This window comes from Pseudomonas sp. B10 (assembly GCF_900156235.1).
Lineage (GTDB): Bacteria > Pseudomonadota > Gammaproteobacteria > Pseudomonadales > Pseudomonadaceae > Aquipseudomonas > Aquipseudomonas siliginis.
The window spans coordinates 1,255,776-1,371,118 of record NZ_LT707063.1 but is presented as its reverse complement, the minus strand read 5'-3'; the positions used below and the strand labels follow the sequence as shown (position 1 = coordinate 1,371,118).

Here is a 115,343-nt window from a genome sequence, read left to right as displayed (position 1 = left end):
TGAAGGTGGGAGCGAGCCTGCTCGCGAAGGCCGCGCTGCGGTTCTGGATCACTATCTATAATCCTCGCCAGCACGCACAGACGTGCTCATCACAAAAACCATAACCGAGGCCGCCCATGCATCCGCCCATCCTCAACCTCAACGAGGTCGAACTCGAAGCCCTTCCCGAAGCCCTGGCCCCTGAAGGCGAAACCGCCGGGCGTTATCAGCAGCGTTTCGCGCGGATCGGCCAGCAACTCGGTGCGCAGAAACTCGGTTACCGTCTGTACGCGCTGCCAGCAGGCATGCGCGGCAGTCCGTTCCACAGCCATCGGGTCAATGAGGAGATGTTCTACGTGGTGGCCGGGGAGGGCGAGGTGCGGTTGGGAGGCGAGCGCTTTCCGATCCGCGCCGGTGATGTGATCGCCTGCCCACCGGGCGGACCGGAGAAGGCTCACCAGATCATCAATACCAGCGCGGGCGAACTGCGTTATCTGGCGGTGAGCACTCAGCAGCAGCCGGAAATCTGCGAGTACCCGGATTCGAACAAGTATGCGGTGATGGATAATTTCACGGTGGATGCCGAGGGCAAGGCCTCGGGCTTTGTCGCAGTCGCGCGGCAGGTGGATGGGGTGGATTATTGGGATGGGGAATAACATCTGAAATTCGCAGATGTCCCCTGTGGGAGCGAGCCTGCTCGCGAAGGCGGCGGATCATTCAAGATCGTGGTGACTGACACTACGCTTTCGCGAGCAGGCTCGCTCCCACAGAGGTTCTGTTGCGATTATTCGAGGCGGGCCAGGCGTTCTTCCAGCGCTGCGATCCGCGCTTCCAGTTCCTCGATACGCTCCAGGGAAACGCCAGCGCTCGAGCGCTCCCCAGGATTCTGCCGCGCCGCCAATATCGCCTCGATATCCGCCGGATCGCCCAAGGCATGGGTGTAGCGATCCTCACGCTGCCCGGCCTGACGCGGAATCAACACCGCCAGGCCGCGTGCGATAAGGCGTTCAAGCTGATGCACGACCTGCTCGGCGTCCTCGAACTCGTGCATGCGCCCGCTGCGGGTAAGCAGTTCGTTGACGGTCTGCGGACCGCGCAGAAACATCAGACCCGTCAGAATCACCTGTGCCGGCACCAATTCCAGCGCCTTGTCTACCTTGTGCTCCCAGCGGTCGGCACGGCTGCCCATCACCAGCCGGGTGAAACCACGACCCTCCAGCGCCCGCAGGCTCTGCCCGACCTGACCCTGATTGAGGTTCATTACCGGCTCGCGACTGGTTTTCTGATTGCAGGCCAGCACCAGCGCGTTGAGGGTCAGCGGATAGGTTTCCGGGCTGGTGGCCTGTTTTTCGATCAGCGCACCGAGAATGCGGATTTCCGTGGCATTTAACCGTGGCTGTTCGGAGGTGGATTCTTGTTCGTTGCTCATCGCGCGTTCCCTCTGCAGTCGAAGCCGCCTAGCCTAATCCTTGCCAAACAAAAGGCAAGCCGTGTGCTCATCAAGCATGGCTATAATCGCCACCACGTATTACCCAGCCATCACATGAGATTGCCATGACCATTTCACTGTACGCCGCATCCGTCCCGGTTTTTCAACAAATGCTCAACGCCCTGAGCGATGTGCTGAAAAAGGCCGAAGCCCACGCCAGCGCGAAAAACATCGACCAGAGCGTCTTCCTGCAAGCGCGTCTGTACCCGGACATGTTCCCGCTGGTGCGTCAGGTGCAGATCGCCGTGGATTTCGCCAAAGGCGTGTCGGCGCGTCTGGCCGAAGTCGAACTGCCGAAGTACGACGACACTGAAACCACCTTTGCCGAGCTGCAAGCGTTGATCGCCAAGGTCCTGGCCTTCATCGGCGAGATCAAGCCAGAGCAAATCGATGGCAAGGAAGGCATCGAAATCGTGACCCGTCCGGGCACGCCGAAGGAGAAGCGCTTCAGTGGTCAGGCGTATCTGCTGACTTACGGCCTGCCGCAGTTCTTCTTCCACGTCACCACCACCTACGCGCTGCTGCGTCATAACGGTGTTGAAGTGGGCAAGCGCGATTACATGGGCGCGTTCTAAAAACCCGGATACGAAAAAGCCCGCCAAGGTTCGCGCCTTGGCGGGCTTTTGTTTTTCTGTGGGAGCGAGCTTGCTCGCGAATGCGGCGTATCAGGCGATATTAATGCTGAATGTCTCGCCCCTTTCGCGAGCAGGCTCGCTCCCACAAGGTAAGGCGGTTACGCCGTACGCTGAGCCTTCTCTTCCTCGCCCAGGCAAGCTGCCGCTGTAAACAGCACGTCAGTCGACGAGTTCAGTGCGGTCTCCGCCGAATCCTGCAGCACGCCAATAATGAAGCCCACCGCCACGACCTGCATGGCAATCTCGCTCGGGATGCCGAACAGGCTGCACGCCAGCGGAATCAGCAGCAGCGAACCACCGGCCACACCCGAAGCACCACAGGCGCAAATCGCGGCGACGACGCTGAGCAGGATTGCGGTCGGAATGTCCACTGCGATGCCTAAAGTGTGCACCGCCGCCAGGGTCAGCACGGTAATGGTGATCGCCGCACCGGCCATGTTGATGGTCGCGCCGAGCGGGATCGATACCGAGTAGGTGTCTTCGTGCAGGCCCAGGCGCTTGCTCAATTCCAGGTTGACCGGAATGTTCGCCGCCGAGCTGCGGGTGAAGAACGCGGTGATACCGCTTTCGCGCAGGCACATCAGGGTCAACGGGTACGGATTGCGGCGCAGCTTCCAGAACACGATCAGCGGGTTCATCACCAGCGCGACAAACAGCATGCAGCCCAGCAGCACCGCCAGCAGGTGCGCGTAGCCGAGCAGCGCGCCGAAACCGGAGGTGGCCAGTGTCGACGCGACCAGGCCAAAGATGCCCAGCGGCGCGAAGCGAATGACCACGCGGACGATCACGGTGACGCCGTTGGACAAGTCACCGAGAACTTCGCGAGTGGTGTCGCCAGCGTGGCGGATGGCAATGCCCATGCCGATCGCCCAGGCCAGAATGCCGATGAAGTTGGCATTCATCAGCGCGCTGACCGGGTTATCGACGACGCTCAGCAACAGGCTTTGCAGCACTTCGCCGATGCCGCCGGGCGCAGTCACGGCAACGTTCTCGGTGGACAACACCAGATTCGACGGGAACGCCATGCTGGCGACCACGGCCACCACCGCAGCGCTGAATGTGCCCAGCAGGTAAAGGAACAGGATTGGCCGGATGTGGGTTTCCTGGCCGTGCTTGTGGTTGGCGATCGAGGCCATCACCAACACGAACACCAGAATCGGCGCCACGGCTTTCAATGCCGAGACAAATACCTTGCCGATGAACGCAGTGGACTTCGCCAGCTCCGGTGCAATCAGGGCCAGGGCAATACCGGCGATCAGACCAATGACGATCTGGCTGACCAGACTCAGGCGTTTCAGGCGTTGCAGTAACGAAGGGGATGAAGCGGTCATAGCGGCATCTCTGTTTTTTATAGGGTGCGAAGCGTCGTGGGCAGTCACGAAACGCCTGTCGAAGTGACATCAACGCCGCCAAACGGCACGTTGAACAGCTGTACGATTTTCAGGGCGCGGACTTTATCACAGCGTAGGCGTGAACCTTCAGGCCTGTGACGATCTGCCACCGGATCGACCCGGCAGATCGGCAGTTTTGGGCAACTCAGTGCGGACGCAGTCTGTTAAGCTTCGCCATCCTCATTTTCAAGTTCTGCCAGCGGGCCTCCGGGTCATCGCTGGTGTCGTCGTTTTGCTGGAGTTGCGCATGCTGTTGCCTATTCTTCTGTTGTCCGCCGCCGGGTTCACGGTGCTGACCACGGAATTCGTCATTGTCGGCCTGTTGCCGGCGATCGCCCGAGACCTAGAAGTCAGCATCCCGCAAGCCGGGCTGCTGGTGACCTTGTTTGCCTTTACCGTGGCGCTGTTCGGCCCATTCCTGACCGCGTATTTCGCCCGTTTTGAACGGCGCAAACTGTTCATCAGCATTCTGATCATGTTCGGTCTGGCCAATACCGTTGCAGCGTTGGCGCCGAATATCTGGGTGATGGCCATCGCGCGTCTGATTCCTGCGTTGGGTTTGCCGGTGTTCTGGGCCTTGGCCAGCGAGACGGCGGTGGATATCGTCGGCCCGGATTTCGCCGGCCGCGCCATCGCCAAGATCGGCTTCGGTATCGTCTGCGCTACGGTGTTCGGCATTCCGGTCGGTACGCTGATTTCCGATGCGTTCGGCTGGCGCAGCGCATTCGGCATTCTGGCGTTGATCGCGTTTGCCAAAGCCTTGCTGCTGTTTGTCTATCTGCCGAAAACCAGTCTGCACCAGCATCAGGTCAGCTTCCGTTCGCAGTTCAAGATCCTGCGCAGCCCGCTGATGCTCGGCCATATCTTGTTGTCGATTCTGGTGTTCAGCGGCATGTTCACCGCTTACACCTACCTTGCTGACATCCTCGAACGACTTGCCGGTTTCAACGGCACCGTGGTCGGCTGGTGCCTGATGGCGTTTGGCGCAGTCGGGCTGGTCGGCAACTCGCTCGGCGGGCGTGCGGTGGATCGGCATCCGCTGGGGGCGTCGGTGTTGTTCTGTGCGTTCATGATCGCGGGCATGGTTTCGCTGGTGCCGAACATTCATTCGCCAGTGGGTCTGGCGGTGGCGATGGGCATCTGGGGCGTGACTCAGGCGGCGTTGTTCCTGGTCAGCCATGTGCGCCTGATGAAAGCCGCGCCGGAAGCGCCGGCCTTTGCCGCGTCGCTGAACATCGCCGGGGCCAATCTCGGCATCGGCCTGGGCGCGATGGTCGGCGGCCGGGTGATCGACAGTGCCGGGCTGGGCTTTCTCGGCTTTGCCGCTGCCGGCTTCATTTTGCTGTCGGTGTTCCTCGCCATGGTGCTGATGACGCTGAAGCCGCGTGAAGTCTGCGCTTCATAACCCGGTAAACAGCTCGCGTCGGGCACCCTCGGTAATCGCTACGATGCCAGGGTGCTTGACCTTGCGCTCCACTGAGATGGCATAGAACGACTCGCTCACGGCGTCGGTCTGGCCGATCAACTCGACGCCGTACTGGCGCTTCACTTCCTCGGCAATCACGCTCGGGCCGATAAAGATCCCGCTGCCGGATTGGCCGAAGGCCTGCATCAAAGCACTGTCATCGAACTCGCCGACAATCTGCGGCTGGATCTGCTGTTCGGCGAACCAGCGCTGCAAACGGCTGCGCACCACGGTTTCCGCGCCGGGAATCAGCAACGGTGCGCCGTGCAGGCTGCGCGGGAAATCCTGGCCATACTGCGCGGCAAGTTCGGCGGTGGCGAAGAAGCTGATCCCGCACTCACCGAGCTTCTGGCTGTAGCCTTTGATGTCCAGATGCGAAGGCATCGGACTGTCGGAAATCACCAGATCCAGACGCTGAATGGCCAGATCGGCGAGCAGACGTTCGAGTTTGTCCTCGCGGCAGGTGATGCGCAGCGGCTCGCTCAATTCCATGGTCGGCGCGATCAGGCGATAAACAATGGATTTGGGTACCACGTCGGCCACGCCAACGCGAAAGAGGATCTGCTGCTCGTTGGGCTGTGCACGCAGCATCAGCTCCAGCTCGCCGCCCAGTTGAAACATTTGCTCGGCGTAGGGCAGGGCCTGGCGCCCGGCTTCGGTGAGCTCCAGTTGTCGGCCAACCCGGCGAAACAGTTCTACGCCATAAGTTTGCTCAAGCAGTGAAATCTGCCCGCTGATGGTCTGTGGCGTCAGGTTCAGCTGCTCGCAGGCGCGAACAATGCTGCCGGTCTTGGCCACAACCCAGAAGTAATGCAGTTGTCGGTAATTGAGCATATCGATCGCCACTTCGTGAAAACCGAAGTATAGCCGCTAAAAATACGAATTTTCCTGAAGTGTTCATCTCCCTAGAATGCCCAGCCATCGACGGCCGGTGTGTGCGCCTGTCTGTTCATTCGAAGGAAACTTTATGAAATACACATTTCCCGCAGTGATGTTTGCGTCTTTACTGGTTCTGGCCGGTTGCGACCAAGCGGAAAAAAGCGCCCAGCAACTGATGGGCGCGGCGGCTGAAACCGCCAAACAAGCAATCGACGACACCCATAAAGCCGCCGAGCAAGCGCTCAGTGATGCCACCGGTGGTTTGATCGAGAAAAAAGAAACACCGGAAAAACAAGCGGAAGAATCCGAATCTTCCTCCAAGACCATCTAAACCGTCTTACACAGAGTCAGGACTGACCCATGGAATATCTGTTAGAACTCGCCGCCAGCCCCACCGCTTGGGTTGCTTTGGCCACACTGGTGGTAATGGAAATCGTGCTCGGCATCGATAACCTGATCTTTATTTCGATCCTGACCAACAAACTGCCCGAACAGCATCGGCAGAAGGCGCGCCGTATCGGTATCGGCATGGCCCTGATTCTGCGTCTGGCCCTGTTGAGCACCATCGCGTTCATCGTGCAGTTGACCGAGCCTGTGATCGAAATCCTTGGCCAGGCGTTCTCCTGGAAGGACATGATCCTGATCGCCGGTGGCCTGTTCCTGGTGTGGAAAGCCACGACCGAGATCCATCACAGCATGGACCCGTCGCCGGAAGACCCGAAGACCGCGACTTCCACCGTAACGCTTGGTTTTGCCGCGGCTATCGGTCAGATCCTGATGCTCGACATGGTGTTCTCGATCGACAGCATCATTACCGCTGTCGGCATGACTGAACACTTGCCGATCATGATCATCGCGGTGGTGGTGTCGGTGCTGGTGATGCTGCTCGCGGCTGATCCGCTGGCCAAGTTCATCAACGACAACCCGACCGTGGTCATGTTGGCGCTGGGCTTCCTGATCATGATCGGCATGACGCTGATCGCTGAGGGCTTCGGCGCCCATGTTCCGAAAGGTTATGTGTACGCAGCCATGGCGTTCTCGGCCGGTATCGAAGTGTTGAACATGCTGTCGCGCCGGGCGAAGCAGAAGAAGGTTGCTCAGCAGGCGTAATTGCTGAGAACACAAAAAACCGCCTGGGCTGGTTGAGCTCAGGCGGTTTTTTTATTCACCTTTTGCTGAGTTATCGAGAGCGCGCTGCTGCTTAGCGCTCTCATGAGGGAAGGACCTTGTTGGTCTTCAATGCGCAGCAGCGTGCCGCACTGGATGCTTCTCTGTTTTCTCAACCGGCATCGTCTGCACCGGATGATGCCGCCGCGAAATCCGCAGCACACCCCACAACATGGCAGTCGCCACGGCCAGCCAGCCGGCTATCAACATCACAATGGTCATGGTCAGGCTCATTAGTGCCTCCTCTTCGCCCTGCGTCGGGCGCTCGCTTTTCGCAATTCGCTCTATTTCAGTGACAGTCTAGTCAATGGGGTGTTTCAAGCTATTGACCAAAGGTCGTTAGTGACCAATCAGTTTGCTCTATGCAATCGCCCGCTCTGCGGTTTAAGGCTATACCGCAGGCGGGTGCGGCTCTATGATCGCTGGCGTTGCCGGAACACGATGACCGGCGTCTGGAAGAGAGTGACAATGGTGCAGGTATTTTCTCGAGTGCGCGGAGCGTTGCTTGCCGGCGCTTGCGCGGTGTTGCTGAGCGGATGTGCGGGCAACGTAGCGCCAGAAGTCAAACGCTTGCCGGAGCGGGTTGAACTCAGCGGCACTTTTTATCGTGGCGAAGCCAATCAGAGCGGGCCACAGGTGCTGGCAAGCCTGTTGTCGCAACAAGGCATCGTCATCACCCCGGGCCTTCTGGAAAAACCGCTGCACTTGCCGGGCGCCGAGGACAAGCTGCAGCAGAACATGCAGAACCTTGCCCGCGAATATGGCCTGGTGGTTTATCCGCTCGACAGCAAGCTGCCAGCCTTGCTGACCCAAGTCGCAGCGGGCTATCCGGTCATGGTGCGTTTCAGCGAAGGTTCGGCATTCTGGGCTGAGCCGCGTTACGCGATCCTGTCCGGCTACGACCGCAACAAACAGAAGGTCCTGCTGCGCGCCGGCATGAATCGTCGGCAGTTGATGGATTTCGGCAGCTTTGAATCAGCGCTCGAAAAGGCCGGTGGCTGGGCAATCCTGATTCAGAAACCGTCGCAGATCCCGGCAGCCGTCGACCGCTCCCGTTGGCTGAAAGCCGCCGATGAACTGGCCCAGGCCGGTGAAGAAAACGCTGCGGCGCAGGCGCGAAAGGCTCTGGCGGCGCAATAAGCCTCCGTTCGTCATCTGCCGGGCACGACTGCGCCCGGCGAGCCTCTGAAGATTAATGCCCGTGCTTCGCGGGTGAATCAAGGAGGCAACATGGCAGATTCCCAAAACCCGAAAGGCCCACACTCGTCCGAACATTCCTCGGGCGATGATCTGGGCTTCGATCCGGATTCGCCGGACCTCGACGATCCGCAAGTTGATCCGGTCGGTCCGGCGAAAGCCCCGCTGGATGTCGAGCCCGGTGAAGATCCGAAGAAACCGGCCAAGCCCTATGATCCGTTAGCCGATCTGAAACCTTGATGTGAGGTGCGTATGAGTACCGATTCAAGCTTTGATGACCACAAACCTGACAGCGTACCGACCACGCCGGAGCCGGAGGTTGATCCGGTGCTGGACCCGGACAGCCCGATGCGCGACCCGATGGCGCGGCCAAATGTGCTGACGCCGGAGGTTTCGCCAGAGCCGAGCTCGGGCGATGGCATCCCCGATGACGACAAAATGCCGCTGCCCAACGACTGATGCGCAGACGAAAAAAAGCCCCGAACATTCGGGGCTTTTTCATGATCGCTGAATCTACTTCGCCGCCTCGACCACGCCGCTCTGACGGCTCTTGAGGTTCTTGTCGGCTTTGTACTGCTGTGCCACCGCTGGAACACTGGCGCTGCGCCCGGTTTCCACCCAGCTGCGGATACGGCTGGCGTCGGCAAAATGCGTGTATTTGCCAAACGCATCGAGAATCACCAAGGCGACCGGACGGTTGCCCATCTTCGTCACCAGCACCAGGCAATGGCCGGCCGGATTGGTAAAACCGGTCTTGGTAATCTTGATGTCCCAATCGGCCTTGTTAACCAAGTGGTCGGTATTGCGGAAGCCCAAGGTGTAGTTGGGCTTGCGGAACGCCACGGTCTTTTCCTTGGTGGTGGTCAGTTGCACCAGAAGCGGTTGCTTGTGCGCGGCCACCAGCAATTTGCTCAGGTCGCGGGCGGTGGAAACGTTGCGCTCCGACAGGCCGGTCGGCTCGACAAAGTGCGTGCTGGTCATCCCCAGCGCCTTGGCCTTGGCGTTCATTGCCGCAATAAAAGCAGCGTAGCCACCCGGATAGTGGTGCGCGAGGCTGGCGGCGGCACGGTTTTCCGAAGACATCAAGGCGATCAGCAGCATCTCGCGGCGCGGCAGCTCACTCTTGAGTTTGACGCGGGAGAACACACCCTTCATTTCCGGGGTGTTCCTGATATCGACATCGATCCATTCGTCCATGTTCTGTCGAGCTTCCACCACGACCAGGCCAGTCATCAGCTTGCTGACGGAAGCGATCGGCACGATCACGTCAGGGTTGCTGGAATAGATGACTTTATTGGTCTGCATATCCATGAGCAGGGCGCTGCCGGACGCGATCTTCAATGTCGAAGCGTCACGTGGAGCAGCGGTGGTTTCCGCAGCGTTGATCGTTGGCGTGATGAATGTGCCTGTAACAGCAAACAACAGGCTCAGAATCGAGAGACGAATTTTCACGCGGGCGAACTCTAAAAGGTTGGATATACCGTTAGTTTGTAACGGGTTATTTCTTAAAACCGGCGCATTTTAGGAGTATGGCTGAAGAACTGTCGATGGTTGTTTGTAAGACCTGAAAATCTCGTGAAAAGGCCTGTAAAAAGAGCGGTTTCCGGCGAACGGTTGAAGTTTTTTCTCAGGCATGAAAAACCCCGCACGAGGCGGGGTTCTGGTGCAGCGGAAAAATTCGATCAGACGTGCAGTGTTTCTGCGGCGTAGAGCGTGTTTTCCAGCAGGCAGGCGCGGGTCATCGGGCCAACGCCGCCGGGTACCGGGGTGATCCAGCCGGCGCGGGGCAGGGCGGTTTCGTAGACAACGTCACCGACCAGTTTGCCGTCGTCCTGACGGTTGATGCCGACGTCGATCACGATCGCGCCTTCCTTGATCCACTCGCCCTTGACCAGGCCCGGCTTGCCGGCGGCAACGACCACCAGATCAGCGCGGCCGACGTGGCCCGCCAGATCCTTGGTGAAGCGGTGAGTCACGGTGACGGTGCAGCCGGCCAGCAGCAATTCCATGGCCATCGGGCGACCGACGATATTGGAGGCGCCAACGACTACCGCATCCATACCGTAAAGATCAGCGCCAGTGCTTTCCAGCAAAGTCATGATGCCTTTCGGGGTGCAGGGGCGCAGCAGCGGGATGCGCTGGGCCAGGCGACCGACGTTGTACGGATGGAAACCGTCGACGTCTTTATCCGGGCGAATGCGTTCCAGCAGCTTGGACGCGTCGAGGTGTTCGGGCAGAGGCAATTGCAGGAGAACGCCGTCGATAGCCGGATCGTCGTTGAGGCGATCGATCAGATCGGTCAGGGCGTCCTGGGTGGTGTCGGAGGGCAGGTCGTAGGCTTGAGAGAGGAAGCCAACCTCTTCACAGTCTTTACGCTTGTGCGAGACATAAACCTGAGAGGCAGGATCGCTGCCGACCAGGATCACCGCGAGGCCGGGGGTGCGCAGGCCTTGCTGGCGACGCTCGGCAACTCGTTGGGCGATCTGCTGGCGCAGGCTGGCGGCGATCGATTTGCCGTCGATTAGTTGTGCAGTCATTGCGCGTGATTAACCATCGAGAGGGGAAAAAATGAGAACGCATTCTCGCATGTCGAGCGGTGAGGGCAAAGGCGCTTGGTCAGCAAATTCCTCTAACTCCTTTAATTAAATGAATTTTTTTCAAAAAGGATTTGACGACCTTTGGAGCCCTCTATACTATTCGTCGCACTTGTCGGGCACAGCCTAGCACTGGTTAAGAAGGTGAAGCGGAATCGAGGTTCTGCGACACTGGAAAGCACTTAGTTTGTAGTCCTTTAAGAGTACAGATTAACAAGGCGCCCGTAGCTCAGCTGGATAGAGCATCCGCCTTCTAAGCGGATGGTCGCAGGTTCGAGTCCTGCCGGGTGCGCCATTAGGCAGCTTTGGCACAAGTAACGCGATATGGTGGGCGTAGCTCAGTTGGTAGAGCACGGGATTGTGACTCCCGTTGTCGTGGGTTCGATCCCCATCGTCCACCCCATATTTCGAAAGGCGCCAGATTTAACGGTCTGGCGCCTTTGCTTTAAAAGCTTCATCCGCGGATGTGGTGGAATTGGTAGACACACTGGATTTAGGTTCCAGCGCCGCGAGGCGTAAGAGTTCGAGTCTCTTCATCCGCACCAAATAAAGCTTCATCTGTGCCTAGGGCCTGATGAAGTTTCGACAAAGAAGTTGTTTGGCTTTTTTGTTACGCAATATGGTGGGCGTAGCTCAGTTGGTAGAGCACGGGATTGTGACTCCCGTTGTCGTGGGTTCGATCCCCATCGTCCACCCCATATTTCGAAAGGCGCCAGATTTAACAGTCTGGCGCCTTTTTTTGTTTTAGCGGTTTCGAAAACCGGCCATGGCCGATTTCGAAGCGCAGGGCAGGGCACTTCATCGCTTTTAAAGGATCGGATGACGCTGAACTGCTCGTCGTTCCGGTTTTGCCGGAACGCCTGTCGGGGCCTATCTGGTAGTTGCTTCTATATATAGAAGCGTTGTTGCAGAGCCCTGACGTGATCGCTTGTATTCGCCAGTGGAGTGCACGGCATTCGTGCGGCGCTCCCTATAAATTGCCTGCTGTTTTTTTACCCGTTTCCAGTAGGGTGACTTCTTGAGTTTGACCCACTAGAATGCATGCCCTTGATTCTGGGGTCGGAAACGGCCGGCTAACGTCTGTGCAACGAGGAATATCCATGCAAGTTTCTGTTGAAAATACTACTGCTCTCGAGCGCCGCATGAGCGTCACCGTGCCGGCAGAGCGCATCGAGACTCAGGTCAACAAGCGTCTGCAGCAGACTGCCCAAAAGGCCAAAATTGCTGGCTTCCGTCCAGGCAAAGTGCCAATGAGCGAAATCAAGCGCCGTTTCGGTGCTGATGCGCGTCAGGAAGCGGTAGGCGACGTCATCCAGTCTTCCTTCTACGAAGCTGTGGTCGAGCAGAAGCTCAACCCTGCCGGTTCGCCTTCGATCGAGCCAAAGTCGCTCGAAGCGGGCAAGGATCTGGAATACGTTGCTGTATTCGAAGTCTTCCCTGAGTTCACCGTTGCTGGCTTCGAAGGCATCACCGTTGAGCGTCTGAGCGCTGAAGTGGCTGACGCTGACCTGGACAAGATGCTCGACATCCTGCGCAAGCAGAACACCCGTTTCGAAGTGGCCGACCGTGCTGCGCAGAACGAAGATCAGCTGAACATCGATTTCGTTGGCAAGGTTGACGGCGAAGTGTTCGCTGGCGGCTCCGCCAAGGGTACTCAGCTGGTGCTGGGTTCCGGCCGCATGATCCCGGGCTTCGAAGAAGGCCTGGTTGGCGCTAAAGCTGGCGAAGAACGCGTTCTGAACCTGACCTTCCCTGAGGACTATCAGAACCTGGACCTGGCTGGCAAAACCGCCGAGTTCACCGTGACCGTCAACACTGTGTCCGAGCCTAAGCTGCCTGAGCTGAACGAAGAGTTCTTCGCTCAATTCGGCATCAAGGAAAGCGGCATCGACGGTTTCCGCACCGAAGTTCGCAAGAACATGGAGCGTGAACTGCGTCAGGCGATCAAATCCAAGGTCAAGAATCAGGTAATGGACGGTCTGCTGGCCACCAACCCGATCGAAGTGCCAAAGGCTCTGCTGTCCAACGAAGTTGACCGTCTGCGCGTGCAGGCTGTTCAGCAGTTCGGCGGCAACATCAAGCCAGACCAACTGCCGGCCGAGCTGTTCGAAGAGCAAGCCAAGCGCCGCGTCGTGCTGGGCCTGATCGTTGCTGAAGTGGTCAAGCAGTTCGATCTGAAGCCTGATGAAGCTCGCGTTCGCGAAATGATTCAGGAAATGGCTTCCGCTTACCAGGAGCCAGAGCAGGTCGTGTCGTGGTACTACAAAAACGAGCAGCAACTGAACGAAGTGCGTTCGGTTGTGCTGGAAGAACAAGTTGTGGATACTGTTCTGCAGAAAGCTAGTGTGACCGACAAATCGGTCTCCTACGAAGAAGCAGTCAAGCCGGTAGAAGCTCCAGCAGCCGACTGATTGATTTTGCGTTAGAAGTGCACACCATAAGCCAGCTCTCGAGCTGGCTTATGCGTATTCAAGACATAACTATTTGGGAGCGACTGCAGAGCATGTTCCGTAATTCTTATATTCAGCAGAACTCTGATATCCAGGCCGCCGGCGGCCTGGTCCCGATGGTTGTCGAGCAGTCCGCTCGTGGCGAACGCGCCTACGACATCTACTCGCGCCTGCTCAAGGAGCGAGTGATCTTTCTGGTGGGCCCGGTAGAGGACTACATGGCCAACCTGATCTGTGCGCAACTGCTGTTCCTTGAAGCGGAAAACCCGGACAAGGACATCCATCTGTACATCAACTCGCCGGGCGGTTCGGTGACTGCCGGCATGTCGATCTACGACACCATGCAGTTCATCAAGCCGAACGTATCGACCACCTGCATCGGTCAGGCCTGCAGCATGGGCGCATTCCTGCTCACCGCAGGTGCACCGGGCAAGCGTTTCTGCCTGCCGAACTCGCGCGTGATGATTCACCAGCCACTGGGCGGTTTCCAGGGCCAGGCGTCGGACATCGAAATCCACGCCAAGGAAATCCTCTTCATCCGCGAGCGTCTGAACATGCTGATGGCCAAGCACAGCGGCCGTACTCTGGAAGAAATCGAGCGCGATACCAATCGCGACAACTTCATGAGTGCCGAAGCTGCGAAGGAATACGGCCTGATCGACGAAGTGATCAACCAGCGTCCAGCTTAATATAAGCAGCGCAAAACAGGCCTGATCGGCATGTCCGATCAGCGGCGGGCTTGAAAAAGCCCGCAATAGCCTTCATCTTGTGTTGCAAGCCTATCGGATTTGGATCGAACGAATGACTGACACCCGCAACGGCGAGGACAACGGCAAGCTGCTCTATTGCTCCTTCTGTGGCAAAAGCCAGCATGAAGTGCGCAAATTGATTGCCGGCCCCTCGGTCTTTATCTGCGACGAGTGCGTCGACCTGTGTAATGACATCATCCGCGAGGAGGTGCAGGAAGCACAGGCCGAAAGCAGCGCGCATAAATTGCCTTCGCCTAAAGAAATCAGCGGCATCCTTGACCAGTACGTCATTGGTCAGGAGCGTGCAAAAAAGGTTTTGGCCGTAGCGGTGTACAACCACTACAAGCGCCTGAACCAGCGTGACAAAAAGGCTGACGACGTCGAACTCGGCAAGAGCAACATCCTGCTGATCGGCCCGACAGGCTCCGGTAAAACCCTGCTGGCCGAAACACTGGCCCGCTTGCTGAACGTTCCGTTCACCATCGCTGACGCAACTACCCTCACCGAGGCCGGTTACGTGGGTGAAGATGTCGAGAACATCATTCAGAAGCTGCTGCAGAAGTGCGATTACGACGTAGAGAAAGCCCAGATGGGCATTGTCTACATCGATGAAATCGACAAGATTTCCCGCAAGTCCGACAACCCGTCGATCACCCGCGATGTTTCCGGTGAAGGCGTGCAGCAGGCCTTGCTCAAGTTGATCGAAGGCACGGTCGCTTCGGTACCGCCGCAAGGTGGCCGCAAGCATCCGCAGCAGGAATTCCTGCAGGTCGACACCCGTAACATCCTGTTCATCTGCGGTGGTGCGTTCTCCGGCCTGGAAAAGGTCATTCAGAACCGTTCCACCAAAGGCGGCATCGGCTTCAATGCCGAAGTGCGCAGCAAGGAAGAAGGCAAGAAAGTCGGTGAATCCCTGCGTGAAGTCGAGCCTGACGATCTGGTCAAGTTCGGTCTGATCCCGGAATTCGTCGGTCGTCTGCCGGTCCTGGCGACACTGGACGAGCTCGACGAGGCTGCGCTGATGCAAATCCTCACCGAGCCGAAAAATGCTCTGACCAAACAGTATGCCAAGCTGTTCGAGATGGAAGGCGTGGATCTGGAATTCCGTTCCGACGCGCTGAAATCGGTCGCCAAGCGTGCCCTGGAACGTAAAACCGGTGCCCGTGGCCTGCGTTCGATTCTCGAAGGTGTATTGCTCGACACGATGTATGAAATCCCCTCGCAGTCCGAGGTGAGCAAAGTCGTGATCGATGAAAGCGTGATCGAAGGCAAGTCCAAGCCACTGTATATCTACGAAAACAGTGAGCCGACGGCCAAGGCAGCGCCGGACGCGTAAGCGTTCACAGCGCCGCAACAAGGAAGGGGCCTTCGGGCCTCTTTTTTTTTAAGTCGTTTTTTACCTCCGCTTTGCGCTTGTTTTTTTTCGAGGCAGCCCCCATCTTGGTTTCAAGCTTAATTCCATCTGATTACGGCCATACGGCCGCCGTAGAGGCGAAATCATGAAGACAACCATCGAATTGCCTCTCCTGCCATTGCGTGATGTCGTGGTTTATCCGCACATGGTTATCCCGCTGTTCGTGGGGCGCGAGAAATCCATCGAAGCCCTCGAGGCCGCGATGACGGGTGACAAGCAGATTCTGCTGCTGGCCCAGAGAAACCCGGCTGACGATGATCCCGGTGAAGACGCTCTCTATCGCGTAGGTACGATTGCCACGGTACTGCAACTGCTGAAGCTGCCTGATGGCACTGTCAAGGTTCTGGTCGAAGGCGAGCAGCGTGGCACCGTCGAACGCTTCAGCGAAGTCGATGGCCATTGCCGCGCCGAAGTCTCGTTGATCGAAGAAGTCGACGCCGCTGAGCGCGAGTCGGAAGTCTTCGTGCGCACACTGCTTTCGCAGTTCGAACAATATGTCCAGCTGGGCAAGAAGGTACCGGCTGAAGTCCTGTCGTCACTCAACAGCATCGATGAGCCGGGTCGTCTGGTCGACACCATGGCCGCGCACATGGCGCTGAAAATCGAGCAGAAGCAGGAAATCCTCGAGATTATCGATCTGTCGGCGCGTGTCGAGCACGTGCTGGCGCTGCTGGATGCCGAAATCGACCTGCTCCAGGTTGAAAAACGCATTCGCGGTCGCGTCAAAAAGCAAATGGAGCGCAGCCAGCGCGAGTACTACCTGAATGAGCAGATGAAGGCCATTCAGAAAGAACTCGGTGACGGCGACGAAGGCCACAATGAAATCGAAGAGCTGAAAAAGCGCATCGATGCTGCCGGCCTGCCGAAAGACGCGCTGGCCAAGGCCACCGCTGAGCTGAACAAGCTTAAGCAGATGTCGCCGATGTCGGCTGAAGCCACTGTGGTGCGTTCCTACATCGACTGGCTGGTGCAGGTGCCGTGGAAGGCGCAAAGCAAAGTACGCCTCGACCTGGCCCGTGCAGAAGACATTCTCGACGCCGATCACTACGGCCTCGAAGAGGTCAAGGAGCGCATCCTTGAATACCTCGCCGTGCAGAAGCGCGTGAAGAAAATCCGTGGCCCGGTGTTGTGCCTGGTCGGTCCTCCAGGCGTGGGTAAAACCTCGCTGGCGGAATCGATTGCCCACGCCACCAACCGTAAATTCGTACGTATGGCCTTGGGCGGCGTGCGTGACGAAGCGGAAATTCGTGGTCACCGCCGGACCTACATCGGTTCGATGCCGGGAAGATTGATTCAAAAGATGACAAAGGTGGGCGTACGCAACCCGCTGTTCCTGCTCGATGAAATCGACAAAATGGGCAGCGATATGCGTGGCGATCCGGCGTCGGCGTTGCTGGAAGTGCTTGATCCTGAGCAAAACCACAACTTCAACGATCACTATCTGGAAGTCGATTACGACCTGTCCGATGTGATGTTCCTGTGCACCTCGAACTCGATGAACATCCCGCCAGCGCTGTTGGACCGGATGGAAGTCATCCGTCTGCCGGGTTACACCGAAGACGAGAAGATCAACATCGCGGTGAAATACCTCTCGCCGAAACAGATCGCGGCTAACGGTTTGAAGAAGGGCGAGCTGGAATTCGATGAGGAAGCGATCCGCGACATCATCCGTTATTACACCCGTGAAGCGGGCGTGCGGGGGCTCGAGCGACAGATCGCCAAGGTCTGCCGCAAGGCAGTCAAAGAGCATGCGCTGGAAAAACGCTTCTCGGTAAAAGTGACAGCTGATCTGCTCGAGCATTTCCTCGGCGTGCGTAAGTTCCGCTACGGCCTGGCCGAGCAACAGGATCAGGTGGGGCAGGTGACTGGCCTGGCGTGGACTCAGGTTGGCGGCGAATTGCTGACCATCGAAGCCGCAGTGATTCCGGGTAAAGGGCAACTGATCAAGACCGGTTCGCTGGGTGATGTGATGGTCGAATCGATCACTGCCGCACAGACCGTGGTGCGCAGCCGCGCCAAGAGCCTGGGCATCCCGCTGGACTTCCACGAGAAGCGCGACACGCACATTCACATGCCGGAAGGTGCTACGCCGAAAGACGGCCCTAGCGCTGGCGTCGGAATGTGCACGGCACTGGTCTCGGCATTGACCGGTATTCCGGTGCGCGCCGACGTCGCCATGACCGGTGAAATCACTTTGCGTGGGCAAGTGCTGGCAATTGGCGGTTTGAAAGAAAAACTGCTGGCGGCACATCGCGGCGGAATCAAGATTGTGATTATTCCGGAAGAAAACGTCCGCGATCTGAAGGAGATTCCTGACAATATCAAGCAGGATCTGCAGATCAAACCGGTTAAATGGATTGACGAGGTCCTGCAAATTGCGCTGCAATACGCGCCGGAGCCCTTGCCGGATGTGGCTCCGGAGATAGTTGCCAAGGACGAAAAACGCGAGTCTGATGCCAAGGAAAGAATTAGCACGCATTAATACGTTTTAGCCTGGGGGGCTTTCCTTGACAGCATTTTAGAGCCCTTGTTATAAAGCGGCTCTTAAGTGTCTGTAGGCCATTCAGCACTCGTTTTTGCTTTCACCAAAAAACTTAGAAACATCTCAAAATAGATATAAGGGGACTTAGAGTGAACAAGTCGGAACTGATTGATGCTATCGCTGCATCCGCTGATATCCCGAAAGCTGCTGCTGGCCGTGCGCTGGACGCTGTAATCGAATCCGTCACTGGCGCTCTGAAGGCTGGCGACTCCGTTGTTCTGGTTGGTTTCGGTACTTTCTCCGTGACTGACCGTCCGGCTCGTACCGGTCGCAACCCGCAAACCGGCAAGTCTCTGGAAATCCCGGCTGCCAAGAAGCCAGGTTTCAAAGCCGGTAAAGCGCTGAAAGAAGCTGTTAACTGAGTTTCCAGGTTTTTACCCATCCGGGTCGGGGTCAAGCCTGACTTGGCAGCGGAGCGGTAGAGCAGGTGGCTGAAAAAGGCACCTGTAACGCCGGGATCGAGGGTTCGAGCCCTGTCCGCTCCGCCAGTTACGAGAAGGCGCATCCTCGGATGCGCCTTTCTTCTATCCGGATTCTACCCACGCTCCACGGTTGCCTAAATTGAAGTTCAACCGTTTCTGGGGGACGCATGCTGCAGAATATCAGGGACAATTCACAAGGCTGGATTGCCAAGACCATTATCGGGGTCATCGTTGCACTGATGGCCCTGACCGGTTTCGATGCCATTTTCCAGGCCACGACTCACAAGAACGAGGCGGCCAAGGTCAATGGTGACGAAATCAGCCAGAACGAGCTGAGCCAGGCCGTTGATATGCAACGCCGGCAGCTGATGCAACAGCTGGGCAAGGACTTCGATGCCTCCTTGCTCGACGAAAAGATGCTGCGCGAATCGGCGCTTAAAGGCCTGATCGACCGCAAGTTGCTGCTGCAAGGCGCCGAACAGGCGAAGTTCTCGTTCTCCGAAGCCGCGCTGGATCAAGTGATCCTGCAAACGCCTGAATTCCAGGTCGACGGCAAGTTCAGCTCCGAGCGCTTCGACCAGGTGATCCGTCAACTGGGCTACAGCCGCATGCAGTTCCGCCAGATGCTGGCTCAGGAAATGCTCATCGGCCAGTTGCGCGCTGGTGTTGCCGGCAGCGGTTTCGTCACCGACGCCGAAGTGCTGGCTTTTGCCCGTCTGGAAAAACAGACCCGTGATTTCGCCACTCTTAACGTCAAGGCCGACCCGTCTGCGGTCAAGCTGACCGATGACGAGGTCAAGGCTTACTACGACGAGCACGCCAAGGAATTCATGACGCCGGATCAGGTGATCATCGATTACGTCGAGCTGAAGAAATCGTCGTTCTTCGATCAGGTTGCGGTCAAGGATGAAGATCTTGAGGCGGCTTACCAGAAAGAGATCGCCAACCTGTCGGAACAGCGTCGTGCCGCGCACATCCTCATCGAAGTGAACGACAAGACTACCGAAGCGCAGGCCAAGGCGAAGATCGACGAAGTCCAGGCGCGTCTGGCCAAGGGCGAGAAGTTCGAAGCGTTGGCCAAGGAGTTCTCGCAGGATCCGGGTTCCGCCAACAATGGTGGTGACCTCGGTTATGCCGGTCCTGGCGTTTACGACCCGGCTTTCGAAAAAGCGCTGTACTCCTTGTCGAAAGATCAGGTGTCCGAGCCGATTCGTACCGACTTCGGTTATCACCTGATCAAGCTGTTGGGCGTGGAAGCGCCTGAAGTGCCGACCCTGGCCAGCCTGAAAGACAAGCTGACCCGCGAGCTGAAAGCCGCGCAGGTCGAGCAGCGTTTTGTTGAGGCGACCAAGCAACTGGAAGACTCGGCGTTCGAAGCCTCTGACCTGGCGCAGCCAGCAGCGGATCTGAAACTGACCGTGCACACTTCCAAGCCGTTCGGCCGTGAAGGTGGCGAAGGTGTTGCCGCCAACCGTGCCGTGGTCACTGCCGCGTTCAGCCCGGAAGTGATTGATGAAGGTGCCAACAGCACCGCCATCGAGCTGGATCCGGAAACCGTGATCGTGCTGCGTTCCAAGGAGCACCTGAAGCCTGCGCAACTGCCGCTGGAAAGTGTGAGCGCGGCGATCCGTACTCAACTGACCAAGGAGCACGCCAGTGCCGAGGCCAAGACCCGTGCCGAGAAGCTGATCGCTGATCTGCGCGACGGCAAGGCGCCGCTGGACAAGGCCATCGATGGCCAGAACTGGAAGATCACCGAAGCGGCCACCCGTGGTCAGGAAGGGGTTGATCCAGCTGTGCTGCAGGCACTGTTCCGTATGCCGAAGCCGGCTGCCAAGGACAAGCCGACGTTCTCCAGTGTTACGTTGCCGGATGGCAGTCTGATGGTTGTGCGACTCAACGGTGTTAACGAAGCTGCCGCGCCGACTGATGAAGAGAAGGCGCAATATCGTCGCTTCCTGGCTTCCCGTGAAGGGCAGCAGGACTTTGCGGCGTATCGCAAGCAGTTGGAAGCTGAGGCGGAGATCGAGCGGTTCTGATCTTTTGACTGACGTTTGAAGGAGCCCCGGCCTGGTTGGTCGGGGCTTTTTTTTGGGGGCGTGGCGGCCTTTGGGCCGGCCATGCTCTGGGTGGTTTGGGTGAATATCCGTTTCTTCGGGTGCGGCGGCTGGCGGTTTCGCCCTTACGGCGAGGCACTTTTTCCAGACGCCGAAAAAGTACCCAAAAAGGCTTGCTCCTACGTTCGGCCCTCGCAGGCTCGGGTTCCTTCGCTGCGGGATCGATCCGGGCGCAGCGGCTCCGGTTTGCTTCGCTGCACCTCCTTCCGCTGTGTCTGGCTGCGCCAGACGGTCGCTACGCTCCCACGCCCGGATCAATCCCTCCGCTCAGCCTTCCGACGTCGCCGGTGGATCAAAAGCAAGATCAAAAGCACTCGAGCTTGCGCTCATTGTGGAGTGGGGCGGCTTTGCCGCGGGCAGCTGCGCTGCTTTGCTTTTCTGTGGGAGCGGGCCTGCTCGCGAAAGCGGCCTGACAGCCGACCTGATTCTTGGATGTACACCGTCCCTTGGCGTTTAGAACACGTCGGGCGGCTAGGGTGTTATGGCCGTCGAGCCGACAAGCCACGGCGAAATTGCGCGCGTTGATCGATCATTTGTCCACGCGGCTTTTTCCCGGCGCTCATGACCGGTAAAGTTGTAACCGATTCTTGACACTATTCCATGCGCCATGGGGCGACGATCTGTTGCACAATACGCCCCGGACTGTTTTCCCTCAGGATGTTCAATGTTGATTTCCACTCCCATGCGTGTTGTCGGGCTGGCGCTTTTGTTGACTGCGGTGGCCGGTTGTTCGAAGGACAAGCCGATCTATGAGCATGAGAACTTCGATGACTCCGGCACCTTTTCGCGCAATTACCCGGTAACCGACACCGCCAGTTGCGAAGCGGCCCGGCGCGCGTTGCTCAGTCAGGGCTACATCATTACCAGCAGTGATCCCAAACTGGTCAGCGGGCACAAGAGCTTCCAGCAGACCGGCGAGACGCACCTCGAGATCAGCTTCAACGTGGTCTGCGCCGAAGATGGCAGCGCCGGGCATCATGCGACCGTGTTCGCCAACGCCTTGCAGGACCGTTATGCGCTGAAGAAGACCAACAACTCGGCCAGCCTCGGGGTTGGTGTGTTGGGCTCGGTGTCGATGCCGATCGGCTCCTCGGACGACTCGATGGTCAAGGTCGCCAGTGAGACGGTCATTGCGCAGAAGTTCTACGAGCGTTTCTTCACACTGGTGGAGCAGTTCCTGCCCGCCGATGCGAAGAAAGCTGCACACATCGAAGAAAAGCCGAAAGCCGATCTTGGTGTGCCAGAACCAAAAGCGGCACCTGCACCTGCACCTCTGGCGCCGACACCTGCAGCAGAACCTGCCCCCGCGCCGGCTGCGGAACCTGCACCGGCCCCGGTTGAAGCCGCGCCAGTGAGTTCCGAGCCGGTGGTACCGCCAGCGGAGTCGACGCCGATTACGCCTGCGCCAGCGCCCGTGGAAGAGCCAGCGCCGGCCAGCGAAACCATCACCCCGCCGACCAACCCGGATATTCCGCCACCATCCGAGCCGATTCCGGCGATGCCTGCGTCGGGCCAATAAGAAACCAAGCGAAACCCTGTGGGAGCGAGCAGGCTCGCTCCCACAGTGGTTTTCGGGTTGGCTTAAAATCTGGTTACACACCTGCGGCATCATCGCCGCGATAAATCCCCAACCACCTGCTACGTTTTATTCATGAAGGCCGCGTTTCACTTTTCCTTCACACGGGCACTTTATGCTCGGGGCACAGGTCGATTGATCAGGCCATTTTCATAGCGAGCAGTTGGGGGATTCATGCGATGGATGAGTATCAGGAAGAACTGCTTGAATACCAGGCCTTTGAACTGGATCAACCAGAACCGGCTGACGACGCGACGGAACTATAAGCTTCAAGCTTCAAGCTTCAAGCTTCAAGCTTTAAGCTTTGGGCTGTGCTTGGCTCTCGCTCTCGCTTGCAGCTTGCAGCTTGCACCTCACGCTCCTGAGCGATGACTGCGCCGGAACTCGCCGGGCGTCTGCCCGCTCCAGCGCTTGAATGCGCGTTGGAAGGCTTCGGCTGAGGCGAAGCCGAGCAGGTAGGCGATCTCGCCGAACGCCAGTTCGGTGTCGCGGATGTAGGTCATTGCCAGGTCGCGGCGTGTGTCATTGAGGATCGCGCGAAATTGCGTGCCTTCCTCAGTGAGCTTGCGCCGCAAGGTCCAGGTCGGCAGTTTCAGGCGTGCCGCAACTTCTTCAAGATCCGGCTCACGGCCGCCATTGAGCAACGGGCCGAGCAATTGCGTGATGCGCTCGCGCAGGCTGCGGGTGCGGGTCAGTTGTTCCAGCTCCCGCTCGCACAATTGCAGCAGATGTCGCCAGGTGCTCGGGCAATGTTCAGGGTTGCGCAGGGCGAGACTGCTCAGGTTCAGGCGCAGTTGGTTGCGCTCGGCGCTGAACTGGATCGGGCAGTCGCCAAGCATTGTGTAGGCGTCGCGGTAATCCGGCGCTTCGAATTCGATTTCGATTCGCTCGGCGCGCAACGTTTCGCCGCACAGGCTCGACAACTGATGCAGCCAGCCGGCGAGGATCGAGTCGACCACGAAGCGGTTATAGGCGTTGTACGGGCTGATCGAGTAGAAGCGCAGCCACGCACCGTTGGCGTCTTCGTGGAAACTGGACTGCCCGCGATAGTTCGAGCCGTAAAGCGGCTCGAAGCGCGTCAGGCAACGGGCCGCCTCGCGCACGGTGGGCGCTTGCGCCGCAGTGATGCCGGCTAGACCGGCCTGATTCAAGCGGATCATTCGGCCCATGCGCAGGCCCAGAGCCGGGTCACCGGTGAGTTGAATCGCCGCATGGCCCAGGCGCATGTATCGGGGGATCGACAAGCGCGCCCCGGCCTCGGCCAGTCGCGCTGCATCAAGGCCATATTGTTCAAGCAGAGGCAGCGGATCGACGTCGTGGCTGCGCACGGCGTCGGCCAGACTATGGACGAAACCCACCGACAAATCCCCGAGGCGCATCGGCTGCGGCTTCATGGTTTACAGCCAGACGTTCAGCAAGCGCGCACCACGGGCCTCGCCATCGGCGAACTGCTGGCCGTTGCTGCTGAGGAAGCTTGTGCCGGTACTCGACTTGTCCCAGAACTGCCCGCGCATGAACACACTGACGCCGGCAATCGCGCGGCTGCTCGGTGGTTGTGCGGTGAGGGTCAGTCGGTGCCAGGCCTGACCTTCACTGAGGTCGCCGGGCTTGAGGCTGACCGAGCCCGGCGTGCTCGAACCCTTGTAGCCGCGCCATGGCTTGTCCCAGGCGCCTTGACCAATAACCTGCGCCGGCACGGCCACCAGTTGCGCGCCTTGTTCATCGAGGGTGCGGTAGTTGCCGGGATACCAGCTGTCACTGCCGATCAGGATGCCCAAGCGTCCGGCCGGTGTGTCGACGACCTGGATTGCGTGTTTGTCTTCGGCCTGAATCACACCTTGCTGATCGAAAATCGGATGCATCTGCCGTTGCGGCTGGCCCAATGGCACGCCGTCGCGACCAAACACCACGCTGCTGTTGAACAGGGCGCCGCTGCCGGGCCTGAGCCGGCCGTCGCGGATGCTTGGCTCCGGCAGCACGATGGAGCCGGCTACAAGGGTGACCTGGAACTCCTTGGCCAGACCGCCGAACAGCGTTTGGTAATCCTTGGCCATGGCCTGGGCTTTCATCCGCAGATAAGCATCATCCAGCCGTTGCTCGCCCTTGGCCCGCAGCCACGCTCGGGCAAACAACAGCGGATTGCTCGCCGCCAGCCAGTTCATTGCCTCCGCCAGCGTTGGCGCCTGATACAACTCGTCTTTCTCGCCGCTGATCATCAGCCAGGTGCCGACGTGCTCGGGCAATACCACCACGGTTTTTTCATTGAGCAAGCCTTGATCGCGGGCCTGCTGCAGGTACGCCGCGAGCTTGCGGTGCAGGCGTGCGGAGCTTTGGTAATCGGTGGGGAACAGTTCGGGCTGGATGCCGAGCAGATTGCCACGGTCGCCGGGCGCGCCCTGATTGACGGCGAGCTTGATGCGCAGGTCCGACAGGTAATGTCCCGCCGGCCGGTCTGCCGCCCACATGGCGTAGGTGGTCAGGGCGGCAATAAGGGCCATGGAGAAAAACAGATACAGAAGTTTGCGCATGAAAACCAACAACAGCCGGGTACAGAGTGTGGCGCCTAGGGTAGGGCCCATGGCCCTGATTGCCAAGGGCCGCTGCGCATTTGGATCAATAACTTGTCAGTTACGGTCATTGAGTGACAGCGGTGCGACTCTTAGTCTGTCGAACATGACTGACGGGGGACGCAGAGCTCCCGCAACTTTTTCCGTGATCGCTCGTTGTGGAGTTACCGATGACCGCCGCTCATTACCCGCATTTGCTGGCCCCGCTGGACCTGGGATTCACCACGCTGCGCAACCGCACCCTTATGGGCTCGATGCACACCGGCCTGGAAGAAAAGCCGGGTGGCTTCGAGCGCATGGCGGCGTACTTCGCCGAACGTGCCCGTGGCGGTGTCGGCCTGATGGTCACCGGCGGCATCGGCCCGAATGACGAGGGCGGCGTCTATTCCGGCGCGGCCAAGCTCACAACTGAGGAAGAGGCGCTCAAGCACCGCATCGTCACCCGCGCGGTGCACGAGGCGGGTGGCAAGATCTGCATGCAGATTCTCCACGCCGGCCGCTATGCCTACAGCCCGAAACAGGTAGCACCGAGCGCGATTCAAGCGCCGATCAACCCGTTCAAGCCCAAAGAGCTGGACGAAGAGGGCATCGAAAAGCAGATCAGCGATTTCGTCACCTGCTCGGTATTGGCGCAAACCGCCGAATACGACGGCGTCGAGATCATGGGTTCGGAAGGTTACTTCATTAACCAGTTCCTCGCCGCGCACACCAACCACCGCACCGACCGCTGGGGTGGCAGCTACGAAAACCGCATGCGCCTGCCGGTAGAAATTGTCCGTCGTGTGCGCGAAGCGGTCGGGCCGAATTTCATCATCATCTTCCGCCTGTCGATGCTCGATCTGGTCGAAGGTGGCAGCACCTGGGATGAAATCGTCATGCTGGCCAAAGCCATCGAACAGGCGGGCGCGACCATCATCAACACCGGTATCGGCTGGCACGAAGCGCGGATTCCGACCATCGCCACCAAGGTTCCGCGTGCAGCGTTCAGCAAGGTCACGGCCAAGTTGCGCGGCTCTGTGAGTATTCCGCTGATCACCACCAACCGCATCAATACCCCGGAAATTGCCGAGCAGATTCTTGCCGAGGGCGATGCCGACATGGTCTCCATGGCCCGACCATTCCTCGCCGATCCGGACTTCGTCAACAAAGCCGCCGAAGGCCGCGCCGACGAAATCAACACCTGCATCGGCTGCAACCAAGCGTGCCTCGACCACACCTTTGGCGGCAAGCTCACCAGTTGCCTGGTCAACCCGCGTGCCTGCCACGAGACCGAACTCAATTACCTGCCGGTGCAGCAGATCAAGAAAATCGCCGTGGTCGGTGCCGGTCCTGCCGGCTTGTCTGCCGCCACCGTGGCCGCCGAGCGCGGTCATCAGGTGACGTTGTTCGATTCGGCCAGTGAGATCGGTGGCCAGTTCAACATTGCCAAGCGCGTACCGGGCAAGGAAGAGTTTTTCGAAACCCTGCGCTACTTCAACCGCAAACTGCAAACGACGAATGTCGAGGTGTGCCTGAACACCCGCGTCGACGTGGCCAAGTTGGTTGAAGGCGGCTACGACGAAATCATTCTCGCCACCGGTATCGCCCCGCGCGTGCCGGCGATTCCGGGCGTCGAGAATGCCAAGGTGCTGAGTTATCTGGACGTGATCCTCGAGCGCAAACCGGTCGGCAAGCGTGTCGCGGTAATCGGTGCTGGCGGGATCGGTTTCGATGTCTCGGAATTTCTCGTTCATCAAGGCGTAGCCACCAGTCTGGATCGCGCGGCGTTCTGGAAAGAGTGGGGCATCGACACGCAACTGGAGGCCCGTGGTGGTGTGGCGTGCATCAAAGCGGCACCGCATGCGCCGGCCCGTGAGGTGTTCCTGTTGCAGCGCAAGAAGACCAAGGTCGGCGACGGTCTGGGCAAAACCACCGGCTGGATTCATCGCACCGGTCTGAAGAACAAGCAGGTGCAGATGCTCAACAGCGTCGAATACCTGAGCATCGATGACCAAGGCTTGCACATTCGCATCGGCGAAAGCGGTGAGCCGCAACTGCTGGCGGTGGACAACATCGTGATCTGCGCGGGGCAGGATCCGTTGCGTGAGTTGCACGACGGTCTGGTTGAAGCCGGGCAGAACGTGCACTTGATCGGCGGCGCGGATGTCGCGGCGGAGCTGGACGCCAAGCGGGCGATCAATCAGGGTTCGCGGCTGGCGGCTGAGTTGTAAACACACCGCATCACCTGCGGGAGCGAGTCTGCTCGCGAAAGCGGAGCGTCAGCTACGAAGATTTCGCCTGACACGACGCCTTCACGAGCAGGTTCGCTTGCAAACAGCAGGTTTTTTGCGACTGCTGTTAAGATGCCGGCTCTGCAAACAGAGCCGGCATTTATGCTTTTGCCTCCCCCCGACTGGCTAGCCCAAGCCCCCCTCGAACCGCTCCGTCTAGACTGGCTGGCAGACGCCGGCATCGAGGTCGCGATCCTGCGCCTGGACCGCATCGACCCGCTGATCAGCGGCAACAAGTGGTTCAAACTCGTCGAACACCTCAAAGCCGCCGAGCGTGCCGGCGCCGAGGGCATCATCAGTCTCGGTGGTGCACATTCCAATCATCTGCACGCGCTGGCGGCGGCGGGCAAACGGCTGGGTTTCAAAACCGTGGGACTGCTGCGCGGGCACCCGCAGGACACGCCGACAGTGCGGGATCTGCAAGCGTTTGACATGCAGTTGCATTGGCTCGGTTACGCCGGCTATCGCGCGCGGCACGAAGCGGGATTCTGGACGCCATGGCAAGCGCAATATCCGACGCTGCGTGCAGTGCCCGAGGGCGGTGGTGGACTGGCCGGCGCACTGGGTTGCGCAGCGATCAGGCAGCAGGCCGAAGAGCAATTGGCCAAGCTCGGCTGGGATGATTTCGACGCCTGGTGGCTGGCCTGTGGCACTGGCACGACACTGGCCGGGCTGGCGCTCGCCGAGAAAGGCCAGCGCTCATTGTATGGCGCGCTGGCGGTACCGGATGATCACGGCGTAGCGCCGAACATCGAGTCGATCCTCGCGCACGCCACCGAGCCTGCGGCAGACTATCAACTGATCGACGCCAGCCGTGGTGGTTTCGCCAAAGTTGACGAGGCGTTGCTGACCTTCATCGATGAGACCGAGCAAGCCAGCGGTATCCCTTTTGAACCGCTGTACACCGGCAAGGCCTTGCTGGCGCTCAAGCAGCATGTCGAAGCAGGCGAATTTGCCATCGGCACGCGTCTGATCTTTATCCACACGGGGGGCTTGCAGGGGCGACGCGGATTTGCAATGACATAGCCGATGGACGCGATCAGTACATGCCAGCGTTTCGGCGTAATGATATTTGCAACACACAAAAGTCTTATTTGTATGGTTTATTATTTCTGCTTATTTAAAGTTGTTGGTGTGCGTTGGTCTGTGGGCGTAACTCTATGTTGCTTATATCTTGTAGGTTCTTTTGGTTTGAATAGTTTGTTGTGCGTGATTATTGTTGGTTCGGCTCTTTAGTTTGTTATTAAAGATCATAATTATATTTGTAAATTTGAGTGTGAATATGAAAAGTCCGATCTCCAAGCCTCGCCCCACTACCACTACACCAAAGCCAGTGGCGCCAACCAAACCCGTAGCACCGACCAAACCAGTAGCACCAACCAAGCCAGTAGCACCAACCAAACCAGTGGCACCGACCAAACCAGTAGCACCAACCAAACCAGTGGCACCGACCAAACCAGTAGCACCAACCAAACCGGTAGCGCCGACCAAGCCAGTGGCGCCAACCAAGCCAGTAGCACCGACCAAACCAGTGGCGCCAACCAAACCGGTAGCGCCAACCAGACCAGTGGCGCCGACCGCGCCAGTAGTGCCGGTCGATACCAAGCGTCCGCCAATGCCATGGCCGACCCTTAACATCAACATCGATCCGGTGGCCTTGATTACGCTGATTCAAACACTCGGTGCGACCGTCAATGTCGATGGTTCGACCACACTGCCTGACGGTAGCGTGATTGACGTTGATAAGACTTCGATCAAGCGTCCCGACGGCATCATTCAATATGACGACGGCCGGGTAGAGTATCCGGACGGGCGAATCGTGTGGTCTGATAATACCGTTGAATATCCGGATGGCCGTATTGTCTGGGAAGATGGTACTGAACAATTGCCTGACGGAAGTGTTAAACATCCCGATGGTAGTGCGTACGACGCAGAAGGCAACCTTGTTTCAGAGTAAGTAATAACCGGGCAATATATTTATTTAAGACAGTGCAAAAAAAAACACCGCTGATTGTCATGGATCAGCGGTGTTCCGGTTATCGGCCTCAGGCGTTTTGCGGCATCTCCCCGTTGGCCAGACGCTTGTTGATGTCGGCGATCACTTCCGGCAGATCGCTGATAGTGTCGATCATGTAATGCGGGCGCGAGCTTTCAAACAGCGCGTGGATGCGCTTGCGCTCGCTGGCCAGTTCATCGCTGCCCAGCGCGCGGAAACCCTCGTAGTCCAGACCCAGCGCGTTGCCCGAGCAAATCAGCGCAACCGTCCACATGCCGGCCCGACGGCCTTCGAGAATGCCCGGCACGGTGTCGTCGATCTTCACGCACGCTGCAACATCGTCGATGCCCAGAGCGATCACGTTGGCCAACGCTTGCGCCGGCCATGGACGACCGTTGGGCACTTCGTCGGTGGCGACCACGTGGTCGGCGACGTAGCCGTTGCTGGCGGCGAGTTCGACGACTTTGTCCATCACCGCTTTCGGGTAGCCGGAGCAGGAACCGATCTTGATCCCTTGCGCGCGCAGTTGGGCGATGGCGTCCAGCGCGCCGGGAATCAGTGCCGAGTGCTCGGCGATTTTCTCGATCTGCAACGGCATGAAGCGGTTGTAGATAGCGGTGACGTCATCGTCGGTCGGCGTGCGACCGAATACCTTGCGATAACGCTCGGCCACTTGCGGCTGATCACAGAGGGTGCGGATGTGATCCCACTTGCCCATGCCCATCGGCCCACGGGCCTCTTCAATCGACACCTGCACATCGAACTCGGCGAAGGCTTCGACGAAGATCTGCGTCGGCGCGAACGAGCCGAAATCGACCACGGTACCGGCCCAGTCGAGGATCGCGGCTTGCAGCTTGCTTGGATTGGTGTAGTTCATGGCATGAATTCCTGAGTTGTAATGCAGTTCAAATGTGGGAGCGAGCCTGCTCGCGAAAGCGGTCTGACAGCGCATGTGTCGCCTGGGACGACGCTTTCGCGAGCAGGCTCGCTCCCACAGGGGATTTTTGGTGGGGCTCAGATGTCGAGCACTTCCATCTCGCGCAGCACTTCACCCACCGCTGCTACGGCCTGGCGCATTTCGTCCGGGGTGACGTGGCCGATGCAGCCGACGCGGAAAGTTTCGACCTGGGTCAGCTTGCCGGGGTAGAGGATGTAACCCTTGGCCTTGACCCGCTCATAGAAGTCCTTGAACTGGTAACGCGGATCCTGCGGGGCATGGAAAGTGGCGATGATCGGCGCCTGAATCGCCGCCGGCAGGAAGCTGCGCAAGCCGAGCTTGTTCATCTCTTCCATCAGCGCCTGACAGTTGGCGGCATAACGCGCATGCCGCGCCGGCAGACCGCCTTCTTCGCGGTATTGCAGCAACGCTTCGTGCAGCGCCGCGACCACATGGGTGGGCGGGGTGAAGCGCCATTGCCCGGTTTTCATCATGTAGGCGTGCTGGTCGTACAGGTCCATCGCCAGCGAGTGCGAGTTGCCAGCCGCGGCGGCCAGCGATTCCTTGCGGGCGAAGACAAAACCCATCCCCGGTACACCTTCCAGGCATTTGCCGGAGGCGGCGATCAGCGCGTCGAACGGCACTTTTTGCGCGTCCACCGGCAATGCGCCGAAAGAACTCATGGCGTCGATGATCAGACGTTTGCCGTGTTGCGCCACGACCTCGGCGATCTCGGCCAGCGGATTGAGAATGCCGGTGCTGGTTTCGCAGTGGATCAGCGCCACGTGGGTGATGTCAGCGTCGGCGCGCAGCAAGCGGTCGACGTCAGCGGCGGTGGTCGGTTCGTCTTCGGCGGTTTCGAAGGTGCTGAACGAGCGGCCGAGCACTTCGCAGATCTTCGCCAGACGCTTGCCGTACGCGCCGTTGATCAGCACGAGGATTTTGCCGTCGCGCGGTACCAGCGTGCCGATCGCCGCTTCGACGGCGAAGGTGCCGCTGCCCTGTAACGGTACGCAATGGTGGCTGGCGGCGCCGTCGAGGATGGCCAGCAATTGCTCGCACAGGCTGGCGGTCAGCTGGTTGAAGCGGTCATCCCACGAACCCCAGTCGACCATCATGGCCTGACGGGTGCGGGCCGAAGTGGTCAACGGGCCGGGAGTGAGCAGAATCGGTGCGGCGGTACTCATTCGTGTGTCCTCGCGAAAACGCTGTGGGATGAAGCTACGGGGCCTACGTTGCAATTCGCCGCTGCATCAATCAAATTGTTTGTTGTTATGCCAGCCATCAGTGAGGGTTATCCATGAATCTGTTTCAGCTGCGCGCCTTCGATGCCGTGGCCCGCGAAGGCAGCTTCACCCGCGCGGCTGCGCGGTTGTTCATCAGCCAGCCGGCGGTCACCGGACACATCAAGGCACTGGAAGAGCACTACCAGATCACCTTGCTGCGGCGCACCGCGCGACGGGTGGAACTGACCGAGGAGGGCACCAAACTGGCGGCGATCACCCGCGCCATGTTCGGTCTGGCGGAAGAAGCGCAGACGCTGCTTGAGGCCAATCGGCAGTTACTGACCGGGCGTTTGGAGGTGGCGGCGGATGGGCCGCACATGGTCATGCCGATGCTGGCGAGCCTGCGCGCACGCTATCCGGGCATCACGGTCAACCTGCGTCTGGGCAACGCGCAGGAAACCCTGGCGGCGCTGTTGTCGGAACACGCCGATGTCGCGGTGCTGACCGAGGTCGAGCCGCGCAAGGGCCTGCATCTGCAAGCGCTGAGCGAATCGCGGATCTGCGCGTTGGTGCCGGCGGGGCATCGCTGGGCGAATCGCTCCTCTGACGTAAAACTCAAGGAGCTGGACCAAGTGATCATGGTTCTGCGCGAGCCGACTTCGATTACCCGGCGCACGTTTGATCAAGCGTGTACACATGCGTCGATTCAGCCGCGGGTGTTGCTGGAGCTGGACAGTCGCGAGGCGGTGACCGAAGCGGTCGCGGCCGAGTTGGGTGTCGGTGTGGTGTCATCGGTGGAGGTCAGTCATGACCCGCGCGTTGTGGCGATCCCGATTGCCGGGGAAGGGCTGGTGAACCGGCACATGATTGGCTGCATGGAGCGCCGGCGCGAGTTGCGCTTGATTCAGGCGTTTTTTGATCTGGCGCCAGCCGCACCATGATCGTTCCCACGCTCTGCGTGGGAACGCAGCCCGGGACGCTCTGCGTCCCATCCAAAGCCGAACGCGGAGCGTCCGTTGAGGCATTCCCACGCAGAGCGTGGGAACGATCAGGACAGGGAGTGAGTCAGCTCAGGCTCTCGCGAACCATATCGAGAAACGTCGCCACCACCCGCCGCGAACTCTGTTCGCGCAAGCACACCAGGGTTTCGGTCAGGCGCCTCGTGCAATCGGTGATCGGCAACGCGCAGACCCGTGAGTCGGCACCGAACTCCGCCGCTGAAACCACACCAACCCCGATCCCCACTACCACGGCTTCGCGCGCCGCTTCCCGACCTTCAACCTGAATTGCCGGGCGAATGCGCAAGCCCGCTCGGGCCATTTCCTCTTCCAGTGTCTGCCGGGTCACCGAACCGATCTCACGCAGCACCAGTGGCGTGTCATCCAGATCGGCCAGACAGATCGATTCGCGCTCGGCCCACGGATGATTGCGCGAAACGAACGCCACCATCGGATCGTTGCGCAACGGCACACACAGCAAGCGTTCATCGGTTACGTCGCGGCCGAGCAGCGCCAGATCGGCCTGATAGTTGAACAGGCGAAACAGCGATTCATCGGTATTGCCGGTCTCGATTTTCACGCTGATGCCCGGGTAGCGCTCGCAGAACCGTGCGATCTGCGGCAACACGTGGATCGGCGCATCCACTGCGAGAATCAGGCTGCCGGTTTGCAGGGCCTGGGATTCCTGCAGTAATTCCTGCGCTTCGGCTTCGATCACGAACAGGCGCTGGGTGATCGCCAGCAGGCGCTCGCCAAGATCGGTCAGGCGTACGGAACGTTTATTGCGGTGAAACAGCAGCACGCCGAAGCGTTCTTCGAGTTTGCGTACCTGGTCGGAAATCGCTGGTTGCGTCAGATAAAGCCGCTCGGCGGCGCGGGTGAAGCTGCCATGGACGGCCACCGCGTGAAACGCTTTGAGTTGGGCGTGAGAGACAGACATGGTGGCTCCAGTAACAAGCTCGGCTTATGTGTGAAATACGATAAATCGATTTTATTTATTAAACAGTAATTGCTTTGATCGGCTCACGCCATCGCTGACTGCTCGGTCGAACAGCAGCGCTGGCCCATGAGCCTGTGCGTGCAACAGCAGACTCATCTGACCGTTATCGCCGAAGGGAAGGGGCGGTAACGCAGTGCTCAACAATAAAAAACACAGGCGTTTTTCTTAACGATTCTGCCGGCACACTCACACCCTGAGGTCAGAACCACCATGAACAAGCACATCGGCACCCTGGCGCGTTGGCGCGTGCAGATCTTCGCTATTACCTGGCTCGCGTACGCCGCGTTCTACTTCACCCGCAAAGCGTTTTCGGTGGCCAAACTGGGCATCGCCGAAGACCCTGATTTCACCCTCGACAAAATGGCCATGGCCAACCTCGACGCGATCTACCTGGCGGCGTATGCCCTCGGACAGTTCACCTGGGGCATGCTCGCCGATCGCTTTGGTCCGCGAGTGGTGGTGCTTGGCGGTTTGCTGATATCCGCCGCTGCGGCGCTGGTGATGGGCAGTTTCGCTACATTGCCGATCTTCGCCACGTGCATGTTGATTCAAGGTTTGGCGCAGTCCACTGGCTGGTCCGGGCTGTGTAAAAACCTTGGCAGCTTCTTCCCGTCTGAGCAGCGCGGGCGGGTGCTCGGCTTGTGGAGTTCCTGTTACGCGTTTGGTGGTCTGGTCGCCTCGCCGTTCGCCGGCTGGTGGGCCTACACGTTGGTCGGCACCTGGCACGCGGCATTCATCTCCAGCGCGGCGGTGGTCGCGGTGGTCGCCGTGCTGTTCTTTATCTTCCAGCGCAACAAACCGGAAGACGTCGGCTTGCCGGCGGTGGAGCCCGAGCCGGAACTGACCGCCGAAGAAACCGCAGCCAACAGCAAACTCAGCGTGTGGGAGCCGTTGAAGGAAATCCTGCGCAACCGCACGGTGCTGGTGCTGGGCCTGGCGTATTTCCTGCTGAAACCGGCGCGCTACGCGATTCTGTTGTGGGGGCCAGTGATTGTTTTCGAGCAGATGCCCAGTGTCGGCAAGGTCGGCGCGGCGATCATTCCCACCGCGTTTGAACTGGCCGGATTGCTCGGGCCGATCATGATCGGCCTGGCCTCGGACAAACTCTTCGGCGCTCGACGCATGCCGGCCTGCGTGCTGAGTCTGCTGGCGCTGACCGTGACGCTGGCGTTGTTCATGGCTGCGCTGAACACCGGCAGCGTGTTGTTGGTCGTCGCGTTGCTGTTCGTCATGGGCCTGACGTTGTATGGCCCGGACTCGATGATCAGCGGTGCGGCCGCCATCGATTTCGGCAAGGCCAAGGCCGGCGCCACCGCCGCCGGTTTCGTCAACGGCTGCGGCTCCGTTGGCGCGGTGCTCGGCGGTTTGCTGCCGGGCTACTTCGACTCGGTGACGGTGTTTATCGTCTTCGCCGGATGCGCGCTGTTCTCGGCGCTGGTGCTGATTCCGCACTGGAACAGTCGGCCGGTCGGCGTGATGGAGCCGCGCGCGGCGATCCCCAACTGCCCGCTGAGCGTCAAACCGCTGCGTTCCTGAAACCCTTCGCCCCGTGGCCTGCTGCGCGGTGCGCGGCAGGCTGCGTCGTGGCTTTCTGACTGGAGATTTCCCATGCGACCGTTCTGGCTCGAGCAAGCCTTGCAGGCCGACCCATCCGAGCAGTGTCCACCGCTGCAAGGCGAGGTGCGCACGGATGTGTGCATCGTTGGCGGCGGCTACACCGGATTGTGGACGGCGATCATGCTCAAGCAGCAAAACCCGGAGCTGGAGGTGCTGCTGATCGAAGCAGACATCTGCGGTGCCGGCGCCAGTGGCCGTAACGGTGGTTGCGCACTGTCATGGTCGGCCAAGTATTTCACCTTGGAGCGCTTGTTCGGCGTCGAAGAAGCGGTGCGTCTGGTCAGGGAGTCGGAGCGCAGCATCCATGCGATCGGCGAGTTCTGCGAGCAGTACGGGGTCGATGCCGACTACCGCCTCGACGGCACGCTGTACACCGCGACCAATCGCGCCCAGGTCGGCGCAACTGACGCGGTGATCGCGGCGCTGGAGCGTAATGGCATCAACTCGTTCAGCCAGCGCCCGCTTGCCGATGTGCAGCGTATGGCTGGTTCAGCAAAACACCTGGAGGGCTGGTTTTCCCCTGCGGCTGCCAGCGTGCAACCGGGCAAACTGGTGCGCGGTCTGCGCCGGGTGGCGCTGCAATTGGGCGTGAAAATCCATGAGGGTACGGCGATGACCGGACTGGAAGAGGGCCGCCCGGCACGTATCCACACGCCCGGCGGCAAGGTCATCGCCGACCGCGTGGTACTGGCGATGAACGCGTGGATGGCCCGCGCGTTTCCCCAGTTCGAGCGCAGTGTGGCGATCGTTTCCAGTGACATGCTGATCACCGAACCGCGCCCGGACCTGCTGCAGCAAATCGGTTTGACCAGCGGCGTCAGCGTCCTCGATTCGCGGATCTTCGTGCACTACTACCACAACACCCCGGACGGCCGGATCATGCTCGGCAAGGGCGGCAACACCTTCGCCTATGGCGGGCGGATGCTGCCGGTGTTCGATCAGCCGTCACCTTATGCCGGATTGCTCAAGCGCAGTCTCGCGGATTTTTTCCCGGCCTTCGCCGAGGTCAAAATCGACGCGACGTGGAACGGCCCATCGGATCGTTCGGTGACCGGTTTGCCGTTCTTCGGCCAGATGAGCTCGGCGGGCAACGTGTTTTACGGCTTCGGTTATTCCGGCAGCGGCGTCGGCCCGTGTCACATGGGTGGACAGATTCTCGCCGCGCTGGTGCAGGGCCTGGATAACCCGTGGACCCGCTCGCCGCTGGTCAACGGGCCGCTGGGTTATTTCCCGCCGGAACCGATTCGCTACCTCGGCTCGCTGATGGTGCGCAACGCCATCCGCCGCAAGGAGCGCGCCGAAGATCACGGACGCCGGCCTCGGCATCTGGACGTGCGCCTGGCCAAGTTCGCGGCGGCGGCGGGCAAGGCGGACAAAGGCTGAGGCGCCAATCAATGCTCGGCGCGGTGGCTCAGCCAGTCGAGCAACAGGCTGTCGCGCGCGGGTTCTGATTCGCGCTCCGGTGGCTGGCGTGCGTGGCTGAGGCACAGGATCGGTCGGTCCGGATCGCTGTCGAGGAAACTCACCCACACTTCACTGCCGGCACGCGGTAATTGATCGACCGCGACGGGGCCGCTGAGCCGACTCATGGCGATCGGCAGCCACAGGGCGTCGCTGGCGGATTTATTCTCAGCCGGCCACAGGCTTACAGCGACGCAGCCGTTTTCGTCCACTTGCGCAGGTTGCCCAGGCGCACCCGCCACTTTCGCCAAGTGATAACCGGCAATATTCGGGCGAGCTTGTTTGAGTGGCGGACGGAAATCGGTCGACCAGGGCTGCGCAGTGAAGTCGTTGTGATAACGCTGAACGCTTGGCGCCGGATCAAGGATCGAAGGGTGCTGCCCTTGGTGGCGCACCGCGCTGATCAGCCATTGTTCGTTGAAATGATGAATCGGGTGGTCGGCCACAAGCAGCAGCCGCCCACTGAGCAAATCGCTGCAATCACTGCGCCCGTGAATGGAGCGCAACTGGCAGCGTTGGCGTTGCAGATGACGTCGGCTGCGTTGTTCGGCGTGCAGACGTTCCGGCGATCGTGCGGGCATCGGCAACTCGGTCGAGACCTCGTTGGCGGCTTCGGCATTGCCGGTTGGCTGACCGCGATTGCGCACCGCATGCAGCATCGGTACAGGCGCCGCGCGATGCTGTTGATAGAGCGCGCTGACGCAGGGCGATGGTGGTTGCTCATCAGCATTGAAAGGGATTTCGACCGGTTCCTGCGGCAGGCTCAGGCTGTCGTCGGCGAACACCACGACGTGTCCGTCTAGCCCATGTTCGAAGTGATAGTGGATGCCTTCTTCTTCGCATAGCCGCTGCAGCAGTGCCAGATCGCTTTCTTCGTACTGAATGCAAAACGCCCTTGCCGGGTAGTGACCGACGCTCATTTCAATGCAGTAGCTGTGCGCTGGCAGGGCATGTTCTTCGAGCAGTTGTTGAATGATCTGCGGCACACTCAGGTGAGTAAACACGCGGCGCTTATGCGTTTGCGCCAGTTGCTGCAGATGCGGCACCAGAATCAGTCTATAGCCGACCCGATGCGTCCCGCGATGTTCGCAGCTGGCGCTGGAAATGACGCCGTGGAATCCGTGCTGCTCACTGAGCCGCAAAAAGGCTGGCCTGTGCAGGAAGGATCCCGGGACGATGGCCGGGGCCAGTCCGAGCAGTTCGATGTCGAAACGGTAAGGCTGGTTCAGCGCTTCCTCGCCGCGAAAACGCACCACCGGCAGGCGCAATCCGCTGTCGGTCAGCGTAAGGGTGAAGGGACTTTCCTTGTCATTGAGCATTCGAGCAGGCCCTGTCAGGCGATACGGGGTTTCAAGGGTACGAAACCGTCGGGCTGAATGGTCATGTCAAAGGCGCTTTTCAGAATCCCCCTACATGCTTTGGTGAAGATGTCGATTCCGTAGGCTGTTTTTTTGGTCGATTGCCGACTTTAGGCCGTATAAACTTGCCGCCACGCGTCGGCCAATAGATGTCTCGGCGCCACAGATCAAGAGAGTGAGTAATGGGCGCACAGTGGAAGGTTAAACACAAAGAAGCGGCAGCCAACGCCAAAGGGAAGATCTTCGGCAAACTGGTGAAGGAAATCACCATTGCTGCACGCAACGGTGCCGATACCGCCACCAACGCACACCTGCGTCTGGTGGTCGAACAGGCGAAAAAAGCCTCGATGCCAAAAGAAACCCTCGATCGCGCGATCAAGAAAGGCGCCGGTCTGCTGGGTGAAACCGTGCAATACCATCGCGTGACCTACGAAGGCTTCGCCCCGCATCAGGTACCGCTGATCGTCGAGTGCGTCACCGACAACATCAACCGCACCGTTGCGGAAATCCGCGTGGCATTCCGCAAGGGCCAGTTGGGCGCTTCCGGTTCGGTGGCGTGGATGTTCAACCACGTCGGCATGATCGAAGCCTCGCCGGACAGCCCGGAAGCCGATCCGGAAATGGCTGCGATCGAAGCCGGTGCCCAGGATTTCGAGCCGGGTGAAGAGGGCGCGACGCTGTTCCTCACCGACCCGACCGACCTCGACGCTGTGCAGAAAGCCCTGCCCGAACAAGGTTTCACCGTGCTCTCGGCCAAGCTCGGTTACCAGCCGAAGAACCCGGTCAGCGGCTTGAGCGACGAGCAGATGGCTGAAGTCGAAGCGTTCCTCGAAGGCCTCGACAACCATGATGACGTGCAGGACATGTTTGTTGGTCTGGCTGGCTGATCTGTCGCGCCAGGAATGACCTCTTCGCGAGCAGGCTGGCTCCCACATTTGCAATGCATTCCAATGTGGGAGCGAGCCGGCTGGCGAATGACCGCGCAGCGGTCACAGATTCTCCAGCACCTCGATTACTTCACTGAAACCCGGCCGCCCCAGCACATCGGCCTGACAGCAGCGTCGTTCCAGCGCCTCCAGGTGCGCGCGCCGCTCCGTACTCAATCCTGAGTCGACACGCTCCAGCAACTCCCCCAACAACACACCGAACGCACGGACTTCCAGGCGCTGCAATGCGCGCGTCTGCACATCATCGCGGGTGGCATGAAACGACGCCGCGCCGAAATCCCCCAGCAGACAATCGCCCTGATCGTTCAACAGAATGTTGTGGCCATACAGATCGCCGTGGGTAATGCCTTGGTGGTGCAGGTGCTCGGCCGCTGAGGCGATGCCTTTGGCGACGCGCAGGGCAACCTCGGCGGGGAACCGGCGATCTTCGGCATAAACATCTCGCGAGCACGAGGCCAGGCTGGGCAAACCGGCGGGATTGCCGAAGCTCGGATCAATCAGTTGCATCACCAGCCCCTGCTGTTGATCGGGATGGCCGCTGATGCGCCCTTCGACGCGGATCAGGTTCGGGTGCAGGCCTGCGGTGATGCAGGCGTTCATCTCGTGCAACGGCGAACCGTCGCTGGTCATCTCGCCTTTGTACAGCTTCACCGCAACCGCTTGCGCCGTGCCATCGTCACGCTGCCAGACCGCCCGGGAAATCACCCCGGAAGCGCCTTCGCCCAGTTGCTGTTCCATGCGCAGCGTCGACCAGTCGATCAGCGGCGTGGCCTCAAGGGCAGCGGCATCGGCTTCGGTCTCCAGCGGATTGCCGGCGTAGGCCAGCCAGGTCAGGCTCGGCAAGGTCAGCAGCCATTGCGGCAGCTCGTTGAGCTGGTTGGCGGCGATGCGCAGCAATTCCAGCCGATGGCAGTGACGCAGGGAGTCTGGCAGCGAGCGCAGGCGATTGCCGGCGAGCATGAGCTTCTGCAAAGCGGGGCGTTCACCGAGCTCGCTGGGCAGGCTTTCGATGCGGTTATCGGTGAGGATCAGCCAGCGCAGCGACGGCGGCAGGGCGGCACCGCGGACATTGACGATGCGGTTGGCCTTGAAGCCGACCATGGTAAGCGCGGTGCACTGGCCGAGGCAGGCCGGCAGTTCGCTGAACTGGTTGTCGGAGCAGAACAGCACGCGCAGGCGGGTCAGGCGATGCAGGTCATCGGGCAGGCTGGATAACGCGTTGCCGCTGAGGTTGAGCACTTCCAGCGTGTCGGCCAGTTGGAAAATTTCGTTGGGGAACTCGGTCAGCCCGCAAGACAGGTCGAGGCGGGTAATGCCGGACAGCTCGCCGGCGCGCAGTTGAGCAAGGGTGTGCATGTCTGGTTTCGCTATTGATCGGTGGAGCGACGCGGGGGCGCTGGAATGGGCGACATGATAGCGGTAAAGCGGATGCTGAACGGATTTTGAGTTGTCCCGGGATCTTGTGGGAGCGAACCTGCTCGCGAAAGCGGTGTATCAGTTAAATGAACTCTGACTGACATACCGCTTTCGCGAGCAGGCTCGCTCCCACAGGGCTCGTTCTCACAGGGTGGGGAGTCAGTTGGGTTCGTGGATTGCCTGCAATTGCCCCAACCGGCTGCGCGTGCGCGCCAGGTCAATGGCGTGACCTTCCAGGCTCTGGCCCAGCGGCAACTGGCCGAGCAGGGTCAGGTGTTTGTCCTGATCGTAGAGCACGTCGATCAGATTGATGAAGCGCTGCTGCACGGCGATCGGACACTCGCCGAGCTGCGGCAGGTCGTCGATGATCCACTGGTCGAAGCGCTGGCACAGCTGCAGATAATCCATCACTGCCGTCGGCTGTTCACACAGGTCGTTGAAGGTGAACGCGACTCGCCGGCCTTGGCAAAAACGGGCCTGAAGCTGGCGCTTGCCAACTTCGAGGGCAAGGGCCGGCGCGTCGGCTGGTGGCAGGTCCAGTGTCTGACGTTGAGCTGATGTCGCCGGCCATACGTAATGTCCTTGGGTAAATACTTGATGCGTGTGTTGACGGTTGAGCGTGCGGTAGTCGTGGACGCCGCCGACTTCCATCACTTGCATGCGCGTGTTGATCAGCTCGATCACCGGTTTGAAGCGCGCGTGATACAGCGGATTGGGCAGCAGGCCTTCCGGCGCGTAGTTGGAGGTTACCAGCAACATGATCCGCCGTTTGAACAGGGCCTTGAACAGCCGCGTGATCAGCATCGCATCGCCGATGTCATGCACGTGAAATTCGTCGAAACATAGCACCTGGCAATCTTCCAGCAGTTCGTCCAAGGTGATTTCCAGCGCGTCTTCCTCCTGGCGATGACGGAACATGCCGTCGTGCAACCGGGCAAAGAACTGATGGAAATGCAGGCGGCGTTTGCGCGTGATGGGCAGTGCCTGGAAGAAACCGTCGAGCAACCAGCTCTTGCCGCGCCCGACGGCGCCGTACAGGTACAGACTCGGCGGTGTGTGGCCGCTGTTGCCGAGCAGCACGCTGGCTTGCTGCGCCATGCAGTCGATGACTTGCTGCTGACTGCGGCTGAGGGTGTAGCCCTGGCTTTTGGCCTTGTCGCGGAAATAATCGCGGATGGTCGCGGCATGAGCATCGTGCCCGGCGCTGGCGGGCAGGCCTTTGCCGAACAGGCGGCGCAGCAACGGCCAGCGTTGGCTCAGTCGTGATCGTTTCGGCGTTCGGGCGGGCACGCGAGGCAGGCTCCTGGTTTCTCAGACCGGCTCCACAGCGAGCGCGGTGGCCCCAGTGTAACCAGAGCCCGGGCGTCGGCTCCATGAAATATCACCATCAGAACGGTGGCGACTGCTTGAGCAACTCTGCCGCCGGCGAGTCGGTCGGGCTGACCACCGCATAGTTATAGCCCGGCCCTGACCAGTAATCGGCCTGCAGATCGCCATCGCTGCGCGAGCCACGCGGCAGCAGGGTGTTTTTCGGCCCCGGTGGACGCAGGTAGAAACTGACCTTGTGGCCGCTGCCATCCTCATACATCACCATCGCCGCCGCGCCTTCATCGGTGCTGAGCAAGCGCCCGCTGACCGGCTCGAATCCGGCAGCTTTCAAGTCCGGCAAGCGCCCGGCACCGCTGAAGTAGCGGTCGAGCCAACGCTGCATGTCGCCGTCGCTGTCGACCTTGTAATCGGCGGGCAGTACGCCTTGCTGGGCGATCAGGCGATAGGCTTGCAATGCGTCAGTCATCGGCAATGGCGCAGGGCGCGCCAGGGTCATTTCCCGCGCCTGCCAGCCACTGAAACCGCCGATGCTGACGGCAATGAGCAACACCGCCGCGCTGGCCAGGTGCCGACGGGACTGCTGGCGGCGGCGCTGGCGAATCATCATCGGGTCGAGCGCCGGATTGGCCGGTTGCTGCAACGCGCCACTCAGCGCCGCGCGCAATTGCTGGGCGTCGCGTTGCCAGGCGCGCACCTGCGCCGCTTCTTCAGGGTGGCTGGCCAGCCAGGTCTCGAGCACGCGCCGATCGGCGTCGCTGAGCTGGTGGTCGACGTAGGCGTGCAAATCACGTTCGCTGGGAGGCAGGCTGATCATTTGAGTATCCGCAAGGAAGGGCTGCTGATTTCGCCGTCGCTGAGTTGGCGCAAGGCCTGGCGGGCGCGGGACAGGCGCGACATCACGGTGCCGATCGGGGCGCCGAGGATCTCGGCGACCTCTTTATAGGACAGGCCTTCCACCGAGACCATCAGCAGCAAAGCGCGCTGTTCGGTGGGCAGGCGTTCGAAGGCTTGCAGGGTCGACTGAGCAATTACCGTGCGTTCCACTGAGGGTTCGGCATCGTCGCGACCGGTGAAAAATTCCAGCATGCGCGCATAGCGCCGCGAGCGACGGTGCGCATCGAGAAATTGCCGATAGAGAATTGCGAACAGCCAGGCGCGCAAGTCGCCCTCAGCGCGTTTCTCGCCCCAGGCCGACAGCGCCCGCTCTAGGCTGGCCTGGACCAGATCGTCAGCGCTGCTGCTGTTGCGCGTCAACGACACGGCGAAGCGGCGCAATCTGGGAATGATTTCTCTCAACTGTTCGTCGAATTCGCTCATGAATTTCTGCTGGTCGCTACGCTGTGGACTAGGAAGACGCCCGTCAGCGCAGGTTATTCCCCGTGCGCAAAAATAAATACCGCGCCGTGGAATAAACCCGGACGGGGTGCGTCTTGCTGACTCTTTCCACTTGTGGCCGATGGCCTGGAGATATTCATGGTTGATCGCTCGTCCCCCAACGCTGCACCGCCCGGCAGGCCGCCGCGAGAGCCACTGAGCGCCGCGAGCCTGGTTTTACGTCTGGGCGGCATTGCCGTGATTGTCGCCGCCGTGGCCGGGGCGTTTGCCTACGTGCATGGCAACCTTGACCCACAGCGATTGACGCCAAAAGCGTTGGTTGATGTGCTGGAAAAGAACAACGGCGTGCATCCCGGCTTTCGTCGCAATCACGCCAAGGGTGTCTGCGTGATCGGCCATTTCGAAAGCAGCGGCGAGGCGCGCGCGTTCTCCACGGCACAGGTGTTCAACCTGCCGCAGACACCGGTGGTGGGGCGTTTCGCCTTGCCGGCCGGCAATCCCTACGCGCCGGACAGCGCCGTACCGATCCGCAGCCTGGCGCTGCGCTTCACCCAGGCGAACGGTCAGCAATGGCGCACCGGGATGAACAGCATGCCGGTGTTTCCGGTGGGCACGCCCGAGGCGTTCTACCAATTGCAGCAGGCGCAGTCGCCGGATCCAGCCACTGGCAAGCCCGACCCGACGAAGGTGCCGGCGTTCTTTGCTGCACACCCGGAAGCCGTGCCGTTCTTGACGTGGGTGAAGACCGCCAAGCCTTCGGCCAGCTACGCCACCGAAACCTATAACAGCATCAATGCGTTCTATCTGGTCGATGGCAACGGTAAAAAGCAGGCCGTACGCTGGAGCATGACCCCGTTGGCGCAGGACGCGGCGGGTGCCACGGCTCCTGAAGGCGCGGACTTTCTCGAGAAGGATCTGGTGCACCGCCTGGCCGCCGCACCTTTGCGCTTCCAGTTGAACATCACCCTGGCCAACGCCGACGACCCGGTCAACGATGCCAGCAAGACCTGGCCCGCAGATCGCAAGGTGCTGAACGCCGGGACTTTGGTGCTGGAGAAAACCCAGCCGCAGTTGAGTGGCGAATGCCGTGACATCAACTACGACCCGCTGGTGCTCCCGGCCGGGATTCAAGGCTCGGAAGATCCACTGCTGGCCGCGCGTTCTGCCGGCTATGCCGATTCATACCTGCGTCGCACCAGCGAAGTCAGCCAGTTGCCCGCCGCCAAACAGGAGGCTCGTCCATGAGCAAGCAACCGACGCATTTCGTTTTGCTGGCGCGCCTGCTGCACTGGCTGATGGCGCTGATGATCATCGCCATGCTGTTTATCGGCGCGGGCATGGTCACTTCGGTGTCGTCTCGCCATGAATGGCTGATTCATTTGCACAAGCCGCTGGGAATCGCGATTCTGGCGCTGGTGATCGTGCGCCTGCTGGTGCGCTTCACCACCCGCCAACCGCCGCTGCCGGATGATCTGCCGGGCTGGCAGGTGCTGGCAGCCAAGGCTTCCCACGCCTTGTTGTATGCGTTGATGCTGGTGTTGCCGCTGCTAGGCTGGGCGATGATCAGTGCCTCGGGCGAGCCGGTGATGCTGACGGCGTCGCTGCATCTGCCGTCGATTGTGCCGGCCGATGCGCAACTGTTTGCATTGCTGCGCAAGTCCCATGGCTATCTGGCGTATCTGCTGTTTCTGACGGTGCTGCTGCACTTGGCGGCGGCGCTGTTTCATGGCTGGGTGCGGCGTGACGAAGTGCTCGACAGCATGTTGCGCGGGCGCGATCGCGGCTGACCGCTTAAAGCAAAAGATCGCAGACAGGCTGCGATCTTTTGTTGTTGCAGGGGAGGGGATCAGCGCAGGGTGTCGACCATGTCGGCGAGGGTGGTCAGCACATCCTTGCCCAATTGCTTGGAACGTTTGCCCGACCAGCCGGTGATCTTGTCCGGGTGGTCGTCGTGGTCCTTGAACGGCATCTCCAGGGTCAGCGACAGGCAGTCATATTTCTGCCCGACGCTGTTGCAGGCCAGCGTCATGTTGGCCTGACCCGGTTCGTCGCGGGTGTAGCCGTAGGTGGTCTGGAAGTCTTTGGTGGTGTGCTTCAGATGGTTGCGGAAATGCTCTTCAAGCTTTTCGATGCGCGGTGTGAAGCCAGGATTGCCTTCACAGCCGGCGGTGAAGACGTGGGGAATTTCCTCGTCGCCGTGCACGTCGATAAACGCATCGACGCCATATTTTTCCATCTGCTGCTGGACGAAAAGCACTTCCGGGCTGATGTCCTGGCTGGCGTTCTGCCAGGCCCGGTTCAAGTCCTGACCCATGGCATTGGTGCGCAGGTGGCCGTGGAAGGCGCCGTCCGGGTTCATGTTCGGCACCAGATACAGATCGGCGCTGGCCAACAGTTTGTTCAGTACCGGATCATCCTGGCGCTCCAGACGCTCAATCACACCTTCCATGAACCATTCAGCCATGTGCTCGCCCGGATGCTGCTGGGCGATGATCCAGATCTTGCGCTGGCCTTCGGCGCCACTGCCTTTGCGCAGCAGCTGAATGTCGCGGCCCTCGACACTTTTGCCGGTCGCCAGCAATTCGGTGCCAGCCTTGCTCAGCGCTTGCTCGATCAACCAGTCGTGGCGGCCGCGGCTGTAGGGTTCGAAGTAGGCGAACCAGGCGTGGGTCTGTTCGGCTTCGAGGCAGAAGCGCAGGCTGTCGCCTTCGAAGCTGGTGGGGATGCGGAACCAGTTGACGTGGTCGTAGGAGGCGACTGCCTGATAGCCGGTCCAGGCCTTGTTATAGGAGGACTGGCTGGCGTTGACCAGACGAAACCAGTGTTCCTGATGCACATGCAGGCCGCTGGCCTTGAAGTGGAACCACTGAAAATGAGCGCTGCGCGTATCCGGGCGGATGGCCAGGACGGGACTGAGCGGGTTGCTGATGTCGATGACTTGGATATTGCCGCTGTCGAAATTGGCGCTGATGTCGAACGAAGATTTGGCCACGGTCATGGTCGGTTCCTGATCAGGATTTTTATGACCGGTACTTTACACGCAGGCAGGGCTGAAACCGAGGGGAATTGCGGGTGTAGCGGGGGGCGTCTTCCGTGACGCGCCAGCAGCTTAGAGGCTATGCGATTGATTCTCAAGTGCTGATTGTCATTAGTTTCGCCCAATGTGGCCGGGCTCGGCTTGCCAATCAATATTCTTTTGATATTATCCGCGCCATCGAATCTGCAGCACCCAAAGACTTCATTAGCCTGAAGACACAAGCCCGAAAAACGGGCAAAAAAAGACCCGGCAAAAAGCCGGGTCAAAAACCGTGATTAGCCTGATGAGGAGATAGTCCAGAAGACCGACCTAAGGTCTCTGGTCCATCGACTGATCTCGCGACCAGCTGCTTGCAATAATAATCATTATCATTTGCAAGTCAAATGTTTTTATCTGCGCGATGGGAAAATTCTTTCCTGTCCGCCCGTACCTTGTCCGCCGTGACTTCGTCGTTGTCGATCGAATGGTCGACCATCGCCCGCGCCATATCCACCATGTGCACCACCGAAAAGGCCAGATCGCGACTGGTGCCTTGCAGGTTTTCTGCGGCCTTGAACGCGGTGGCGGCCGCACATCGCAACAGATCCGAGGCATGCACCAGTGCTTCCTCGCCGCTGAGATGGCCTTTGACATTGAAAAAACGTTCGTCCGTCTCGGATTTCGAAACAGTCGGTTTCAAGTAGTAGTCCAGCGCGCGCTGTGCGGCGGCATTGCCCTGAGGGGAGGTGAAGCTGGTGTCAATTTGCAGATCGGGCATGTCTTTGCTGCTGATGTTCATCATGAAACGTCACTCCATGTTCGATTGAAAGTCCGTTCCTCTAGGATAGTACCGCCTGTATTTGTGACTAGGATTTAAATACTACAATATGTGTTTTGCCGGTCGAAGACGTCCGCGTAAGGTGCGGCACATGGATAAATGGATTGAGTTGGTCAAGGCCAAGATGAGTGAACTCAAAGTCACTCAAACAGAGCTCGGAGAGCGCGTCGGCATGTCCCAGGGCGGGATCGGTCATTGGCTGAACAAGCGTCGCGAACCCGGTGTTACCGAAATGAACCGCGTGCTCAAGGCGCTGGGAATGGACTTCCTTGAAGTCGTTCTGGTGATTCGCGAACCGCAGCCGACGCCGGAAGACGAGATGCCGCTGGCGCAGAAGTACAACCCGTACTTCCGTTATCCGGTTTGCGATTGGCGTGCACCGTGCGAAGTGCGTGACACTGCGGCGAGCTATCCCGGAGCATCAGCGAAGCAGCGCTTCGAACTGACGGATTACCACGCTCGCGGCGGTGCGGCGTTCTGGCTGACGGTGACGGGGGATTCGATGACCGCGCCGAGCGGCCAGAGCGTTGCCGAGGGCATGCTGATTTTGGTTGACCCAGAGTTGGAGGCAGTGCCTGGCAAACTGGTGATCGCCCAGTGGCCGGACAGCGAAGAAGCGATTTTCCGCAAACTCGACGAGCAGGCCGGCCAGCGCTACCTGGTTCCGCTCAATCCAACCTGGCCGAAAACCCTGCTCACCGATGAATGCAGGATCATCGGCGTGGTGGTTCAGGCGACTGCGCGTTACTGAACGGATCGATCCTCGCTCAAGGCCAGGATCGATCCTTTTATTTCATCCCTCTTCCAGTTCAACTAGAGCGCTGCCTTCGCTGACCATATCGCCTTCCTGGCAATACAGCGCTTTGATCACACCGGCCTGCGGCGCGCGGATGCTGTGTTCCATCTTCATGGCTTCAAGCACCACCAGTTGCGCCCCGGCCTCAACCGACTGTCCCGTTTCGACCAGCACGCGCACGATGCTGCCGTTCATTGGCGCGGTCAGACCGCCCTGATGGCTGTGGCTGGCTTCAACGGCACTGATCGAATCGAACGCCTCGATGCGCCGCAACTCGCCGTCCCATTCCAAATACAACGCGCCACCCTGACGAATCGCCCGCAATGTGCGGCGCACGCCGTCATGCTCGACGACCAGCGCTTCGCCCAGCAGTGTCGCAGAGGCCGCAGAGCCCAAAGTCAGCGCGCGATCCTGTCCCTCGCAGCTCAAGTGCAAGGTGATTTGCGCCGGCAAACCTGCACGCAAACCACTGCCGCAAGACCAGGGCGAGGCGGGATCATCCGCCCGCGCATGCTTCGGCAGACTCTGCGCAAACGCCTGCGCCGCCGCCTGCCAGAACTCATCGCTCAACGTGCCTGGTGCTGGCAGCAATTGCTCCTGATAGCGCGGAATAAACCCGGTATCCAGCTCTGCCGCCGCAAACGCCGGATGCGCGATGATCCGGCGCAGGAAATTGATGTTGGTCTTCAGCCCGCCAATCGCAAACTCGTCGAGCATGCTCAACAGACGCAAGCGTGCCTGCTCGCGATCTTCACCCCAGGCAATCAGCTTGCCGAGCATCGGATCGTAGAAGGGCGATATCGCGTCACCTTCCTCAACGCCGCTGTCTACCCGCCGCCCCGGTCCCTGTGCCGATTCGCGGTACAGATCCAGACGCCCGGTGGCCGGCAAAAAATCATTCGCCGGATCTTCGGCATACAAACGCACTTCGATCGCGTGACCATTGAGCGGTACCTGCGCCTGGGTGATCGGCAGCGCTTCCCCACGGGCGACGCGAATCTGCCAGGCGACCAGATCCAGTCCGGTGATTGCTTCGGTTACCGGGTGCTCGACTTGCAGCCGCGTGTTCATCTCCATGAAGAAAAACTCGCCGCGCGCATCCAGCAAAAACTCCACGGTGCCGGCGCCGACATAACCGATCGCCTGCGCCGAACGCACAGCCGCTTCGCCCATCGCCCGGCGCAACTCGGGCGTCAGACCCGGCGCCGGGGCTTCTTCGACGACTTTCTGGTGCCGACGCTGGATCGAGCAGTCGCGCTCGTTGAGGTACAGGCAGTTGCCGTGCTGATCGGCGAACACCTGAATCTCCACATGACGTGGCTTGAGCAGATACTTTTCCACCAGCATCCGCGAATCGCCAAACGACGATTGCGCTTCCCGCTGCGCCGAAGCGAGGGCTTCGGCGAGTTGGCTGACATCCTCGACCACTTTCATGCCTTTGCCGCCACCACCCGCGGTGGCCTTGAGCAGCACCGGATAACCAATGCGTTCGCAGGCTTCACGGAAGGTGTCGCTATCCTGCGCCTCGCCGTGATAGCCCGGCACCAAAGGCACACCGGCCTTTTCCATCAGCGCCTTGGCGGCGGATTTGCTGCCCATCGCATCGATGGCCGCGGCGGGCGGGCCGAGGAAGATCAGCCCGGCGGCTTCGATGGCGCGGGCGAATCCAGCGTTTTCCGAGAGAAAGCCATAGCCGGGATGAATCGCCTGGGCACCGCTGGCCTTGGCGGCGGCGATCAATTTATCGATTTGCAGATAACTCTCGGCAGCCTTGCTGCCGCCCAGATCCACGCGGATATCGGCCTCACGGCTGTGCCGCGCATCGCGGTCGGTGGCGCTGTGCACGGCGACGGTGGTCAGGCCCAAGGCCTTGGCGGTGCGCATCACGCGGCAGGCGATTTCGCCGCGGTTGGCCACCAGCAGGGTGGTAATCACAGGTGCGCTCATCAACGCGACTCCTTGGTGGATGCGGCTTGCCAGCTCGGCGGGCGCTTTTGCAGGAAGGCGCGCAAGCCTTCCTGGCCTTCAGGGCTGACGCGAATCCGCGCGATGGCATTTTCGGTGTAGCGGCGCAGGGCCGGGGTCAGCGCGCCGTTGCCGACTTCGCGCAGCAAGTCCTTGCTGGCGCGCATGGCGGCCGGGCTGTTGAGCAACAGGTTGTCAATCCATTGTTCGACCTGTTGCTCCAGTTCAGCCGCAGGATAGCTTTCGGATAACAAGCCGATCTCCCGCGCCCGCTGCCCGCTGAAGCGCTCGGCAGTCAGCGCATAGCGCCGCGCCGCACGCTCACCGATCGCCTGCACCACGAACGGGCTGATCACGGCCGGTGCAAGGCCGATGCGCACTTCCGACAGGCAGAACTGTGCGTCATCGGCGCCGATCGCCATGTCACAGCAGCTGATCAAGCCCAGCGCGCCACCAAACGCCGCGCCCTGAACCACAGCCAGAGTGGGGATTTTCAGCTTGGCGAGGTTGTACATCAGCTCGGCCAGCTCGCGGGCGTCATCGAGGTTGGTGTGGTAATCGAGTTCTGCCGATTGCTGCATCCACGCCAGATCGGCGCCGGCACTGAAGTGCTTGCCGCGCCCACGCAGCAGCAGGAAGCGCAGGCTCGAATCGCTGGCGACCTTGTCGAGGGCGAGGATCAGTTCGCGGATCATCTCGGCGTTGAACGCGTTGTTTTTCTCGGCGCGGTTGAGCCATAGCGTCGCGAAACCGCGTGGATCGGTTTGCAGTTCGAGGGTATTGAAGTCGCTCATATTCATCTGTCTCCACGGTTCTTGTGGGAGCGAGCCTGCTCGCGAAAGCGGGGTATCAGTCGATCTATCCGCTGCCTGACAAAGCGCATTCGCGAGCAGGCTCGCTCCCACAAAAAAACATCACATCCGGAACACGCCGAAGCGGCTCGGTTCGATTGGCGCGTTCAGCGACGCGGACAAGGCCAGGGCCAGTACATCGCGGGTCTGCGCCGGGTCGATGACGCCGTCGTCCCACAGCCGAGCGCTGGAGTAGTAGGGGTGACCCTGTTCTTCGTACTGATCGAGAATCGGCTGCTTGATCTCGGTCTCCTGCTCGGCGGTGAACGCCTGACCGCTGCGTTCCGCCTGTTCGCGCTTGACCTGCACCAGCACACCGGCTGCCTGTTCGGCGCCCATCACGCCGATCCGCGCGTTCGGCCACATCCACAAGAAACGCGGATCGTAAGCGCGCCCGCACATGCCGTAGTTGCCGGCACCGAAGCTGCCGCCGATGATCACGGTGAATTTCGGCACCTTGGCGCAGGCCACCGCGGTCACCAGTTTGGCGCCGTGCTTGGCGATGCCGCCGGCTTCGTATTTCTGGCCGACCATGAAACCGGTGATGTTCTGCAGAAACAGCAGCGGGATGCCGCGCTGGCAGGCCAGTTCGATGAAGTGCGCGCCTTTCTGCGCGGCTTCGGCGAAGAGGATGCCGTTGTTTGCCAGAATCGCGATCGGGTAGCCGTGCAAGTGCGCGAAACCGCAGACCAGCGTGGTGCCGAACAGCGCTTTGAATTCATCGAACACCGAGCCGTCGACCAGCCGCGCAATCACTTCGCGCACATCGAATGGCTGCTTGGCGTCAGCCGGAACCACGCCGTACAACTCGTCGCTGGCGTACAGCGGCGCGATCGGCGTGCGTTGCTGCACCTCGCCGAGCTTGCGCCAGTTGAGGTTGGCGACGCTGCGGCGGGCGAGGGCGAGGGCGTGTTCGTCATTCTCGGCGTAATGGTCGGCCACGCCGGAGGTCTTGCAGTGCACATCGGCGCCGCCGAGGTCTTCGGCGCTGACCACTTCGCCGGTCGCGGCTTTTACCAGCGGCGGGCCGGCGAGGAAAATCGTCGCCTGGTTGCGCACCATGATCGCTTCGTCTGCCATCGCCGGCACATACGCACCGCCAGCGGTGCACGAGCCCATGACCACGGCGATCTGCGGGATGCCCATGGCGCTCATGTTGGCCTGATTGAAGAATATCCGCCCGAAATGCTCGCGATCCGGAAACACTTCGTCCTGACGCGGCAGGTTGGCGCCTCCCGAGTCCACCAGATAAATGCACGGCAGGCGATTCTGCTGGGCGATGGTCTGCGCGCGCAGGTGTTTTTTCACGGTGAGCGGGTAATACGAGCCACCTTTCACCGTCGCATCGTTGGCGACGATCATGCACTCCACGCCTTCGACGCGGCCGATGCCGGCGATCACCCCGGCAGCCGGCACGTCTTCGCCGTAAACCGCATGGGCGGCAAGTTGGCTGATTTCGAGAAACGGCGAGCCGGGGTCGAGCAAGCGATTGATGCGCTCGCGCGGCAGCAATTTACCCCGCGAAGTGTGGCGTTCCTGCGCTTTGACACCGCCGCCCTGCGCCACTTGGGCGAGCAGGGTGTGCAGCGCGTCGACCTGTTTGAGCATCGCCGCGCTGTTGGCGGCGAATTCCGCCGAGCGCGGGTTGAGCTGAGTGTGCAGAATCATGGGGCTTACTCCGTAAGCAGCTTCTAGCTACAAGCGGCAAGCTGCAAGTCGGGGCAAGAGCGTGGTTCTCTTGCAGCTTGTAGCTTGCGGCTTGCAGCTGACGAAATTCATTTCGTCTCGTTGAACAGTTCGCGGCCAATCAGCATGCGGCGGATCTCGCTGGTGCCGGCGCCGATTTCGTAGAGCTTGGCGTCGCGCAGCAGGCGGCCGGCGGGGAATTCGTTGATGTAGCCGTTACCGCCGAGAATCTGGATCGCGTCGAGGGCCATTTGCGTGGCGCGTTCGGCGGTGTAGAGGATCACCCCGGCCGCGTCCTTGCGCGTGGTTTCGCCGCGCTCGCAGGCCTGGGCCACCGCGTAGAGGTAGGCGCGGCTGGCGTTGAGCTGGGTGTACATGTCGGCGACTTTGCCCTGGATCAGTTGGAATTCGCCGATGCTCTGGCCGAACTGCTTGCGGTCGTGGATGTACGGCACGATCAAGTCCATGCACGACTGCATGATCCCGGTCGGGCCGCCGGAGAGCACCACGCGTTCGTAATCGAGGCCGCTCATCAGCACTTTCACGCCACCGTTGAGCACACCAAGGATGTTCTCTTCCGGTACTTCGACGTCATCGAAAAACAGCTCGCAGGTGTTGGAGCCGCGCATGCCGAGCTTGTCGAACTTGTTGCTGCGGCTGAAGCCTTTCCAGTCCCGCTCTACGATGAATGCAGTAATGCCGTGCGGGCCTTTTTCCAGGTCGGTCTTGGCGTAGATCACGTAGGTATTGGCGTCGGGGCCGTTGGTGATCCAGGTTTTGCTGCCGTTGAGGACGAAGCGGTCGCCGCGTTTGTCGGCGCGCAGTTTCATCGATACCACGTCGGAACCGGCGTTGGGCTCGCTCATCGCCAGGGCGCCGACGTGCTCGCCGCTGATCAGTTTCGGCAGGTATTTGCTTTTCTGTTCGTGATTGCCGTTGCGGTTGATCTGGTTGACGCAGAGGTTGGAGTGCGCGCCATAGGACAACGCCACCGACGCCGAGCCACGGCTGATTTCTTCCATCGCCACTACGTGCGCCAGATAACCCAGACCCGCGCCGCCGTACTCTTCCGGCACGGTGATGCCGAGCAGACCCATGTCACCGAATTTGCGCCACATGTCGGCGGGGAACAGGTTGTCGTGGTCGATCTGCGCGGCGCGCGGGGCGATCTGATCGGCGACGAAGGACTGCACCTGATCGCGCAGCATGTCGATGGTTTCACCGAGGGCGAAATTCAGGGATGGATAGCTCATGTGGCACCTTTTGGCTTTTTTATCGGGTGGAGCGCACGACGAATCGGCGTTCAGCTTTACGTTAACGTAAAGCTTCCATAGATCGACTGTCAATCGGCTTTACGTAAGCGTCAACTTGGGCGAGAGTAAGGGCAGTTCAGGATTGAAAACGGAGAGCTTTCTGTAGGAGTGAGCCTGCTCGCGATGGCAGTGTGTCAGTCAATATTTGCGTTTGCTGACACGACGCGATCGCGAGCAGGCTCACTCCTACAGGACCGTCGTTACCCATAAATAAAGACAATAGGGGTCGTCATGGATCAACCCAGTGCAAACCCGCAGCGCAGCTACACCCGTGGCTCTCAGGACAAAGCCCTGCTGGCGATGACCATCGGTCAGCGCTTCGATCAGACTGTCGCGCAATACCCTGACGGCGAGGCTTTAGTGGTGCGCCATCAACACTTGCGTTACTCCTGGCGGCAACTGGCCGAAGCGGTGGATGAGCAGGCCAGGGCCTTGCTCGCGCTGGGCTTGCAGACCGGCGATCGCCTCGGCATCTGGGCGCCGAATTGCGCGCAGTGGTGCATCACCCAGTTCGCCACGGCGAAGATCGGCGTGATCCTGGTCAATATCAATCCTGCCTATCGCGGCTCTGAACTCGAGTACGTGCTCAAGCAATCCGGCTGCCATTGGCTGGTCTGTGCCGGAGCGTTCAAGACCTCGAATTACCATGAAATGCTCCAGAACCTGGCGCCAGAATTGGCCGAGCACGCCATCGGTCAGCTGCGTAGCGAACGCCTGCCGGAGTTGCGCGGCGTGATCAGCCTCAATGCCAATCCGCCGCCCGGTTTTCTGCCGTGGTCGCAGCTCAGCGATCTGGCCGCCAGCGTCTCGTCCGAACAGCTGCGCGAACGCAGCACCAGCCTGCATTTCGATCAACCGGTGAACATCCAGTACACCTCCGGCACTACCGGTTTCCCCAAGGGCGCGACCCTCAGTCACTACAACATTCTCAACAACGGCTACATGGTCGGCGAAAGCCTCGGCCTGACGACTGCCGATCGTCTGGTGATTCCGGTGCCGCTGTATCACTGCTTCGGCATGGTCATGGGCAACCTCGGTTGCGTCACCCATGGCAGCACGATGATTTACCCCAACGACGCTTTCGATCCGGCGCTGACCCTGCAAGCGGTGGCCGAAGAAAAAGCCACGGCGCTGTATGGTGTGCCGACCATGTTCATTGCCATGCTCGATCAGCCGCAACGGCAGAGCTTCGACCTGTCGAGCCTGCGCACCGGGATCATGGCCGGCGCCACCTGTCCTATCGAGGTCATGCGCCGGGTGATCAACGAAATGCACATGAGCGAAGTGCAGATCGCCTACGGCATGACCGAAACCAGTCCGGTGTCGTTGCAGACCGGGCCGGCGGATGAGCTGGAGTTGCGTGTCACCACGGTCGGGCGCACCCAGCCGCAACTGGAAAGCAAGATCATCGACACCGCCGGCAACCTTGTGCCGCGCGGCACCATTGGCGAATTATGTACGCGCGGCTACAGCGTGATGCTCGGCTACTGGAACAACCCGCAGGCTACTGCCGAAGCCATCGATGAGGCGGGGTGGATGCACACCGGCGACCTGGCGAGCATGAACGCGGAGGGTTGCGTCAACATCGCCGGGCGTAACAAGGACATGATCATTCGTGGCGGCGAGAACGTTTACCCCCGTGAGCTGGAGGAGTTTTTCTTCACCCATCCGGCGGTGGCCGACGTGCAGGTGATCGGCATTCCGTGCTCGCGCTACGGTGAGGAAATCGTCGCCTGGATCAAATTCCACCCCGGCCACAGTGCCTCGGAGCTGGAGCTGCAAACCTGGTGCAAGGAACGCATCGCCCATTTCAAGACACCGCGTTACTTCAAATTCGTCGACGCGTTTCCGATGACGGTGACGGGGAAGATCCAGAAATTCAGGATGCGTGAGATCAGTATCGAGGAGCTGAAAATAACCGAGCGGTAACCTAAACCCTGTGGGAGCTGGCTTGCCAGCGATGGCGTCAGGTCAGCCAGCATCAATGTTGAATGTTCTACCGCAATCGCTGGCAAGCCAGCTCCCACAGGGATTGGGGTGGTTTCAGGAATTGCAGAAAGCACAAAGGGGAGCCGAAGCTCCCCTTTAATTTGTCGTTGCGTGCTCTTTTTATTATTGAGGGTCGGTCTGTTGTTGTTTTTGGCAACCGTGGCCCTGTACAGCTTTTTGGCGACCCCCATCCGGGGTCAAGAGCAAACGTATTTTTTTGAGCGCTGATCTGCTTTCTCGTTTAACGATCCAACCGATTCGGGAGCTACCTGAAGGTAGTTTTATTGTTCTCTGCCCGGTTGCGGGTCACTCCTTAGAGCACCCTGAAAAGCACACCTTCTCCAAAAAAATCTGTTAGCTGCGTCTCTGCCGTGTTGTTCTTGTTATGTCAGAGTCGTTTCGTCTTGTTTTTATTGGTTTGCGGCTTTTTATTCTTGTTATGCGATAGAGATAGCAGGTGTCGTGCCAACTTTTAAAATCCTTTAGAAATCAACGGCTTAACTTTTTCAGGCTTTTTCGACTCCAGGCAAAGCCAGACAATTTGTTTCCGTGTTACTCGCTTTTGCCCACTTCACTGATCCAGCGGTAACACCTCACTGGGCGCTGCGTGCCTTGGCCACTCGCGAACCGGTTGGACGGCCGAGCACTGCACTGATCTGCTGGCCCGCAGCAATCAAGGCGTCCAGATCGATACCGGTCTCGATGCCCAGGCCATTGAGCAGGTACACCACGTCCTCTGTGGCAACGTTACCGCTAGCGCCTTTGGCGTACGGGCAGCCGCCGAGGCCGGCGATAGAGCTGTCGAACACCGCAATGCCTTCGAGCAGGCTGGCGTAGATGTTGGCCATGGCCTGGCCATAGGTGTCGTGGAAATGCCCGGCGAGTCTGTCCCGTGGCACCTGCGCCGAGACCACCTCGAACAGGCGTCGGGTCGCGCCCGCCGTGCCGGTGCCGATGGTGTCGCCCAGCGACACTTCGTAGCAGCCCATCGCGTACAGCTCGCGCGCGACCATCGCCACTTGCTCCGGCGCGACCGTGCCTTCATACGGACAGCCCAGCACACAGGAAACGTAACCGCGCACGGTAACGCCGTGTTGTTTCGCCGCCTCCATGATCGGCGCAAACCGCGCCAGGCTCTCGCTGATCGAGCAATTGATGTTGCGCTGCGAGAACGCCTCGGAGGCGGCGGCGAACACCGCGACTTCCTTGACCCCGGCGGCGAGCGCGTCTTCAAAGCCGCGCAGGTTCGGCGCCAGCGCGCCGTAGGTCACGCCGGGTTTGCGCTGGATCTGCGCAAATACCTCGGCGGATCCGGCCATCTGCGGCACCCACTTGGACGAGACGAAACTGCCGACTTCGATGTAGCCAAGCCCGGCGGCACTCAGGGCATCGACCAGTTGCACTTTGTCAGCGACGCTGATCGGTTGGGCTTCGTTCTGCAGGCCATCGCGCGGGCCGACTTCGATCAGGCGTACTAGGGAGGGGAGGGACATGGGTGGGACCTGCCTGTTTTTTTAGTTCACGAAGAACCCTGTGGGAGCGAGCCTGCTCGCGAAAGCGGTGGATCAGTCACCGTTAATGTTGGATGACAGAATGCATTCGCGAGCAGGCTCGCTCCCACAGGGGCACCAATATTTGCTAGATCGCCTGCTGGCTCTTGAGCGTCTGCTCCAACGCCTGCACGCAGCGCTCTTCGGCAGTGTCCAGCTCGAGTTTCATCTGTTCGATATCCAGCAACTGCTGTTCGAGCTGTTCGCGGCGTTCGCTGATTTTCGCCAGCATGCTGTTGAGCTGTTTGGTGTTACCGCCGGACGGGTCGTAGAGTTCGATCAGCTCGCGGCATTCGGCCAGGGAAAAACCGATGCGCTTGCCGCGCAGGATCAGCTTCAGGGTGACCTTGTCGCGCGGCGAATAGATACGTTCCTGGCCACGACGCTCGGGGCTGAGCAGGCCTTGCTCTTCATAAAAGCGGATCGCCCGGGTGGTAATGTCCAGCTCGCGGGCGAGGTCGGAAATGCTGTAGGTCTGACTGCTCATGAAAGCGCTCGGAAAAGGGGCATGGCGCTAAGCTAATCGGTGGTTTACGTTTACGTCAAGGCTCAAGATCCTCGCTGCGTTTGCCGGCCTATTCGCGAGCAGGCTCGCTCCCACACTGAATTGCATTTCACCGGAAGGAATGCAGTCGAATGTGGGAGCGAGCCTGCTCGCGAAGAACGATAACGCGGTAAAAAAGCCCTACACCTTCTCCAGCTTCTTCTCCTGCGCCGTCACCTGCTGGCACAACTCGATCATCTGCTCGCGCATCCAGCGGTTGGCCGGGTCCTGGTCGGTGCTTTCGTGCCAGTACAAATGCGTTTCCACCGACGGCACATCATTCACCGGCAAATTGAACGACTGCAAATCATGGCGGCGGGCGAAGCGTTCCGGCACGGTCATGACCATGTCGGTCTGCTGCATCACTTGCGAGGCCATCAGATAGTGCTGCGAGCGCAGGGCGATCTTGCGCTGGATGCCCATTTTGCCCAGCGCCAGATCGACATAACCCAGACCGCTGCGGCGGCTGGAAATATGGATGTGGGTCAGCGACAGGTAGTCATCGAGGCTGAGTTTTTCCTTGCCCGCCATTGGGTGGCCCTTGCGCATGGCGCAGACGTAACGGTCGTCCATCAGCTTGACGTGGCGCACCTGCGGGTCGGTGTTGAGCGGCGCATCCACAGCGAAATCCAGACGCCCGGCGGCCAGTTCCTTGGTGGTTTCCCGGCGCTTGGACAGAAAGCTTTCGATGATCACCGTCGGCGCCAGGCGGCGCAGACGCTGGAACAGGGGCGGCAGAATGATTGCCTCCGTCAAATCGGTCATGCTGATGCGGTAAGTCTTGGCCGCCTGCGCCGGGTTGAAGATGCGGCTTTCCTGCACCGATACGCGCAGCAGCGACAGGGCGTTGCGCACCGGGCCGATGATGTTCTGCGCCATCGGCGTAGGCACCATGCCTTGGGCAGTGCGCACGAAGAGCGGGTCGTTGAAGGTTTCGCGCAACCGCGCCAAGGCGTTGGACACCGCCGGCTGGGTGATGCCGACAATCTGCCCGGCGCGGGTCAGGTTGGCTTCGGTGTAGATCGCGTCGAAGACGATGAAAAGGTTCAGGTCGACCTTGCTCAGATTCATAACGCGGCTTCTCTTGTTATTAAGTGCAAGTGTTTTGGGGCTGACGATCAGCGGATCATATATTGGTGATGAATGTTTATACACGCCGAGAATAGGCTAGGTAAATGATCAGCGCTGTTCTAGCATCGATTGCATGACTTGAACAACCTCTGCCCGAGAAGGTAACTACCCATGGATTTCGCTTATTCGCCCAAGGTCCAGGAACTGCGTGAGCGCGTGACTGCGTTCATGGACACTTACGTTTACCCGGCCGAAGCGGTGTTCGAACGCCAGGTCGCCGAGGGCGATCGCTGGCAGCCGACCGCGATCATGGAAGAGCTCAAGGCCAAGGCCAAGGCTGAAGGGCTGTGGAATTTGTTTCTGCCTGAGTCCGAGCTGGGCGCCGGCCTGAGCAACCTCGAATATGCGCCATTGGCGGAAATCATGGGCCGTTCCCTGCTGGGGCCGGAGCCGTTCAACTGCTCGGCGCCGGACACCGGCAACATGGAAGTGCTGGTGCGCTACGCCAACGACGAGCAGAAACAGCGCTGGCTCGAGCCGCTGCTTCGCGGCGAAATCCGTTCGGCGTTCGCCATGACCGAGCCTGATGTGGCGTCTTCCGACGCAACCAACATGGCCGCCCGAGCTGTGCGTGACGGCGATCAGTGGGTAATCAACGGCAAGAAATGGTGGACCTCCGGTGCCTGCGATCCGCGCTGCAAGATTCTGATCTTCATGGGCCTGAGCAACCCCGACGCGCCGCGTCACGCCCAGCACTCAATGATCCTCGTACCGGTTGATACCCCCGGAGTGAAGATCGTCCGGCCGCTACCGGTGTTCGGTTACGACGACGCACCGCACGGTCACGCCGAAGTGCTGTTCGATAACGTGCGGGTGCCGTACGAAAACGTCCTGCTCGGTGAAGGACGCGGCTTCGAAATCGCTCAGGGTCGCCTTGGCCCAGGGCGGATTCACCATTGCATGCGTTCGATCGGCATGGCCGAACGTGCGCTGGAACTGATGTGCAAACGCTCAGTGAGCCGCACCGCATTCGGCAAACCGCTGGCGCGTCTGGGTGGCAACATCGACAAGATCGCCGACTCGCGGATGGAGATCGACATGGCGCGTCTGCTGACGTTGAAAGCGGCGTACATGATGGACACCGTCGGCAACAAAGTGGCGAAAAGCGAGATTGCGCAGATCAAAGTCGTCGCACCGAACGTGGCCCTGCGGGTGATCGACCGGGCGATTCAGATGCACGGCGGGGCAGGGGTGTCGAACGATTTCCCGCTGGCCTATATGTATGCGATGCAGCGCACCCTGCGCCTGGCCGACGGCCCCGACGAAGTGCACCGCGCGGCGATCGGCAAGTTCGAGATCGGCAAGTATGTGCCGAAGGAGATGATGCGTAGCGGCCAGTAACACCGCGTCGCCTCATTCGCATTCCCCCCAGTCTGATCGTTCCCACGCGGAGCGTGGGAACGATCAGGCGTCAGGATCAATACACCCAAACCTCAACCCGCCGATTCTTGATCCGCCCCTCATCCGCACTGTTGGTCGCCACCGGCATCAGCGCACCAAAGCCGCGGACTTCGCGTATGACCACACCGTCTTTGACCAGCTCACGCCGCACCGCCATCGCCCGTAGTTTCGACAGCAGATCGGCCCGCGCCGGGTCATCCTTCAAATCACCAAACCCCACCAGCGTCACCGCCCGTTCGGTCTTGCCATGGCGCTTTATATAGTCGAGCACCCGCGCCAGATCCTGCCGCGCCTTGTTGTCCAGACTGGCGCTGCCCTCGGCGAAACGGAAATTCACTGTCAGACGCTGGGCATGCCGGCTGAGGGATTGGTAACCCTCGGGCATCAGCGCATTCGGCGCCACGCTCATGGCTTGTACGGTCTGGCTGACAAAACCGCTGGCCGCGACGATCGCCTGACCCTCTGGGCTCTGGGCAAAGCTGGCCAACGCCTGTGCCCACGGATTGCGGCTGTCCGGCGGCAGATAAAAGAACAAGCGCCGCGACAGCGGATAGTCTTCGGTGGCGATCAGACTGTTCAGCGGCAGCATCGCTTGCGAGGCGCCGTCGGCAATCGCCACGGCTTTGGCCTGGCGCACGTAAGGCAAGCCGATGAAGCCGATACCTTGCGGATCGGCGCTGACCGCGTCGGACAATTGCTCGCTGGATTCGAAACGCTTCGCCGCGCTGCTGAGACTTTTCCCACGCCGGCTCAGGACCAGCTCCTTGAACGTGTCGTACGTCCCCGATTGATCATCCCGCGCGTATAAATGAATGGCGCCGCCACGGCCACCGAGCTCTTCCCAGGTTTTCACTTCGCCGGCAAAAATCCGCGCCAGTTGCTCGGTGTTCAACTGCTCAACCGGGTTGGCCGGGTTGAGGATAATCGCCAGGCCGTCGATTGCAATGACTTGCTCGGCCGCCGGGCTTTTCAGATCGCCGAGGGCTTGCAGGGCAAGCAGTTCGCTGTCCTTGATCTCACGGGAAGAGGCGGCCAGATCGGCGCTGGCGTTTTTCAATGCAGTGAAGCCAGTGCTGGAACCGTGGGCGGCGACTTCGATGATTACGCGTTGCCCTTGTGCGGTCTGGCCGACGATGCGTTGTTCGTTGGCGGTGTCCGGGGTTTCGCGGTGGATTTTCAGCAGGCCTTGTTGCTGCAACAGGCCTTCGACCAGCGCCGGGCCGAGTTCGGCGCCGATGGTGTTGGAGCCCTGAATGCGCAATGCCGGGCCGTTTTCGGGGATCGGCAGGGCGGCGGCGGATACCGACAGCCAGCCGCTCAACAGGAAAACGCAAAGAACACGCAGGGTCATGCCGGCACCGAATCAAGCCAAGGGGATTGCCGGGGAGATTAAGTCAGGCGCGTGACCGAAATATGACAGGGGATTACCTGTGGGAGCGAGCCTGCTCGCGAAGGCGGCGTGTCAGTCGAAAAATTTGTCGCTGATCCACCGCATTCGCGAGCAGGCTCGCTCCCACAATGAAAATTCCCTCAGGCTGGATCAGGCCAGCTCAAGCCAGATCGGCGCATGGTCCGATGGCTTTTCCATGCCGCGCAGTTCGTAGTCCACGCCGGCATCCTTGACCCGTGGCAGCAGGCCATGGGACGCCAGAATTACATCGATGCGCAGGCCGCGTTTGGGCTCATCTTCAAAGCCACGGCTGCGGTAGTCGAACCAGCTGAACATGTCGCTCACGTCGGGATTGAGGTGACGGTAGCTGTCGGTCAGGCCCCAGTTCTTCAGGCGCGCCATCCACTCGCGTTCTTCCGGCAGGAAGCTGCATTTGCCGGTTTTCAGCCAGCGCTTCATGTTGTCCGGGCCGATGCCGATGTCGCAGTCTTCCGGGGAAATGTTCACATCACCCATCACCACCAGTGGCTGTTCGTTGTGGAACTGGCTTTCCAGCAGCGCTTGCAGGTCGCTGTAGAAACGCTCCTTGGCAGGGAATTTGGTTGGGTGGTCGCGGCTTTCACCTTGGGGGAAATAGCCGTTCATGATCGTCACCGGCACGCCGTTGGCATCGGCAAAAGTGCCCCAGATAAAGCGCCGTTGCGCGTCTTCTTCATCGGTGGCAAAGCCTTTATGGATGGCGATCGGTTCGTTGCGCGAGAGCAGGGCGACACCGTAATGGCCCTTCTGGCCATGGAAGTGCACGTGATAGCCAAGGGCGCGGATGTCTTCGAGGGGGAACTGGTCGTCGTGGACCTTGGTTTCCTGCAGGCCGATCACGTCGGGCTGATGTTTTTCGATCAGCGCTGCCAGCTGATGCGGACGGGCACGCAGTCCGTTGATGTTGAAGGAAACAATCTTCATGGTCGGCAGTCCTGGCAAAAGGGCGATGCTAGCTGACATGGGGGAGATGGGCCAGTGTGGGACAAATCATTTTGGCCTGTGGGATTTGTAGCGCTTGTCCCGGCCCCATCGCTGGCAAGCCAGCTCCCACAGGTTTCTGTGGTGTATGTAAATGTTGTGAACGACGCAGACACTGTGGGAGCTGGCTTGCCAGCGATGAGGCCCGCCCAGTCGATGAAGATCCGAGGCTGGTCTAACCTGTCAGGGGAACCACCACATCCGCCCAAGGTTCGTACCAACAAGCGCGCCAGCCTCCGAGCGCGCCCCCGGGGAGAATCACTGCAATGCCTGAAACCCAGTCCGCCGTTGCCGACATCCACATGCTCGACCGCGGCTATTCGCGCGAAGCCCGCTCGTTGCTGTATCAGGCCTATCGCCACGAGCCGACCTTCGGCTATCTGTTCGAAGCCGAGCGACCCGGCTACGAACAACGCGTGCGCGCCACGGTGCGCGAGCTGGTCAAACAGCATTTTCTCCAGGACCTGCCGGCGATCGGCCTGTTGGTCAACGATCGCTTGATCGGCATCGCCCTGATCGCACCGCCGCAACGGCGCCTGGGCGTTACCGAAAGTTGGGCGTGGCGCTTGCGCATGGTGCTCAGCACCGGTTTTCGCTGCACCCGGCGTTATCTGGAATACCACGATGCCGTTGCTGCATGCGTGCCGGGTGACTCGGTGCACATGCTGCCGCTGCTCGGTGTGCACCCGCAGTTTCAGGGCAAGCACTACGGCGAACAGTTGCTCACCGCCGTGCACAACTGGTGCGCCGTTGATGAAGCCTCGCAAGGCGTGGTGCTCGACACCGGCAACCCACGCTACCTGGAATTCTATAAAAGGCAGGGTTATCAGGAGATCGGCGAGGTTGCCGTCGGGCCGGTGCGCGAACACGTATTTTTCCACGCCAATCCGCAGGTGTTACAAACAGCAATGGGATAATGATCGAACTTCTTCACAAATTACCTGTTCTATCAGGCTCCCGAGCCCGTGATAGCATCCGCGTCTATGAAGTTTCCACGAAGATTTACCAGCGGCGTGCTGATGCTGTTATCCAGCTGCGCGGCGCTGGCGCAAAGTGAATTGGATGTACGGATCAAGCCGTCCAACGATGAACTCAAGGCCAATATAGAAGGCTATATCGGCAGCCTCGGCGATCGCGACGAAGAAGCCTTGCTGCGTTTCAGTCGCGGCGCCGAAGAGCAGGCGCGCAAAGCGGCGCAGGCGCTGGGATACTACCAGCCGCAGATCGACAGTGACGTCAAGGGCGGGGGAAAACCGCGTCTGGTGCTGAACATCGATCCCGGCGAGCCCATTCGGCTGCGCAACGTCACCGTGCGCGTCGACGGCCCGGCGGCCTCGCTGAAATCCTTTCGCGTACCGAAAGGCGACCTGCTCAAGTCCGGCGCCGTGCTCAACCATGGCCGTTACGAAGACGCCAAACGGGTGATCCAGAACCAGGCCTCGCGCTTCGGTTACTTCAGCGGTCATTTCACCAGCCAGAAGCTCATGGTCGATCCCCGCGCGGGCGTGGCCGACATCGAATTGATCTACGACAGCGGCCCGCGTTATGCGCTGGGAAAAGTCAGTTTCGAGGGCGACACGCCGTTCGACGAAGACCTGCTGCAACGCATGGTGCCGTTCAAGGCAGGCGAACCCTACGATTCGGAACTGATCGCCGAACTTAATCGCGACCTGCAATCGAGCGGCTATTTCGAAGGCGTGCGCGTCGACGCGGCACCGACGGCAGCGCAGAACGATGTGATTCCGGTCGCCGTCAAACTCGACACGCGCAAGCCGCGCACGATGGGCCTGGGCCTCGGTTATTCGACCGACGTCGGGCCACGGATCAAGGCCAACTGGACGCGTCACTGGGTCAACCCTCAGGGCGACAGCTATGGCTGGGAGGCCGAACTTTCGGCGCCCCGGCAGAACGTCGGGCTGTTCTACGACATCCCGCTCGACCCGCCATTGACCGACAAACTGCGCTGGGCCGGCGGCTATCAGTTCGAAGACATCGAAGGCTCCGACACCCTCAGCAAGCTGCTGACGTTCGGCCCGGAATGGCACAGCAAGTTGCCCAGCGGCTGGCAGCGGGTGATCTCGCTGAAATGGCAACGTGAAGAATACGAACTCGGCGACGACTCCGGCCTGAGCACGCTGCTGATGCCCGGCATCAGTTATTCCTACCTCAAAAGCGACAACCGCATCGACCCGCGCAACGGCTATCGCCTGAGCTTCGAAAGCAAAGTGGCCAAGGAAGGCCTCGGTTCGGACAACAACCTTTTATATGGCACCGCGCTGGTCAAAGGCCTGACCACGGTGTTCGACAAGCACCGCCTGCTCGGCCGCGTGCAGGTCGGCGGCAGCGCCACCAATGGCTACAACTCGATTCCGCCATCGCTGCGCTTTTTTGCCGGTGGCGATCAGAGCGTGCGCGGTTACGACTATCAGAGCCTGTCGCCGAAAAACTCTGACGGCGACCGCATCGGTGGCCGTTACATGATTGCCGGCAGCGTCGAGTATCAGTATTCGATCGCCGAGAAATGGCGGGTCGCGACCTTCGTCGACCAAGGCAACTCTTTCAACAAACTCGAACTGCCCGACCTCAAGACCGGGGTCGGTGTAGGTGTGCGCTGGGTCTCGCCGGTCGGGCCGATCCGCCTTGACCTGGCCCATGCGCTGGACGACGACGGCGGCATCCGGCTGCACTTTTCCATGGGGCCTGAGCTGTGAAGCGTGGTGTGAAAATAACGGCGCTGACGCTGTTGGCGCTGGTCATGTTGATCCTCCTGAGCCTGGCTGCACTGCTTGGCACGCAGGCCGGCAGCCGTTGGGCGCTGGGCCTTGTACCTGGCTTGAGCGTGGAGAATTTCCACGGTCGCCTCGCTGGGCAGTGGAGTGCCGATCACCTGGTATGGCAGCAGGACACCAGCCGCGTCGAGCTGAACAAGGCAATCTTCGCCTGGTCGCCGCTGTGCCTGACGCGCATGACCTTGTGCATCGATCAGCTCAAGGCCGATCAGGTGATCCTGCAATTCCCGCCGAGCGAAGAAACCATCGAGAGCGGCCCGATCAAACTGCCGGACCTGCAATTGCCGTTGGCCATCGAATTGGGCGACGTCGAGGTGGGCAGCCTGTTGTTCAACGGCAGCGAACAGCTCAAGGGTTTGCAACTGGCGGCGCACTGGACCGCTCAAGGCTTGCAGATCGACAGCGTGAAATTGCAGCGCGACGAGCTCAGCCTGAACCTGTCCGGCCTGCTGCAACCGAGCGGCAACTGGCCGCTGACGATTCAGGGCGATTTGACTTTGCCGTCTCCCGGCAGCGAGCCGTGGACGCTGGCGCTGAAAGTTGAAGGTGATCTGCTGAAAACCCTCAACCTGCACGCCGACAGCCGTGGCTACCTCGACGGCCAGTTGAACGGCGAGCTGCAAGCGCTGGCGGAAAACCTCCCGGCCAAGCTGCGCATCACCAGCGATGCGTTCAAGCCGAGCGCCGATCTGCCGGACACCCTGCAATTCAATCAGCTTGTGCTCACCGGCGAAGGCGACCTGAAAAACGGTTATCAACTGCTCGGCAACGCCACGTTGCCCGCCGAGAAATCGCCAGTGGCGCTGCTGCTCAAGGGCAAGGTCGACGCCAACGGCGCGCAGATTGACGGGCTCGACCTCAACGCCAACGACACGCAAAGCCTCAAACTCACCGGCAACGTCGACTGGAGCAAGGGCCTCAGCGCTCAGGCCAATATCAACTGGCAAGACTTCCCGTGGCACCGGCTCTATCCGGAAATCGACGAGCCGCAAGTGACGTTGCGCACCTTTACCGGCGAAGTGTCCTACACCGACGGCCAGTACCTCGGTAATTTCGACGCCGCGCTGGATGGCCCGGCCGGCGCGTTCAACCTTAGCAGTCCGTTCAGCGGCAGTCTGGAACAGATCGCCTTGCCGCAACTGGTCATGCAGGCCGGGCAGGGCAAGGCCGAAGGGCACGTCAATGTGCGCTTCGCCGACGGCATCGCCTGGGATACCGCGCTGGACCTGTCGGCGCTCAACCCGGCGTACTGGGTCGCGGAGCTGCCGGGTACGCTGGCCGGGCCTTTGCAGAGCAAAGGCGAGATGAAGAATGATCAGCTCAGCCTCAGCGCCGACCTCGACCTTAAAGGCAAACTGCGCGGCCAACCGGCGATTCTGCAGGCAAAGGCTGACGGCGCGGGCGAGCGCTGGAACCTCAACGCTCTGCAGATCCGCCTCGGCGACAACAGCATCAACGGCAAGGGCAGCCTGCAGGACAAACTCGGCGGACAGATCGACATCAAGCTGCCGCGTCTGGCCCAGCTCTGGCCGCAATTGCGCGGTCAGGTCAACGGTCAGGTCAACGTCGCCGGTACGCTGAAGGCGCCACAGGGCAAGCTTGATCTGCAAGGTTCGCAACTGGCTTTCCAGGATAACCGTCTGCAAAGCCTCAACCTCGACGCCACGCTCGACAGTGCGCAGCGGGCGAAGATCAATCTCAAAGGCAGCGGCATTCAGGCCGGCGATACTTCGCTCGGCACCCTGACCGCCAGTGCTCAGGGCGATATCAAAAGCCAGAAACTCAATCTCGACCTGATCGGACCGAAGCTGAAACTGGCGCTGGGGCTGGACGGCAATCTGGACAAGGGCAACTGGCGCGGACGCTTGGCCAGTGGCGACATTCAGGCCGGTGGCCAGGACTGGAAGCTGCAAAGCCCGGCCAGACTGGAACGCCTGGCGGACGGCCAGATCAATTTCGGCGCGCATTGCTGGCTGTCCGGCAATGCCAGCCTGTGTGGCGAAGACCAGCGCCTGATGCCCGAGCCGAAGCTGCGTTATCACCTCAAACAATTCCCGATCGAAAGCCTTGCGCAATGGCTGCCCAAAGACTTCGCCTGGCAGGGCCGACTCAACGCCGATCTGCAACTGGACTTGCCGGCGAGCGGCCCGAACGGCGCGGTCAGTGTCGATGCCAGTGGCGGCACCCTGCGCGTGCGCGACAAGGATCGCTGGCTGGATTTCCCCTACCAGACCCTCAAACTCAGCAGCAAGCTCACGCCCAAGCGCGTCGACACCGAGCTCAATTTTGTCGGCGGCAAACTCGGCGAATTACTGGTGCAGGCGCAGCTCAATCCGCTGCCGAAGAACAAACCGCTGAGCGGCTCGTTCCGCCTTTCCGGCCTCGATCTGTCGGTGGCGCGGCCGTTCGTGCCGATGGTGGAAAAACTCACCGGCCGGCTCAACGGCAGCGGCACTATTTCCGGTGGCCTGCTCGCGCCATTGGTCAACGGCACTGTGCAGCTCAGCGATGGCGAAGTGTCCGGCGCCGAACTGCCGATGGAGCTGCAGAACCTGCAACTGACGGCGGCGATCGCCGGCGAATCGGTGCGCCTGGACGGTGGCTGGGACAGCGGCAAGACTGGCAAAGGCAGTCTCAATGGCAACGTAGCCTGGGGTCAGGCACTGGTGGTCGATCTGGCGCTCAAGGGCACGCAATTGCCGGTCAGCGTCGAACCCTACGCCAAACTGGAAATGGCCCCGGATCTAAAAATTTCCATGGCCGGCGATGAGCTGAAAGTTGCCGGCAAGGTGCTGGTGCCGAAAGGCGAAATCACCGTGCGCGAACTGCCGCCATCAACCGTGAAAATCTCCGACGACACGATCATCGTCGGTGCGCAGACCGAAGAGGGCAAACCACCGATCGCGATGAAAATGGACATCGACGTCATCGTCGGCCAGGACAAGCTGAGCTTCGCCGGTTTCGGTCTGACCGCCAACCTGCAGGGTCAGGTGCACATCGGCGACAACATGGATACCCGTGGCGAACTCTGGCTCAACGACGGCCGCTATCGCGCCTACGGCCAGCGCCTGACGGTGCGGCGTGCGCGCCTGTTGTTCGCCGGCCCCATCGACCAGCCGTATCTGGACATCGAAGCGATCCGCCAGACCGACGACGTCATCGCCGGTATTCGCCTGAGCGGCAGCGCCGAACAGCCGACCACGCAGATCTTCTCCGAACCGGCGATGAGTCAGGAACAGGCGCTGTCGTACCTGGTGCTGGGCCGTCCGCTGAGTACCAGCGGCGAAGATAACAATATGCTCGCGCAAGCCGCGCTGGGCCTGGGCCTGATGGGCAGCGCCGGGGTCACCAGTGGTCTGGCCAAGGATCTTGGCATCGAGGACTTTCAGCTCGACACCCAGGGCAGTGGCAACGACACCAGCGTCGTCGCCAGCGGCAACATCTCGGAAAAACTCAGCCTGCGCTACGGCGTCGGCGTCTTCGAACCGGCCAGCACCATCGCTTTGCGCTACAAGCTGAGCAAGAAGGTTTACGTCGAAGCGGCGAGCGGCGTGGCGAGCTCGCTGGATATTTTCTACAAGCGGGATTTCTAGAGCGCGTTCTCTCCAATGATCGTTCCCACGCTCTGCGTGGGAATGCCTCAAGGGACGCTCTGCGTCCCGGCTCTCAAAAAAAACGGACGCAGAGCGTCCCCGGCTGCACTCCCACGCGGAGCGTGGGAACGATCCCGCGTGGCCGGTCAGTGATTAATTACAAAGCCCCCTAACTATTGCGTTGACATTCGCTGCCTAAGCAGTAACATCTCGACATACATTCACTGCCTAGGCAGTTATCAGGTCGACCCATGAAGCATTTCACCCCGGAAGAATTCAAACATTGCCACCTCGGCCTGTTGCTTGGTCGTGCCGCGTTGCTCAAGGACCGGATCATCGATACCCACATGGAACCTCACGGCATCACCGCCGCGCAGTTCAAGGTGTTGATCATCATGGCCCAGTTCGGCGTCGACACCCCGGCTGAGCTGTGTCGGCATCTGTCGCTGGACAGCGGGTCGATGACGCGCATGCTCGATCGTCTCGAGCAGAAAGCGTTTCTGATTCGCCAGCGCAGCGAAGGCGACCGCCGTCAGGTGCAGTTGAAACTGACCGAGCAGGGCCAGCAACTGGCTGATCGTCTGCCGCACATCGGTGCCGATGCGATGAATGAGCTGGCCGGCGCGATCTCCCGCGACGAGCTGAAAACCCTCGAATACATCCTCAAGAAAATCCTGCTGGCCGCCGGTGACCCGATCACCATCCAGCGTCTAGGTGATCACAATGAGCGCTAACACTTTGCGCAGCAGTCTGACGCTGTTGTTGTCGGCGATGATCCTCGCCGGTTGCGCCAACTACAGCGGCCTCGACACTGAAGGCCAACGCCTCGACGCGAAGAGCCTGAAGACAGCGCAGTCTCTCGAAGGCGTCACCCTGTCGCCAGCGGCGTGGCCGAAAAGCGATTGGTGGAGCAGCCTCGGCGATCCGCAGCTCGACGGCCTGATCCGCGAAGCCCTGCACGACAGCCCGGACATGCAGATCACCGCAGCCCGCGCCCATCAGGCCAGTGCCGCCGCCTATGCTGCCGATGCCGAGCGTTATCCGACCCTCGACGCCAGCGCTGGCATCAGCCGTTCGCGGCTGGCTCGTGATCAGGATCCGCTGGGGCAGGGCGGTGCCTATGCGACGGTGCGCAATGTCAGCGCCGGTTTCAATTACAACTTCGATTTGTGGGGCGGCCAGCGCGATGCCTGGGAAGCCGCGCTCGGCGAGGCTCGCGCTGCTGAAGTCGACCGTCAGGCCGCGCAACTGACCCTCGCCGCTGACGTCGCCCGTGCGTATAGCGATCTCGGTCAGGCGCACATCGTTTACGACCTTGCCAGCGAGGACCTCAAGCGCACCCGGCAAATGCTCGACCTCAGCCAGCGCCGCTTGAGTTCGGGAATCGACAGCCAGTACCAGTTTCAGCAAACCCAGAGTCTGGAAGCCAGTTCTCAGGCCAGCCTGATCGACGCGAAAAAACGCCTGAACAGCGCGAAAATCGCCTTGGCGGTATTGCTCGGCAAAGGCCCGGATCGTGGCAACGAAATCGCTCGACCGAAAGTTCTGCAAGCCAGCGCTGTGGCGGTGCCGTCGGTGTTGCCGGCGGAACTGCTCGGGCGCCGCCCGGATCTGGTCGCGGCGCGCTGGCGTGTCGAGGCGGCGAGCAAAGACATCGATGCGGCGAAAACCCGTTTCTATCCCAACCTCAATCTGTCGGCCTCGGCCGGCGCCGAGTCGTTGCTGGGTGATGCGATGTTCGGTTCGGCCAGCCGCTTCTTCAACATCGCGCCGACCGTGTCGCTGCCGATTTTCGATGGCGGCCGCCTGCGTGCCAACCTTGATGCCCGCGACGCTGATTACGATCTGGCGGTGGCGCAGTACAACAAAAGCCTGGTGAAAGCCCTGGGTGATGTCGGCGACACCATCAATCAGCTGCGCGATATCGGCCGGCAGATCGGTGCACAGCAGCACGCCACCGACATCGCTCAGGACTCTTACAACACCGTCGTCCAGCGTTACGGTTCCGGCATCGGCAACTACCTGGACGTGCTCAGCATCGAGCAGCAATTGCTCCAGGCCCAGCGTCAGCTGGCGACCCTCAATGCCGAGCAGATCGACCTGTCGATTCAACTGATGCAAGCGCTGGGCGGCGGCTTTCAGGGTGAAAACCTGAACGCAGCCAACGCCAGCCCCGCGTCGTCGCACCCATAATTCAAGGTATTTGTCATGGCCACTGCCGAAAACCCCCAAGCTCAAGACAACACCCCGGACACCGGCAACCCGCGCAAACGCAAGGTGATGCTGCTGGCCCTCGCTGTGGTGGTCCTGCTCGCCATTGCCGGCGTCTGGGCCTATCACGAGTTCATCGGGCGCTTTAACGAAAGCACCGACGATGCCTACGTCAACGGCAACGTCGTGGAGATCACGCCGCTGGTCACCGGCACCGTGGTCAGCATCGGTGCCGACGACGGGGATCTGGTCCAGGAAGGCCAGGTGCTGGTCAACTTCGACCCCAACGATGCCGAAGTCGGCCTGCAAAGTGCCAAGGCGAAACTGGCGCGCACCGTGCGTCAGGTGCGCGGCCTGTATAGCAACGTCGACGGCATGAAAGCCCAGGTCAACGCGCAGCAGGCCGAAGTGCAGAAGGCCCAGGACAACTATAACCGGCGGAAAAATCTCGCCCAGGGCGGGGCGATTTCCCAGGAAGAGCTGTCCCACGCCCGCGACGACCTGACCTCGGCGCAGAACGCTCTGGCCAACGCCAAACAGCAACTGAAAACCACCAGCGCACTGGTCGACGACACCGTGGTCTCGTCGCATCCGGACGTAATGTCGGCGGCTGCCGATCTGCGTCAGGCCTACCTGACCAATGCCCGCAGCACCTTGATCGCGCCGGTCACCGGTTACGTCGCCAAGCGCACTGTGCAGCTCGGCCAGCGCGTACAACCGGGCACCGCATTGATGGCGGTGATTCCGCTGGATCAGCTGTGGATCGACGCCAACTTCAAGGAAACCCAACTGCGTGACATGCGCATCGGTCAGCCAGTGGATATCGAGGCCGATATTTATGGCAGCGATGTGAAATACAGCGGCACCGTCGACAGCCTCGGCGCCGGTACCGGCAGCGCATTTGCCTTGCTGCCGGCACAGAACGCCACCGGTAACTGGATCAAGATCGTCCAGCGCGTGCCAGTGCGTATCCACATCAATGCCGAAGAGCTGGCCAAGCACCCGCTGCGTGTCGGTCTGTCGACCAATGTCGAGGTCAATCTGCACGACCAGAGCGGCCCGGTGCTGGCCCAGCAACCGCCGCAAAAGGCTTCGTTCAGCACCAATGTGTATGACCGCCAACTGGCCGAAGCGGACGCGATGATTGCCCAGTTGATTCACGACAACAGCGCAGCAGCAGGCAAGACCGCACAGCGCTGAGAGCACACCGGATCAGAAGCAGGCTCTGTGGTGAGGGGTTATCTGTGGCGAGGGGATTTATCCCCGCTGGACTGCGCAGCAGGCCCGTTTTTCCTGAGCCAAAAGAGGGGCCGCTTCGCGACCCAGCGGGGATAAATCCCCTCGCCACAAGGGCCTGCTACCACAGGGCCCGCTGTGTTCATCAGGCCGCAGCGACCATCAGGTTTCATAGGATTCACAATGAGCAATAACGCTTCTTTCACGCCGCCCAGCCTGTTGCTCAGCACCATCGGCCTGTCGCTGGCGACGTTCATGCAAGTGCTCGACACGACCATCGCCAACGTGGCGTTGCCGACGATTTCCGGCAACCTCGGGGTGAGTTCGGAGCAGGGCACCTGGGTCATCACCTCGTTCGCCGTGAGCAACGCGATTGCGCTGCCACTGACCGGTTGGCTCAGCCGCCGCTTCGGCGAGGTGAAGCTGTTTCTGTGGGCGACGATGCTGTTTGTGCTGGCGTCGTTTCTGTGCGGTATCTCGACTTCGATGCCTGAGCTGATCGGCTTTCGTGTGCTGCAAGGCCTGGTCGCCGGGCCGCTGTACCCAATGACGCAGACGCTGTTGATCGCGGTCTATCCGCCGGCGAAACGCGGTATGGCCCTGGCATTGCTGGCGATGGTCACGGTGGTCGCGCCCATTGCAGGGCCGATTCTCGGCGGCTGGATCACCGACAGCTACAGCTGGCCTTGGATCTTCTTTATCAACGTGCCGATCGGCATCTTTGCGGTGATGGTGGTGCGTTCGCAACTGGCGAAACGGCCGGTGGTGACCAGTCGCCAGCCGATGGATTACGTCGGCCTGATCACGCTGATCATTGGTGTCGGCGCGTTGCAGGTCATCCTCGACAAGGGCAATGACCTGGACTGGTTCGAGTCGAATTTCATCATTGTCGGCGCGGCGATTTCCGTGGTCGCGCTGGCGGTGTTCGTGATCTGGGAAATGACCGACCGCCATCCGGTGGTCAACCTGCGCCTGTTCGCCCATCGCAACTTCCGCATCGGCACGCTCGTGCTGGTGCTGGGTTATGCCGGGTTCTTCGGCATCAACCTGATCCTGCCGCAGTGGTTGCAGACGCAAATGGGCTACACCGCGACCTGGGCGGGACTGGCGGTGGCGCCGATCGGGATTCTGCCGGTGCTGCTGTCGCCGTTTGTCGGCAAATACGCGCACAAGTTCGACCTGCGTCTGCTCGCCGGCATTGCGTTTTTGGCGATTGGCCTGAGCTGCTTCATGCGTGCCGAGTTCACCAACGAAGTCGACTTCCAGCACATTGCGCTGGTGCAGTTGTTCATGGGTATCGGTGTGGCGCTGTTCTTCATGCCGACCCTGAGTATTCTGATGTCGGACTTGCCGCCGAGCCAGATCGCTGATGGCGCAGGCCTGGCGACTTTCCTGCGGACGCTGGGCGGCAGCTTTGCGGCGTCGTTGACCACCTGGATCTGGATTCGCCGGGCCGATCAGCATCATGCGTATATGAGCGAAAGCATCAGCACCTTCGAGCCGGCAACGCGCGAGACGTTGAATACGTTAGGTGGGGCGAGTCAGTCGGCGTATGCGCAGATGGATCAGATCCTCACGAGCCAGGCGTACATGCTCTCCACCGTGGATTACTTCACGTTGCTGGGCTGGGGGTTCATGGGGTTGATTCTGATCGTGTGGCTGGCTAAGCCGCCGTTTGCCGCCAAGGCCGGGCCTGCTGCCAGCGGGCACTGATCCCGCAAGATCGTTCCCACGCTCTGCGTGGGAATGCCTCAACGGACGCTCTGCGTTCGGCTCTGGATGGGACGCGGAGCGTCCCGGGCTGCATTCCCACGCGGAGCGTAGGAACGATCATACGCTCGGGGCAGGCAGGGCGGGTGGCGGGGCGAAGTCGAACGGCGCCAAGGCATACCCGCTCTCATCCACCTGCAACGCCCAACCCTGACGATCCCAATCCCCCAGCACAATCCGCTTCGCCGCTTGTTCACCAAGCTGCAACTTGTGAATTGCCGGGCGGTGGGTGTGGCCGTGGATCAGAGTCTTCACGCCGAATGCCTGCATCACTCGCGGAATCTCTTCCGGGGTGACATCGACAATGTCATTGGCTTTCATCCGCGTCTGTGCACGGCTTTCGCTGCGTAGCTTGCGCGCCAGTTTGTGGCGGCTGCTCAGCGGCAGATGACGGAGAATGAACAGGGTGATCGGGTTGCGCAGGTAGCGGCGCAGCTTCATGTAGCCAACGTCGCGGGTGCACAGGCTGTCGCCGTGCATCAGCAGCACCGGCTCGCCGTAGAACTGCACGACACTCGGGTCCTTCAGCAATGTGCAGCCGGCCTGTTTGCAGAAGGCCTTGCCGAGCATGAAGTCGCGATTGCCGTGCATCAGGAATATGGCCGTGCCGCTGTCGCTCAAATCGCGCAGGGCCTGGCAGATGGAGCGCTGGAAGGGCGTCATGGCGTCGTCGCCAATCCATGCCTCGAAGAAGTCGCCGAGGATGTACAACGCACTCGCCGAGCGCGCGCGTCCGGCGAGCAAATCCAGAAACGCCCGGGTAATGTCCGGGCGCTCCTCTTCCAGATGCAAGTCTGAAATCAGCAATATCACGCTGCGATGATCTCGGCTTTCTCGATGATCACGTCGTCTGCTGGTACGTCCTGGTGGCCGGCCTTGGAAGTGGTCGACACGCCTTTGATCTTGTCGACAACGTCGGTGCCGGCGGTCACTTTACCGAATACCGCGTAGCCCCAGCCCTGGACGTTCTTGCCGCTGTGGTTGAGGAAGGTGTTGTCGGCGACGTTGATGAAGAACTGCGCCGATGCCGAATGCGGCTCCATGGTGCGGGCCATGGCGACGGTGTATTTGTCGTTGGAGAGACCGTTGTCCGCTTCGTTCTGGATGCTTGGACGCTTGTCTTTCTTCTCTTTCATGCCTGGCTCGAAACCGCCGCCCTGGATCATGAAGTTACCGATGACGCGGTGGAATACGGTGTTGGTGTAGTGACCGGCGTTGACGTACTCGATGAAGTTGGCAACGGTGATCGGCGCCTTTTCAGCGTTCAGTTCGATGACGATGTCGCCATGGTTGGTGGTCAGTTTGACTTGAGTCATGGTCATTACTCTTCATAGGGAATTCGTGGTTCTGGGACATTGAGCCCCACAACCGGTTCAGCCTGCTTCGGCCAAGGTGCGCAGTTTAGCGTGACAGGCGCGAATTTCGAGGCGGTTTTTCATTTCCCGGCGATTAAATGCGTGCCTTTATAAGAGCTGCTCTGTCAGGCCCTTGACAGCATCGGCTATGATAGCGGCTTTGTTTTGTCTGGCCCCTCTTTGCGGCCGCGCACCTGTACGTCAAGGATCCTATGAGCAAGCCCACTGTCGACCCTACCTCGAATGCCAAGTCCGGCCCTGCCGTGCCGGTCAACTTCCTGCGGCCGATCATCCAGGCAGACCTGGACTCGGGCAAGCACACCCAGATCGTGACTCGCTTCCCGCCGGAGCCTAACGGCTACCTGCACATCGGCCACGCCAAGTCGATCTGCGTCAACTTCGGCCTGGCCCAGGAGTTCGGTGGCGTCACGCACCTGCGTTTCGACGACACCAACCCGGCCAAGGAAGATCAGGAATACATCGACGCGATCGAAAGCGACGTCAAATGGCTGGGCTTCGAATGGTCCGGTGAAGTGCGCTACGCCTCGCAGTATTTCGACCAGTTGCACGACTGGGCCGTCGAGCTGATCAAGGCCGGCAAGGCCTACGTCGACGACCTGACCCCGGAGCAGGCCAAGGAATACCGTGGCAGCCTCACCGAGCCGGGCAAGAACAGCCCGTTCCGTGACCGTTCGGTTGAGGAAAACCTCGACCTGTTCGCGCGCATGAAGGCCGGTGAATTCCCCGACGGCGCGCGCGTGCTGCGGGCGAAGATCGACATGGCCTCGCCGAACATGAACCTGCGCGACCCGATCATGTATCGCATCCGCCACGCGCATCACCACCAGACCGGCGACAAGTGGTGCATCTACCCGAACTACGACTTCACCCACGGGCAGTCGGACGCCATCGAAGGCATCACCCATTCGATCTGCACCCTCGAGTTCGAAAGCCATCGCCCGCTGTACGAGTGGTTCCTGGAGAACCTGCCGGTGCCGGCGAACCCGCGCCAGTACGAGTTCAGCCGTCTGAACCTGAACTACACGATCACCAGCAAGCGCAAGCTCAAGCAGCTGGTGGACGAGAAGCACGTCAATGGCTGGGACGATCCGCGCATGTCCACGCTGTCGGGCTTCCGCCGCCGTGGCTACACGCCGAAATCGATCCGCAACTTCTGCGAAATGATCGGCACCAACCGTTCCGACGGCGTGGTCGATTTCGGCATGCTCGAATTCAGCATCCGCGACGACCTCGACCACAGCGCACCGCGCGCCATGTGCGTGCTGCGTCCGCTGAAAGTGGTCATCACCAACTACCCGGAAGGCCAGGTCGAAAACCTCGAACTGCCACGCCACCCGAAAGAAGACATGGGCGTGCGCGCGCTGCCGTTTGCCCGGGAAATCTACATCGACCGTGAAGACTTCATGGAAGAGCCGCCGAAGGGCTACAAGCGCCTGGAACCGGCCGGTGAAGTGCGTCTGCGCGGCAGCTACGTGATCCGCGCCGACGAAGCGATCAAGGACGCCGACGGCAACATCGTCGAACTGCGTTGCTCGTACGACCCGGACACCCTCGGCAAGAACCCGGAAGGGCGCAAGGTCAAAGGCGTGATCCACTGGGTGCCGGCTGCCGCCAGCGTCGAGTGCGAAGTGCGTCTGTACGATCGCCTGTTCCGTTCGCCGAACCCGGAAAAGGCCGAAGACAGCGCCAGCTTCCTCGACAACATCAACCCTGACTCGCTGCAAGTGCTGACCGGTTGTCGCGCTGAGCCATCGCTCGGCAACGCACAGCCGGAAGACCGTTTCCAGTTCGAGCGCGAAGGCTACTTCGTCGCGGACCTGAAGGACTCGAAACCCGGTCAGCCGGTATTCAACCGTACCGTGACCCTGCGTGATTCGTGGGGCCAGTGAGTGAGTCAAGGAACTAACGTGCTAACGATCTACAACACGCTCACCAAGAGCAAAGAAGTCTTCAAGCCGCTGGATGGCAACAAGGTGCGCATGTACGTCTGCGGAATGACCGTGTACGACTACTGCCACCTCGGCCACGGCCGCAGCATGGTCGCGTTCGACCTGGTGACGCGCTGGCTGCGCTTCAGCGGTTATGACCTGACTTACGTGCGCAACATCACCGACATCGACGACAAGATCATCAATCGTGCCCGCGAGAACGGTGAATCGTTCGAAGCGCTGACCGAGCGCATGATCGCCGCGATGCACGAAGACGAAGCGCGCCTGAACATCCAGAAGCCGGACATGGAACCGCGCGCCACCGATCACATCGCCGGCATGCACGCGATGATCCAGACCCTGATCGACAAGGGCTACGCCTACGCGCCGGGCAATGGCGACGTGTACTATCGCGTCGCCAAGTTCATGGGCTACGGCAAGCTGTCGCGCAAGAAGATCGAAGATTTGCGCATCGGCGCGCGCATCGAAGTCGATGAGTCGAAACAAGACCCGCTCGATTTCGTCCTGTGGAAAGCCGCCAAGCCGGGCGAGCCGAGCTGGGAATCGCCATGGGGCGCCGGACGTCCGGGCTGGCACATCGAGTGCTCGGTGATGTCGACCTGCTGCCTCGGTGAGACTTTCGATATTCATGGCGGCGGTAGCGATCTGGAGTTCCCGCACCACGAAAACGAAATCGCCCAGAGCGAAGCGGCCACCGGCAAGACCTACGCCAACGCGTGGATGCATTGCGGCATGATCCGCATCAATGGCGAGAAGATGTCCAAGTCCTTGAACAACTTCTTCACCATCCGCGACGTGCTCGACAAGTACCACCCGGAAGTCGTGCGTTACCTGCTGGTGTCGAGCCACTACCGCAGCGCGATCAACTATTCGGAAGATAACCTCAAGGACGCCAAGGGCGCACTGGAGCGTTTCTACCATGCGCTGAAAGGCCTGCCGAGCGTCGCGCCGGCAGGCGGCGAAGCGTTTGTAGAGCGTTTCACCACGGTGATGAACGACGACTTCGGCACCCCTGAAGCGTGCGCTGTGCTGTTCGAGATGGTGCGTGAGATCAACCGTCTGCGCGAGAGCGATCTCGATGCAGCGGCGGGGCTGGCGGCACGTCTGAAAGAACTGGCGAGTGTGCTGGGTGTGTTGCAACTTGAGGCCGATGACTTCCTGCAGGCGGGCGCTGAAGGGCGGGTCGATGCGGCTGAAGTCGATGCACTGATTGCGGCGCGCCTGGCAGCTCGGGCGGCGAAAGACTGGGCCGAGTCGGACCGGATTCGTGATCAGCTGACGGCGATGGGTGTCGTGCTGGAAGATGGCAAGGGTGGGACTACCTGGCGTCTGGCTGACTGAGGCCCAAAGCCCCTACCATGATCGTTCCCACGCTCTGCGTGGGAATGCCTCAACGGACGCTCCGCGTTCGGCTCTTTAGGGACGCAGAGCGTCCCGGGCTGCATTCCCACGCAGAGCGTGGGAACGATCGACTTTCAATGCACGGCACCAATCCCCTGTGGGAGCGAGCCTGCTCGCGAAGAGGCCCGTCCAGACAACTTGTCATTCAGCCTGCCGCAACCGCTTATAAAGCGTATTCCGACTGACTCCCAACCGCCGCGCCAGATGCGAAATATTCCCTCCAGCCGCCTTCAACTCCCTGTTCAACGCCTCAACATCATTCAAATCCAGCCCCAGCGGCGCAGCCGTCTCCACCGGCTCCATCTCCAGGTCGACAAAAAAATCATCCGGCAAATGCTCAGGTCGCACTGGTTGTTCCTCGGCCATGGCCAACGCCACCTGCATCACGCTGCTGACCTGACGCAAATTCCCCGGCCACGGGTGCTTTTCAAACAGCTCCAATACCTCCGGGCTCAGCCCCGCCCATTGCGTCGGCTCGCGATGCTGCTCCCACAGCCGTTTGAACAGCGCCTGCTTGTCACTGCGTTCGCGTAACGGCGGCAGCTCCAGGGTCAGGCCGCCGATGCGGTAGTACAAATCCTCGCGAAAGCGGCCCAGTTGTACCTGCTCGCGCAACGATCGGTTGGTCGCGGAAATGATCCGCAAGTCCACCGGAAACAACTCGCTGCTGCCCACCGGCTGCACGCAACGCTCTTGCAACACGCGCAACAAACGCGCCTGGGTCGGCAGCGGCATGTCACCGATCTCATCGAGAAACAGCGTGCCTTTGTCGGCCTTGCGGATCAGGCCGATGCTGCCTTTCTGGTTGGCCCCGGTGAACGCGCCTTTCTCGTAACCGAACAACTCGGACTCGACCAGTTCAGCGGGGATCGCTGCACAGTTCACCGCGATGAATGCCTGTTTTTGTCGGGAGCTGGCCTGGTGCAAGGCTTTGACGAAGACTTCCTTGCCGACCCCGGTTTCGCCGTGGATCAGCAACGGAATGTCTTTCTCCAGCAAGCGCTCGGCCTGGCGTACGGCTTTTTCCACGCGACTGTCGCCGAAATGCAGCGTATTGAGGCTGATCGCGCTGGCTGGCGCAGGCTTGTCCTCGGCGACAAATACCCGCGCCTGCACCGGCGCCTGTTTCGGCCGTTTCAGCAAGCACTGGAAACGGTTGCGTCCGGAGGTCTGCAAGGCAAACGGCAGACCTTCGGGCTGATTGATCAACTCCAGCAGCGACACCTTGAACAGGCTTTCGACACTCACCCGCGACAGACGCACACCGAGCAAATTGTCGGCGCGGCGATTGGCCGACAGCACCTGTCCGCTCTCATCGAAAATCAACAACCCGGCCCACTGGCTGTCGAGGTTGTTCAACCCGGTGTTGAAAGTCAGTTGAAAATGCTGGCCATGGAACAGGTTGAGGATCAGCCGGTTTTCCACGGTCTGGCTCATCATCTTGACCATGCCCAGAGTGTGCGAGGGCGGCAGGTAGCTGTCGCTGGAGACATCGAGCACGGCGATGACCTTGCGCTCGGCGTCGAAAATCGGCGCGGCGGAGCCGGTCATGAAGCGGTTGGCCTTGAGGAAGTGTTCATCGTGTTCGATGTGCACCGCCTGCTCACAGGCCAGTGCGGTGCCGATCGCGTTGGTGCCGCTGCTGCGCTCCATCCAGCTCGCCCCGGCCTGAAAGCCCCGGGCCAGATTCGGTTCGATAAAGCGCTGTGTGCCCCATGAGGTCAGCACCTGGCCCTGATTGTCGGCGAGCATGATCAGGCAGTTGGAATTGCTGAGGATGTTTTCGTAGTAGGGCAGGACTTCCTGATGCGTGGTCTGCACCAGCGAATGATGGCTGTCGAGCAACCGCGCAATGCCGGCGGCGGGCAATTGATCGAAGGCCGGGGCGCTCTGGTGGTCGAGGCCGAACGCGCGGCAACGTTGCCAGGAGGTCTGGACGATCGCGTCGTGGGACAGCGGCGAAGCAGGTGCGGCCATGGGGGCGAGCCTCTGAGTGCAGCGATTTTATTATTGTTATGAACCCGATTCTTCAAAACTACACAGATCCCCATGTGGGAGCGAGGCTGCTCGCGAAAGCGTCGGTTCAGTCAATGGATTCATTGAATGACACACCGCTTTCGCGAGCAGCCTCGCTCCCACAGGGGATCCATTTTGCATTCAGGATTGGGCAAAAGCGTGCATAGAGTGTTGTTCACTATTGTTCATTGTCAATCACCCCGACTGTTCAAAAGTGTTCAGCTGTGAACGCCGCTTGCCCCCGTAAACACTGCTTCTCAAGACAAATCAAGCACTTGCCATTTCTGGCACGAATGTCGCTCTGTTGCTCCGGTCGCTTGACTCCAAAAATAACAAAGGCCGAGCCATGTCACTCACCCTGGAGCACGTCAGCCGTACCGTCGAGGGCCAGATCTGGATCGACGATGCGTGCCTGAAATTCGAACCCGGATCCTTCAACGTTCTGCTCGGGCGCACCCTGTCCGGCAAGACCAGCCTCATGCGCCTGATGGCCGGCCTCGACAAGCCTGACAGCGGCCGCGTGCTGATGAACGGCGTCGACGTCACCCAGCGCCCGGTGCGGCTGCGCAACGTGTCGATGGTCTATCAGCAGTTCATCAATTACCCGACCATGACGGTGTTCGAGAACATCGCCTCGCCACTGCGTCAGGCCGGCATCTCGAAAGAGATCATCCACAGCAAGGTGCAGGAAACCGCACGCATGCTGCGCATCGAGAAGTTCTTGCAGCGCTATCCGCTGGAGCTCTCCGGTGGGCAGCAACAGCGCACGGCCATGGCCCGCGCACTGGTCAAGGATGCTGAACTGATCCTCTTCGACGAGCCGTTGGTCAACCTCGACTACAAGCTGCGCGAAGAGCTGCGTCAGGAAATGCGCGAGCTGTTCAAGGCCCGCCACACCATCGCCATCTACGCCACCACCGAACCCAACGAAGCGCTGGCCCTCGGCGGCACCACCACCATCCTGCACGAAGGCCGGGTGATCCAGAGCGGGCCGTCGACCGAGGTCTATCACCAGCCGCAGTCGGTGCTCGCCGCTGAATTGTTCTCCGAACCGCCGATCAACCTCATGCCGGGACGCATTGCCGGCAACGAAGTCAGCTTTGCCAACTTCGTCCACTTCCCGCTGAACGTCGATCTGCGCCCGGTAGGCGAGGGCGAGTTCCGCTTCGGCGTGCGCCCGAGTCATATCTCGCTGGTGCCGAGCAACGATGACGATCTCGAATTGGCCGTGACCGTCGAGGTCGCCGAAATCAGCGGTTCGGAAACCTTCCTGCATGTGCGCAACGAGCATTTCCTGCTGGTGCTGCACTTGCCGGGTGTTCATGAATACGACGTCGATGCGCCGATCCGCATCTATATCCCGACCCACAAACTGTTCGTTTTCGATGCGCAGGGCCGTCTGGTGCAAGCACCGGGCCGGCGTGTCGCGAGGGTTGCCTGATGGCCGAAATCCGTTTGCAGCACCTCGCCCACAGCTACAGCAAAACCCCGAGCGGCGCGGAGGATTATGCGATCCGCGAGATGGATCACGTCTGGGAGCAGGGTGGCGCCTATGCTTTGCTCGGCCCGTCCGGTTGCGGCAAGTCGACCTTGCTTAACATTATTTCCGGCCTGCTCAGCCCGTCCCAGGGCCACGTGTTGTTTGACGGCAAAGCAGTCAACGACCTCACGCCGGAGAAGCGCAACATCGCCCAGGTTTTCCAGTTTCCGGTGGTCTACGACACCATGACCGTGTTCGACAACCTCGCTTTCCCGCTGCGAAACCAGGGCATGGCCGAGGCGAAAGTGCACAGCAAGGTGCAGGAAATTGCCGAAGTGCTCGACCTGCAGAATCTGCTGAGCAAGAAGGCGCGCAATCTCACCGCCGACGAAAAGCAGAAAGTCTCCATGGGTCGTGGCCTGGTGCGCGATGACGTCTCGGCAATCCTCTTCGATGAGCCGCTGACGGTGATCGACCCGCACCTGAAGTGGAAGCTGCGGCGCAAGCTCAAGCAGATCCACGAGCAGTTCAACATCACCATGGTCTACGTCACCCACGACCAACTGGAAGCCTCGACGTTCGCCGACAAGATCGCGGTGATGTACGGCGGTCAGATCGTTCAGTTCGGCACGCCACGGGAATTGTTCGAGCGGCCGAGCCACACCTTTGTCGGCTATTTCATCGGCAGCCCGGGGATGAATCTGATCGAGGTGCAGCCGCAGCCCGGGGGCGTCGGTTTCGCCTCGACGCACTTGCCGTTGTCCGACGCCTTGCAGCGCCATATCGAGCACGGCCAGTGGAAAAATCTCAAGGTCGGCATCCGCCCGGAGTTCATTCATGTGTGGGACGAGCCGTTTGACGATGCGATGCAGGCCAAAGTCGTACACGTCGAAGACCTCGGCACCTACAAGATCATGACTCTCAATCTCGACGGCGCGCCTTTGAAAGTGCGCCTGGCAGAAGACAAGCCGGTACCCCAGGGCACCGCGTACATCAGTTTCCCGGCGCAATGGCTGATGGTCTATGCCGACGAATTTCTCCTGGAAGTCAGCGACGAGGAGGCGCAGCCATGAACAAAGTGCAGAACAACAAGGCCTGGTGGCTGGTGTTGCCGGTGTTCCTGCTGGTGGCGTTCAGTGCGGTGATCCCGATGATGACCGTGGTCAACTATTCGGTGCAGGACATCTTCGACCAGTCCAGCCGCTACTTCGTCGGTGCCGATTGGTACAAGCAAGTGCTGCTTGATCCGCGTCTGCACGACTCGCTGCTGCGCCAGTTCATCTACTCGGCGTGCGTGCTGCTGATCGAAATCCCGCTGGGCATCGCCGTCGCGCTGACCATGCCGACCAAGGGCCGCTGGTCTTCGGTGGTGCTGATCATTCTGGCGATTCCGCTGCTGATTCCGTGGAACGTGGTCGGCACCATCTGGCAGATCTTCGGCCGCGCCGACATCGGTCTGCTCGGTTCCAGCCTCAACGCGATGGGCATCAGCTACAACTACGCGGCCAACACCATGGACGCCTGGGTGACGGTGCTGGTGATGGACGTCTGGCACTGGACTTCGCTCGTCGCGCTGTTGTGTTTCTCCGGCCTGCGGGCGATTCCCGACGTCTATTACCAGGCGGCGCGGATCGACCGCGCCTCGGCCTGGGCGGTGTTTCGCCACATTCAGTTGCCCAAGCTGAAGAGCGTGCTGCTGATCGCGGTGATGCTGCGCTTCATGGACAGTTTCATGATCTACACCGAGCCGTTCGTGCTCACCGGCGGCGGGCCGGGCAATGCCACAACCTTCCTCAGTCAGACGTTGACGCAGATGGCTGTAGGGCAATTCGACCTCGGTCCGGCAGCGGCGTTTTCGCTGGTGTACTTCCTGATCATCCTGTTGGTGTCCTGGCTGTTCTATACCGCCATGACGCACTCCGACGCCAACCGCTGAGGCCCGGCCATGAGCAAGAAAAAGCTTATTCCGTTGCTGGTCTACATCCTGTTCCTGCTGGTGCCGATCTACTGGCTGCTGAACATGTCATTCAAGAGCAACACCGAAATCCTCGGCGGGCTGACCCTTTTCCCACAGGACTTCACGCTGGCGAACTACAAGGTGATCTTTACTGATCCGAGCTGGTACACCGGCTATCTCAACTCGCTGTATTACGTCAGCCTCAACACGGTGATTTCCCTGAGCGTGGCGTTACCGGCGGCTTACGCGTTTTCACGCTATCGTTTCCTCGGCGACAAGCATCTGTTCTTTTGGCTGCTGACCAATCGCATGGCGCCGCCGGCGGTGTTCTTGCTGCCGTTCTTTCAGTTGTATTCGTCGATCGGCCTGTTCGACACGCACATCGCCGTGGCTTTGGCGCACTGCCTGTTCAACGTGCCGCTGGCGGTGTGGATTCTGGAAGGTTTCATGTCTGGCGTGCCCAAGGAGATCGACGAAACGGCCTACATCGACGGCTACAGTTTCCCCAAGTTCTTCGTGAAGATTTTCATCCCGTTGATCGGCTCCGGTATCGGCGTCACGGCGTTTTTCTGCTTCATGTTTTCCTGGGTCGAACTGCTGCTGGCGCGCACGCTGACCTCGGTCAACGCCAAGCCGATTGCGGCGGTGATGACGCGCACGGTGTCGGCGTCGGGGATCGATTGGGGCGTGCTGGCCGCGGCGGGGGTGTTGACCATCCTGCCGGGCATGCTGGTGATCTGGTTTGTGCGCAACCACGTGGCCAAGGGCTTTGCCCTCGGTCGAGTCTGAGGAGCTGATGATGGAATGGATGAGCTGGACGACACCGACCGCCGCGTTCTTCATCGGCATCGGTCTGATTCTGGTGGGCATGACCATCTGGGAATTGCGCTCGCCGAGCATTCTGCGGCGCGGGTTTCTGCCGATTGCCACGACCCGTGGCGATCGCTTGTTTATCGGTCTTCTCGGCAGCGCCTACCTGCATTTGCTGGTAATCGGCGTCACCGACTGGAGCATCTGGGTGGCGTCCGCGTTGTCCCTGGTGTGGCTGTTGGCTGTGATGCGTTGGGGCTAGTCGAATCGTTCGGCAACGCGGCTCCACAACTTAAACAGGAGGTCTCTATGTTCGATAAAAACAATAAGCTGCGACATAGCATTTCATTGGCAGCCATGCTGGCACTCAGCGGTCTGAGCGCATCTGCCTGGGCCGACGCCTACGAAGATGCTGCGAAAAAATGGATCGGCAGCGAGTTCAAGCCCTCGACCCTGACGGCCGAACAGCAGCTCGAAGAACTGAAGTGGTTCATCAAGGCCGCCGAGCCGTTTCGTGGTATGGACATCAAGGTCGTTTCCGAAACCCTGACCACCCACGAATACGAGTCCAAGGTGCTGGCCAAGGCCTTCAGCGAAATCACCGGGATCAAACTCACCCACGACCTGCTGCAGGAAGGCGACGTGGTCGAGAAAATGCAGACGGTGATGCAGTCGGACAAGAACATCTACGACGGCTGGGTCAACGACTCTGACCTGATCGGCACGCACTTTCGCTACGGCAAGACCGAATCGATCACCGACCTGATGGCCAACGAAGGCAAGAACTTCACTTCGCCAACCCTCGACATCAAGGACTTTATCGGCATCTCCTTCACCACCGCGCCGGACGGCAAGATCTATCAACTGCCCGACCAGCAATTCGCCAACCTGTACTGGTTCCGCGCCGACTGGTTCGAACGCGCCGATCTGAAAGCCAAGTTCAAGGAAAAATACGGCTACGAATTAGGCGTGCCAGTGAACTGGTCGGCCTATGAAGACATTGCCAAATTCTTCAGCGAAGACGTCAAGGAAATCGACGGCAAACGCGTCTACGGCCACATGGATTACGGCAAGAAAGACCCGTCGCTGGGCTGGCGCTTCACCGATGCCTGGTTCTCCATGGCCGGTGGCGGCGACAAGGGACTGCCCAACGGCTTGCCGGTGGACGAGTGGGGCATCCGCGTCGAGGACTGCCACCCGGTCGGCTCCAGCGTGACCCGTGGCGGCGACACCAACGGCCCGGCGGCGGTGTTCGCCACCACCAAATACGTCGACTGGCTGAAGAAATATGCGCCACCGGAAGCGGCGGGCATGACTTTCTCCGAGTCCGGCCCGGTGCCGTCGCAGGGCAACATCGCCCAGCAGATTTTCTGGTACACCGCGTTCACCGCCGACATGACCAAACCCGGTCTGCCGGTGGTCAACGCCGACGGCACGCCGAAATGGCGCATGGCGCCGTCGCCTAAAGGCCCGTATTGGGAAGAGGGCATGAAGCTCGGCTATCAGGATGTGGGATCGTGGACGTTCATGAAATCCACGCCTGAGAAACAGAAACTTGCGGCGTGGCTGTACGCGCAGTTCGTCACGTCGAAAACTGTTTCGCTGAAGAAAACCATCGTCGGTCTGACACCTATTCGCGAGTCGGACATCAACTCGCAGGCCATGACCGATCTGGCGCCGAAACTCGGTGGTCTGGTCGAGTTCTATCGCAGCCCGGCCCGCGTGCAATGGTCGCCTACCGGTACCAACGTGCCCGACTATCCACGTCTCGCTCAGCTGTGGTGGAGCCATATCGCCGAAGCCGCCAGCGGCGAGAAGACCCCACAACAGGCGCTTGATGGCCTGGCCAAGGATCAGGACCGCATCATGGAACGCCTCGAACGCTCCAAGGCCCAGGCCACTTGCGCACCGAAAATGAACCCGGAACGCGATGCGCAATACTGGTTCGATCAACCGGGCGCACCGAAGCCGAAACTGGCCAACGAGAAGCCGAAGGGTGAAACCGTGAGCTATAGCGAACTGCTTAAATCCTGGGCGGATGCGCGCAAGTGATGTTGGAAATGTAAGAAGCGAACGGCACCGGAAGGTGCCGTTTGCTTTTCTCCCCATTTATTTGAATCGACAGCGGTCTGGCTCCCTTGTGTTTCGTGGTGCGCGCATTTCGCACACCGCGAATTCCCATCGAAGAGTTGCGGGGGATCGCAATCAGCGTTTTACGTTGTTGGCAAATTGCTTGAGCAACGTAGTTTTCTTTCGGTCGTATACGTCTATCGAATACTGAGCAAGCTCAAAAGGGTGCGCCTCCATATCGACGGGGTAAACTTTCGTATCTTTCTCGGACCAGAGGAAATTATGGTCCTGTACATCCTGGTGATATAGGTCCTTTGCTTCCATTTCATTAAACATCTCCAAAAGTGCATTGGCGCCGCTTGCCGGAATGGAACCTTTCTTGATGTCGCCGAGGGGGATGCCATCGAGTTTTATCATCTTGAGGTAACTCTGATTGTCTTCAATAAGTGCCGTCGCCGAGCCTGCTCCATAGTAAGCATTGAAAACCTCGGCTTCGGTTTTTACATACCCCGGAATACTGTTTCGCTTGTCGGCTCCTCTGAACTTTTTATAGACATGTTTTCCGTCGGCGCTTTCGTATATTTCTCCTTCGCCCCCGCCGCCTATAGCAGGGCGACCACCAATATCATCTGCAATCGACGTTGGCTTGTTCTTCAGCGAAGAATCGGTCAATTGCACTTTCTCCATCAACACTTCGATGGAGTGGCTTGCGCTCGCTACTTCTGGAGACAATGGTGGTGTATCAGGAAATCCAAATCTCGTGCTTTCGTTAATTACAGAGTTTGCTGAAAATGGCGTTGATGATTGCGGCGAAGGCGAAGATCCGATGGTCGCTTGAGTCGGGTACTCCTCATTGACGCCTTCACGAATTCGCCCATCAGTATCGAAGTAGGCCAACGGATTGCCTTTCACCATGCTGAACAGATTCAGACCATCAATCGCCCCGGACGGATCCGGATTCAACCATCGCTGCCAACCCGCCACGTAATACCTGAACCCGTAATAATAAAGCCCGGTCGCATCCCGCTCTTTGCCCGAATAGCGCAGCGTTTTATAGCTTGTCTCGATTTCGCTACGCCCGGCAAACCACGCGGTGGTGCCGAAAGGGTGGTATCGCTCCTGACTGATGAGTTTGCCCGTGGCGTCGAGTTCCAGGGTGCAGGAACCCAAATGGTCGTTGAGGCTGTAACGCGCTTGATCGTTGTCGATGCCTTGGGGCGGTTCGGATTCCCAGTGCAACACCTGCACGCTGCTGCGCCCGGCCTGGACACTGATCACCTGCAGTATTTCTCCCGTACCGCTGTGGGTACGGATTTGCAGATTCGGCAGATAACGCACTTCGTTCATCAGCGTTTTAGCGTTGGTCTGCATCAGCCGCACTTTGCGCACGCGCATGCCGTCTGCGGCGTATCGGTATTGCTCGTTATCAGCCGAACGGTCTTCACGCAAAACCAGCCGGACTTCACGCAATCGGTTACGCAAGTCCCAGTTGAAAGTCTGTCCTGGTTGCAGGCCAAGCAGATTGCCATTGGCATCGAAGCCGTTGCGCAAATCTTCCTCGCCCGGGTCCAGGCCATCGCGCACCGGCAAGCAGCGGTTACTGTGCTTGGCGGCGACCAGGCGGTGACCGTGGCCTTGTGGGCCGTCGTGGATCAATTCGAGCAAATTGCCACCGCAGTCATAGTGATAGGTCTGGGTGTAATTGGCGATCGCTGCAGGATCTGCCAGTGAAAACTTCGATGTCTGACCGGCCTCCCAACCCGTGGCCTCGATCAACTGATCGAGACTGTCATAACGGTAGCGGTTGACCGGTTCGATGCGCTGGTTGGCAAAGTATCGAATCGGGAGGGCGGCGTCTTCAATACTCAACACGTTGCCTACCGGGTCGTAGACATAACGCAGGTCTTGCAGGATGTCATTGCCGCGCTGGCTTTGCAGACTGATCAGCCTGCCATCCTCGGCGGCGTAGTCCAATGTGGTGATCACTCCGTTGTCAGCGGTTTCCCGAAGGGTATGTCCTTGGGCATCGTACTGGATGGCGCCGACCAGGGTTTTCGGCGCGGAGCCCATCAATTGCAGTCGAACGTCTCGCAACTGGCCGTCCAGGGTCTGGCTGAAAAGCTGTCGGTGTCCTCTGGCGTCGATTTGTTCGATGGTTTCCGAGAGCGGGTTGAAACGCGAGTAGCTCGTGGCGGCAGGCGCGTCTTCGAGCAATTTGTCACGCTCGCTGAGCGATACCGGCCAGTCAGGAGGGTCGAGTGAGCGCAGAAAGCGTCGAGACTGCGCGATGATTCCACCGGTCAATCCGAACTGTTCGAACAACTGCGTGCCGGCCGGATCATCGAGGCGGATGATCTGCCCGCACTGATTCCGCGTGGCAAATGTCGGATTGCTGCCGGCATAACCATATCGCTCCGTGCACAAAGGTTCTCCGTCATCGGCGTGTTCGAACACAGCCAGTGGTCGCAGCTGTTCGTCATACTCGATGCAGCGCACGCTACCCCGGCCATCCCAACCGTGCAGCGGTTGACGCGCCTCGCCCCACAGACTGACGCGCCATCCGGCATCGACGCTGAGCGTGATCAGCACCTGACCGGTCAGTGAGTAAACCGTCCCGAGATTGGCGGGGGCTGATGCGTCGGCGAACAATCGTGGATCGCGCTGCGCCACCCGTCGCCCGGCAACGTCATGCTGAACCGCGGTGATGCGCGCTTCAGATTCGCTACCATCTTCGCGCCAGTAGGCAACCTGCCGCACCGGTAAGCCTCGGGCATCATTGACGCTAAGATGCGGTGTCTGCGCATGCTTGCTCACCTTCCTGTCCACCAGTTGCGTCGCCGTTGTTCCGGCGGCGGGTCGAACAGGTCGTTTTCGTCGAAGGCGACGTTACACCAGATCCAGTACCAGACTTCCCGGCGCAGGGGTTTGAGCGTCGGTGGATTGCCTTGCAGCATTTGCTTCGCCAGCACGGTTGCGGTCGGTCGGCCCACCGCGTCGTAGAACTGCTGGTCGTGAAAAGCATGCTTGCGCATCGAGCGATCATTGATGTAACGCGGTTGATCGGCGAAGTAGGGCCGGTAAATCCGCACCGTCTGGCCTTTGTTGTTGTATTCCACTGGCTCGCTGACACGCCAGCGTCGCTGCGCCTGGGCGTCTATTGGTTTCCCATTGTCGTCGAGGACCAACTCACCGTTGTCATCGACCTGCCAGGCCACGCCCGGGGGGACCTCATGTTTGGTTTGCAGAGTGCGGCCGAAACCGTCCAGGCAAGCAATGCTGACTCGCACTTGCAGATCGGGATCAAGCGGATAGCGGTCGGCCACCAGAGAGACGGCATACACGGGCTCACGCTGTGCATTATCGATTTGCTGCTGGAGTTCGGTTTCATTCAGATCGGGATTTTCCACAGCGGCAAGGTACTGTCGGGCGCGATCGCAAATGTGTCCTTCGGGCAGAATGTAGCCTTGGCTTTTCGCCCAGTCCCACCACTCTTGGGAGCGTGAGGACGTGCGGGAGATGCAACCCATCCAACTGAACGTGTCCCAGAAAGCGGCGCGGGCGAAGTTGCCGATGGCTTGTTTCGGATCGGCGATGGCAATGGCCGGGTCGCGGTCTGCCGGCGGGACGTAGGTTTGCAGCGGGTCAAAACCCACCGGTTCTCCAAGTTCGGTGCCGTGGAAACTGCTCACCAGCGGCTCGCCGAAAGCGTTGTAGCGCGCCTCCTGCAGGTTGCGGTTGGCATCTTCAATGGCCGCAGGGAGGAAAGTGCGGTAGTCCACGTCGAGGCTGCGGGTAGTGCAACCGTCCGGTAAGGTCACGGCGGTTGTCACACACCAATACGCGTCATAGGTAATCAGGGTTTCGCCGTGACTGCGGGTTTCACGGTATTTCTGCACGTTATGAAAGCCGTCTAGCGTGTGGTAGGTGGGAAAACCTCTGTGCACTGACCACAGATAGTTCTTCGCATCGTCAGGATCATCGATCGGAGCGTGGTCTTGCTCGGGCAGGAACAGCGGCATGATGTGGTAACCGACCTCCTGCGATTCGAGTTTTTCTTTCAGGTTGAAGGGTAATTGGCCATCCACCTCGAGTTTGTCATATGCGCTGAGGGCGACGGCGTCCAGTTCGGCCGTCTCCATGTAGGCGGGCAAACCCTCGAAAGTCGCGGCGCCCGGATCCAGCGTTGCACCGCTGCGAGGGTCGATGTAGCGCTGCAGCGTCAATGCAGACAACACTGCTTGCTGCGCCCATTCGCCATCCTCGCGGGCCATTAGCAAAATATGTTCATGGTGGATCGTTGCGGCACTCAGTGCCGCTTTTTCCAGCACCAGCGAATTGCTGCGCAAGCGGCAGGGCAATCCAAGGCGCCAGGCCTCGTCATTGGGCAAATGAATCGATTCTGACCGGAGCTGCGTCAGGTACCATTTTTGCTGCGCATCGTCATGAGCATCCTTCCACCAGTTCTGCTGATGCTCTTCAGTGAACGGCGGCGCATCGCTGCCGGTTTTGCGTCGCGCGTAGTTCACCGTGAATGCATGCACCACACGGCCGTAGGGGTCCCATTCCAGATTCAACTGGTGCTGGCACATCGGATCGTCGGCAATTGCCGGTTCGTACTGATAACTGATGGATTCCGCGTCCAGGGGCAAGATCACTGCATAAGGCTGGTACTTGCCTTTGGGGCGCAGCACCCGTGCGCCATAGCGATGTTCCTGGACCACATAGGGGACTGCGGTCGCCGCGTCGTCACCGGCGGCGAACACTTCCGAGCGCATCACTCGGCCGCTCAGGGTGCGGGCGATCTCTCGCGCAGTCTCCTCATCGGCTTCGGTGAAAGGTTGCGCGATGCGATCATTGAAGTGATAGAGCTGCAGCAGTGTGGGTTTGAGATCGACCGCATCATCGTCACGGCTGTAATAACCGGTTCTTGACGGGTCGATGGTCTCGCCTGTGTGAAACCAGGTCTTGCTGAGAATCGGCGCGGTGAACTCGGTTGCTGACGCTTCGGAGTCGCTTTGCAGCAGCAGGCGAAAACCACGGAATTCGCGCTCGAAACGGTCGTAATAACCGCCGCGATAGCTCAAGAGCTGTGTCAGTGTGTTGCCGGTGATCTCATCATTTTGGATTTGCTCGTGTACCAGGTGCATGGCCATGGGTAGACCGGACACTGGATTTTCAACACCGGCTGCCTGTTGCTCACGTTTTTCATCCAGCCATTCCTGCGCCGAACTGCGGTAATTCACGCTGGCGCTGCAACCCATGTTGTTGCAGCTTCTGTTGAGCAGATAGGGTTTGGCGTCGACGAAATCGTAACGCCAGTGCCTGGGCGACATGTGCGGCAATGTCACCACCAGGCTCGAGCAGCCCAGGCCTTGCAGATCTGCGCTGGTGACCTGCCAGAGCGCGTCATGGGCGAGGCCCTCAGGCCAGGGAAGATCAATGGATGTCTGGGCGAAACCGCTGCCGGCATGGTTCATGAAAATACGCAGGCGCTCGGCTTCCATGTAGATCAGGTCAGCCGAACCCGAGCCGTCGAGATCCGCCAGCAAGACCCGTGAGGCGTTGAATTCATCGTAGGCGAAGGGCAGGGTGCACAGCACAAAGCCCTTGCCGAAACGACCATGTCCCAAATTCGGCCAGCACTTGACTTCGTTATGACGGATCCGCACCAGATGTTGCTGACCGCTGCCGATGAGATCGGCGAATGCAACGATTTCGCTCGGTGTATTGCTCAGCACAGGCAGCTCATCATCATCGCCTGCGGCGGTTTTTTCCGCATGCGGCACGTCGACGCTCTCGGCGAAGCCAGCCGCGCGACGATTGGCATACAAACGCACGCTGCGCGGGCCGACCAGCGTCAGGTCGCTCAGGCCGTCACCCAGCAAGTCGGCGATCTGCGCCATCGGGTGGGAAAATTCGCCGGGAAATGCATCGAAGGGCACGAACCCTGACCAGTTGCGGTCTGGGTCGAGGGTGAAAAATCCGCACATGCCCGGCGCGGCGAGCACCCAGTCGAGCTTGCCGTCGCCGGTCAGATCGGTAAGCGACTGATGCACGGGTTTGCCGGCGTCGGACATCGGCACGCCTTCGAGAAGTTTCCACTCGCTGTACTCGACCTGGTCGCTGCCGGTCTCTGCGCGCATCGGCTCGCGGTAATACCAGCCGTGGTCATAACGGCAGAGCACACCCGCCAGGCCCTCACCGTACAGGTCAACCAACTGATATTGATGACCATCGTCGAGGCCGGGCATGGCCGTGAATTCTTTCCAGCCCTGCGGCTGCGGGGCGAGGTCGAACGTGTTGTAGCTGAACTCCATTGGCGGTCGGCTTTCGATCTGGCCGAGGCCGTCATAGGCCTGCTGATGCGCCGCGCTCAGATGGCTGTAACCCAGTGGGCTGAGGCGATATTGCAGGAGCAGGCGTTGCACCAGAACCGGATGGTCACCCAACTCTTTGGGGAAGTGATGAAACATCAGCACTTGTCGACACAGGCGTCGGTTGCCCAGCTCGAAACCGTAGGCGTAGATCCAGTAAGGGTCGCTGCGCTCGGCCCATGGCTGTTGCTCTTCAAACGTTGGCACTTGTTCCAGATCGTTGCTGCGTTCGCCATAGTCGAACACCAGTTGAAAGTGCCACAACTGTTTTTCCCGGCTACCGCTGTCCCAGGCATACAGGTGCGCTGAGGCTTTTTCGTTGCCATAACACACGCGTTTGAGATAGCGCTGAGCGCGATAGTCGCGATACTGCGGAGCGACTGGCAGCTCGGTTTCCGCCTTGTATTCGTAGATGATGTGTTCGCCGCGGGTATTGAGGCTTTCGTCGATCATCCAGACGCCGACGCGCTGCGGGTCGGCAGGGTCGGCCCGGCGTGAATTGGCGGTGGTGCCATAGATATGCAGGCTGCCGTCGGCACCGTGAATCAGCCAGAAACCGGCTTTGTCGGTCTCGTTCGACCAATGTTCGATCAAGGCGAATGCACCCTCGACCCGTGGCCAGTGGCGAACGACGTCATACGCGGCCGTCAGGGGCAAGCCGTTGTATTGCTCAGTGGTGCGGAAGATCAATTCGCCGGTGCTTTCATTGCGCTCGGGTAGCCATACATCACCGTCAGGCCCCACGACCTGGTCAGTGCCGTCATAAGTCGGCACGCCATTGACCGTGCGCAGGGTCACCGCGTCAACCGTCAACTGCCAGCCAATCCCGCAGGAACTGTTGCCCGTGCTACTGCTATAGCCCAGACCCAATGGCGGGGCAAAACCGCGTCCGGTGGAAATCGGCAACGACAGTTCCAGCGACGCAGTGCCTTTGGTACCCACGCCGGCCGATCCCTTGCCAATACTCTGGATGGCGCCGCCGCCCTTGGGCAGGCTCGGTGTGTTGATCTGCATTGTCGACTGTTGCGGCGGCGGCTGTTCGTTCATAGCGAACCGCCTTCGCATCTCGCGGTGTAGCACACATGCAGGATGATGTCGGGCAAGCGCTGGAGTATGTGCTCCTGACCCTTGGGAAACGTCAGGATCCAGCGTGAAATCGCGCCGGTGTATTCGAATGGCAGATAGCGTTCGTCCTGGAAGTTGAGCTGAAACATGCCGTTGTCTTCCAGCGAACTCGACAGGGCGATCTGTTGACTGGATCGCAGGTTTTCTTTGACGCTGCTGCCGACCGTGGGGGCCATTTCAACTTTGCTGTAGGTCTGTTTCAGCACCGCCCGAATATCTTGATAAGGCCCGAGCACGGCCGGTAGCGTCACGCTTATAGTCTTGATCCGGCGCAGGTAATGATTTTGCCCGGCGTAATCATCGTCGAACATTTGCTGAGTCAGTTCCAATTCACACGTGCCGTTGTCCACCAGCGATTGCTTGATCTGTGCCCACGGTTTATTGATGGTTGAACTCGGGTCCTTGCCGGTCAAATCCTTCAGTGACACGGTTTTCCTGATTTCCAGATCGCGACGATTGTGCTGCACGTACTGGCTGTACATCTGTTGCAGGCTCATCTTCAACTCTTCCCCTGCACCGAGGCCGCGGTACGTGGCATTCCACGCGCCGGGATGGACAAAGGTTCGGGTGAAATCGCCCATTTCGTATTGCCAGCAGGCCTCAGCGGCCTGGCATAGCGATTGTGCGTTGGTGAAGGCGGTATGGTAGAAACCGGCGAATTTGCTGTTGAGCCAGTCGTAGGTCTGCGATCGGCTGAACCGATTGCTGCTCAGCAGGAAATCGTGGGTGGCCTTGGCCTGGTTGAGTGCTGCTCGCGCCTGGCGCAATTGCAGTTGCGTGGCTTTGTGTTGTTCGTCGTAGACGGCAAGCTGGGCCTTGATTTGCTCGGCTTCGAGTTTTGCCTGGTCGCGGGCCTGGGTCCATTCCTGGGCGCGGCGCCGGTATTGTTCGATGCGATCCATGGTTTGGCTTGCGCCATACGCAACTTGTGAAAACGCTTGCATATGGGCCGCGAAGCCGTTGGCAGCACCTTCCAGGCGTGCGCCACCGGCCGCCATGCCAAATATGTTCGGTGCTACAGTCATTGCCTGGCCGATTCCGTGGGCTATCGTCGCTCCGGTCTGGCCGAGACTTCCCAGCAGGTAAGAAGCTCCCGCGCCGATTTCCAAGGTGCTGACACCGTCTTTCAGCAATTTTTCGTAATAACTCACTCGGTCCAGAATGGTGTCCTGACTCGCCAGCAACGCCTCCTTGTTTTTTTCATCAATCTTCTCGGCCTGAACCTGTATTTGCACCGCCATCTCCGCGAGGTTCCACGCCTGCTGCTGTTGCAGTTCCAGGTACTGCGCCTGCTCCTTGCGTTCGATCAGCGACAGTACCGTGGCGCCGAACGCGATCACGCTGTCCACCGCGTTCTGCGCGAGTGCGAACATGAAACTGAAGCGACAATGGGGAATCTGCGGGTTCAACAAGCGGCTGAGTGCTGCCCCGGACAAGCCTTGGCCCCACGCGGCGAGCAGTGCGCGCGGATCCAGCGGCGTGGCGAATAACGGCAGGTTCAGCGGAGCGCCGGCCATATCGAGGTTATGTCGCAGGTTAAACAAGCGGCTTTCGGCTCGATCCCAGTGCATGATCAGTTCGGGGTTGAAGGGCCGACGGAAATACTCAGTGTCCGCGCTCGCCAGTAGCGGGTCATGGCCGTCAGGCCGCAGACACAATAGTGGTGCGGGCTGCGAAGCCGGGGCCCTGCCGATACGCAAAGGTGGCTGTTGTTGCAACTGCTGGTGGGCGCTGATCAGGCGCTGTTCGAATTGACGCAGTTGCACATTCTTCGACGAACTCAATTCGTCGAGCGTGAGCGGCAACCATTCGTCGATCTGGCGTACATCCGGGCGCGGTCCCAGCAGATCCATGATGTGGACGTAGCGCATCTTGGCTTCAGCCAGGCCGTCCGGCGTCAACTCTGCATACGCCAGATCAGCCTGGCGGCTTTCGATCTCGATAAACAGTTTCCACAGCGCCTTGCGAAAGTGCACCGGAAAACTCAAGGCAATCTGATGCGGGTCGTCCGGATACAGAATGGCCAGGCTGGGGTCGACCGTGCCGGGCCATACCGGCTCTTCCAACGGCACGGCCTGCCAGTAACCGGGGTGTCCCGGGTCCGCGCTTTGTCGTGTCGGGTCAAACAGATACGCAAGCCACTGTTTCGCTTCGTCGTACTGCTGCTCTTCGTTCAAGCGGTAGGCCACCAGCCAGGGCAGGTACAGGAACAGTTCCAGGAAATACAGGTAGTAAGCGCCCGAGAAATCCATGGCTTGCGATCCCTGACCGTCCGGGATAGGTGGTTCAGTGTGCTGGGTTTGGGTTTCCCAGCTCAGCAGAGGTTCCATGCCGCTTTCGGCAAGGTTGATCAGTTGTCGGGCGAAGGTGGTGTTCATGCGCACAGCGGCCCGACGTGATCCTTCGGGTTCCTGCCCGTCGCTGAACTCGATGCCGGAGCCGCTGAAGTCAATGAATTGCGCCTTGCCCAAAGAAGGGCTGTCCCCCAGAGACGGGTCGATCATGCTGTTGATGCTGGGCGCTATTTGCAAGTTTGAGGGAGGCACTTCTGCCCATTCAACGGTCAGCGCCTTGAGTGCTCCGCCAATCAGCGTGGTTGCCAAGGAGCCTGCGTGATAAACCAGAACACCATAGATCAGCGGGATTTTCAGTTCCTTTGGATCCTCAGGCCACTCCACTGGCCAGCCGTCGGGCTGGAGGGTGGATTGATCGACCGAAAACGAATAAGTCAGCGAGGAGTCCTTCGACAGGCTATTGACGATGGCTGTAGACGCCAGCTTGCGCATTGCGCTGAATGTTTCAGGCGGCTTTGTTGACAGAACATTCAGCGGGTGTGCGATGAAAAACTGGTAGCCCACGCTGCTGTTATAGCGCCCTGCTGAAGGATGAAGATCGATTTCATTGTGATCGGTGGTAGAACGCCAAAAGGACGTAAACAAAACCATGCTGGAGCCGATCAGTTCATAGAGCACCCTTCGATTTGCATGTTTACCTGCAAGGCACGCCGTTTCTCCTTGCTTGGTGGCGGGTACCGTAAATTCAGTCGGATTCCCGACAGGGTCGGCGATCAAGCTACGCAGCCGATCAGGGTAGCCCTTGAAACAGAATGCCGTATCTGCGACATCCATGAAGTCGGTACCAACAGGTTCAATGATGGAGCCTGGAAGTAGCGGAACTTCAAGATGATTTTCCGAAGGATCGAACACCAGCGTAACTTTGATGAGCTCCTTGTTTTCGTCGTGTTTGTCGAAGACGGAAAGTTTGAAAATCAGGAGGTTGTTGAATCCTGCCGCCAGCCTTGCGGTCAACTCGATATTGGACGCCGCCCGGTTATAGACAAAGTCGACGTCTTTCACGCTGGTCTCGATTCGCGACTGCCACCCCTGATAATCCCAGGTGGTCTTTTCGCTATCCGGTGTCTGGTGCTCCACTGCACCAAACATTGGCGTGCCGGAGGGAAGCCAGTATTGGAAACGACCAGCGTTGCCATTGGCGAAAATATTGCCGATCAGCCTCACGTGGGCTTCGCCGTTCTTGAGGACCTCGACGGAGGGAGGTGAGGCCGGTCTGACCTCCGGCGCCATGCCGAATGACGGTGGCAGCGGTGTCACATTGAAGTTCTTGTCTATCTGTACCGTTCGCAGAAAATCATAGGTATCTGCATCGCCCGGAATCTCGGAAGGGACGCCCTGATAGTTCGAATACAGCATGAGCACCATCGACTCTGGTGACGTCGAGTGGTCATACACCGCAATGGTCTGGGTTTGCTCTGCAATTTCTTCCAGCGGTTTTTCGATCAGCGCTTTGGTCTGGCAGTAACTCTCGATGTAAACCCGCGGCGTACTCCAGGTCTCGTCATATTTCTTGTAGCTGGCATATAGGCGGAACCTGGGATTGACCTTGACGCTCTGGTCGGCCTTGCCGTCAACGGGGGCCTGCATGGCGTCCGCATCCTGAAGCTCCAGCTCGGCCCAGATCACGAACAGACGATTGTTGAACCAGCACGGGCGAATGGTGTGTTCCAGCGCCTTTTCCGAAATGGGCACGTTGGCTTTTTGCCAATCCGACCAGGCATTGGGCAGCGGCTTGTCATATTTGACCGGGGTTTCGCCTGCTGCACTCGCGGGCGCTTTGACCGCGCGCTGCGACATGTCCAGTGAGCGCCAGTAATAAGCATTTTCGGCAGGGGATTTGCCGATGAAATAATAAGTACTGTTGGCAAAATCTTCTCCGTCAATGTAGCCATTGCAGATTTTCAGGTTGGCAATTTCTTCGAACCTGGCAAGGTAAGCCAGGACTGCGGTTTGTACTGTTTCGGGCTGAATCTGCGCCTGGTTGAGGTCATTCTCCAGTTGCTCGAAACTGGCGCTCTTGGTCAGGCGCAGGGTCGGGTCCAGATAGATGTCCGGGAAAGTGCGCAACTGCTGGAGGGCGGGCCAGATCGAGTAGCGATTGAGGCCGTCGCGCCAGGTGCTGGTTTGCAAAGGCGTAAAGCTGTCATCGCTATAACCGGGCTCCAGGTTCAGCATCATGCTGTTGATTTGCTGTTGGTAGCTGGCAATGGCGCAGGCCACCGGACTGGTCGGGACATCCTGGCTGACCAGTACATCCAGCAACCAGAATTCATAAAGGTCGTTGGCGGTCTTGATCGTTTGAGCCAGCCCTTGCTCGATCAGGTAGGGATCGCTGGGTATTGCTTCGTGCAGATACAGGGCGAGCATCGCGTCACGCAGTGCTTCGTTAAGCGGCGCATCGAAGGCAGTCGTCATGATCGTTCCTCAACCATTGTCACGTGATGGGGCGGCGTTGGAGTGGGCGGCCATGACTCCCTCACCGACGGCTTTCCAGGCCAGCAGATCGCTTTGTTCGCCCAGCGCGGTGGCTTGCAATAGGGTTCTGGCGGCCAAGCCGCTGGCCTGACAAGCGGCCTGGCAACGACGGACCCAGTCGACTTGAGTCATCGAGGTGGCGCGTTTATCGGGGAGCGAGCTGGTCAGCTCGGCAACTTGCGCCTGCGGCCAGTTCAGTAAACGAGCAAGGGCAGCATCGGCCGTTTCGCTGGCGAGCTGGCGCAGGGCCTTGTTTTTCAATTGGGCCTTGGCTGGATTGGCGCAGCTGAAATAACTCAGGACATGGTCTTCGGACTGGCTCTGGCTGTGGAACCAATGACTGAAGCGTTCAAGCAGATAGAGATCGGCAAGCGAAGGCATGCTGTTACTGCCTTCCTCGTATGCCGCGCCACCCAGCCACGTCGGATTGATTGCAAACAGGCGCAGAGCGCTATTGCTCAAACGCAGCTCTCTGACGATCTCGGCGTGGCGAGCCACCCGTTGATAATCCTCGATCAACGCTTGGGGCAGCGGGGTCTTGAGTGCTTGCTGCAAAATGCTATAGGGCGTGGCCCACGCCCAGTGAATGACCGCCCGGCAGCAATCCGGCGCGAGTTTCGCGGTTTCCTGGAAAAGCCCTTCGAGCAACTGGGCCTGGCGGTCATGCACATCGAGCAGGAACTTGACGAGTCTGTCTGCGCAAGCATCTTTGACAGGTTGGGCCAGCCCTAGACCTTTGAGCGCTTGCGCGACATCGGCCTGTAACCAGGCAACGGGTTCATCTATCAGGGTCAGTGTGCGATCAAGGCCAGACAGCAGGCCGTCAGCAGTGATCAGCTTGTGTTCGATCAGCAATTGAAACCAGTTGATTTCTCCTCGCTTGCGTTTGCCATCCTCTTGCAGTGGCAGACCCAGCGCATTGACTTGCGCCTCGGTCGCCAGGCTGCGGCGCGTATCGCTCTGCAGCGTGGTCAGACGCGCCCGCAACTCATCGGGCAGGGGAGCTTGCTCAGCCAATCTGATCTGCTGGTCATTTTCCTGCTCTTCGGGATTTGGCGGGGCATCGATGCCCAGGCGTTGCAATACCTGCGTCACGGTCTGCTGACTGTCTTTGAGCCAGTCGAAGGCCCAATCCAGTTGCATCAGCACATCGAGGATGTCCGGATTTGCATCCGCAGTCGTTGCACTCAAGCGGCCACTGGCCAGTGCGGTTGTGTAAGACGAGCCTCCGAGAAGTCCCGCCAACGCCAGCAGTTCTTCGACCGAGTGCCCGAACAACCGGGCTATCCGCGCCTGGCGGTACAACGAGGAAACGGTAGGCAAGTCACGCTTGAGCGCGCCCACGTGCTTTTCGGTCTGACGGGCAATCAACAGCAGAGAGTCTTCGGTGGGTTGCACACCGAGCCCGGCACAGAGTTGCAGCAGGGTTTTCTGCGTCGCGGCATCGAGGGTGGTCAAATCGATGGGTGTTTGATCAAGAATCAGCGGTGTGTCGAACAGTTGCACATGGTTGAACACTTGATCGAACAACGGCACCGCGTCCTTGCCGCTGGCATAGGGGCTGAGGTCGTGCAGCAGCGCCGCGAACTCTTCAGGTTCGATGCTGTAGCGCTGGTTCAGGTAGCGATAGACGCCCAGCGCACGCAGGGTGTTTTCGTTGAGTTCCATGCCCAGGTTTGATTCGCCCTCGGCGCGGATGGCACTGCAGATCAACGTGTCGAGCCTGGCGCAAGGAATGCCGCTCCAGCGTTGCAGGCGGATCATCCGCTGAAGACGATCGAGACGATCAAGTGAGGTTTTGGTCAGACGCCATTGTGTGTTGTCACCCGACGCTACCCGCTCCAGTCCTATGGCGTGGTCTGACTCATCGCTCAGGTCTGTTTCCGCGCCCGGTTCCGGCGCGTTGTCGGACAGTTCAGCACCGGGACCGATGCCATTGACGTAGCAGGCACCGTAGTGATTTGGAAAAGGCCCGGTCAGCAGGTCAATCCTTTTCGGGGTCGGCTGCAGGTATGGACAATTGGGCGACAATCGCACTGCAAAGCTGCGGCGGGCCACAAGTTGCTCGACCTGTTCAGCGGTGAGGCCAGTGTGCTGCATGAAGTCGGTCAACAGGGTCAATTGCTGCACAGGCGCATCGCTGGTGACTTCGACACCGTAGGCGCCTTTGAAAAAGCTCTTTTCTGTCGTCGTCAGGCGGTACTGGTCATCAAGCGTAAAGGCGAAGCGCTGTCTGGCCAGACGGACTGGTTGGTCCACGGTCCCGGTGGCGGTGATCAGATCGAATCTGGCTGTGTATTGCTGCTCGGTCGGCGTGGGAAGGGTGGCAGCCTGGAAATGCACAACGATGGGTTTATCTGTCGCAGCGTGCAGACGATTTACCAGCCAGCCAGTCCCTGTGAGGTCCGGGACGTTAGAGCTCAGATCGATACTGGCAGGCACGGTCTTGTCGTCTTTACGAAAGGTCAGTGAGACAGCGGTTTTGGAGCCGCCTTGATTGGTTGGTGCGTCCGCCAACGGAGTCGCGACCACGTCGTCGGGCTGCCCGGACAGGAGCAAGTAACATCTGCTTGGTGTGGTATGTGGCCGCAGGTAGGCAGTGAGAGGGTTTTGCCAGCCTTTGATGAGATTGCTGCGGGTCAGATAAAAATGGCTGAACACCGGGGGGGCGAGCAGCAATTGCTGTTGTTGTGGGCTCAACCCGCACAGCAACCGTTGTGCCTGTAGCGCCGGTTGCTGCAATTGCCCATAGTCATTGATTGCCACCTGTTTGATCGGTAGCAACAGACTGGCCCGGTAATTCAACTCGCCCAGACGCGGCTTATTATCAGCGAGCCCAAGTTGGCATTGGTGATGATAGAAGTTGTAGGGCAGTTCGAAGGGGTAGCTCCGTTCGGCCAGTACCTGATAGGTGGATTTGCTTTTGTCGGGAAGATTGCCATCCAGATAGGTGCGCAGATGACTTTCCAATACCTGCGTGACAATTTCCAGCATTGGCCTCGGTGTGAAGGTGCTCTCCTGGCTGATCAACAGGTCCTTGAGGTCAGGACGGCGTTGATCCATCAACAGTCGCTTGGGATCCTCACTGGTGGCTTCCAGTTGCAGGGAAAATCTCCGCAGTTCAGTCAGGTAGGCCACCGGACTATCGTTGGCGGCAATGGCTCCGACCTTGGTGAACTCGTCCCAGTTTTCATTGAACATGCGTTGATAGGTAGCGCCCAGCGAAACCAGCGAGCTCACACCACTGCGTTGAGCCAGTTGCTGCAACGTGCCGGAAGAGGTCTGGTATTCCCGATACAGGCGCGAAATGAGCGCCGCATATTTCATCGCATTGTCGTAGGCCACATCGGCGTTCGCGTCGCTGTATAGGGCGAGCTGGCGAGCGAACGCTGCTTTGGATAGATGGACGATGTCGAAAACTGAGGTGAAGCCCATTTGCTGCATGGCGGTGGGGAAGTCGTTGCGGTCTTTCTGTACCGAAACGTGTGGCTTTACCAGTCTCTGCAGCAACGAGTTGTTGTCAGCCATGACTGTGATTCTCCTACTTTCAAGAGTGGCATTGAGGCAATGCGCGGTTAGAGCAAACTAACGGTAAACAACAGGGACGTAACCTGTCAGACCTGACAGGTATTGCCGCATTGATTAGAACTAATTCGAATAAGACGGAATAATCTAAGGGCTTTATGTGTTGGCGGCTTCGGTTGTCTTGGTTTTCGGTTTCGTCCGTTTTGTCTTTGATATTTCTGTTTTATAATGAACAGTCATTTTGTTTTGTTCTGGTAATCGCGATTTATTATAAAAGCCTGTCAGGAATGACAGTGTGAATGAGCTCTGTAGTGAATTACTGTGAACTGAAGTTTCCTATCCATATAAAGGCACGCTTCGCTCTGTTTTGGTTGTTGTCTGGCGTTGTGCGTTTGTCTGATATGAACCTATTCATCCGAGAAGCCATAATGGAAAATGACGTCACTAAGAAAGAAGACAGTTCAATTATTCAGAGAGAGGCTGCCGAAGGAAAATATGTCAGGCATATTTCAACAATTACAATGCATGTGAAATATCCGGATTTATTCCTTCCGTGGGAGGCATTTCTTACAGTTGAATGTTTTTGGAATCCTTCAGGTACTTTGTTTACTTGTCACGCGAAGCAGTACGCGGCCACCAATAATGGCAGGCGAAAGGGCAATGTCTACTTGAGTTTCAGCTCGTCAGGGAGGTGGCCTGAGACGGAACTAACGAACGATGATGCGATTCAGGATGGTCGATGGCATGCTATCAGTGGTGGAGGCTCCGTAACAGGTAACAAACATTCGGCGGAGATCAATTTCAAGTTTGTGTTTGATCATGAGCTTAGTGCTGACAAGTCGAAAGATACCTCGGTAACCATGAGTTTTGAAGTTGACTTTCGTCCTCCCATTATCGTGCATCCTCATGTTGTACATTCGCCGCTGCCGCAAATAAGTGGAACAGGCTATCCAGGCGCCTTGGTTAAATTGTATGAGGTTGATCAACTTGAGTTGATGATCGGAGCTGCAATGGTAGACAGCCATGGCGGATGGACGACTCCCCTGACAAAACCTTTGTCCATGACCGAGAGCTTTTCGATAACAGCCTTGCAGCTCTATGAGGATGTACCCTCTCGCTGGGCAGTCCATTCCTCTTTTGCGGTTCTTTTTGCGCCCCGCATTCTTGGCACAACTGTTTATACGGAACGTAAACTCAGCGTCCACGGCGGCGGTGGCTTGGCGGGCGCGAAACTTGAGCTCTGGCTTGAAGACAAGAGCAAGGGAATTCAGTTAGCCACGACTGTCTGGCAGGACGGCACCTGGTTGGCGCTCAGTGTTGAAGCGTGGCTTCCTGGCAAGCATCTGCTCACTGCAAAACAGGTGGCATCGGTCAGCGGACAGAGCTCTGACTGGTCAGATACCTACGTCGTCAACGTAAAACCGCCAACTCCACGGATTGAAGTTCCACCCGCATACAGCTCGGTAAAACAGGCGCTGAAGATTATGAATGTCTGGCCCGAAAGGGCATCCGTGCAAATATTCACTGACAAAGACGAAATAGTCGTTGGCACTTTCGATCGCTTCACATGCACTTTTACACCGTCGGGACAGTGGGCGGTAGGCACCACACGCCTCAGGGCCGTGCAGACAGTGGACGGAGCGACATCCGACCCGAGCAGTGCGGTATCCGTCAAGATTCGACCCTCCAGTCCGGTCATCGAGCGTCCCACCGTCCCGATCGCAGCCTGGCAGACGCTGAGTATCAAATTCGTTTCACTCGATGCTACCTTGCTGGAAATATTCAACGAAGTTGGCGAAAGAGTGGCGGGTGAATTTACGGGTAGTGGTACGTCCCGTACCTTTACCCCGGCGCAGGACTGGTCTGTATCCAGCCAGGTCAAAATCGTACAGACCGTAGGCGGTGTCCGCTCCAATCCAAGCGCGCTGGTGCCTATAGTGGTAAAACTCTTCATTGCTCCGCCATCTGATCCGGCAGCCGCGAAAGAACAGCTGGCCATCAGTTTTTTCCTATCCAGCGATAACGACTTGCGAATGTACACGCAGGCCGGCGGATTGGTTGAAGGCTCCTTCCTGGAAAGCGGCTCCGTCCGGTACTTCACCCCGAAGGAGGAGTGGAAGCAGGGAAAAACCACGGTCTACGTCCAGCAGGTCGTGGGTGACGTCGTCAATACGAGCAATCTGGTTACCCTCGCGGTACAACCCTCTGAACTGTCGCTTGCTTATCCGCCAAGCTTTGTGAGCTCGGAACACCAACTGACGCTTGTGTCGGCCCCTCCATCTTCGTCGGGCAGTGTATTGCAGATGCTTACCGAAGCAGGCGCACCGGTGACGGGCGAATTCACCACTGGAACCCCCCGCAAGTTCAAACCGTCGCCACCGTGGCCAGCGGGCAACAATGCGGTCATGGCCGTGCAGTTCGTCGACGGAGTGCCATCCGCACCAAGCAACGTTGTCAGGTTTTTGGTCATACCCGCCAAGCCGGAAATCGAGCCGCCACCAAAGCCTGCCTTGCCGAGACAGCGACTGAACATTACCCGTGTCGACCCCGGCGCCGTTACCTTGCAGATGTTTACCGAGGACGGCGCGGCGATTGAAGGTGATTTCACGGGAGTCGACACGTCTCGTATCTTCACACCCGCTGAGGACTGGGCAGGCACGCGCAAAATCGTGGTCGTGCAGACTGTCGACGGTGGCGCGTCGCAGCCAAGTATTGTTGTCACTGTTTACGCGCCTCCCCCGAAGCCCGAAATAGAACAACCACCCATCCCGGCAACATTGGGTCAAGTGCTGAACATCAACAGGGGACGTTCATACGGTCCCGTCATCTTGCGAATGTACACGGCAGCGGGCATCAGGCTGGATGGCGAATTCAGCGCGTACAGTACTCCCGCCACCTTCACGCCAAGATACGGGTGGACACCGGGGAGGACCGAGGTCATGACAAAACAGGACATAAACGGCGTGGGTTCCGAGTTTAGCGATCCTGTTTTATTAGAGATCCTTCCCCGAAAGCCCTTCATCCAACCACCATACAACCCTGTCACTTCGAAGCACCAACTGAGCATTTCCAGCGTGTATGCCGGTGACGTTACCCTGCACATGTTCTACGAGGACGGCGAAACGGTGCCGGGTTATTTCAACGGCGATGGCGAATTCCGCACCTTCACGCCGGCCATTGACTGGACAGGAACCACCAAAGTCAATGTGGTACAGATCGTAGATGATGTACTTTCCCATCCAAGCGATCCGGTCACTGTTTCGGTAATAGAGAAGCCTCCCACACCCGTAATCACTCAGCCTTTACCCCACACCAGTCATCATGCCGATGTGAGGGTGCAAGGAACCTGCGTGGCTGGAGCGACGATCGTCGTGCGAAATGCCGCTGGCAACTCTCTGCAAGGCAACCTGACCTACAGTGGAACCACATGGTTTTTCGAGTACCTTTGGCGGCCCGGTTTCAACGATATCAAGGTGCGGCAGAGCGTAAATGGAGCAACGTCTGAGGCAACCGATGTCCTTGAGTTTTACATCAAGCCCGCGACGCCTGCTATCGAGCCGCCAAGCCACCCGGTCGCGTCGAAACAACCTCTGAAAATCACCGGTGTAGCGTCAGGCGCTGTCAGCTTGCAAATGCTCACTAAGGCCAACAGACCGGTGGCTGGCAAATTCACCGGCAGTGGGGCCAACCGCCTCTTCACACCTGCGGCGGATTGGTCGTCGGGCGAAAACACCGTCTACGTCATGCAAACAGTAAACGGCGTGGACTCTGACCCCAGTGACTTCTGCACTTTCACCGTGGAGGTGGAGGACCGGCCCGACGCCCCTCAATTCCAGCAACCGCAGGCGGGGGGCATAACTTCAATATATCCCACCCTCAAGATCGCCGGCCTGCCAGGCGCGCTGCAAACCGTTCGCTTTGAGAACGGCGCTACGTTGCACGAAGACACCGCGGGCGCAGACGGGATCCTGACATTCACAGTGGTGGATCCGTTGAAGCCAGGCACCATTGTCCTTGAGGCTAAACAGGCCAGCGGGGGGACTGATTCGGATTGGAGCGCGCCGCATCGGTTTACGGTCAAGGCTGCGCCGTCAACTCCGTCGATCGAAGCGCCACGAGCGGACTCCGAGACATCACGCTATCCGAGGATTCGCGGCACAGGAGCAACGGGAGGTGAGATTGTCCTGCGTCATGCGCTTGATCCCAAGGAAGAGTTTGCCATCGTCGACGGTTCAACCCGGTGGAATTGGACCGCAGAAAAAGCGTGGCCCCTCGGAAACTATGCCGTGCAGGCCCGGCAGACATTCGACGGGGACTGGTCCGACTGGACTGAGGCTCGCTCCTTCAAGGTGAGCGAATCGCGGTATGCCATTGGTGACGCCACCCCGGCCGTGGGTACGCCGGTGGTGGGCACGGAGCAGAGCGTGCTGTTGCGGGTTCAGGTCATCTCCGGTGTCTCTGGGGAGGTAGCCGCTGGCGTGGAGGTGAAGTGGCGCGTGAATGGCGAGGAGGAGCTGCTGACGACAACACAGACGGACGTCAATGGCTGGACCTCTTATCGCTATAGACCTGAGACCAGCGGCAAGCATGAAATTCTGGCGGACGTCACTCAGGACAACGCCGGTGTGATTTTGACCGAACTCTATGAAGTGAATGCCGTACTGGACGATGTCTGGGCGCAGGCTGCAGAGCTTTATCTGGACGGTGAGCGTGTCGACCCTGCAAGCGAGTTCGTGCTGTTGAGAAAGAACCAGTCCTATAAGCTGGAGCTGAAGTTTGCCGACGACAGCGTTTTGATTGGCTCTACCGTCACTTTGCAGAACTTCTGGGGCGCGAAGGAGCGAGGCCTGACTTTTAATCCTGATCTGGGTACGCGGCTGACTATAAACAAAGGATCGTCAATCCATTGGTATATCTCTGCCGAAGAGGCGAACAGTGGTTTTTACGGTTTGAGTCTGGCCAGTTCGATACTGCCCGACTGGGAGCTGCCCGGGCGAGTGGAGGCGGGGGATTTGGCTGACGCCGTGAGGTTTGATCTTGATGGGTTCCCACAGGTGTTCGGTGGCGCCCCGGCGTTCCCCTGCCTGGGGGCCACGCATACATTGACTTTGCGACCCCAGGACAGCAGTTTTCTGCTCGGCCAGGACGTGGTTCTGGAGTTGAGTGCGCACGCGGCCGATCTAGGCGTGACCTTGAGTCCGAGCATCCCGCAAACGCTCGGTGAGGATGGGGTGAGCTGGTTGCTGAACTGCGTCGACAGCACCAGTGCCGGCGATTTCGCAGTCTGGTTGAAGGTGCCGCCGCTGGAATTCAGTTCGCTGGAGTTGCCCATGGCGCTGGCGCATAACAGTGCTGAAGTATGTGAAAAATTCGGCCCTCAGCAAATGGGAGGTTCGGCCGCGTACTGGAGGTATGGCATTCGCGCGGTTTCCACTTTCACGGGACTGCCGGCGGGGGGAGTGCCGGTGACTGTCGCGGTGACTGGCAAGCCAACCCTGGAGAATTTTACTGCTCGCGATGGCTGGATATTTATCAGCTACTACGACGGAGAGTCTGCAAGCCTGACCATTCGTAACCGCTATGGAAAGTAGTGGCTAAGCAAGCGTCGGCAAGGGGAGTGAGGCGCGGTACTCGTCAAGGGAAGTTTGCTGTGCAACAAATCCCGGACAAAAAAAACGGCACCTGCGAAGGTGCCGTTTTCATGTGTAGCCAGATCAGCCGAGCAATCAGCCCGCCAGACCCGCCTGTTGTACCAGCACCAGCAATGGCTGCGGGTACACGCCCAGGAAGAATGCGACCAGAGCGATGGCCAGCAGCATTACGCCGCCTGCCTTCTGTTCCCAGTGCAGTTGGGCGTCGTGGCGACGCAGGTTCGGCTCGATCAGGTACAGGGTGACCATCACGCGCAGGTAGTAGAAGACGCCGATGGCGCTGCCCAGTACCAGTGCGCCGACCAGCCACCACTGACGCGTTTCGACGCCGCTGGCGATGATGTAGAACTTGCCGATGAAGCCGGCGGTCAGCGGGATGCCGGCCAGGGACAGCATCATCACGGTCAGTACGGCGGTCAGGTACGGACGGCGCCAGAACAGGCCGCGGTATTCGTACAGGGCGTCAGCGTCGCGGCCGTTGTAAGGCGAGGACATCAGGGTGATCACGCCGAAGGCGCCGAGGCTGGTGATTACATAAGTCACCAAGTACACACCGATGGCTTCCACCGCCAGACCCTTGCTCGCCACCAGCGCGATCAGCAGATAGCCGAAGTGCGCAATCGACGAGTAACCGAGCAGACGTTTGAGGTTGCTCTGGGTCAGGGCCAGCAGGTTACCGAACAGGATCGAGGCGACCGCGATCACGCTCAGCACATCGCTCAGCACGCCACTGCTGGCGGCAGGGGAGAGCTGGAACAGACGCACCATCACCGCAAACACCGCGACCTTCGAAGCGGTGGCGAGGAACGCCGCCACCGGTGCCGGAGCACCTTCGTAGACGTCCGGCGTCCACAGGTGGAACGGTACCAGCGACAGCTTGAACGCCAGACCGATCAGCATCATGCCCAGGCCCAGTTGCGCCAGCGGGCTTGGCAGGCCGGTTGCAGCCAGGGCCTGACCGATGCCGACGAAGCTCAGCGAACCGGCGTCTGCGTAGAGCAGCGCCATACCGAACAGCAGGAACGCGGAACCGGCAGCCGACAGCACCATGTACTTGATGCCAGCTTCCAGCGAACGCTTGTTGAAGAAGGCGTAAGCCACCAGACCGTAGACCGGTACCGAGAGCAGTTCCAGACCGATGAACAACCCGGCCAGGTGCTGCGCGCTGACCAACACCAGACCACCGGCGGCGGCCATCAGGATCAGCAGGTACAGTTCTTCGCGATTGCCCGGGTAGCCCGAACCGCCATCACCCAGATAAGCGTGGGCAAGGGTGACGCAGGCGAGGGTGGCGACCAGGATCATCGCCATGTACAGGCAGGCAAACGCGTCGATCTGCAGCAACGGGGTCACGGCCAGAGGCGCGACTTTCAACGCAGGCAGGATCGACAGCAGGGCCAGGTTCAGACCCGCCACCGAAATCAGGAAGGTCTGCGAATGGTTGCGGCGCCAGGCGATTGCCAGCATCACCACGATAATGGTGAGGCTGGTGATCAACAGTGGCGCAAGCGCAATAAAGTGTTGAATCGTGAATTCCATAGCGCTCTTACCGGGCCGAAGCGAGTTGAGAGAAGGCGGTGCCGAGCCACTGCTGCACGCCATGCATGGTGGCGGCAGAGGTGTCGAGGAACGGTTGCGGGTAGACGCCGAGGTAAATCAGCAATACCGCCAGACCGAGCACCATGATCAGTTCGCGCGCGTCCATGCCGTGCAGCACCGCGTCGGATTTCGACGGGCCGAAGTAGGCACGGTGAATCATGATCAGCGAGTAGACCGAACCGAACACCAGACCGGAAGTGGCAATCGCCGTGACCCATGGAGCGCTGGCGAAGGAACCGATCAGGATCAGGAACTCGCCGACAAAGTTACCGGTGCCCGGCAAGCCCAGCGACGCCGCAGCGAAGAACAGGCTGATCGCCGGCAGGTAAGCGATACGCGACCACAGACCGCCCATCTCACGCATGTCACGCGTATGCAGACGCTCGTACAACTGACCGCTGAGGATAAACAGCGCCGCTGCCGACAGACCGTGCGCCAGCATCTGGATCACTGCACCTTGCAGCGCCAGTTGGCTGCCGGAGTAGATGCCGATCAACACGAAGCCCATGTGGGAAACGGAAGAGAAGGCAATCAGACGCTTGATGTCGGTTTGTGCGAACGCCAGGAACGCGCCGTAGAAGATCCCGATCAGACCGAGGGTCATGGCGATCGGCGCGAACTCCGCCGAAGCGTTCGGGAACAGCGGCAGGGCGAAACGCAGCAGGCCGTAGGCCGCGGTTTTCAGCAGGATACCGGCGAGGTCGACGGAACCGGCAGTCGGCGCCTGGGCGTGAGCATCAGGCAGCCAGGAGTGGAACGGTACGACGGGCAGCTTGACCGCGAAAGCGATGAAGAAGCCGAGCATCAGAATGTACTCGGTAGTCATCGACATCTTGGTTTTCAACAGGTCGGCGTAGTTGAAGGTGATCACGCCGGTGTTGTTGAAGTTGACCAGCACCAGACCGAGGATCGCCACCAGCATGATCAGGCCGGACGCCTGAGTGAAGATGAAGAACTTGGTCGCTGCGTAGATCCGGGTTTTCTTGCCGTCCGAAGAACTGTGACCCCAGAGCGCGATGAGGAAGTACATCGGCACCAGCATCATTTCCCAGAAGAAGAAGAACATGAACAGGTCGAGGGCGAGGAACACGCCGACGACGCCGCCCAGGATCCACATCAGGTTCAGGTGGAAGAAGCCAACATGACGCTGGATTTCTTTCCACGAGCAGAGTACCGAGAGGATACCCAGCAGGCCGGTCAGCAGGATCATCAACAGCGACAGGCCGTCGAGGGCCAGGTGCACGTTGATGCCGAAACGCTGGATCCAGACATGCTTGAACTCAAGCGCCCAGGTCGGATCGGCGCCCGGCGCCGGTGCGAATGAATAGTCACCGTGGGCCCACAGCCAGAGGCCGAGCGCAAGTTCCAGGGTCATGGTCAACAGCGCAATCCAGCGCGGGAGGGTAGCGCCGAAGCGCTCACCCATCCAGCACAGCAGGCCGCCGATGAAGGGGATCAGGATTAGCCAAGGCAGAATCATGACGGGCTCGTTTCCTTTCGCAAATTCGCAAGGTTCATATCAGACCGCTACCAGCACGATGGCGCCGATCACCAGCACGGCACCAGCAGCCATCGAGGCGGCGTACCAACGCAGTTGACCGGTCTCGGTGCGGCTCAGGGCAGTGTGACCACCCTTGGCCATACGCGGGATCAGACCTATGGTCTGGTCGAGCGGGTCTTTGCGCAGTACATGGCTGATCGCAAGGTAAGGCTTGACGAACAGTTTGTCGTAGATCCAGTCGAAGCCCCAGGCAGCGAACCACCAGGCCGAAAGGAAACGGCCGATGCCGCTGTTGGCAATTGCCGTGACGAAGCGACGCTTGCCGAGGAACAGCAGCGCTGCCAGCAGGATACCGGCCAGGGCGATGGCGCCCGAGGCGATTTCCAGACTGTGCTTGGCTTCGCCACCGGCATGCCCGACGCTTTGCGGCAGTACGCCGTGCAGCGGTGGCACGATCATCGCGCCGACGAAAGTCGACAGCACGATCAGTACCGACAATGGCAGCCAGTGGGCAATGCCGTGGCCGGCGTGGGCTTCGGTCTTGGCTTCACCGTGGAACGCGATGAAGATCAGGCGGAAGGTATACAGCGAAGTCATGAACGCACCGACCAGACCTGCGTAAAGCAGACCCTGGTTGCCGCTGGCGAACGCTTCCCAGAGGATTTCGTCCTTGGAGTAGAAGCCTGCGGTAACCAGTGGCAGAGCGGCCAGCGCGGCACCACCGACGATGAAACTGGCGTAGGCCAGTGGCAGTTTCTTCCACAGACCGCCCATCTTGAAGATGTTCTGCTCGTGGTGGCAGGCGACGATCACCGCACCGGAAGCAAGGAACAGCAGGGCCTTGAAGAAGGCGTGGGTCATCAGGTGGAAGATCGCGCCTTCCCAGGCACCAACGCCCAGCGCCAGGAACATGTAGCCGATCTGGCTCATGGTCGAGTAGGCGAGGATACGTTTGATGTCGGTCTGCACCAGCGCGGCGAAACCGGCCAGTACCAGGGTCACGCCACCGACGATGCCGACGAGGTGCAGGATGTCCGGCGCCAGCGCAAACAGACCGTGGGTACGGGCAATCAGGTAGACACCGGCGGTCACCATGGTCGCGGCGTGGATCAGTGCCGAAACCGGGGTAGGGCCGGCCATCGCATCCGCGAGCCAGGTCTGCAGCGGCAGCTGAGCCGATTTGCCGACAGCACCACCGAGCAGCATCAGGGTTGCCAGAACGATCCAGAAATCGCCGACCTTGAAGTGCTCAGGCGCACGCACCAGCAGTTCCTGGACGTTCAACGTGCCCAGTTGCTGGAACAGGATGAACAGGCCGATGGCCATGAACACGTCGCCGATGCGGGTGACGATGAACGCCTTGAGTGCCGCGTTACCGTTGTTGCGGTTGCTGTAGTAGAAACCGATCAACAGGTACGAGCACAGGCCCACGCCTTCCCAACCGAAGTAGATGAACAGCAGGTTATCGCCGAGGATCAGGAACAGCATGCTGGCGATGAACAGGTTGGTGTACGAGAAGAAGCGCGAGTAACCGTCTTCGCCACGCATGTACCAGGACGCGAACAGGTGGATCAGGAAGCCGACGCCGACGACCACACCGAGCATGGTCACCGACAGGCCATCCAGGTACAGCGCGAAGTTCGGCTGGAAACCTTCCACCGACATCCAGCGCCACAGCACCTGGGTGTACACGCCACCTTCCGGCGGCGCGACGTTGAATTGCCAGATCACGTAAGCGGTGACGATGGCCGACAGGCCGATCGAACCGACACCGATCAGCGCCGAGAGGTTTTCCGAGAAGCGGCCGCGCGAGAACGACAGCAACAGGAACCCGATCAGAGGGAATACGAAAGTCAGAAAGAGTAGGTTCATCCGCGCATCTCACTGGCAGCGTCGATATCGAGCGTGTGGAAGCGGCGATACAGCTGCAGCAGGATCGCCAGGCCAATACTGGCCTCGGCCGCGGCAAGGCTGATCACCAGGATGAACATGATCTGTCCATCCGGCTGCGCCCAGCGGGCGCCCGCGACGATGAAGGCCAGGGCAGAGGCGTTCATCATCACTTCCAGACTCATCAACACGAACAAAATGTTGCGGCGGACCATCAGGCCGACCAGACCAAGGCAGAACAGGATGCCGGCGACGGCCAGTCCATGTTCGAGAGGGATAGCAGGCATGTCTTACTCCTTCGCCTCGTTACGGCCCAAATGGAACGCCGTGACGGCTGCGGCGAGCAGCAGCATCGAGGCGAGTTCGACCACCAGCAGGTACGGGCCGAACAGGCTGATGCCCACGGCTTTCGCGTCTACGGTGGTGTGGCCGATGGCCTGGCCGCTCTGGTGAGCGAACAGCACATACAGCAGTTCGGCCAGCAGCAGCGCGGCAAGAATCACCGGTCCTGCCCAGATGCCGGGCTTGAGCCAGGTGCGTTCCTGCTGCACCGAGGCGGGACCGAGGTTGAGCATCATCACCACGAACACGAACAGCACCATGATGGCGCCGGCGTAGGCGATCACTTCCAGCACGCCGGCGAACGGCGCGCCGAGGGCGAAGAAGGTCATGGCCACGGCGATCAACGAGATGATCAGGTAGAGCAGGGCGTGCACGGGGTTGGTGTTGGTGACCACACGCAGCGTGGACACCACAGCAATACCCGATGCGAAATAGAAAGCGAATTCCATCGTTCTTCCTTAAGGCAGCAAGCTCTTCACGTTGATCGGTTCGGCTTCGTTCTGCGCAGCGCCTTTCGGCTTGCCAGCGATTGCCATACCTGCAACACGATAGAAGTTGTAATCAGGGTTTTTGCCGGGGCCGGAGATCAGCAGATCTTCTTTCTCGTACACCAGGTCCTGACGTTTGAACTCGGCCATCTCGAAATCCGGGGTCAGCTGGATCGCGGTGGTCGGGCAGGCTTCCTCGCAGAGACCGCAGAAAATGCAGCGCGAGAAGTTGATCCGGAAGAAGTCCGGGTACCAGCGACCGTCTTCGGTTTCAGCTTTCTGCAGCGAGATGCAACCCACCGGGCAGGCCACGGCGCACAGGTTGCAGGCTACGCAGCGTTCTTCGCCATCGGGGTCGCGGGTCAGGACGATGCGGCCACGGTAGCGCGGCGGCAGGTAGACCTGCTCCTCGGGGTATTGCAGGGTGTCGCGCTTGCGAAAGCCGTGGCCGAAAACCATGACCAGGCTGCGCAACTGGGTACCGGTACCCTTAACGATGTCGCCAATATATTTGAACATGGGTCAAATCCTCACTGAACCGCAACCGCAGGCGTGTTCATCAACACAACCGCAGCGGTCACCAGCAAATTGATCAGGGTCAGTGGCAGGCAGAATTTCCAGCTGAAATCCATCACCTGGTCATAACGCGGACGCGGGATGGAAGCGCGCAGCAGGATGAACAGCATGATGAAGAACGCGGTCTTCAGTGCGAACCAGACGAAGGACAGTTGCGGCAGGATGCCGAACGGACCATGCCAGCCACCGAAGAACAGGGTGACCAGCAGCGCCGAGATCAGGATGATGCCGATGTATTCACCGACGAAGAACATGCCCCATTTCATACCGGCGTATTCAATGTGGTAACCGTCGGCCAGTTCCTGTTCCGCTTCCGGCTGGTCGAACGGGTGACGGTGAGTCACGGCGACGCCGGCGATGAAGAAGGTACAGAAGCCGAAGAACTGCGGAATGATGAACCACAGGTTCTGCGCCTGGTACTCGACGATGTCGCGCATGTTGAACGAGCCGACCTGCACCACGATGCCCATCAGGGCCAAGCCCATGAACACTTCGTAGGACACGGTCTGCGCCGAGGCACGCAAGCTGCCGAGCAGGGCGAACTTGTTGTTGCTCGACCAGCCGGCGAACAGCACCGCGTACACCGACAGACCGGCCATGGCGAAGAAGAACAGCAGGCCGATGTTCAGATCCGCCACGCCCCAGGTCGGGGTGATCGGGATGATCGCAAAGGCGATCAGCAGGGCGGACATGGCCACCACCGGCGCCAGGGTGAAAATCACCTTGTCGGCGAACGGCGGGGTCCAGTCTTCCTTGAAGAACATCTTCAGCA

The 115,343-nt window shown here is 59.7% G+C and carries 86 protein-coding genes and 4 tRNA genes (1 of these 90 only partly in view); 48 read left to right on the top strand and 42 right to left on the bottom strand.

Annotated elements, in window-relative coordinates; translation table 11 throughout:
• Nucleotides 1-116 precede the first annotated feature (116 nt).
• The gene (locus BXA01_RS06070; protein ID WP_076563568.1) at nucleotides 117-635 is read left to right on the top strand and encodes a cupin domain-containing protein; all 519 of its coding nucleotides are present in this window, start codon (nucleotides 117-119) and stop codon (nucleotides 633-635) included.
• A gap of 128 nt (nucleotides 636-763) precedes the next feature.
• On the opposite strand, the gene BXA01_RS06065 is transcribed toward BXA01_RS06070, so the two are convergent.
• Complete coding sequence (locus BXA01_RS06065) at nucleotides 764-1,408, bottom strand: YceH family protein (RefSeq protein ID WP_041477166.1); 645 nt, start codon at nucleotides 1,406-1,408, stop codon at nucleotides 764-766.
• Nucleotides 1,409-1,533: 125 nt separating this feature from the next.
• On the opposite strand from BXA01_RS06065, the gene BXA01_RS06060 reads away from it, so the two are divergent.
• Nucleotides 1,534-2,043, top strand: a complete 510-nt coding sequence (locus BXA01_RS06060) for a DUF1993 domain-containing protein (RefSeq protein ID WP_016775348.1) — start codon at nucleotides 1,534-1,536, stop codon at nucleotides 2,041-2,043.
• Nucleotides 2,044-2,201: 158 nt separating this feature from the next.
• Here BXA01_RS06060 and sstT read toward each other — a convergent pair whose 3' ends face one another.
• The gene (gene sstT, locus BXA01_RS06055) at nucleotides 2,202-3,434 is read right to left on the bottom strand and encodes a serine/threonine transporter SstT (RefSeq protein ID WP_024013468.1); all 1,233 of its coding nucleotides are present in this window, start codon (nucleotides 3,432-3,434) and stop codon (nucleotides 2,202-2,204) included.
• A 307-nt stretch (nucleotides 3,435-3,741) separates the two neighbouring features.
• Between sstT and BXA01_RS06050 the strand changes: the two genes are divergently transcribed.
• A complete protein-coding gene (locus tag BXA01_RS06050) occupies nucleotides 3,742-4,899 on the top strand; it encodes an MFS transporter (protein ID WP_076563567.1) in 1,158 nt (385 codons plus the stop codon).
• On the opposite strand, the gene nhaR is transcribed toward BXA01_RS06050, so the two are convergent.
• Nucleotides 4,894-5,793, bottom strand: a complete 900-nt coding sequence (gene nhaR / locus BXA01_RS06045) for a transcriptional activator NhaR (RefSeq protein WP_016775345.1) — start codon at nucleotides 5,791-5,793, stop codon at nucleotides 4,894-4,896. The two genes, BXA01_RS06050 and nhaR, sit on opposite strands and share 6 nt — an antisense overlap.
• Nucleotides 5,794-5,926: 133 nt before the next feature.
• Here nhaR and BXA01_RS06040 point away from each other — a divergent pair, with 133 nt between their 5' ends.
• Entirely contained in the window at nucleotides 5,927-6,169 is a 243-nt protein-coding gene (locus tag BXA01_RS06040; protein ID WP_024013465.1) for a hypothetical protein, read from the top strand.
• Nucleotides 6,170-6,198: 29 nt separating this feature from the next.
• Nucleotides 6,199-6,948 carry a TerC family protein gene (locus BXA01_RS06035; protein WP_016775343.1) on the top strand — a complete coding sequence of 250 codons (750 nt, stop codon included), beginning with the start codon at nucleotides 6,199-6,201 and terminating at the stop codon, nucleotides 6,946-6,948.
• 126 nt (nucleotides 6,949-7,074) lie between these two features.
• Here BXA01_RS06035 and BXA01_RS27095 read toward each other — a convergent pair whose 3' ends face one another.
• A complete protein-coding gene (locus BXA01_RS27095) occupies nucleotides 7,075-7,239 on the bottom strand; it encodes a hypothetical protein (protein WP_164488349.1) in 165 nt (54 codons plus the stop codon).
• A gap of 234 nt (nucleotides 7,240-7,473) precedes the next feature.
• On the opposite strand from BXA01_RS27095, the gene BXA01_RS06030 reads away from it, so the two are divergent.
• The 3 genes from BXA01_RS06030 (at nucleotide 7,474) to BXA01_RS06020 (ending at nucleotide 8,661) form a co-directional block, all read left to right on the top strand.
• Nucleotides 7,474-8,145: a peptidase C39 family protein gene (locus tag BXA01_RS06030; RefSeq protein ID WP_076563566.1), complete on the top strand. Its 672-nt coding sequence runs from the start codon at nucleotides 7,474-7,476 to the stop codon at nucleotides 8,143-8,145.
• Between the two features lie 90 nt (nucleotides 8,146-8,235).
• A complete protein-coding gene (locus BXA01_RS06025; RefSeq protein ID WP_076563565.1) occupies nucleotides 8,236-8,442 on the top strand; it encodes a DUF6021 family protein in 207 nt (68 codons plus the stop codon).
• Nucleotides 8,443-8,454: 12 nt separating this feature from the next.
• Nucleotides 8,455-8,661, top strand: coding sequence for a hypothetical protein (locus BXA01_RS06020; protein ID WP_071172948.1), 207 nt, complete (start codon nucleotides 8,455-8,457; stop codon nucleotides 8,659-8,661).
• Between the two features lie 54 nt (nucleotides 8,662-8,715).
• Here BXA01_RS06020 and pbpG read toward each other — a convergent pair whose 3' ends face one another.
• A complete protein-coding gene (gene pbpG / locus BXA01_RS06015; protein WP_073471341.1) occupies nucleotides 8,716-9,654 on the bottom strand; it encodes a D-alanyl-D-alanine endopeptidase in 939 nt (312 codons plus the stop codon).
• A gap of 230 nt (nucleotides 9,655-9,884) precedes the next feature.
• A complete protein-coding gene (gene folD, locus BXA01_RS06010; RefSeq protein ID WP_016775338.1) occupies nucleotides 9,885-10,739 on the bottom strand; it encodes a bifunctional methylenetetrahydrofolate dehydrogenase/methenyltetrahydrofolate cyclohydrolase FolD in 855 nt (284 codons plus the stop codon).
• Between the two features lie 275 nt (nucleotides 10,740-11,014).
• Here folD and BXA01_RS06005 point away from each other — a divergent pair.
• The 11 genes from BXA01_RS06005 (at nucleotide 11,015) to BXA01_RS05955 (ending at nucleotide 22,009) form a co-directional block, all read left to right on the top strand.
• Nucleotides 11,015-11,091, top strand: a tRNA-Arg gene (locus tag BXA01_RS06005).
• Nucleotides 11,092-11,123: 32 nt separating this feature from the next.
• Nucleotides 11,124-11,199: transfer RNA gene (locus tag BXA01_RS06000), tRNA-His, on the top strand.
• Between the two features lie 57 nt (nucleotides 11,200-11,256).
• Nucleotides 11,257-11,341: transfer RNA gene (locus BXA01_RS05995), tRNA-Leu, on the top strand.
• A 77-nt stretch (nucleotides 11,342-11,418) separates the two neighbouring features.
• Nucleotides 11,419-11,494: transfer RNA gene (locus BXA01_RS05990), tRNA-His, on the top strand.
• Between the two features lie 402 nt (nucleotides 11,495-11,896).
• On the top strand, nucleotides 11,897-13,207 hold the full coding sequence (gene tig, locus BXA01_RS05985) for a trigger factor (protein WP_016775337.1): 1,311 nt from the start codon (nucleotides 11,897-11,899) through the stop codon (nucleotides 13,205-13,207).
• A gap of 92 nt (nucleotides 13,208-13,299) precedes the next feature.
• The gene (clpP, locus tag BXA01_RS05980; protein WP_016775336.1) at nucleotides 13,300-13,935 is read left to right on the top strand and encodes an ATP-dependent Clp endopeptidase proteolytic subunit ClpP; all 636 of its coding nucleotides are present in this window, start codon (nucleotides 13,300-13,302) and stop codon (nucleotides 13,933-13,935) included.
• A gap of 112 nt (nucleotides 13,936-14,047) precedes the next feature.
• Complete coding sequence (gene clpX / locus BXA01_RS05975; protein ID WP_016775335.1) at nucleotides 14,048-15,331, top strand: ATP-dependent Clp protease ATP-binding subunit ClpX; 1,284 nt, start codon at nucleotides 14,048-14,050, stop codon at nucleotides 15,329-15,331.
• A gap of 163 nt (nucleotides 15,332-15,494) precedes the next feature.
• A complete protein-coding gene (gene lon, locus BXA01_RS05970; RefSeq protein ID WP_016775334.1) occupies nucleotides 15,495-17,891 on the top strand; it encodes an endopeptidase La in 2,397 nt (798 codons plus the stop codon).
• Nucleotides 17,892-18,040: 149 nt separating this feature from the next.
• On the top strand, nucleotides 18,041-18,313 hold the full coding sequence (locus tag BXA01_RS05965) for an HU family DNA-binding protein (RefSeq protein ID WP_016775333.1): 273 nt from the start codon (nucleotides 18,041-18,043) through the stop codon (nucleotides 18,311-18,313).
• A gap of 227 nt (nucleotides 18,314-18,540) precedes the next feature.
• Nucleotides 18,541-20,412 carry a SurA N-terminal domain-containing protein gene (locus tag BXA01_RS05960; protein WP_076563564.1) on the top strand — a complete coding sequence of 624 codons (1,872 nt, stop codon included), beginning with the start codon at nucleotides 18,541-18,543 and terminating at the stop codon, nucleotides 20,410-20,412.
• Between the two features lie 742 nt (nucleotides 20,413-21,154).
• Nucleotides 21,155-22,009, top strand: coding sequence for a DUF2242 domain-containing protein (locus BXA01_RS05955; protein WP_041477151.1), 855 nt, complete (start codon nucleotides 21,155-21,157; stop codon nucleotides 22,007-22,009).
• A 410-nt stretch (nucleotides 22,010-22,419) separates the two neighbouring features.
• On the opposite strand, the gene BXA01_RS05950 is transcribed toward BXA01_RS05955, so the two are convergent.
• Together BXA01_RS05950 and BXA01_RS05945 are read right to left on the bottom strand one after the other, a co-directional pair.
• Complete coding sequence (locus BXA01_RS05950; RefSeq protein WP_076563563.1) at nucleotides 22,420-23,460, bottom strand: AraC family transcriptional regulator; 1,041 nt, start codon at nucleotides 23,458-23,460, stop codon at nucleotides 22,420-22,422.
• A 3-nt stretch (nucleotides 23,461-23,463) separates the two neighbouring features.
• Nucleotides 23,464-24,594 (bottom strand): nitrilase-related carbon-nitrogen hydrolase, encoded by a 1,131-nt coding sequence (locus BXA01_RS05945; protein ID WP_076563562.1) that lies wholly within the window; start codon nucleotides 24,592-24,594, stop codon nucleotides 23,464-23,466.
• A gap of 209 nt (nucleotides 24,595-24,803) precedes the next feature.
• Between BXA01_RS05945 and BXA01_RS05940 the strand changes: the two genes are divergently transcribed.
• Both BXA01_RS05940 and BXA01_RS05935 read left to right on the top strand, forming a co-directional pair.
• Nucleotides 24,804-26,843 carry an NADPH-dependent 2,4-dienoyl-CoA reductase gene (locus BXA01_RS05940; protein ID WP_076563561.1) on the top strand — a complete coding sequence of 680 codons (2,040 nt, stop codon included), beginning with the start codon at nucleotides 24,804-24,806 and terminating at the stop codon, nucleotides 26,841-26,843.
• A 162-nt stretch (nucleotides 26,844-27,005) separates the two neighbouring features.
• On the top strand, nucleotides 27,006-27,929 hold the full coding sequence (locus BXA01_RS05935; RefSeq protein WP_076563560.1) for a 1-aminocyclopropane-1-carboxylate deaminase/D-cysteine desulfhydrase: 924 nt from the start codon (nucleotides 27,006-27,008) through the stop codon (nucleotides 27,927-27,929).
• Between the two features lie 141 nt (nucleotides 27,930-28,070).
• On the opposite strand, the gene BXA01_RS27405 is transcribed toward BXA01_RS05935, so the two are convergent.
• On the bottom strand, nucleotides 28,071-28,508 hold the full coding sequence (locus BXA01_RS27405; protein ID WP_269457453.1) for a collagen-like protein: 438 nt from the start codon (nucleotides 28,506-28,508) through the stop codon (nucleotides 28,071-28,073).
• A gap of 10 nt (nucleotides 28,509-28,518) precedes the next feature.
• Here BXA01_RS27405 and BXA01_RS05925 point away from each other — a divergent pair, with 10 nt between their 5' ends.
• A complete protein-coding gene (locus tag BXA01_RS05925) occupies nucleotides 28,519-28,860 on the top strand; it encodes a hypothetical protein (protein WP_157115955.1) in 342 nt (113 codons plus the stop codon).
• Nucleotides 28,861-28,948: 88 nt separating this feature from the next.
• On the opposite strand, the gene phnX is transcribed toward BXA01_RS05925, so the two are convergent.
• Together phnX and BXA01_RS05915 are read right to left on the bottom strand one after the other, a co-directional pair.
• On the bottom strand, nucleotides 28,949-29,776 hold the full coding sequence (phnX, locus tag BXA01_RS05920; protein WP_041477139.1) for a phosphonoacetaldehyde hydrolase: 828 nt from the start codon (nucleotides 29,774-29,776) through the stop codon (nucleotides 28,949-28,951).
• Between the two features lie 137 nt (nucleotides 29,777-29,913).
• Nucleotides 29,914-31,023 (bottom strand): 2-aminoethylphosphonate--pyruvate transaminase, encoded by a 1,110-nt coding sequence (locus BXA01_RS05915; RefSeq protein WP_076563558.1) that lies wholly within the window; start codon nucleotides 31,021-31,023, stop codon nucleotides 29,914-29,916.
• Nucleotides 31,024-31,136: 113 nt separating this feature from the next.
• Here BXA01_RS05915 and BXA01_RS05910 point away from each other — a divergent pair, with 113 nt between their 5' ends.
• Complete coding sequence (locus BXA01_RS05910; protein WP_076563557.1) at nucleotides 31,137-32,003, top strand: LysR substrate-binding domain-containing protein; 867 nt, start codon at nucleotides 31,137-31,139, stop codon at nucleotides 32,001-32,003.
• A 124-nt stretch (nucleotides 32,004-32,127) separates the two neighbouring features.
• Here BXA01_RS05910 and BXA01_RS05905 read toward each other — a convergent pair whose 3' ends face one another.
• On the bottom strand, nucleotides 32,128-33,000 hold the full coding sequence (locus BXA01_RS05905; protein WP_076563556.1) for a LysR family transcriptional regulator: 873 nt from the start codon (nucleotides 32,998-33,000) through the stop codon (nucleotides 32,128-32,130).
• Nucleotides 33,001-33,270: 270 nt separating this feature from the next.
• On the opposite strand from BXA01_RS05905, the gene BXA01_RS05900 reads away from it, so the two are divergent.
• Both BXA01_RS05900 and BXA01_RS05895 read left to right on the top strand, forming a co-directional pair.
• On the top strand, nucleotides 33,271-34,596 hold the full coding sequence (locus tag BXA01_RS05900) for an MFS transporter (protein WP_016775327.1): 1,326 nt from the start codon (nucleotides 33,271-33,273) through the stop codon (nucleotides 34,594-34,596).
• Nucleotides 34,597-34,668: 72 nt separating this feature from the next.
• The gene (locus BXA01_RS05895; RefSeq protein ID WP_076563555.1) at nucleotides 34,669-36,060 is read left to right on the top strand and encodes an FAD-dependent oxidoreductase; all 1,392 of its coding nucleotides are present in this window, start codon (nucleotides 34,669-34,671) and stop codon (nucleotides 36,058-36,060) included.
• Between the two features lie 8 nt (nucleotides 36,061-36,068).
• On the opposite strand, the gene BXA01_RS05890 is transcribed toward BXA01_RS05895, so the two are convergent.
• Nucleotides 36,069-37,457, bottom strand: coding sequence for a type VI secretion system Vgr family protein (locus BXA01_RS05890; RefSeq protein WP_076563554.1), 1,389 nt, complete (start codon nucleotides 37,455-37,457; stop codon nucleotides 36,069-36,071).
• Nucleotides 37,458-37,678: 221 nt separating this feature from the next.
• Between BXA01_RS05890 and BXA01_RS05885 the strand changes: the two genes are divergently transcribed.
• Nucleotides 37,679-38,383 carry a YebC/PmpR family DNA-binding transcriptional regulator gene (locus BXA01_RS05885; protein ID WP_041477129.1) on the top strand — a complete coding sequence of 235 codons (705 nt, stop codon included), beginning with the start codon at nucleotides 37,679-37,681 and terminating at the stop codon, nucleotides 38,381-38,383.
• Between the two features lie 102 nt (nucleotides 38,384-38,485).
• Here the strand turns inward: BXA01_RS05885 and BXA01_RS05880 are convergent, their stop codons facing one another.
• From BXA01_RS05880 to BXA01_RS05865, 4 genes are all read right to left on the bottom strand, one after another.
• Nucleotides 38,486-39,799, bottom strand: coding sequence for a leucine-rich repeat-containing protein kinase family protein (locus BXA01_RS05880; RefSeq protein WP_076563553.1), 1,314 nt, complete (start codon nucleotides 39,797-39,799; stop codon nucleotides 38,486-38,488).
• Nucleotides 39,800-40,018: 219 nt separating this feature from the next.
• Nucleotides 40,019-41,149, bottom strand: a complete 1,131-nt coding sequence (gene zapE / locus BXA01_RS05875) for a cell division protein ZapE (RefSeq protein ID WP_076563552.1) — start codon at nucleotides 41,147-41,149, stop codon at nucleotides 40,019-40,021.
• A gap of 97 nt (nucleotides 41,150-41,246) precedes the next feature.
• Nucleotides 41,247-42,002, bottom strand: a complete 756-nt coding sequence (locus BXA01_RS05870; RefSeq protein WP_024013445.1) for an anti-sigma factor family protein — start codon at nucleotides 42,000-42,002, stop codon at nucleotides 41,247-41,249.
• Nucleotides 41,999-42,505: an RNA polymerase sigma factor gene (locus BXA01_RS05865; protein ID WP_016775320.1), complete on the bottom strand. Its 507-nt coding sequence runs from the start codon at nucleotides 42,503-42,505 to the stop codon at nucleotides 41,999-42,001. The genes BXA01_RS05870 and BXA01_RS05865 overlap by 4 nt, the downstream gene beginning before the upstream one ends.
• 156 nt (nucleotides 42,506-42,661) lie before the next feature.
• Between BXA01_RS05865 and BXA01_RS05860 the strand changes: the two genes are divergently transcribed.
• Together BXA01_RS05860 and BXA01_RS05855 are read left to right on the top strand one after the other, a co-directional pair.
• Entirely contained in the window at nucleotides 42,662-43,768 is a 1,107-nt protein-coding gene (locus BXA01_RS05860; RefSeq protein WP_076563551.1) for a catalase family peroxidase, read from the top strand.
• Nucleotides 43,765-44,310 carry a cytochrome b gene (locus BXA01_RS05855; protein WP_076563550.1) on the top strand — a complete coding sequence of 182 codons (546 nt, stop codon included), beginning with the start codon at nucleotides 43,765-43,767 and terminating at the stop codon, nucleotides 44,308-44,310. The genes BXA01_RS05860 and BXA01_RS05855 overlap by 4 nt, the downstream gene beginning before the upstream one ends.
• Nucleotides 44,311-44,369: 59 nt before the next feature.
• Here the strand turns inward: BXA01_RS05855 and BXA01_RS05850 are convergent, their stop codons facing one another.
• Complete coding sequence (locus tag BXA01_RS05850; RefSeq protein WP_076563549.1) at nucleotides 44,370-45,521, bottom strand: M14 family metallopeptidase; 1,152 nt, start codon at nucleotides 45,519-45,521, stop codon at nucleotides 44,370-44,372.
• A 95-nt stretch (nucleotides 45,522-45,616) separates the two neighbouring features.
• Between BXA01_RS05850 and BXA01_RS26930 the strand changes: the two genes are divergently transcribed.
• On the top strand, nucleotides 45,617-45,835 hold the full coding sequence (locus BXA01_RS26930) for a hypothetical protein (protein ID WP_076563548.1): 219 nt from the start codon (nucleotides 45,617-45,619) through the stop codon (nucleotides 45,833-45,835).
• A 104-nt stretch (nucleotides 45,836-45,939) separates the two neighbouring features.
• On the opposite strand, the gene BXA01_RS05840 is transcribed toward BXA01_RS26930, so the two are convergent.
• On the bottom strand, nucleotides 45,940-46,338 hold the full coding sequence (locus BXA01_RS05840) for a DUF6124 family protein (protein ID WP_056789870.1): 399 nt from the start codon (nucleotides 46,336-46,338) through the stop codon (nucleotides 45,940-45,942).
• 130 nt (nucleotides 46,339-46,468) lie between these two features.
• Between BXA01_RS05840 and BXA01_RS05835 the strand changes: the two genes are divergently transcribed.
• Complete coding sequence (locus BXA01_RS05835; protein WP_071172928.1) at nucleotides 46,469-47,128, top strand: LexA family protein; 660 nt, start codon at nucleotides 46,469-46,471, stop codon at nucleotides 47,126-47,128.
• A 42-nt stretch (nucleotides 47,129-47,170) separates the two neighbouring features.
• Here BXA01_RS05835 and BXA01_RS05830 read toward each other — a convergent pair whose 3' ends face one another.
• The 4 genes from BXA01_RS05830 to BXA01_RS05815 all read right to left on the bottom strand — a co-directional run bounded on the left by BXA01_RS05830 (nucleotide 47,171) and on the right by BXA01_RS05815 (nucleotide 52,928).
• Nucleotides 47,171-49,120 (bottom strand): acetyl/propionyl/methylcrotonyl-CoA carboxylase subunit alpha, encoded by a 1,950-nt coding sequence (locus tag BXA01_RS05830; protein WP_076563547.1) that lies wholly within the window; start codon nucleotides 49,118-49,120, stop codon nucleotides 47,171-47,173.
• Nucleotides 49,120-49,932: a gamma-carboxygeranoyl-CoA hydratase gene (locus BXA01_RS05825; protein ID WP_076563546.1), complete on the bottom strand. Its 813-nt coding sequence runs from the start codon at nucleotides 49,930-49,932 to the stop codon at nucleotides 49,120-49,122. The genes BXA01_RS05830 and BXA01_RS05825 overlap by 1 nt, the downstream gene beginning before the upstream one ends.
• Before the next feature lie 120 nt (nucleotides 49,933-50,052).
• Nucleotides 50,053-51,657 carry a carboxyl transferase domain-containing protein gene (locus BXA01_RS05820; RefSeq protein WP_076563545.1) on the bottom strand — a complete coding sequence of 535 codons (1,605 nt, stop codon included), beginning with the start codon at nucleotides 51,655-51,657 and terminating at the stop codon, nucleotides 50,053-50,055.
• A 107-nt stretch (nucleotides 51,658-51,764) separates the two neighbouring features.
• Complete coding sequence (locus tag BXA01_RS05815; RefSeq protein ID WP_016775311.1) at nucleotides 51,765-52,928, bottom strand: isovaleryl-CoA dehydrogenase; 1,164 nt, start codon at nucleotides 52,926-52,928, stop codon at nucleotides 51,765-51,767.
• A gap of 291 nt (nucleotides 52,929-53,219) precedes the next feature.
• Here BXA01_RS05815 and BXA01_RS05810 point away from each other — a divergent pair, with 291 nt between their 5' ends.
• A complete protein-coding gene (locus BXA01_RS05810) occupies nucleotides 53,220-54,917 on the top strand; it encodes an AMP-binding protein (protein ID WP_076563544.1) in 1,698 nt (565 codons plus the stop codon).
• Nucleotides 54,918-55,570: 653 nt separating this feature from the next.
• On the opposite strand, the gene BXA01_RS05805 is transcribed toward BXA01_RS05810, so the two are convergent.
• The 3 genes from BXA01_RS05805 to BXA01_RS05795 all read right to left on the bottom strand — a co-directional run bounded on the left by BXA01_RS05805 (nucleotide 55,571) and on the right by BXA01_RS05795 (nucleotide 58,142).
• The gene (locus BXA01_RS05805) at nucleotides 55,571-56,470 is read right to left on the bottom strand and encodes a hydroxymethylglutaryl-CoA lyase (RefSeq protein ID WP_076563543.1); all 900 of its coding nucleotides are present in this window, start codon (nucleotides 56,468-56,470) and stop codon (nucleotides 55,571-55,573) included.
• A gap of 145 nt (nucleotides 56,471-56,615) precedes the next feature.
• Nucleotides 56,616-57,014, bottom strand: coding sequence for a MerR family transcriptional regulator (locus tag BXA01_RS05800; RefSeq protein ID WP_016775309.1), 399 nt, complete (start codon nucleotides 57,012-57,014; stop codon nucleotides 56,616-56,618).
• A gap of 198 nt (nucleotides 57,015-57,212) precedes the next feature.
• Nucleotides 57,213-58,142, bottom strand: coding sequence for a LysR family transcriptional regulator (locus BXA01_RS05795; protein WP_056788837.1), 930 nt, complete (start codon nucleotides 58,140-58,142; stop codon nucleotides 57,213-57,215).
• Between the two features lie 171 nt (nucleotides 58,143-58,313).
• Here BXA01_RS05795 and BXA01_RS05790 point away from each other — a divergent pair, with 171 nt between their 5' ends.
• On the top strand, nucleotides 58,314-59,543 hold the full coding sequence (locus BXA01_RS05790; protein ID WP_076563542.1) for an acyl-CoA dehydrogenase: 1,230 nt from the start codon (nucleotides 58,314-58,316) through the stop codon (nucleotides 59,541-59,543).
• 76 nt (nucleotides 59,544-59,619) lie between these two features.
• Here BXA01_RS05790 and BXA01_RS05785 read toward each other — a convergent pair whose 3' ends face one another.
• Together BXA01_RS05785 and xthA are read right to left on the bottom strand one after the other, a co-directional pair.
• Nucleotides 59,620-60,954 (bottom strand): substrate-binding domain-containing protein, encoded by a 1,335-nt coding sequence (locus BXA01_RS05785; RefSeq protein ID WP_076563541.1) that lies wholly within the window; start codon nucleotides 60,952-60,954, stop codon nucleotides 59,620-59,622.
• Between the two features lie 189 nt (nucleotides 60,955-61,143).
• Nucleotides 61,144-61,956, bottom strand: coding sequence for an exodeoxyribonuclease III (gene xthA / locus BXA01_RS05780; RefSeq protein WP_041477104.1), 813 nt, complete (start codon nucleotides 61,954-61,956; stop codon nucleotides 61,144-61,146).
• Nucleotides 61,957-62,279: 323 nt separating this feature from the next.
• Between xthA and BXA01_RS05775 the strand changes: the two genes are divergently transcribed.
• The 7 genes from BXA01_RS05775 (at nucleotide 62,280) to BXA01_RS05745 (ending at nucleotide 73,555) form a co-directional block, all read left to right on the top strand.
• Entirely contained in the window at nucleotides 62,280-62,930 is a 651-nt protein-coding gene (locus BXA01_RS05775; protein WP_076563540.1) for a GNAT family N-acetyltransferase, read from the top strand.
• A 66-nt stretch (nucleotides 62,931-62,996) separates the two neighbouring features.
• Nucleotides 62,997-64,724, top strand: coding sequence for an autotransporter assembly complex protein TamA (locus BXA01_RS05770; protein ID WP_076563539.1), 1,728 nt, complete (start codon nucleotides 62,997-62,999; stop codon nucleotides 64,722-64,724).
• Nucleotides 64,721-68,395, top strand: a complete 3,675-nt coding sequence (locus BXA01_RS05765; RefSeq protein WP_076563538.1) for a translocation/assembly module TamB domain-containing protein — start codon at nucleotides 64,721-64,723, stop codon at nucleotides 68,393-68,395. The genes BXA01_RS05770 and BXA01_RS05765 overlap by 4 nt, the downstream gene beginning before the upstream one ends.
• 251 nt (nucleotides 68,396-68,646) lie before the next feature.
• Nucleotides 68,647-69,129 (top strand): MarR family winged helix-turn-helix transcriptional regulator, encoded by a 483-nt coding sequence (locus BXA01_RS05760; RefSeq protein ID WP_076563537.1) that lies wholly within the window; start codon nucleotides 68,647-68,649, stop codon nucleotides 69,127-69,129.
• Nucleotides 69,119-70,588, top strand: a complete 1,470-nt coding sequence (locus tag BXA01_RS05755) for an efflux transporter outer membrane subunit (RefSeq protein ID WP_076563536.1) — start codon at nucleotides 69,119-69,121, stop codon at nucleotides 70,586-70,588. Before BXA01_RS05760 ends, BXA01_RS05755 begins: the two co-directional genes overlap by 11 nt.
• Before the next feature lie 15 nt (nucleotides 70,589-70,603).
• A complete protein-coding gene (locus tag BXA01_RS05750; protein ID WP_076563535.1) occupies nucleotides 70,604-71,806 on the top strand; it encodes an HlyD family secretion protein in 1,203 nt (400 codons plus the stop codon).
• Nucleotides 71,807-72,025: 219 nt separating this feature from the next.
• Entirely contained in the window at nucleotides 72,026-73,555 is a 1,530-nt protein-coding gene (locus tag BXA01_RS05745) for a DHA2 family efflux MFS transporter permease subunit (protein WP_071172913.1), read from the top strand.
• 117 nt (nucleotides 73,556-73,672) lie between these two features.
• Here BXA01_RS05745 and lpxH read toward each other — a convergent pair whose 3' ends face one another.
• Nucleotides 73,673-74,425, bottom strand: coding sequence for a UDP-2,3-diacylglucosamine diphosphatase (lpxH, locus tag BXA01_RS05740; protein WP_076563534.1), 753 nt, complete (start codon nucleotides 74,423-74,425; stop codon nucleotides 73,673-73,675).
• Nucleotides 74,422-74,928 carry a peptidylprolyl isomerase gene (locus tag BXA01_RS05735; protein ID WP_076567676.1) on the bottom strand — a complete coding sequence of 169 codons (507 nt, stop codon included), beginning with the start codon at nucleotides 74,926-74,928 and terminating at the stop codon, nucleotides 74,422-74,424. The genes lpxH and BXA01_RS05735 overlap by 4 nt, the downstream gene beginning before the upstream one ends.
• Before the next feature lie 251 nt (nucleotides 74,929-75,179).
• Between BXA01_RS05735 and BXA01_RS05730 the strand changes: the two genes are divergently transcribed.
• Entirely contained in the window at nucleotides 75,180-76,877 is a 1,698-nt protein-coding gene (locus BXA01_RS05730; protein WP_024013424.1) for a glutamine--tRNA ligase/YqeY domain fusion protein, read from the top strand.
• An 18-nt stretch (nucleotides 76,878-76,895) separates the two neighbouring features.
• The gene (gene cysS / locus BXA01_RS05725; protein WP_073471310.1) at nucleotides 76,896-78,278 is read left to right on the top strand and encodes a cysteine--tRNA ligase; all 1,383 of its coding nucleotides are present in this window, start codon (nucleotides 76,896-76,898) and stop codon (nucleotides 78,276-78,278) included.
• A 201-nt stretch (nucleotides 78,279-78,479) separates the two neighbouring features.
• On the opposite strand, the gene BXA01_RS05720 is transcribed toward cysS, so the two are convergent.
• Nucleotides 78,480-80,315, bottom strand: a complete 1,836-nt coding sequence (locus BXA01_RS05720; RefSeq protein WP_076563533.1) for a sigma-54-dependent Fis family transcriptional regulator — start codon at nucleotides 80,313-80,315, stop codon at nucleotides 78,480-78,482.
• 385 nt (nucleotides 80,316-80,700) lie between these two features.
• Here BXA01_RS05720 and BXA01_RS05715 point away from each other — a divergent pair, with 385 nt between their 5' ends.
• From BXA01_RS05715 to BXA01_RS05690, 6 genes are read left to right on the top strand one after another with little or no spacing between them, the layout of a single operon-like run.
• The gene (locus BXA01_RS05715; RefSeq protein ID WP_016775291.1) at nucleotides 80,701-81,795 is read left to right on the top strand and encodes an ABC transporter ATP-binding protein; all 1,095 of its coding nucleotides are present in this window, start codon (nucleotides 80,701-80,703) and stop codon (nucleotides 81,793-81,795) included.
• Entirely contained in the window at nucleotides 81,795-82,907 is a 1,113-nt protein-coding gene (locus tag BXA01_RS05710) for an ABC transporter ATP-binding protein (protein ID WP_016775290.1), read from the top strand. Before BXA01_RS05715 ends, BXA01_RS05710 begins: the two co-directional genes overlap by 1 nt.
• On the top strand, nucleotides 82,904-83,770 hold the full coding sequence (locus BXA01_RS05705; protein WP_007912484.1) for a carbohydrate ABC transporter permease: 867 nt from the start codon (nucleotides 82,904-82,906) through the stop codon (nucleotides 83,768-83,770). Before BXA01_RS05710 ends, BXA01_RS05705 begins: the two co-directional genes overlap by 4 nt.
• 9 nt (nucleotides 83,771-83,779) lie before the next feature.
• The gene (locus BXA01_RS05700) at nucleotides 83,780-84,580 is read left to right on the top strand and encodes a carbohydrate ABC transporter permease (protein ID WP_024013421.1); all 801 of its coding nucleotides are present in this window, start codon (nucleotides 83,780-83,782) and stop codon (nucleotides 84,578-84,580) included.
• 10 nt (nucleotides 84,581-84,590) lie between these two features.
• Nucleotides 84,591-84,863 (top strand): DUF2160 domain-containing protein, encoded by a 273-nt coding sequence (locus tag BXA01_RS05695; RefSeq protein WP_076563532.1) that lies wholly within the window; start codon nucleotides 84,591-84,593, stop codon nucleotides 84,861-84,863.
• 47 nt (nucleotides 84,864-84,910) lie between these two features.
• Entirely contained in the window at nucleotides 84,911-86,653 is a 1,743-nt protein-coding gene (locus tag BXA01_RS05690; RefSeq protein WP_016775286.1) for an ABC transporter substrate-binding protein, read from the top strand.
• Between the two features lie 153 nt (nucleotides 86,654-86,806).
• Here the strand turns inward: BXA01_RS05690 and BXA01_RS05685 are convergent, their stop codons facing one another.
• The 4 genes from BXA01_RS05685 to BXA01_RS05670 are packed head-to-tail and all read right to left on the bottom strand — an operon-like array spanning nucleotide 86,807 to nucleotide 102,527.
• The gene (locus BXA01_RS05685) at nucleotides 86,807-89,485 is read right to left on the bottom strand and encodes an RHS repeat-associated core domain-containing protein (RefSeq protein WP_083957540.1); all 2,679 of its coding nucleotides are present in this window, start codon (nucleotides 89,483-89,485) and stop codon (nucleotides 86,807-86,809) included.
• The gene (locus BXA01_RS05680; RefSeq protein ID WP_076563530.1) at nucleotides 89,482-94,092 is read right to left on the bottom strand and encodes a SpvB/TcaC N-terminal domain-containing protein; all 4,611 of its coding nucleotides are present in this window, start codon (nucleotides 94,090-94,092) and stop codon (nucleotides 89,482-89,484) included. The genes BXA01_RS05685 and BXA01_RS05680 overlap by 4 nt, the downstream gene beginning before the upstream one ends.
• The gene (locus BXA01_RS05675; protein WP_076563529.1) at nucleotides 94,089-98,939 is read right to left on the bottom strand and encodes a neuraminidase-like domain-containing protein; all 4,851 of its coding nucleotides are present in this window, start codon (nucleotides 98,937-98,939) and stop codon (nucleotides 94,089-94,091) included. Before BXA01_RS05675 ends, BXA01_RS05680 begins: the two co-directional genes overlap by 4 nt.
• Nucleotides 98,940-98,948: 9 nt before the next feature.
• Nucleotides 98,949-102,527 (bottom strand): Tc toxin subunit A, encoded by a 3,579-nt coding sequence (locus tag BXA01_RS05670; RefSeq protein ID WP_076563528.1) that lies wholly within the window; start codon nucleotides 102,525-102,527, stop codon nucleotides 98,949-98,951.
• 296 nt (nucleotides 102,528-102,823) lie between these two features.
• Between BXA01_RS05670 and BXA01_RS05665 the strand changes: the two genes are divergently transcribed.
• Entirely contained in the window at nucleotides 102,824-108,115 is a 5,292-nt protein-coding gene (locus BXA01_RS05665) for a hypothetical protein (protein ID WP_076563527.1), read from the top strand.
• Nucleotides 108,116-108,250: 135 nt separating this feature from the next.
• Here BXA01_RS05665 and nuoN read toward each other — a convergent pair whose 3' ends face one another.
• The 7 genes in view from nuoN to nuoH are tightly spaced (at most 39 nt apart) and all read right to left on the bottom strand, a layout consistent with a single transcriptional unit that may run on beyond the window.
• The gene (gene nuoN / locus BXA01_RS05660) at nucleotides 108,251-109,714 is read right to left on the bottom strand and encodes an NADH-quinone oxidoreductase subunit NuoN (RefSeq protein ID WP_024013420.1); all 1,464 of its coding nucleotides are present in this window, start codon (nucleotides 109,712-109,714) and stop codon (nucleotides 108,251-108,253) included.
• 7 nt (nucleotides 109,715-109,721) lie between these two features.
• On the bottom strand, nucleotides 109,722-111,254 hold the full coding sequence (gene nuoM, locus BXA01_RS05655; protein WP_016775285.1) for an NADH-quinone oxidoreductase subunit M: 1,533 nt from the start codon (nucleotides 111,252-111,254) through the stop codon (nucleotides 109,722-109,724).
• Nucleotides 111,255-111,293: 39 nt separating this feature from the next.
• Nucleotides 111,294-113,147: an NADH-quinone oxidoreductase subunit L gene (nuoL, locus tag BXA01_RS05650; protein WP_024013419.1), complete on the bottom strand. Its 1,854-nt coding sequence runs from the start codon at nucleotides 113,145-113,147 to the stop codon at nucleotides 111,294-111,296.
• Nucleotides 113,144-113,452, bottom strand: a complete 309-nt coding sequence (nuoK, locus tag BXA01_RS05645; RefSeq protein WP_003180046.1) for an NADH-quinone oxidoreductase subunit NuoK — start codon at nucleotides 113,450-113,452, stop codon at nucleotides 113,144-113,146. Before nuoK ends, nuoL begins: the two co-directional genes overlap by 4 nt.
• Nucleotides 113,453-113,455: 3 nt before the next feature.
• Nucleotides 113,456-113,956, bottom strand: a complete 501-nt coding sequence (gene nuoJ, locus BXA01_RS05640; protein ID WP_007951462.1) for an NADH-quinone oxidoreductase subunit J — start codon at nucleotides 113,954-113,956, stop codon at nucleotides 113,456-113,458.
• A 9-nt stretch (nucleotides 113,957-113,965) separates the two neighbouring features.
• Nucleotides 113,966-114,514: an NADH-quinone oxidoreductase subunit NuoI gene (gene nuoI, locus BXA01_RS05635; protein ID WP_016775283.1), complete on the bottom strand. Its 549-nt coding sequence runs from the start codon at nucleotides 114,512-114,514 to the stop codon at nucleotides 113,966-113,968.
• Between the two features lie 11 nt (nucleotides 114,515-114,525).
• On the bottom strand, nucleotides 114,526-115,343 hold the 3' portion of the coding sequence (gene nuoH, locus BXA01_RS05630) for an NADH-quinone oxidoreductase subunit NuoH (protein ID WP_016775282.1). The gene runs 190 nt beyond the window's last position; 818 of the gene's 1,008 nt are visible here — the last part of the coding sequence; the start codon falls outside the window, past its right edge — the gene reads right to left on this strand; it ends in the stop codon at nucleotides 114,526-114,528.

Excerpts from the sequence above, each read along its gene's own strand:
- BXA01_RS05750 (WP_076563535.1), top strand. The coding sequence starts at position 70,604 with ATGGCCACTGCCGAAAACCCCCAAGCTCAAGACAACACCCCGGACACC.
- BXA01_RS05675 (WP_076563529.1), bottom strand. The coding sequence starts at position 98,939 with ATGACGACTGCCTTCGATGCGCCGCTTAACGAAGCACTGCGTGACGCG.
- BXA01_RS05775 (WP_076563540.1), top strand. The coding sequence starts at position 62,280 with ATGCCTGAAACCCAGTCCGCCGTTGCCGACATCCACATGCTCGACCGC.
- BXA01_RS05705 (WP_007912484.1), top strand. The coding sequence starts at position 82,904 with ATGAACAAAGTGCAGAACAACAAGGCCTGGTGGCTGGTGTTGCCGGTG.
- BXA01_RS05730 (WP_024013424.1), top strand. The coding sequence starts at position 75,180 with ATGAGCAAGCCCACTGTCGACCCTACCTCGAATGCCAAGTCCGGCCCT.
- BXA01_RS05905 (WP_076563556.1), bottom strand. The coding sequence starts at position 33,000 with ATGTCTGTCTCTCACGCCCAACTCAAAGCGTTTCACGCGGTGGCCGTC.
- BXA01_RS05690 (WP_016775286.1), top strand. The coding sequence starts at position 84,911 with ATGTTCGATAAAAACAATAAGCTGCGACATAGCATTTCATTGGCAGCC.
- sstT (WP_024013468.1), bottom strand. The coding sequence starts at position 3,434 with ATGACCGCTTCATCCCCTTCGTTACTGCAACGCCTGAAACGCCTGAGT.
- BXA01_RS06030 (WP_076563566.1), top strand. The coding sequence starts at position 7,474 with ATGGTGCAGGTATTTTCTCGAGTGCGCGGAGCGTTGCTTGCCGGCGCT.
- BXA01_RS05895 (WP_076563555.1), top strand. The coding sequence starts at position 34,669 with ATGCGACCGTTCTGGCTCGAGCAAGCCTTGCAGGCCGACCCATCCGAG.
- BXA01_RS06035 (WP_016775343.1), top strand. The coding sequence starts at position 6,199 with ATGGAATATCTGTTAGAACTCGCCGCCAGCCCCACCGCTTGGGTTGCT.
- BXA01_RS05840 (WP_056789870.1), bottom strand. The coding sequence starts at position 46,338 with ATGAACATCAGCAGCAAAGACATGCCCGATCTGCAAATTGACACCAGC.
- nuoM (WP_016775285.1), bottom strand. The coding sequence starts at position 111,254 with ATGATTCTGCCTTGGCTAATCCTGATCCCCTTCATCGGCGGCCTGCTG.
- BXA01_RS05700 (WP_024013421.1), top strand. The coding sequence starts at position 83,780 with ATGAGCAAGAAAAAGCTTATTCCGTTGCTGGTCTACATCCTGTTCCTG.
- BXA01_RS05800 (WP_016775309.1), bottom strand. The coding sequence starts at position 57,014 with ATGAGCAGTCAGACCTACAGCATTTCCGACCTCGCCCGCGAGCTGGAC.
- clpX (WP_016775335.1), top strand. The coding sequence starts at position 14,048 with ATGACTGACACCCGCAACGGCGAGGACAACGGCAAGCTGCTCTATTGC.
- BXA01_RS05860 (WP_076563551.1), top strand. The coding sequence starts at position 42,662 with ATGGTTGATCGCTCGTCCCCCAACGCTGCACCGCCCGGCAGGCCGCCG.
- BXA01_RS05850 (WP_076563549.1), bottom strand. The coding sequence starts at position 45,521 with ATGACCGTGGCCAAATCTTCGTTCGACATCAGCGCCAATTTCGACAGC.
- xthA (WP_041477104.1), bottom strand. The coding sequence starts at position 61,956 with ATGAAGATTGTTTCCTTCAACATCAACGGACTGCGTGCCCGTCCGCAT.
- BXA01_RS05865 (WP_016775320.1), bottom strand. The coding sequence starts at position 42,505 with ATGAGCGAATTCGACGAACAGTTGAGAGAAATCATTCCCAGATTGCGC.
- BXA01_RS05890 (WP_076563554.1), bottom strand. The coding sequence starts at position 37,457 with ATGCTCAATGACAAGGAAAGTCCCTTCACCCTTACGCTGACCGACAGC.
- BXA01_RS05680 (WP_076563530.1), bottom strand. The coding sequence starts at position 94,092 with ATGAACGAACAGCCGCCGCCGCAACAGTCGACAATGCAGATCAACACA.
- BXA01_RS05695 (WP_076563532.1), top strand. The coding sequence starts at position 84,591 with ATGGAATGGATGAGCTGGACGACACCGACCGCCGCGTTCTTCATCGGC.
- BXA01_RS05820 (WP_076563545.1), bottom strand. The coding sequence starts at position 51,657 with ATGATTCTGCACACTCAGCTCAACCCGCGCTCGGCGGAATTCGCCGCC.
- BXA01_RS06060 (WP_016775348.1), top strand. The coding sequence starts at position 1,534 with ATGACCATTTCACTGTACGCCGCATCCGTCCCGGTTTTTCAACAAATG.
- BXA01_RS06070 (WP_076563568.1), top strand. The coding sequence starts at position 117 with ATGCATCCGCCCATCCTCAACCTCAACGAGGTCGAACTCGAAGCCCTT.
- BXA01_RS05910 (WP_076563557.1), top strand. The coding sequence starts at position 31,137 with ATGAATCTGTTTCAGCTGCGCGCCTTCGATGCCGTGGCCCGCGAAGGC.
- BXA01_RS05715 (WP_016775291.1), top strand. The coding sequence starts at position 80,701 with ATGTCACTCACCCTGGAGCACGTCAGCCGTACCGTCGAGGGCCAGATC.
- BXA01_RS05745 (WP_071172913.1), top strand. The coding sequence starts at position 72,026 with ATGAGCAATAACGCTTCTTTCACGCCGCCCAGCCTGTTGCTCAGCACC.
- BXA01_RS06020 (WP_071172948.1), top strand. The coding sequence starts at position 8,455 with ATGAGTACCGATTCAAGCTTTGATGACCACAAACCTGACAGCGTACCG.
- BXA01_RS06065 (WP_041477166.1), bottom strand. The coding sequence starts at position 1,408 with ATGAGCAACGAACAAGAATCCACCTCCGAACAGCCACGGTTAAATGCC.
- BXA01_RS05825 (WP_076563546.1), bottom strand. The coding sequence starts at position 49,932 with ATGAGCGACTTCAATACCCTCGAACTGCAAACCGATCCACGCGGTTTC.
- BXA01_RS05925 (WP_157115955.1), top strand. The coding sequence starts at position 28,519 with ATGCCATGGCCGACCCTTAACATCAACATCGATCCGGTGGCCTTGATT.
- BXA01_RS05665 (WP_076563527.1), top strand. The coding sequence starts at position 102,824 with ATGAGCTCTGTAGTGAATTACTGTGAACTGAAGTTTCCTATCCATATA.
- BXA01_RS05830 (WP_076563547.1), bottom strand. The coding sequence starts at position 49,120 with ATGAGCGCACCTGTGATTACCACCCTGCTGGTGGCCAACCGCGGCGAA.
- phnX (WP_041477139.1), bottom strand. The coding sequence starts at position 29,776 with ATGAACTACACCAATCCAAGCAAGCTGCAAGCCGCGATCCTCGACTGG.
- folD (WP_016775338.1), bottom strand. The coding sequence starts at position 10,739 with ATGACTGCACAACTAATCGACGGCAAATCGATCGCCGCCAGCCTGCGC.
- BXA01_RS05670 (WP_076563528.1), bottom strand. The coding sequence starts at position 102,527 with ATGGCTGACAACAACTCGTTGCTGCAGAGACTGGTAAAGCCACACGTT.
- BXA01_RS05885 (WP_041477129.1), top strand. The coding sequence starts at position 37,679 with ATGGGCGCACAGTGGAAGGTTAAACACAAAGAAGCGGCAGCCAACGCC.
- BXA01_RS05955 (WP_041477151.1), top strand. The coding sequence starts at position 21,155 with ATGTTGATTTCCACTCCCATGCGTGTTGTCGGGCTGGCGCTTTTGTTG.
- BXA01_RS27095 (WP_164488349.1), bottom strand. The coding sequence starts at position 7,239 with ATGAGCCTGACCATGACCATTGTGATGTTGATAGCCGGCTGGCTGGCC.
- BXA01_RS06050 (WP_076563567.1), top strand. The coding sequence starts at position 3,742 with ATGCTGTTGCCTATTCTTCTGTTGTCCGCCGCCGGGTTCACGGTGCTG.
- BXA01_RS05950 (WP_076563563.1), bottom strand. The coding sequence starts at position 23,460 with ATGAAGCCGCAGCCGATGCGCCTCGGGGATTTGTCGGTGGGTTTCGTC.
- BXA01_RS05960 (WP_076563564.1), top strand. The coding sequence starts at position 18,541 with ATGCTGCAGAATATCAGGGACAATTCACAAGGCTGGATTGCCAAGACC.
- nuoI (WP_016775283.1), bottom strand. The coding sequence starts at position 114,514 with ATGTTCAAATATATTGGCGACATCGTTAAGGGTACCGGTACCCAGTTG.
- BXA01_RS05735 (WP_076567676.1), bottom strand. The coding sequence starts at position 74,928 with ATGACTCAAGTCAAACTGACCACCAACCATGGCGACATCGTCATCGAA.
- BXA01_RS05935 (WP_076563560.1), top strand. The coding sequence starts at position 27,006 with ATGCTTTTGCCTCCCCCCGACTGGCTAGCCCAAGCCCCCCTCGAACCG.
- clpP (WP_016775336.1), top strand. The coding sequence starts at position 13,300 with ATGTTCCGTAATTCTTATATTCAGCAGAACTCTGATATCCAGGCCGCC.
- BXA01_RS05720 (WP_076563533.1), bottom strand. The coding sequence starts at position 80,315 with ATGGCCGCACCTGCTTCGCCGCTGTCCCACGACGCGATCGTCCAGACC.
- tig (WP_016775337.1), top strand. The coding sequence starts at position 11,897 with ATGCAAGTTTCTGTTGAAAATACTACTGCTCTCGAGCGCCGCATGAGC.
- nuoJ (WP_007951462.1), bottom strand. The coding sequence starts at position 113,956 with ATGGAATTCGCTTTCTATTTCGCATCGGGTATTGCTGTGGTGTCCACG.
- BXA01_RS05940 (WP_076563561.1), top strand. The coding sequence starts at position 24,804 with ATGACCGCCGCTCATTACCCGCATTTGCTGGCCCCGCTGGACCTGGGA.
- BXA01_RS05760 (WP_076563537.1), top strand. The coding sequence starts at position 68,647 with ATGAAGCATTTCACCCCGGAAGAATTCAAACATTGCCACCTCGGCCTG.
- BXA01_RS05945 (WP_076563562.1), bottom strand. The coding sequence starts at position 24,594 with ATGCGCAAACTTCTGTATCTGTTTTTCTCCATGGCCCTTATTGCCGCC.
- BXA01_RS05790 (WP_076563542.1), top strand. The coding sequence starts at position 58,314 with ATGGATTTCGCTTATTCGCCCAAGGTCCAGGAACTGCGTGAGCGCGTG.
- BXA01_RS06025 (WP_076563565.1), top strand. The coding sequence starts at position 8,236 with ATGGCAGATTCCCAAAACCCGAAAGGCCCACACTCGTCCGAACATTCC.
- BXA01_RS06040 (WP_024013465.1), top strand. The coding sequence starts at position 5,927 with ATGAAATACACATTTCCCGCAGTGATGTTTGCGTCTTTACTGGTTCTG.
- BXA01_RS05880 (WP_076563553.1), bottom strand. The coding sequence starts at position 39,799 with ATGCACACCCTTGCTCAACTGCGCGCCGGCGAGCTGTCCGGCATTACC.
- BXA01_RS05835 (WP_071172928.1), top strand. The coding sequence starts at position 46,469 with ATGGATAAATGGATTGAGTTGGTCAAGGCCAAGATGAGTGAACTCAAA.
- BXA01_RS05855 (WP_076563550.1), top strand. The coding sequence starts at position 43,765 with ATGAGCAAGCAACCGACGCATTTCGTTTTGCTGGCGCGCCTGCTGCAC.
- lon (WP_016775334.1), top strand. The coding sequence starts at position 15,495 with ATGAAGACAACCATCGAATTGCCTCTCCTGCCATTGCGTGATGTCGTG.
- BXA01_RS05815 (WP_016775311.1), bottom strand. The coding sequence starts at position 52,928 with ATGAGCTATCCATCCCTGAATTTCGCCCTCGGTGAAACCATCGACATG.
- BXA01_RS05915 (WP_076563558.1), bottom strand. The coding sequence starts at position 31,023 with ATGAGTACCGCCGCACCGATTCTGCTCACTCCCGGCCCGTTGACCACT.
- BXA01_RS05770 (WP_076563539.1), top strand. The coding sequence starts at position 62,997 with ATGAAGTTTCCACGAAGATTTACCAGCGGCGTGCTGATGCTGTTATCC.
- BXA01_RS05710 (WP_016775290.1), top strand. The coding sequence starts at position 81,795 with ATGGCCGAAATCCGTTTGCAGCACCTCGCCCACAGCTACAGCAAAACC.
- BXA01_RS05900 (WP_016775327.1), top strand. The coding sequence starts at position 33,271 with ATGAACAAGCACATCGGCACCCTGGCGCGTTGGCGCGTGCAGATCTTC.
- nhaR (WP_016775345.1), bottom strand. The coding sequence starts at position 5,793 with ATGCTCAATTACCGACAACTGCATTACTTCTGGGTTGTGGCCAAGACC.
- BXA01_RS05810 (WP_076563544.1), top strand. The coding sequence starts at position 53,220 with ATGGATCAACCCAGTGCAAACCCGCAGCGCAGCTACACCCGTGGCTCT.
- BXA01_RS05805 (WP_076563543.1), bottom strand. The coding sequence starts at position 56,470 with ATGTCCCTCCCCTCCCTAGTACGCCTGATCGAAGTCGGCCCGCGCGAT.
- BXA01_RS05755 (WP_076563536.1), top strand. The coding sequence starts at position 69,119 with ATGAGCGCTAACACTTTGCGCAGCAGTCTGACGCTGTTGTTGTCGGCG.
- nuoL (WP_024013419.1), bottom strand. The coding sequence starts at position 113,147 with ATGAACCTACTCTTTCTGACTTTCGTATTCCCTCTGATCGGGTTCCTG.
- nuoK (WP_003180046.1), bottom strand. The coding sequence starts at position 113,452 with ATGCCTGCTATCCCTCTCGAACATGGACTGGCCGTCGCCGGCATCCTG.
- BXA01_RS05795 (WP_056788837.1), bottom strand. The coding sequence starts at position 58,142 with ATGAATCTGAGCAAGGTCGACCTGAACCTTTTCATCGTCTTCGACGCG.
- BXA01_RS05785 (WP_076563541.1), bottom strand. The coding sequence starts at position 60,954 with ATGACCCTGCGTGTTCTTTGCGTTTTCCTGTTGAGCGGCTGGCTGTCG.
- nuoN (WP_024013420.1), bottom strand. The coding sequence starts at position 109,714 with ATGGAATTCACGATTCAACACTTTATTGCGCTTGCGCCACTGTTGATC.
- BXA01_RS05870 (WP_024013445.1), bottom strand. The coding sequence starts at position 42,002 with ATGATCAGCCTGCCTCCCAGCGAACGTGATTTGCACGCCTACGTCGAC.